The following is a 108,894-nucleotide window of genomic DNA, read 5'->3' as shown; positions in this document are numbered from 1 at the left end:
TCTCGACGGCGAGACAGTGAATTACGACGGCGACATCTTCCAGTTGTCCGGGTTTCGCCTGCGCTGTGACCCGCCGGACCCCGTCCCCCCAGTCGACGCCGGCGGCCTCGGCCCGAAGTCCGTCGAACTCGCCGGCCGGTTCGCCGACGGGTGGCACGCCCTCCTGATGACCAGAGCGGGGTTGAGAGACCGACTGGAGGACTTCGAGGGCGGGACGGCCCTCGGAGACAGAAACCGCGAGGACCAGCGTGTGACGCTCTCACTGCCCTGCTGTGCGCTCGACGACCGGGAGCGGGCCCGGGACTTGACCCGTCAACACGTCGCGTTCTACATCGGCGGCATGGGAACCTACTACCGGGACGCGCTGGCGAGACAGGGGTACGAGGACACGGCGTACGAGGTGGCCGAGAAGTGGGCCTCCGGCGAACAGGCGGCCGCCACCGACGCCATCGGCGACGACCTGCTGGACGCGATCGCCGTCGCCGGGACCCCCGAGGAGTGTCGGGAGCAGATCGGACGGTTCGAGTCGCTGTCCGGCGTCGACGCACTCAACGTCTCGTTCCCGCGAGCGGCCGAGCGAGACGACATCGAGGCCACTATCGACGTGCTAGCGCCCTGAGTCTGCCGTCACCGCGGACTGACGACCGGTGTAATCGAGTCTCGGCGGCCGTCGAGGACGCCGAACCGTTCGCCACGTCGGAGTTCGAGCCAGTGGAGGAGGCGTTCCGCCCACTGGAGTTTCCGTCGTTTCTCCGGGTTCACGTCCGGGTCGTCGAAGTCCCACCCGACGAACCGGAGCGAGTCGGCACCGAAGTGGTCGGCGAAGAAGGCCGCCCGGTCCCCGTCGGTGAATCCACCGAAGTTGTGGACGGTGTCGGTGGGTGCAGCCTGTGTCGTCGGGACGACGAAGGCAGGGTCGTACGTCGGGACGTGGTCCTCGACCGCAGGGACGTTGTCGCCGTGTGCGTGGACGAGGACGGGGGTCTCAGATTCCGTGAACTCGCGTGCGGTCTCGGGGTTCTTATCGAGGTCAGTCACCATGCAGTCGACGGCGACACCCACCGCTCGTAGTCGGTCGGCGGCCGTCGAGGCGGCAAGCACCACGTCGGCGTCGGCGGCCCGGTCGGCCCCGCGCTCCAGCGACGGGCCGGCCCCGGCGATAGCTACCGCCTTCGACCCGAGGGCGAGATTCGCCGGTCGGTAGGTCTCGCTGTCGGAGAGCAACGCGCCGAGTCTGTCGCGGGCCCGTTCGTCGCCGGCACGACCGTAGCCAAAGTCCGTGAGGATGGCGGTGTAGACGGGTTCCCAGGTGTCGAAATCCATAGCTGTCGCTATCAGTTCGGTGCCAGATAAACCGGATTGAGCCGAAATGGCACGTCCGTGTACCCCTACCCGGGTGCCCTTTCGGCTTTCACTCGGGTCTTCTGACGCCTCCGGTATAAGCTTTCTCTTACTCCCACCTGTCACACACGAGCGTCCCGGGTTATTACCAGTCCGCGACAGTCTAAAGGCGGAGACCCGTCTACCAAAGCGGAAGATGGATGAGTCGAGTGCCGATACGCTCCCGGACTCGCTGGTAGTCGTCTCGAACCGTCAGCCCTACAGCCACGAGTGGGTGGCTGGCCCCGTCGACGGCCCCGTCGAGGACGACGACGTGACCGTCACGGAAGCGACCGGCGGCGTCACGAGCGCACTCGATCCGCTGATGCGGGCCCGCGGCGGGACGTGGGTGGCCTGGGCCAGCGGCGAGGCGGACATGGCCGTCGCGGATGACGGTATCGTTCCCGTGCCACCCGGCGAGGAGTCGTACCGCCTGAAACGCGTCCCGCTGTCGGAGGAGGCCATCGACGGATACTACCACGGCTACTCGAATCAGGTCCTCTGGCCGCTCTGTCACGAGGACACCGGCCGGATGTGGGGCGATCCCGCCTTCTGGGAGCAGTACTGCGCGGTCAACGACCGCTTTGCCGACGCCGTCAGGACCGTGACAGACGCCGACGAACTCGTCTGGTTTCAGGACTACCACCTCGCTCTCGCCCCCCGAACGGTACGCGAGGCGCGACCAGACGCGACGCTCCATCACTTCTGGCACATCCCGTGGCCGGCGCCGTCGGTGTTCGAACACTGCCCGCACGCCGACCGACTCCTCGATGGGTTGCTGGCGTGTGACGTCGTCGGCTTCCACACGGCGGTGTTCGCCTCGCGCTTCCGCCGTTGTGTGGAGGCGACGCTGCCAGAGGCGACAGTCGACGAGGATTCGGGCGTGGTCCACTACGACGGCGCGTCCACCCACGTCGTCGCGAATCCGCTCGGTATCGACGTCGACGGCGTCAGGAAGCGGGCCAAAGCAGCGGACACCGCGGCGGTCAGGCGGCGCGTCCTCGGTGAGACGGTCCCGGACCCGTCGATTCCGGTCGTACTGGGAGTCGAACGCCTCGACTACTCGAAGGGGATTCCGGAGCGCATCGCCGCACTCGACCACCTCTGGGAACGGCGCCCGGACCTCAGGGGGACGTTCACCTACGTCCAGAAGGCCAGTCGGACCCGGGAGGGTATCGCCACGTACCGACGGTACCGACAGGACGTCGTGTCGGAGATACAGCGTGTCAACGACGTCTACGCCACCGACGACTGGCAACCGATAGCGTACACGGAGCGGAAACTCAGCACGGAGACGCTCGACGGCCTCTACCGGGTGGCCGACGTGGCGCTCGTGACGCCACACCGAGACGGTATGAACCTCGTCGCACACGAGTACCCCACCGCCTGCGTCGACGGCGACGGCGCACTCGTCCTGAGCGAACTCGCCGGGGCGGCGACCCAACTCGACGGCGCGCTCACGGTCAACCCCCACGACATCGCCGGCATCGCCGACGCGCTCGAACGAGCGCTCGAACTCGACGACGACGAGCGCCGGGACCGACTCGAACGGTTACAGGAGAGCGTCGCGGCCCTCGACAGCCGGCACTGGGTCGAGCGACAGTTCGCCGCCGGTCCAGACTGATCCCCTGCGAGACAACGGTGTGGTTCGACGTGTTCGGTCGGTAGAGGTACTATGTACCGGAGAATTCGTATTTTCGATTCCCATTCTTCGGGAATTCACCCATAGATATATCCTATATTAAAGTATACTATTAGACATGAGTACGAGACAGACACTGCAATCGGAGATACTCGGCCGGGACGTCACCTTCGACTACTCGGAGACGTGGGTCGGCTACTCGCTGTTCCTCCTCCGCATCGTGATGGGCTGGACGCTGTTTCAGGGTGGGGTGACGAAACTCGTCACCTACCTCGACGGCAACCCGGAGAACAACTGGACCGCGGCGGGCTTCCTCGCCAACGCCATCCCCGAGGGGAACCCCTTCACCGGGATGTTCGTTGCGATGGCCGGGAACCCCGCCATCGACTGGTTGAACATGCTGGGCCTGACGCTGGCCGGGTTAGCGTTGCTCCTCGGGGCGTTCGTCCGGTTCGCCGCGTTCTGGGGCGCCGTGATGATGCTGTTCTACTGGCTCGCGTCGCTACAGGGTGGCCTGCTTGCGGGCCTGCCGGTAGCCCACGGCTGGGTCGTCGACGACCACATCGTCTACGCCGTCCTGCTGTTCGGCCTCGGCGCGTTCGGTGCCGGCCGCATCCTCGGGTTGGACAGCTACCTCGAAGACATGTCGCTCATCGACAACAACCAGTGGCTCCGTTACGTCCTCGGATAAGAGTCACACCGCGCTCTTTTAGTCTCGCTGCCGACTACGGCGGCGTATGGCCAAGGTCAACATCGGACTCCGCGGGTGGCGGTTCGACGAGGACGTACTGAACGACGAGGGCAAAGTGCGACCGCTGAAGACGCTAGAACCCGAGGTGCGCCAGCGCATCCTCGTGCTGGCCGACCGGGTCGTCGACCCGTGTGACGCCTGCTGGCTCGTCCACGGCGAGGAGAACGTCGAGGCGTGCAACGTCGCCGAAGTCATCTACGGCGAACCCCGCGGGTCGGTCGTCCTCTGTTCGGTCCACGAACCCGACTTCCTCTACTGGTTCCGGGAGGCCGGCGGCGACGCCTACGCCGGCGAACTCGAACTCCGCGACGCGTTCTACGAGTGGTTCGACGACGGGAACCGGGCCCCCGACGACTACGAGGGCCTCGACCACGTCGAGGAGGACCCCACCGCCCTCCCCGAGGCCCCGGACGCGTCGGAGGCCGTCCCGGGACTGCAGGAAGAAATCGACGAACTCGACGACGAGGACCTCGAAGCGATCGAGACGGACCTCAGCGACCTCGACGTATGATCGCCGTCGCCGTCGTCGACGCCGAGACGCCGGGCAACGTCGGCACCATCGCTCGCTCGATGAAGAACTTCGGCCTCTCGGAGTTACTGCTCGTGGACCCGCCGGAACTGGACCCGGACGGCGAAGCGTACGGCTTTGCCGGACAGGCCCGGAAAGACATCCTCCCGGAGGCTCGCGAGGTCACGTTCGACTACCTCGTGGAGAACTACCACACCGTGGCCTGCACCGCGACGACGAACGAGGACGCCTCCAACCACGTCCGCTACCCCGCGAAGACGCCGTCGGAACTCGCCGACTCGCTCGCCGGCGTCGACAGCGACACCTGCCTCGTCTTCGGCCGCGAGCGGGTGGGCCTGACGAACGACGAACTCGCTCGGCTGGACGAACTCTGTTCGATTCCGGCCGCTGCCGACTACCCCGTGTTGAACCTCGGACAGGCCGCCACTATCGTGCTGTACGAACTCCGGTCGGTGACGGTCGAACGCGACCAGCACCCCGAGGAGCTACACGCTCGGGCCGACGAGCGGGCCGTCGAGGGCCTCCACGGCGAGTTCGAGACGTTCCTCGACGCCATCGGTCACCCGGCCGAGAAGCAGGCGAAGACCCAGCGGATGTTCCGCCGCTTACTGGGGCGGGCCCATCCGACGGGACGGGAGACGCGGACACTCCGAGGTCTGTTCCGCCGGGCCAGACAGCGTATCGACCGGGCCGCCGCCGAGTCCGACCCCGAAGACGAGACGTGAGTCAGTCGATCGCCGGTTGGCGCTCCCGTCCCGCCGAGGAGTCGCCGTACGTCTCCGTGAGGTAGGCGTCGGTACGCCGGACGAAGTCACTGTCGTACGTCCAGACTCCCTCGTATTGCCCGCCGCCGTCTCGCTCGACGGCGAGCAGCGCGGCCCGTTGGCTCGGGTCGCCGTCGCCGTCGAAGACGACGAACCACGACTCCGATAGTTCGCTCGCCTCGCCACTGTGGACGGTCACGCCGGGGAGCGACGCGTCAGTGTCGTCCACGCCGTAGACGTGGACGTCGAGTCCGCTGTCGGCCAGACGCTCGTAGATGCGGGCGCTCTCTGGGTCACCGGTCAGCCGGGAGAGGTACTGGAATCCGGCGTGGAGACGGCCGCGGCCGACTCTGTTTGCCAGCAGTTCGATGGTGTGACTCACGTCGACGAGGAGGTTCTTGTCCGCCGCGGCGGCGCCGAACACCGATCGGTCGAGGTTGCGCAACAGCTCACTCGTCCGCCGGTCCGAGAACGCGTCGTCCCCGTCGGTCTGGATGTCGATGGCCGCGGCCAACGCCGTCACGGACTCGCTGCCCAGTACGTCGTCGCCGTGGTGCAGGAGCGCCACGGAGCGGGGCTGGGCCACGTCGAGGGACGCTTCCCGGACGGTGATGCCGTGCCTGTCGAAGTACCGCTCGACGGCTTCGAGGGCGTCCGGCGGCCCCTCGTAGTTACAGACCGTCAGCGTCGGCGAGTCCGCCCGGACCGAGTCCAGCACCGACCGGAGCGAATCGGGGAGCGGTCGGTCGGTGGAGTCGACCCGTTGCGAGCGGTCGGACGGGTCGGGCGATCCGTCCGTTCGGTCGAACGGCGTCCACGGCGTGGGTTGCGACTCGACACCGAGCACCCGGAGTTCGGTCCCGCCGTCGGCCTCCCTGACCTCGACGACGCCGTCGACGAACGAGCGGAGCCGCTGGAGGTGTTCGGGGCCCATCGTGTCCGAGTGGGCGACGACGAACCCGACGCCGTCGGCCTCGCTGATGCGGTTCGTGACGACGTGGAGGAACCGGACGACCTGCTCGGGCGATGCGTAGAGCGACATCGTCGTCAGCGAGAAGAGTCCGAACCGGATGCGGGTCGAGTACTCCGTGTACAGGGCCTCCAGCACCTGCGTCAGTTCCATGCCGATGCCGGTCAGGTCGGCGGGCGACCCGACGCGGCCGTCGAGCGACGCGAGCCCGCTCGCGCCGTGCGAGTCGCTCACGCAGTCGACGACGCCGACGGGGAGCGTATTGGCCGGTCGACCGGCGGCGTCTGAGAGCGACGCCCGGACGTCCGCGGCGCTGGTGTCCGTAGAGAGGACGGCGACCGCCTCACCGTGGTCGAATCCGTCGGCGAGGAGTCGGATTACGAGGGAGCGCTTGCCCGTCATCGGCGGCCCCACGACGAGCAGGGTCGACCCGGGTTCGAGACCCTCGACGGGGAGGTCGTCCCCGAGAGCGTACATACGGCCCGTACGACCGGGAGGAATAGAAGTGTACCGGCCCAGATATCAACGGGGAAGCACGTCAGGCGCGTTTCTGTATCTCCTCGCGCAACACGTCACTGACCGTGTCGCCGTCGGCCTTCCCGCGGAGCGCGCCCATGCACTCGCCCATGAGCGCCGAGAACGCACCCATCCCTTCCTCGGCGACCTGTTCCTCGTGGCGTTCGACGACCTCTGCGACGGCCGAACGGACCTCGTCCTCGTCGACGCCGCCGAGGTCTTCCTGTTCGATGGCTTCCTCGGCGGTGAGCGACGGGTCCGCTGCGAGCGCCGTCAACAGGTCCTCGATACCCTCGCGAGGCACCTCGCCGCTGTCGACCAGAACGAGCGTCGCACGAAGGTGGTCGTCTGTGAGGTTCTCGACCGGCACGTCGTCACGGCGCAGTTCGGTCAGCGTGGATTCGAGGGTCCCCGCGGCGAGCGTCGAGTCGACCCCGTCGGCGACGACAGCCTCGAACAGCGGCCAGCGCTGGCCGTAGGCGACTTGCTCGGCCAGTCCCGAGTCCAGTCCGAACTCGCTCTCGTAGCGAGCGACCTTCTCCGTGAGCAGTTCCGGCGTCTCGATTTCGGTCACGTCTGGCTCGACCGGCGGCACGTCCGTCTCGGGGTACATCCGCGCCGCACCGGGGAGCGGACGGAGGTAGCGGGAGGTGCCGTCTTCGAGCGCGTCGCGCGTCTCCTCGGGGACGCCCTCTAGTGCCGTCTCCGCTCGCTCGACGACGGCGTCGATGGCGAGTTCGGCCGTCTCGGGGTCGTCGGCCACGAGCGCCACGGCGTCCTCCGGACCGGCACCGACCGCCTCGCGGAGCGCTTCGACCTCCGCTTCGGTGACGCCGTAGGCGGGCAGTTCGTCCGTGTGGAAGATGCCGCCCGCGCCGTGTCGCTTGGCGTGGTCGGAGAACTCCGTCCCCAGCCGTCGGTCGGGCTGAATCTCACGGCCGACGAGGCCGTCGAACCCTTCCAGGAGGACCGCCTGCACGCGCCCCCCGCTGTCGAGTGCGCCAGCGATGACGCCGGAGTCGGTGTCCTCGAACGTCTCTGTCACGTCCGTCGGGTCGCCGACGGCCGCGTCTCGCTCGGTGAGTTCCTCGGCGATGTCGACGAGTTCGACCTGTCGCCGGACCTCGTTTCGGACGAGGTCGTCGATGTCGTCGAGGCTCTGGACGCCCTTGAGTTCGATGCGGGCCCCCTCGGCGATGGAGACGTTGACGTCCTGCCGGATGGTGCCGAGACCGCGTTTTACCTTCCCCGTCGAGCGAAGCAACATCCCGATTCGCTCCGCGGCCTCGCGGGCCTGTTCAGGGGAACTGATGTCCGGCTTGGTGCCGATTTCGACGAGCGGGATTCCGAGACGGTCGAGCGAGAAGCGGACGCCCTCCTCGGTCTCCTCGACGCGCTGGCAGGACTCCTCTTCCAGCAGCATATCCTCGATGCCGACCGGGCCGTCGCTCGTCTCGATTTCGCCGTCGTTGGCGACCAGCATCGAGCGCTGGAACCCGGTGGTGTTCGACCCGTCGACGACGATCTTCCGCATCACGTTGACCTGGTCGACGACGTGCATGTCCATGAGCTGGCCGATCTCCATGGCCGTCTCCATGGCCTCGCGGTCGACCCGGTGGGGCGGTTCGTCGTCCTCCTCTACGAGACAGGTCGTGTCGTACGCGAGGTACTCGAACTCTCGGTCGACCATGCTCTCTTCGAGGGCGGCGTCGTCTATCTCGCCGAGTTCGCTCTTCGTCGGGTGGAGATAGCGAGTGAACGACCGCTCGGACGCCTCCGGTTCGCGCAGTTCCGTCGGGCAGTCACAGAACAGTTTCGTGGCCGTGTCCAGTTGCTGGTGAATCTCCAGCCCGGCCACGAGGCCAAGGTCCTCGTAGTCGAAGTCGGCAGCAGTCATAGACGAGTGTCCGGAACCGGGGGGCAAAAAACGCACCCTTCCGGCCCTCGTGCTTTTGTCCGACGCAGCCTTGCACCACGTGTGCGTCGGCATCCGCTACTACTCGCCGGTCTGCTCGTCCTGAGTGCGGGATGTAGCGGTATCGGCAGTCTCGGTGGGAACCCGTCGGAGAGCGTCACGCCGGCGCCGGTGCCCGAGTCAGCGACGGACAGGCAGGCGCGTTCCGACCCGCCGCCGGGTATCGGCGAGGCCGGTATCGAACGCGTCCAGACGCTCGCTGCCGGCCACCGGATGGCCCTCTGGAACAGGTCGTACACGTTCTACGAACGGTACGAAGAGACGACCGAGACGTCGAACGGCACGGTCACGCTCCTCCGGAACGAGGCGACGCGAGTCGCCGGCCCTCGGCGATATCTCCACCGACTGCACCGACAGCGGTACCGGGCCAACGAGACCCTCGGGCAGTACGAGCAGACCGAGTTCGCCGACGGCGAGCGCTGGTACGAACGCCGGGACGACGGGACCGTCACCGAGACGTCGGGCACGCTTCAGTTCACACAGGACCAGTTCGCCGCCGAAGCCGCGTTCTACATCGAGCGGTACGTCACCGTCAGCGAGAGCCAAACGCGACGTGTTCGCTGGAACGGGGCGGAGTATTTCCGCGTGACCGGGTCGAACGGCACATCTCCCGCTGGACGGGACGTCCAGTCGTACACCGTCTCTCTCGTCGTCGACAGCGAGGGACTGGTCCACCGGCTCGACGTTCGCTACCGCACGGAGACAGCGACGATCAGCTACAGTTTCTGGTACCGGCGCGTCGACCAGACCGGCGTCCAGTCGCCGTCGTGGGTCGGGGATAGACACGGCTGAGACAGGTCGGTCACAGTCTCACGCGGGACGGCGGGCCCATCACTCAGCGTCTAGTCGCACGAAGGAGTGCCCGTCGTGACTGTCGTCGCTGACGTGAGCGTACAGCGCCCCGTTGGCGAACGAGAGTGGCCCGACGTCACCGCCAAGGTCGGCAGTGAACCGCGCCGCTTCGACGCGGAAACGTCCGACGCCGATACCGCCACCCGCTTCGAGCGCTCGTAGACGGTCACCGCCGACGTACACCGTGTCCCCGACGATGACCGGCGGATGGTCTCCGATGGTTCCGACACCGACTCGCCACTGTTTCTCGCCGCTGTCGGCCGCGACGGCGTGGAGTTCGCGCCCGCCGTCGGCGTAGACGGTACCATTAGCGACGCCGATGCCGCCCTTCGCGAACCCGCCGATCGCGGTCGACCACCGTCGCTGCCCGCGCTGTCCGAGCGCGTACACCTTGCCGTCGAAACAACCGACGTAGATAGTCCTCCCGACCATCGTCGGCGTGCAGTCGACGCTGTCGGGTAACGCGGTTCGCCAGTACCCATCTCCCTCGCTCGTCCCGAGGGCGTAGACGTCACCGCCCTCCGTCGCGGCGATGACGAACGGTGGGTTCACCGCGACCGGTTGACGGACCTGCCCGAACACGCGGCGCTGCCACTCGGTCTCGCCCGTCTCGCGGTCCAGTCGGGCGATGAGCTCCCCAGCAGCGACGAACAAGCCGCTCCCCTCGTACCCGACGGTCGGAGCGGCAGTCAGATGGTCGTACTCCCGGGACCACTGTACCTCGCCCGACGCGACGTCGACCGCTCGAACGAGATCGTCACCGGCGATGTAGGCAGTGCCGTCGTACACTGCCGGTGCGGCCCAGTACGTCGCCCCCCGATTGCCCGGGTCGAGCGACCAGCGCTCTTGGCCACTCTCGACATCGAATGCGCGAACGTCGCTACCGACCGTTGCGAAGACGGTGTCACCGCTGACGACCGGTTCTGCAGAGACCATGCCCGCGTCCACGCGCCAGCGCTCGGTGACGCCCGTCCGGGGCCCGGACCCCGCTGGAACGTATCTCGTGTGTTGTCTGTCGTGTCCGGCGGTCGGCCAGTCCGTCTCGTCGCCCGCGGCGTTCGCCGCGTCGCCGTCCCCGGAATCGAACGAACATCCCGAAAACCCGGCCGCGGCGGCGGTGCCTATCGACGCGATGAACTGTCGTCTGGAGGGCATCGTGTCGGCTTCCGGCCGGCACGGGTACTATCTTTCCGGTACCGACAGAGACGCCGGAGAGACACACGTCCCGGTACTGCTCACGGGACGCCGGTCATCGTTCCGCGTCGAAACCGGTTCGAAGAGCACTTCGTTCGAGACGTCGCTACTCGTCGCCCAGAATCCCTCGCTCGGTCATCTTCGCCGGGTCAAGCACCTCGTCTACCTCGTCTTCGTCGAGGTAGCCCTCTTCGAGGACGACTTCGCGGATAGTCTTGCCCTCGGCGAGGGCCGTCTTCGCCACCTTGCTGGCCTTGTCGTAACCGATGGCGGGGTTGAGCGCCGTCGCGAGCGCCATGCTCTGCTCGACGCGCTCTGCGCAGTGGTCCTCGTCGGCTTCGAGTTTGGCGACGAACTTCTCGGCGAACACCTCGCTGCCGTTGGCGATGAGGCGGGCCGACTGGAGGAAGTTCGAGGCCAGCACTGGCTTGTAGAGGTTGAGGTCTATCTGGCCCTCGGCGGCGCCGGCAGAGACGGCGGCGTCGTTGCCGACGACCTGCTTGTGGACCTGGTTGACGGCTTCGGCGACGACCGGGTTGATCTTCCCGGGCATGATAGAGGAGCCGGGCTGGTTCTCCGGTTGGTCGATTTCGCCGAGTCCGTTTCGCGGCCCCGACGCGAGTAGTCGGAGGTCGTTCGCGATCTTGTTCAGCGATCCGGCGACGGTGCGAAGCGCGCCGTGAGCCTCGGACATCGCGTCGTGGGCGGCCTGTGCCTCGAAGTGATTGTCGGCCTCGCGGAAATCGACGCCGGACTCCTCGCTGATGTACTCGGCTGCTTTCGCGGGGAACTCGGGATGGGTGTTGAGACCGGTGCCGACGGCCGTCCCACCGAGAGCGAGTTCCGAGAGTCGCCCCTGAACGTCCTGTACGCGCGAGATTCCCTTCTCGACTTGCGTGCGGTAGCCCGAGAACTCCTGTCCGAGCATGATAGGCGTTGCGTCCTGCAGGTGTGTGCGGCCCGTCTTGACGACGTTCTCGAACTCGTCTTCCTTCGCTGCGAGGGCGTCACGGAGCGTCTTCAGCGCGGGCACGACGTCCTTTTCGACGGCCTCCAGCGAGGCGACGTGCATCGCCGTCGGGATGACGTCGTTCGACGACTGCCCGAAGTTGACGTGGTCGTTCGGGTGAATCTCGCGGGTGCCGATTTCGCCGCCGTAGAGTTCCGTGGCGCGGTTCGAGATGACCTCGTTGGCGTTCATGTTCGAGGAGGTTCCCGACCCCGTCTGGAACACGTCGACCGGGAACTGGGCGTCGTGGTCGCCAGCGATGACCTCGTCTGCGGCCTCGATGATGCACTCGGCCTTGTCTTCGGGAACCGTCCCGAGGTCGCGGTTCGCCTGTGCGGCGGCCTTCTTGACGATACCGAGCGCGCGGATGAAGCGGCGCCCGAAGGTGACGTCGCTGATTGGGAAGTTCTGTATCGCACGTTGGGTCTGTGCGCCCCAGTACGCGTCGGCCGGAACCTCCATCTCACCGAGACTGTCCCGTTCGGTCCTGAACTCGTCGCTCATACGTACGGTGGGTCGAACGCCCTCTCGTAAAACCCACCGGTACGCACTGGCACGGTCCACCGATTCACGTCGCGCCCGTGAAAATTTTGAGGTATTAGTTCAACACGCGTTGGCCGTTTTCCAGTCGAAATAGGGGTGATCGAACGCCCGCAGATGAACGGGGACCGATCGAGAGTTATACTCGGTATCGAGTAAATAATACCCAAGTAGGTATTTCCTGAAAACCGGCTCTTTCGGCCCCATAATTCCGATATATCACACCATGCTACAACGGGCCATGCGGCGTGAAGATACATTCACCATTTTTCACAATAATTCCCTGAAACTGCTGAATTCGGGCGTTTGAAGGGGCGGAGATCATGCATGAATATTCGGAAGCATTAAGTGTTGCGTGTATCCACTTAGGATGAGTTCGACTCCACGGTGACACCCATGATTGACGACCCCGTCACACACCTGTCACGTTCTCGTCCAGTCGGTTCGAGAGCGTCGTCCGGTGCGTGTCCCGTCGTCGGTCGTGACGGCCGCGTGGCCGGCGACCGATACGGCGGAACGACGACGGGCGACAGTGGTACACCAGCGGTTTCGACGGCGGGCAGACGCGTTCACTGGTGGGTGAACGACACGACAGCAGGCAGCGGCGGACCCGTGACAGTGGCGTCCCGCTCGAAGTGTACGCAGGGCGCCCGCACCGCCGAAGTGGTGTACGACGAACTCACGTCCGCGTACGACTGACACAACTATGCGCGAGATACTCAATAGACTCAGAACTGCCGGAGATTCACTCCGGTCGGTGGTATCGAGAGACGAATCGGACGGGCAAACACTTGCGACTGATGGTGGGACCCAAGCGGCGGTGGGCGAACGGCGGCGTGACACCCTCCGGGACTCCCTGCCAGTGCAGTGGGAACTCATCGAATCCGCGCCGTTCTGGCTTCCCCCTGTGCTGCTGGCGGTGTTCTTCGTCTACGGCGCTATCGCCTGGAACGCCGTCCTCTCGCTAACGGACTTCCAGGGGCTCGGAGAGCCGAGTTACAGCCAACTGGACTTCAGCATGTACGCCCGGATGGCGAGCGATGGCGCGTTTTGGCAGGCGACACAGAACACCCTCGTGTTGCTGGTGGTGTTCACCATCCTCTGTCTGGCACTCGGGCTGCTCGTCGCCATCCTCATCGACCAAGGCATCCGGTTCGAGAACACCTTCCGGACCATCTACCTGCTCCCGATGAGCCTCTCGTTCGTCGTGACGGCGACGATGTGGTCGTGGGTGTACAACGCGAAAAGCGGCGTGTTCAACCAGTTGCTCCGCCTCTTCAATCTGGAAGGTCTCGTCATCACGCTGTTGAAGCCGGCGGTGGTGAACGCCGACGTCATCCAGTGGCTGTCGTGGCACACGACGGCGCTGGCGGCGATCATCTTCGCGCTCATCTGGCAGTTCAGCGGCTATGCGATGGTCGTGTTCCTCGCCGGACTGCGCGCGATTCCCGACGAACACTACGAGGCCGCCCGCGTCGACGGCGCGTCGACGGTGCGAATGTACATGCGCGTCATCATCCCACAACTGCGAGCCTCCGCCGTCTCGGCGTCTGTGGTGCTGATGGTGTTCGCGCTGAAAGCGTTCGACTTCATCTACTCGCTCCGCGGCTCGCAGCCGGGTGCGAACATGGACATCCTGGCGACGATGATGTACCGCGTGGCGTTCGACAGCCTCCGGTGGGCGTACGGGTCGGCCATCGCCATCGTGCTGTTCCTGCTCGCGCTACTCGTCATCGGGCCGTATCTCTACAGCGAATACAAGCGAGGTGAACTATGAGTACGTCTACACGCAACCCCATCGAGTCCCTGCGGGACATGGAGAACAGCCGTATCGGGCTGTACGTCGTCTTACTGTTCGGCATCGTCTTCTATCTCTTCCCGATGGAGACGGCCGTCATGACGATGTTCAAGACGCAAACCGAGTTCGTCGAGACGGTGCCGTTCGCACCGCCAAGCCCCGACGGCTTCACGCTCGGTGCCCTGATGACCGCGTGGAACACGCTCCGGCCGGGGCTCGTCAACTCGATGCTGATGGCCATCCCGGCGACCATCTTCTCGGCGATGGCCGGGAGTCTGGCAGCCTACGGGCTGACGACTATCAGTTGGCGGGGACAGGTCGCTGTGTTCAGCATCGTGCTCGCGGGTATCTTCATCCCGTATCAGGCCGTGCTGGTCCCGCTCGCGCAGTTCTGGTACCAGATTCTGCCCGACCTGATGAACGGCTTCGTCAACACCGCGTTTGGCTTTATCACCGGCGGTAACTGGACGTACCCGACCCGAAGCGGTCACGTACAACTGCTGCAGCTATCTATCACCCACGCGGCCTACGGGACGCCGATGTGTACGCTGCTGTTTCGCTCGTACTACAAGGGCATCTCCGACGAGATGATAGAGGCCGCACGCCTCGACGGCGCCACGGCGTTTAGCATCTACAAGAACATCATCCTCCCGCTGTCGCTCCCGATGTTCGCCGTGACGCTCATCTACCAGTTCACGCAGGTGTACAACGACCTGCTGTTCGCACTGGTGCTCGTCAACGAGCCAGCGTCACAGGTGGCGACCCAGCGACTGGCCGCCCTGACTGGCGGTGTCGTTCAGTCGTTCAACACGACGATGGCCGGTGCCATCGTGGCCGCGCTACCGACGTTGCTCGTGTACATCTTCTTCGGAGAACAGTTCGCGAAAGGTGTCGCCGAATAGACGACGGAGGACTACACAATGGCACAACTCACACTCGACGACGTAACGAAAATCTTCCACGACGACGACGAGGGCGAAATCGTCGCCGTCGACGAGGTCTCGGTCGACATCGAGGACGGCGAGTTCCTCTGTGTCGTCGGCCCCTCGGGCTGTGGTAAGTCCACGACGCTCCGGATGATCGCCGGACTCGAAGACATCAGTTCCGGCGAGATTCGACTCGGCGGCGAGGTCATCAACGACCAACCGCCCGCACAGCGTGACGTGGCGATGGTGTTCCAGTCATACGCCCTCTATCCGCACATGACCGTGCGGGAGAACATGGCGTTCGGACTGGAGCAATCGACCGACATGTCCGAAGAAGCGATAGACCAGCAGGTCACCGAAGCGACCGACCTGCTCGGTATCGACGACCTCATCGACCGGAAGCCCGGTGAACTCTCGGGCGGCCAGCAACAGCGCGTCGCGCTGGGCCGGGCTATCGTGCGGGACCCGGAAGTGTTCCTGATGGACGAACCGCTGGCAAATCTGGACGCCAAACTGCGTGCGGAGATGCGGACCGAACTCCAGCACCTGCAGGAGCGACTGGGCGTAACCACGGTCTACGTCACGCACGACCAGACCGAGGCGATGACCATGTCCGACCGCATCGCGATCCTCAACGACGGCATCCTCCAGCAGGCCGCGACGCCGCTGGAGTGCTATCACGAACCGAACAACATGTTCGTCGCCGGGTTCATCGGCGAACCGTCGATGAACTTCTTCGACGTCGAGCGGCAGGGTTCGACGCTCGTCGCCGACGACTTCGAGTACGACCTCTCCGAGGAGACGGCGCGTGAACTGGGCGACAAGACTGACCTGACGCTGGGTATCCGCCCGGAAGACATCGAGGTCATCGACAGTCAGTCCGGGCGCCACGACTACGAGGGCGTCGTCGACGTCGTCGAACCACGCGGGAGCGAGAACACGGTCCACATGATGTTCGATACGAGCGACAGCGCGACCTTCATCGCCACCGTCGACGGGATGCGAGACATCGACTGGGGCCAGCACGTCACCGTCCGGTTCCCGGAAGAAGCGATCCACGTCTTCGATACGAAGACCGGCGAGGCGGTTCGGAACCGCAAACTCGATTCCGTCGAGAAAGTCGAACCAGTCGTCTGAACACGCCGGGTTTTTCGCTGTTCGGCCTCAGGTCCAGCGGTCCAATCCCGTCTGGACGACCGATTCCTCGATGCGCTCGAACCCGCGAGCGACTTCGTCGGCGTCGACTTCCCACTCCTCGGTGACGAACCGCCGTGCGGCGTCGAGGTCGGGGTCGACGTCGGTCGGAATCTCGTACTCGTCGGTGACGGCGGGGTCGAGGAACAGGGACCGAATTCTGTCGGCGTGGTCGATGTGGTCTCCACGAGCCTCTAGCACGCCGTAGAGGTCGCCGTGTTCGTGAATCTCCGTGACCGCCGTCTTGGGGCCGATACCCGAGATGCCCTCGTTGAAGTCGGTCCCCATGAGGATGGCGGCGTCGACGAGTTGTTCCCACGTGAGGTCGTGTTTCGCCAGCGTCGCCTCGAAGTCCATCAGTTCCGGGTCGCCGCTGGAGGTGAGTTGGCGCAGGGTGTACGGCGCCCCGAAGAGCAGCGCGTCGTAGTCCTCGGTTCCCACGTAGTCGACGCCGCCCTGCCGGGCCATGTAGGCCGCTTGCCCCTCGCCCTCGGCCGGGGCGTCGACGACGGGCACGTCGAGCAGACCGAGCAGTTCCCGCGTCGTCTCGACGATGGTGTCGGTGAGCCGCTGGGTTCGAGACTCCAGTTTCGCGACGCGGGTCGCGTCGCCGGCCTCGCGGGCATCTTCGAGTTGGTCCTCGTAGCGCTCACGCTGTTCGCGACGCTTCGCTACCTCGTCGTCCTTGAGGTCGGTGACGGCCCCGTCGAAGACGAACACGGGCGTCAGGTCGTGTTCGAAGAACTTCGGCAACCCCTGGACGACGCCGATGAGGTTCGCCACCTCCGTGCCGTCGGCCGTCGTGTACTTCGCGTCGCTCGTGAACTTGACCGTCGTCGTCAGATAGCGATAGAGCCAGTTGTGGGCGTCGACGGCGACGATGCCCCCGTCTAAGTCCTCGAACGACACGTCTTCGATGACCGCCAGCGAGCGAAGGTCTGCGTTTCCCATTGCCGGGCGTTGGTCGGACAGCGATTTGAATCTCCCGGGACGAGCAAGATACAAACGGGTGGCTGTCACATCCAACAGATATGACAGTCGTCGACACGCTCCGTCGACCGGAGTACACCGGTGCGAACCGCTGTCTCCCGTGTACGGTCGTCAACAGCCTCGTCGCCGCGGTCCTCTCGATACTGGCGGCCGGTGTCGCCGTCGAGGTCGGGGCGACGGCACTCGCCGTCCCGGTCGCACTGGCCGTCGCGCTGCCGGCGGCGGCGGCCATCTATCTGCGCGGCTATCTCGTCCCCGGCACGCCGACGCTCACGAAGCGATATCTCCCGACGCGAGTCCTGCGACTGTTCGGGAAGCACCCGACGGAGCAGGCACACAGTCCCGGCCCAGTCTCGGAGATCGACGTCGAGAGTGTGCTACTGGAGGTAGGCGCCGTCGAACCCTGCGGTGACGACCTGTGTCTCACCGAGTGGTACAGCGAGGCGTGGCAGGACGCGGTCGACAACCTCGACCCGGACCGCGCGACGTTGCTCGAACGACTGGGCGTCAAAGCGTCGTCGGTCGAGTTCGAGGAGTACGGCGACGCGTTCCGCGCGTACGTCGACGAGCGCCACGTCGGGACGTGGGAGTCACGCCCGGCGTTCGAAGCCGACGTCGCCGCAGCGGCGGTACTACAGGAGCGGGCCGACGACTGGGACACCCTCTCGGTCGCGCAGCGCGGACAGGTGCTAAACGGTCTTCGACTGTTCGTCGATACCTGTCCGCGCTGTGGCGGCACGCCGACGTTCGGCACCGAGACGGTACAGTCGTGCTGTAGCGAACACGAGGTGGCAGCGGTCTCCTGTGGGGACTGTGAGGCGCGCCTGTTCGAGTCCAACCCGGTCTAAGCGGGCGCGGGAACCACGGCGGGCGGGTCGGCGTCGCGCTTCTCGGCGAGGAACGACATTTCCGCCTCGGAGAGGTCACGGTCGCGAAACAGGTCGAGTCCGGCCCGATACTGGACAGGGTCACGGTCACCGGGCCATTCGAGTGCCAGTTCCCCGAGACCGCGTTCTTCGCCGCTGAAGCAAAACCCCGCACGGTACGCCGCCTGATACGAGAACGGGTTGTTGACGCCGATAGTCACCCGGTCGTACCCTCGCTGTACCGCCCGGCCGCGGACGAATCGGAGGAGTTCGGCGCCGAACCGCTCGCCCTGTCGGTCCTGTCGCACGGTGATATAGCGGACACACAGGGTGTCGGCGTCGGTGTGGTCCGCGTCGAACGCCGCCGCCGCCACGACGCCGTCGTCGCCGACGACGGCCTTCCCCGTGGAAGTCATCACGAACTTCCCGGCGTAGGCGAACCGTTCGTAGTCGAGGCGGAGTCGATGGCTGTCATCGGGCCATCCGAGCAGGGCGAACTCCATACGACTACTGGCGTCGTCCAGCGAGTTGTACCCTGCGGACGCCAGAGCTACTTTGTGGTCGCTCGGAGAAAGCGAACGTATGCACGGTGACGTCGGGGCGTTCGACCGGTTCGCGCCGGTGTACGACCTCGTGATGCCGCCGGCGCGGGCGAGCAAGCTACGACGCGGTCTCGCGATGGCGACCCGAGAGGTCGACCGAGTCGTCGACGTGGGTGGCGGCCCCGGGCGGGCCATCAGACGACTCGACCTGCCGGAGCGAATCGTCGTCGACGCCGCCCCCGGGATGCTCCGGCGAGCACGCAGTCACGGCCTCGCCGCCATCGCGGGTGACGCCGGCCGTCTCCCGCTCGCGGCCGAGAGCGTCGATGCGGTGCTGATAGTCGACGCGCTCCATCACATGGCGCAGGTCGACGCCGTCATTTCGGAGGCCGCGCGGGTCCTCCGTCCCGGCGGCGTCCTCGTCGTTCGGGAGTTCAATCCCGCGACGCTCCGCGGCCGGGGACTCGTCGCGGCAGAGCATCTCGTCGGGTTCGGTTCGGTCTTTTTCACGCCGGACGAACTGACGCGGCGGGTGGCGACGGCAGGACTGCATCCGACAGTCGTAGAGCGCGGCTTCGGCTACACCGTCGCCGGCGTCAGGGAAAACGAGAGAGAAAAGTGATTCCGGGCCGAATCGGTGCTATGAGCGTCTCGACGGTCGGTCGGAGTCGCATCGAACTGTCGGCCACGTCGGCGGCACTCGCAGTCGGCGACGTCGCCGCGATACTCCTGTTCGTCGCCGTCGGCGAGTACACCCACGGGTACAACCCGTTCGTCGCCGTCGGCCGCGTTGCCGGGACGCTGGCACCGTTTCTCATCGGGTGGGTCCTCGTGGCCGGGGTCGCGGGGATGTACGCCAGTGACGCCACGGGAGACCTCAAGCGGTCGCTGAGCGTCACCATCGTGAGCTGGGTCCTCGCCGTCGTCGTCGCACAAGCCTTGCGCGCGACGGCGTACTTCCACGGTGACGCCGCACTCACGTTCGCTGTCGTCTCCGTCGGTATCGGCGGGGCGCTCCTGTGTCTCTGGCGAGCGAGTGCGACGGTCCTCCTCTCGTCGTGAAAATACGGTATTAAATCAAGCGTGTCGGTGCTGGTGTCCCCTCGTCAGTGGGCCACCGGCCAGCGGCCGAGCGTGGCGCCACGATTATCTAAGCTGGCCTACGTCGAGTGACAGCGTGGACTGAATCCACGCCTGATGGTTCTCTCGGTCGTAGATGACGAACTCCTCGTCACCGATGTTCAGCTCGGCGTATCGCCGTGCCGATTCGTCCGTCCCGGCATCACTCGTGTTGTCCGTGGCGTTCGTGCTCATTGTCCTGATGGCAGTCGGCGCCGCCCGCCTCACTGCCGTGATAATGCGGTATTTCACCGTTGTTAATAAGCACTATCCCCCAGTTATCACTCCGAAAAACCAGCCGCTCGGCCATTAATCACTACCAAACGGCGTTCTCAAAGACTGAAAACCGCAAGTAGAGTTGCATATACTCCGTTAATCCGACGAGGCGTTCGAACGCCTCGGATTCGTCCGGTGACCGAAGCGAAGCCCGTCCTACTGACACACCTCTCGTCCCGTCGACCCTCCGACAGTCCAGTCCCATCAGCCGTCGGACAGCTATCGTGTGGCTTTCCCTCAGTACTGCTCGCATGAACAGAAACCAACGGTACACATCTTCTAACCGGATATTCCGGCCACCTATATCGCCATAAGTTATAGGGATGCTTCAGAAACGCTCTGTACAAAGTACCAGATGCCTACATAGAATACTATGCAAGGATTACGGGAAACACTTATGTGCCCATAGCACGAAGTATAATTCACACTTATGACGGGTTACTACGACGTTGTTCTCGGACTCATCCCGCTCGCAATGGCTGGAATCACCGGTGTCCTCTCGGTCGCTGGCTTCGCCCTGACGACGGCGATTCCGATGGCATCAGTCGTGGCTGTGGGCCTCATCGGCCACGCGATGTTCGTCCGCGCTCCCGTCGATCCGGTTCCGGTCGACTCTCGGGCACAGTCAGACGCCGTCCAGACGGCGGACTGAGAGTACGCACCCGTCACAGAGTTCTACTGCTGTCTCCGCGTGTCGCCACCGAGGTTAAGGACCGGTCGGCCGAAGACGGACGTATGTCGACCGACGCGACAGCGCTGTTCCTCACGAGCGACGAGATAGCTGACCTCGCCGATCCGGACGAGTACGTCGACCCCGTCCGGGCGGGCTACAGAGAACGGGGCCACGGCGCCCCAGCGAAACCCCGGACGACGCTTTTCAACGACGCCCCCGCCGGGATGCTCACGGGCTATCTGGCAATCCTTCCCGAGACGGGAGCGATGGGAGGCTACACTTACGCCGCCGGATTCGAGGGTCGTGACGCCCACTTCGCACTCCCCATCTTCGATGCCGACTCGGGCGAGCCGCTGGCACTGCTCGACGGCGCGAGCATGAACCCCCTGAAGACCGGGGCGGCGGGCGCCGTCGGTCTCGACGCTCTCGCACGAGCCGACGCTACCGACCTCGCGGTCATCGGGAGCGGTACACAGGCACGAGGGCAGGTCCGAGCGGCCGCGAGCGTTCGGGACCTAGAGCGCGTCGAAGTGTTCTCGCCGACACAGGAACACCGAGAGGCGTTCGCCGCCGAGATGAACGAGGCCCTCGATGCGACGGTGGCGGCCGTCGCCTCCTCTGCCGCCGCTGTCGAGGGCGCCGACGTCGTCGTGACGGCGACGAACGCCAGCGACCCGGTCTTCGACGGCGACGTCCTCGAACCGGGGACACACGTCACGGCGATGGGACAGTACCACCCCGCAAAGCACGAACTCGACACGACGACCATCGAGCGTGCGACTTACGTGCCCGACCTTCGGGCCCGCGTGACCCAAGACGCCGGGTCGTTCATCCACGCGATGGAGGCGGGAGCGGTCGACGAGGACGACGTCCACGCCGAGCTAGGCGAGGTACTCGTCGGCGACGCGCCGGGCAGAGCGTCCCCGGAAGACATCACCGTCTTCGACTCGGGCGGGACGGCCATCGAGACGGTGGCCGCCGGCAAGATGCTGTACGACCGCGCCCGCGAGGCCGGTGTCGGTGAGGAGATCCCCTTCGCGCCCGCGAGTAGCGCGATGGACTAAGCGAGGTACGGTGCGATGCCCAGTGCCTCGACGAGCGTGATACCTGCGGCGAGCGACCCGAGGATGTAGCCGGCGATAGTACCGCCGTTGAGCAGCGGTAGACCGGCGTGCGCTCGGCCTTTCAGGACCATCCAGAGGAGGATCACGAGGCCGACGAAGGTGCCGACCATTGCGGTCACGGCCGGGAGTGGGATGCCGAGTACCATATCGACCGTCGCCGGTGCGAAGAAGGCGGCACTCGCTACGAGTACCGTCGGGATGACGGCGTCGCCGAGGCCGATGAACAGCGCGTCACGGTCGAGCGGCCCGGCGTCCCCGTCGGCCGCGCCGTCTTCGTCGTCGCCTGCGTCGCCGCCGGTGGCCGCATCGTCATCGTCGCCCGTCGGGTCCGGCGTCGTCGCATCGAGGAACGAGTACGACAGCGAGAGCGGGATGACGAGGACGACGGGCACCTTGAGGTCCATCACTCCGGACGCCAGCGTCAACATATGTTCGGTGCCGTAGACGCTGATGGCGTCGTAGACGGCAAGTACGGAGAGCAAGACGAGCGCCGGGAGGACTCCGAAACTGATGCCGAACAACCCGGCGCCCGCCGCGCCCATCACCGCGCCCGCGGCGTCGATGACGTACCATTCCGGGTGGACGAGCAAGCCGAGCCCCAGCAGGGCCGCAAGTCCGACCGCGAGGACGTTGACGCCCTCGACGACGAGGACTGGCGGAACCAACACGCGAAAGACGTACAGCGAGAGCCAAGCCCCCGAAAAGACGATCAGCGCGCGGATCAACTGGTCGGCCTCGTAGCGAAACGCCAGCAGCATCACGGCGGTCGCCACGAGAATGGCACCGATGTAGAGGACGCTGTTCGTCGGGTCTGAGGGGTCCTCGACGGCCTGATAGCCGGCGGATTTGAACGGCTCGACCAGTGCCAGCGCCCCCAACTGAACGAACAGGAAGATGAGTCCGATGAGTCCACATCCAGCGACGACACGCCAGCGCCTATCCATGCGACACTCTCCGACAGGACCGGGTTTGAGCGTTACGGAGACGCTTGCCCCCGCAGACGGTCACCGCGCGTACAGCGCCGCGCCGACGAGGGTGGGAAGGTGAACGCCGTCGTCGGGCGAGACGGCCATGTACGGTCGGTCGACGGGGCCGAACACGTCGACTACGTCACCGACCGTCTGGAGTTCCTCGTCTACGAGTGCCGTCCCGAGCGAGGGGTGGCTGTCGTCGGGTGAGCGGACGATAGCCAACCCCTGTGCAGTCCTGACGACGGACCCGACGCGTTTCATTCGCGAAGGGCCTGCATGTACGCGGCCACTGCCCCGAGGAGGTCCGTCTTGGTCGCGTCGTCGGCGTCTTTCACGATCACGCGGCCACGCGCCTCGTACTCGCGTGGATAGGCTTTGTCACGCTCTATGACCGCGTCGTAGCCGACCTGCTGGACGGCCTTTGCTATCTCGTCGACTGTCGGCTCCGTGATGGCGAGGTCACGGGGGACTCGGCGCCCTTCGCTGCGTGAGCGGTCCGCGTCGAACGCTGCGGGCCAGATGACGTTCTCGACCATACCGGGAGTGGCCCCCGCGGGCTTATGTGCCTTTCCGACGGAGGGTCCGAGGACGCAGTAGGGGGAAACTTACATTACCAACTGGGATATGAGTGGGAACCATGGTTAATAAATCGGTGTTGGGGGTTTCGATCGTGGTGCTCGTCGCTGCACTCAGCGTCGGCATCGTGGTCGGGATGCAACTCGGCGGGTCGGCCGCCGCCCCGCAGGACGAAGGCGGAGCACAAACTGAGACAGCCGCCGACGGCGCGGCCGACGACGGCGACGGTAGTGCCAGTACTTCGACGCCGACCACTGAGACGCCGACGACCGAGACCGCGACGGCGACGGCGACACCAGTGGAGACGTCGACGCCACAGCCGACCGAGCGCGAAGCGTACGTGCCGGCGCGATACTACAACGAGACCAAAATCGAGGAGTTGGTGGTCAAGTTCGTCAACGAAGAGCGACAGGAGCGACGGCTCGACCCGATGTCTGCAGAGGGGCGAACCGCACGCCAAATCGCGTCGATGGCCCGAGGCCACAGTGTGGCGATGGCCGGCGAGGGAGCGACCGTCCACGAGATAGACGGCGTCGATAGCGCCGACCGATACCGGAAAAACGACCTCTATACCACCTGTACGTTCCAGGCGGCCGGGAAGCAGTTCACCCGCCGGCCAGACGGCAACGACTTCGAAGCGATCGGAAAGACCGTCGCCGGTCGAACCTACACCGAAGACAACCGAGAGCAGTTCAACGCCGGCAACCGCGAAGTCGCGAAAGCCATCGTCGAGAACTGGTTCGAGACCCGACCGTACCGCGAACGGCTGAGCTACGAGAACGCCGAACGGATGGGCGTCGGCATCAACGTCACCGAGCAGGGTGACGTCTACGCGACTGCAAACATCTGCGGGTAGGGCGTCGGCGCTCGGACTCGGCGACACGTTTAAGTTCTGGGCACCAAACTGTCGTGTTAGACGTTACCATGCAACAACCAACTGGAGACTCTTCGGCCCCGGTCGACCGGGCACTCCTGTGGGCACTCGCCGAGGTCGGGCCGAACTCCCCGACCGTCGCCGCTGCCCGCTGTCCGCTCTCGGTCGAAGCGCCGCGACCTCGGTTCGTAGCACTCGCAGAGCGAGACCTCGTAGAGCGCGTTTCACACGAACCGGTCTACCGGATTACCGACGATGGCCAGCAACTACTGGCCGCTGGGAGCGGAACGCCGCAGTCGGTCACGGGTGACTAGCGACGGCGCCAGAGAACCTGTCCGATCATCGAGAGAACCGTCTGGTCGGCCTGCGTGGTCGTGGTCACCTCGATGGCGACGCGCCCCCGGTCCTCGTCCCACACGTCCCTTTCGGCGACTTCGGTCCTGACCGAGAGCGTATCGCCCGGGTAGACCGGCGTCGGCCACCGGAGCGAGTCGACGCCGAGCGCCCCCATCGCGCCCGACCCCGATAGCTGATGCTCGACGAGCAGTCGCATCGTCATCGCCGCGGTGTGCCACCCGCTGGCAACGAGACCGCCGAACATGGACTCCTCTGCGGCGTCTTCGTCCGTGTGAAACGGCTGTGGGTCGTACCGGCCGGCGAAGGAGGTTATCTCCTCGCGCGTGACCTCGTAGGCGCCAAACTCCCGTGTGTCACCGACCGTGAGGTCCTCGAAGTACTCCATGGCAGACACAGTCCGTGCTGCCGCCTAACAGTTGCGGCGAACGGATACGAACCGCGAGAATCAGTTACTGGTCTGGTTCTGCTGGCTGCCGTTACCGCTCGACTGCTGGTCGGCGATCCACTGGTCGTACTCGTCCTGTGGCATCACCTGCACGGTACCCAGCATCTTCGAGTGGCCGGAGCCACAGTACTCCGCACAGTAGAGCTGATAGGTTCCGGGCTCGTCCGGCACCGTCCGCAGGCGGTTGTACTGGCCGGGGAACGCGTCGGCTTTCAGGCCGAGGCTCGGGACGTGGAAGGCGTGGAGCCAGTCGCGTGACGTCACCCGCAACACGACTTCCCGATCCGCCGGCAATCGGAGCGTCCCGGTCGACGTCGCTTCGGCGGTGTTACTGAAGCTCGAACCGTTGTAGTAGAACGACCATCCGTAGCGGTACGCCTGCACTTCGATGCGTTCGGGGTTCTCCTGCTGGAGGGCCGCCTGATCACCCGCTTCGGCGGTGACGTAGGGGCTCGCCATCACCTGATACGAGGCGACGCCCACGAACAGGAGGATGATTGCCGTCGCGATGGTCCACGTGATTTCGAGGCGGCGGTTCTCCATCGTCGGGAGCGGTTCGTCCTGATTGCGGAACCGCCAGACGGTGTAGATGAGAATCCCCTCGACCAGTACGGTAATCGGGATAGCGACGTAGAGCAGGCTCAGGTTCAGATCCCAAATCTGTCGTACCGTCGTCGAGGCGGACGGCTGTGCTGCGACCGGTTCGGCGGCGAGCGCGAGTAACGCAGCGCCGAACAGAGCGACCAGACCGGCGCGTCTCCGGGTCATGTGCGCGGCTTAGGATTTCGGGGATAAATAACTGCTGTCTTGCCCTCACCCGGTCTCTGTCGGTGACTCTCTGTGCAGTCGTCTCCCCCTCGGAAACGGACCGCTACACCGCCAAATAAAGGGTGTGCGTCTGCGGAGGCGGCTGGAAAAGCGAGGAGTCTAAGTGTCCGCCGCCGAAGGCTACACCAATGGCAGAGCGCAGGGCGTTCTCGGGACTGCTGGCCGCCACGGCCGTCGGCGTCTATCTGCTGGTCATCGCCGGTGCGACGGCCGCGATCACCGACGCAGTGACAGCATGCACGACGTGGCCGCTGTGTCAGGGCCCAGTCACGCTCGAAAACCCCGACCTGCTGATAGCTCGCGGACACCGACTGACCGCCGCCGCAGTCGGCGTCCTCACGCTCGTGACCGTCGGCGTCGGCCTCCGGACGGCGACCCGACGCCGCGTCAAGGCGGCGCTCGTGACCGGCCTCGCACTGTATCCGGTGCAAGTCGCCCTCGGTGCCTTCGTCGCGACGACCGGCGCTGCGGGACAACTCCCCAGTGCCCACCTCGCGACGGGGATGGCCATCTTCACGTCGTTCGTCCTCGCGCTCGCGTGGCATCTGGAAGCGGAGACGGGCAGCGACGACGACGAACGTGTCGCGAACCCCGAACCCGACCCGATGCCCGGCGACGGGGGCGAACCCACACCGACCCCGACACTGTCGGGGCGCGACCGAGTCGTCGCCACCGTCGGCGCTTACTTCCGGTTGATGAAACCACGCCTGATGTGGCTCCTGTGTCTCGTCGCCGGAGCGGGGATGGCACTTGCGGCGGACCCGGCACTGACGTCCGGTTCGGGACTCACCGTTCGTACCGTCGTCTTGACCCTCGGCGGCGGCGTCCTCGCAATCGGTGCCTCGGGAACGTTCAACCACGTCCTCGAACGGGACATCGACAAGCGGATGGACCGCACCTCGGACCGCCCCATCGCGACCCACCAGATTCCGGTTCGGAACGCGCTCACCTTCGGCGTTGGATTGGCGCTCGCGGCGCTGGCCCTATTCTGGCAGGTCAACGTCCTCGCCGCCGCCCTCGGCCTGTCGGCGATTCTGTTCTACAGCGTCGTCTACACGCTCGTGTTGAAGCCCAACACCGTCCAGAACACGGTCCTCGGCGGGGCCGCGGGGGCGCTCCCCGCGCTCATCGGCTGGGCCGCCGTCGACGGGACCATCGGCCTCCCGGGACTGGCGCTGGCCGGCGTCATCTTCCTGTGGACGCCGGCGCACTTCTACAACCTCGCGCTCGCGTACAAGGACGACTACGAGGCCGGCGGGTTCCCGATGATGCCCGTCGTCCGCGGGGAGACGGAGACGCGCAAACACATCGTCTACTACCTCGGGGCGACGCTCGTCGCCTCCGGCGTGCTGGCGTCGCTGACGTCGCTCGGATGGCTGTACGCGCTTACCTCGGCGGCACTGGGCGCCGTCTTCCTCTGGGCCGTGGTGGAACTTCACCGCAAACAGACCGAGGCCGCCGCGTTCCGCGCGTTCCACGCCTCGAACGCCTACCTCGGGATGTTACTGCTCGCCATCGTCGTCGACGCCCTCGTCCTATGAGCACGACCACCGCGACCCTCGCCGACGGTTTGCCCGATCAGGAGACGCTCGTCCGGTGGGGTGCCGTTCTCAACACCGAGGTCTTGCTGGTGCTTGCCTACGTGAGCCTCGCTGACGCACCGACCACGGACCCGGTCACGCTGGCGTTCCCGTTCGTCTGGTTGAACGCGGCCGCGCTCGTGTTCGCGACGGTTCGCCCGCCGACGGCGTCGGCGCGGCGCAAGGGGGCGGCTTTCGCCGTCGCGGTCGGCTACTGGCTCGTACTGGCGTACGTGGGCGGCGTGTTCGGGACCGGGGGGCAAGGGACCGGCCTCAGGTGGATTCTCGCGGCCCCGCCCGGGTTCTCGCCGGGTCTGGTGTACAGCGGCACGACGCTCGCGGCGGTGGTCCTGCCCTGGAAAGTCGCGGGCTACCTCTCGCTGGCGTACCTACTGTACGTAACCGTGCTGGACGCGAGCGGGGGTCTGGCCGGCGGCATCCTCGGTCTGTTCTCCTGTGTGAGCTGTGTTCTCCCGATCGTGGCTTCGGTCGTCGGCGGTGCCCTCGGCGTCGGGGGTGCGCTGTATCAGGCGGCGATGGCCCAGTCCTACGGCACGTCCACGCTGGTCTACCTCGTGTCGGTGGGGCTGCTGTACGCCGCCCACCGGTTCGACGTGACGCTGGTCGGCCGCCTCCGGAACTGAAGCCGTTTTGTGCCCGGCCCTCGAAGCCCGGGTATGAGCGAAGTCAGCATCGAATACTGCGTCCCGTGTGGGTTCCGCGAGCGTGCGTTAGACGTAGAGCGAGCCATCTTGAACGGCGTCGAGGGTGAACTGGACCGGATGAGTCTCGTGATGGGCGACCACGGCGTGTTCCGCGTCGACGTCGAGGGCGAGACAGTGTACGACAAGGACGAGCACGACTACGACGTCGACGACATCGTCCGTCGCGTGCGGGACCGACTGTAACCGCAGACAGAGCGGAACGGCTTTCGGCGGCGGTACCCGACGGTGGGGTATGGACGAGGTACTGGTCGCCGAGGACGTCCGCCGGGCGTACGGCGACACCGTCGCGCTCGACGGCGTGTCGCTCTCCGCGACGGCGGGAGAAGTGCTGGCGCTCGTCGGGCCGAACGGGGCCGGAAAGACGACACTCGTTCGGGCCCTGACAGGGACGACCGACGCCGAGGGCCGCGTCGAGTTGTTCGGGACGCCGCCGACCGCCGTCGAGCGGGACCGTATCGGCCTGCTGCCACAGTCGTTTTCACCGCACGAGCGTCTCACTGCTCGCGAACTCGTCGCCTACTACGCGGGGCTGTACGACGAGACCCGGGACGTAGACGCCGTGCTCGCGGACGTTGGACTCGCCGACACCGCAGACACCACCTACGAGAACCTCTCTGGTGGGCAACAGCGCCGGACCTGCGTGGCGACGGCGCTCATCAACGACCCGGACCTGCTGTTTCTGGACGAACCGACGACTGGCATCGACCCCGCCGGTCGGCAGTCACTCTGGGACCTGCTGGAGGGGTTGGCCGACCGCGGCGTCACGATCGTCGTGACGACACACTACATGGAGGAGGCGCGGCGACTCGCGGACCGGGTCGGCCTGCTCTCGGAGGGGCGACTCGTCGCGCTCGACGACCCGGAGACGCTGATAGCCGACCACGGCGGTGACAGCCAGCTGCTCGTCGACGGCACCTTCGACGAAGGGGTGCCGGACGCCATCGACTACCCCGCTCGGACCGCGCTCCGAAACGGAACGCTCGTCGTCTACGGCGTACGCCCCGAGTCCATCGGGAGCGTCGTCGACGAACTCGACGCGGCGGGCGTCGGCTACGACAGTCTGACGTGGACAGAGCCGGACCTCGAAGCCGTCTACCTCGAACTGACCGGCACGGGCGTCGGCCGTGGCGGCGAACCGCGCGGTGACGAGGCGACGGCGGGGGGTGCCCGATGAGCAGACTGGGACGACTTCGCGCGGAGTCTCGCGCGGCGGCGCTGGCGTTCCTGCGTCGGCGGACCGCCGTCTTCTTCACGTTTTTCTTCCCGCTCATCATCGTCGTCATCTTCGGCGTCCTCGTCCAGACTCGACCCGGCGGTGGCGGTCTGTTCACCGAACCGCCGGCCTACTACGCGCCGGGCTACCTCGCCGTCGTCGTCCTGTTCACGCCGCTCTCCCGGGTCGGAAGCGAAGTCGCACGACACCGCGACGGGAACCGCTTCGAGAAACTGGCGACGACGCCGTTGACCCGGCCCGAGTGGCTCCTCGCCCAGACGCTCGTCAACGTCGTCATCATCGGCCTCGCTGGCATCGTCCTGTTGGGCCTGATGGTCGTCCTCACCGGGGCGGAGATAGCGTTCTCGCCGCTGTTGGTCCCGTTCGTCGTCCTCGGCGTGGCGCTGTTCTGTGGCGTGGGCGCGATGCTCGGGAGTCTGGCCGACTCACAGGACGGCGTCATCTCTGCGAGCAACGGCATCGCGCTCCCCCTACTCTTCCTCTCGGAGACGTTCGTGCCGCCGTCGCTCCTGCCAGCGTGGCTTCCGACGTGGCTCTCGCCGCTGACGTACTTCTCGCGCGGCGTACGGGCGGTGACGACCGGGGTCGGCGACTCGCTGGTCCCGCTCGCCGTCCTGACGGCGTGTGCCGTCGTCGGGTTCCTCGTCGGTGCGCGACTCCTCCCGCGGACCGACTGAACACCACCCCGGTGTGTGATACCGCGCGGAGCAACTCGCGACGTACCCGACCGACCTCGGCGGCCGCCAGAGGCTGATCGGCATTGCGGTACTCACCCCCGTCGGAGTCGCCCGCGTCCCGACTGCCTTCTGACACCCTCTCTTGTGCTATCGCTCGCACGTGATTGAGTCGAAGTAGGGCGGCAGACGCGTCTCCGCCGACGTTGCTACGACTCAATTGCGAAAGCGACCGCTCACCTCCGACGGTTTCGGATTTTTGTCATCGATATTTTATTTCTGTGCCGGTCCTAGACTGTCATAATCGAACATAACCGTTGGATTTATGTTGCACAACTCGTCTTACTGAGGTGGAAATGGTTAGTAGACAATCTCAACAAACACTAAACGCTCTCGGTCGTCGAGAGTTCCTCGGCGGCGTGGCGTCGCTTCTGGCAGCAGCGGCGTACACGCAAGACGTGCCCGAGGACGTAGCCGCACAGGTCACTGGTGGGGACGACAGTGACACACAATCGGTTTCGTCACCTGATGGCAGCATCGGGGTGACTGTCGACGTGTCGGGGGGGACGCCGACGTACAGCGTCGCGTTCAACGGTGCGACGTACGTCGACTCGTCGACCCTCGGCTTCGACTTCCAGAATCAGCCGACGTTCGGCGCCGGTTCAGACGGCAGCACTGGTACGACCATCACCGTCACGGGGAGCGAGAGCGGCACCGAGACGGAGAGCTGGACACCGGAGTGGGACCAGTACGCTTCCGTCTCGCAGGACTACAACTACCTCCGTCTCGGACTGGAAGAGACGAACAGTCCGGGGCGGTCGGGGAACCTCGAGTTTCGGGTCTTCGACGACGGCATCGGGTTCCGGTTCGTCTTCGACGACGACTTCGCGGCTAACAGCGGCGCCCTCGTCGTCAGTTCGGAGAACACGCAGTTCAACTTCGCGGGGGACTACACGGCGTGGTGGATCAAAAACGAGTTCGTCAATCCGCGCTTCGAGCAGGAGTACACGGAATCGAAACTCAGCGAAATCGACGCCGGGACGCGGACCATCCGGCCCAACGACAACGAGATTCGAACCGGCGCACACACCCCGCTGACCATCAAGGCGGGCGAGAACGCGTACATGAGCGTCCACGAGGCCAACTTAGACGACTACTCGACGGCCTCTATCGTCGCACAGTCCGACAGCGGTGGGACGGACTTCACGACGCAACTCGCGCCGCTTCCGGACAACACGAAGGCGTCCCTGCAGGCACCGAACACGACGCCGTGGCGGACCATCCAGTTCGCCACGAGTCCCGGAGACCTCGTGGAATCCTCGCTCATCCCGCTGTTGAACGAGGACCGCGACGACTCCGCGTTGCCGAGCGACGGCAACGGCGGCGTCGACACGAGTTGGCTGACCCCGAAGAAGTACATCGGCATCTGGTGGACGATGATCGCCGGCAACGCCAAGTGGGAGTACAAGACCGACAGCGAGATATCGAACAACGGCAACGACCCGGCCGCGTACATCCACGGGGCGCGCACCGAGCGGATGAAACGATACATGCGCTTTGCCAGCCAGAACAGCATCGACAGCGTGCTGGCCGAAGGCTGGAACAAGGGGTGGGACTCCTACGGGTCCGACGCCAGCGACACCGGCGCGTCACTGGAGATGGGCGTGGCCGATTCGTACCCTGATTTCGACGTGTCGACGGTGACCAACTACGGGTCGTCCCTCTCGAACCCCGTGGAGTTCACCATCCACAACGAGACGTCGGGGAACATCCCGAACTACGAGACGGAGATACTGAGCGACGGCATCTTCTCGCAGTACGACGACGCCGGCATCCACTCTATCAAGAACGGCTACGTCTCGGACCCCGGCCTGTTCGGGGACAACCAGTCGACGCCGAGCCACAACCAGCACTGTCAACTGGCGGTCAACCACCATCGGACCGTCATCGAGGAGGCTGCCGGCGAACGCCAGATGCTGGAGATTCACGAGGGCATCAAGCCCACGGGTGAACGACGCACGTATCCGAACGTCGCCGCCCGCGAAGTCGTCGAAGCACAGGAGTACGACGGCTTCGGTGCGCTCGGCTCGAACGTCGGCCGGGAACACCACGTCACGCTCCCGTTCACCCGGATGCTTGCCGGCCCGACGAGTTACCAGCCCGGCATCTTCGACATCACGTTCAACGACTCGACCGGTGATCAGGTGCAGACGACCCGCGCGAAGCAACTCGCGATGTACCCCACGTACAACGCGGGCATCCAGATGGCCGCAGACCGGGTCGAGGCGTACATCAGCGACGAGTTCGAGGTCGGCGAGTACGTCCAGGCTCCGTCGGGCACGCTCGATGGAATGATCACCGCGGACGACTGGCGCAACGCCTTCGGGACCCATTACGTCCCGGTCGACCCCAACCGCGAGGCGTCGGGGTCGAAGGTGTCGTTCACGGTGAAGAACGTCCCGAGCGCGGGCACCTATACGCTCCACCTGCGCTATGCCAGCGACGACACGGAGAACGCCCAGCGAGTCATCGACAACGGCAACCCGCAATTCACGCTCGACGTCAACGGCTCGACACAGACCGTCTCGCCGTCGTTCACCGACTACTGGGACGACTGGCAGATTCACTCGGTCGACGTCGAACTCGCTCAGGGCGACAACACCGTCGCTATCGTCGTCGACTACGACGACTCCGGCGACACGTTCACGGGCGACGTCGGCGGCATCAACGTGAACACGGTCGGCATCACAGCGAAGGGCGCCAGCGCGCCGTTCCCGGCGACCTACACCGACCTGACCGACAGTCAGGTCGCAAACGAGAACGTCGAGTCCGAACCGGACTTCGAGTACATCGAGGACGTGCCCGCCGGTGGCTGGGACGAGACCGTCGTCGTCGACTCGTCCATCGGCGACTACATCGTCACTGCCCGCCGCAAGGGCGAGGAATGGTACGTCGGCGCGATGACCGACGGTAGCGGGCGCGCGGTGGAGGCGCCGCTTGACTTCCTCGCGTCGAAGACGAACGGGTGGAAGATGGAGATGTACACCGACGCAGCCGGGACGGACGTCGATACGAACCCGACAGCGATTCGCCACACCGAGTCCATCGTCACCACCGGCGACACGGTACTGGCGACGATGGGGCGCAGTGGTGGGGTCGCACTCCGCTTGACACCGGCGACGTCGAACGAGGCGTCGACCCTCTCGGCGTACGCCCAACCGACACAGACGATAGACAGCGTCAACTTCACTACGACCCAGCCGGGACTGGGCAAGTCGTTCATCGAAGTCACGGCGTCACACGACGGGAACAACGACTTCGTGGGAGGGACGCCGATCGACGTCCAGCTCGGTGGCGAGACGGACGCAATCGAGAACATCCGGCTCGCACCCTCGGCGACGACCGGGGAGACGTTCACCCTTGGCTACAACATCACGCAGGCGGGCTCCTACACGGTCACGCTGGTCGACCGATTGACGGGCACCCAACTAGCCCAACAGAGTATCACCGTCCAGCCGGGCGACCTCGTCGCCGAGTACACAGACCCCGGCGACGACGGACTCGGTGCCGGCTACGGGTTCCCCGAGAGCCAGAAAGGGTCGACGTTCCGTGACGGCGCGTTCGACCTCGAGAAGTTCACCATCTACGAGGACGAGTCGAAGTACTACTTCCAGTACGACGTCGCGAACCTCTACGACGTGTTCGGCGGCGATTTCTCGCCGCACTACTTCGTGCTGTGGGTCCGGGACTCGACCCGGTCTGACGGAAGCCTGACCGAGAACGGGGACATCGGCCTGCAGGCGAACTTCGCGTCGGCGTGGCACTACCGCGTCGCAGTGAGCGGGTTCGCTTCGAGCGCCATCGACAGTGATGGGAACGACCTGACCACCGGCAGTGGAACGGTCAGCATCGATCCGTTCGTCAACCGCGACAGCAACACGGTCATCCTGCCCGTAGAGAAGGCGGCGTTCGACGACATCAACGTCGCGGACATGGAGGTCCTTCCGGTCGTCGGGTCCGAGCGGTTCGGCGGCTTCCGTCCCGTCGTAAACAGCGTCGACGACGTCGGGATCAGTGACCCCATCGTCGGCGCGAAAGCCGGTGCCGCCGACAACGCGCCACGCGTCATGGACGTACTCGTCCCGCCGCGGTCCGACGAGACGCAGGACGAACTGCTCTACTACGACGACGACACGCGCGCGACCCTGCCGTTCACACAGGTGTACCGAGCGGAACTCGGAACGGACACCGAACGTATCGCCACGCTGGCCGACGACACCGGCGACCCGTACGGGCCGGCCACGTCCGCCGACGGGGCGAACGCGTTCAGCTACCCCTCGACGGACGACATAACCCCCGAAGACTACGATATGGAACGGGTGGTCGTCTACGACGACGGGTCGAACTACCGGTTCCACGTCCATCTCCCGAAGCTTCGGGACCCGTTCGGTGGTGACTACGGCTACGGGCTCCAGCACATCCAGATATACGTCCGCGATACGGGTGCAGCCAACTCGAACACCTACAGTCGAGAGGGCGTCCACGCCGGTGGCAGTGCCGAGAACGTCTTCGAGGAGGCCTACCACCGTCGTATCGTCGCACACGGGTTCGCTTCGAGTACCGACGTCCCGAACAGCACCGCGAAGATTCCGGTCGTCGAGGACGGGAGTTGGAACGTCGTCGCCGACGCGGACAGCGGGGTGAGTACGAGAGCGGTCGACCTGTTCTCCGCAATCGAGATTACGGTTCCGAAGTCGACTATCCCGTCCGGCATCCGCGGGGCAGATATCGTCCCGATGATGTTCAGTTACAACGGCTTCGGAACGGCCGGTATCCGTCAGGTGCAGGCGAGTAGTGGCAGCTACGCGTTCGGTGGTGGCTCCAACGGGAACCACAACAACGTCATCGACGTCATCCTGCCCGACGGCGCCTCGCAGGCCGACGTCCTCGACCCGACGGCAAGCGACATCACCGGCGACGACGACTTCGACGGCTACGACATCCCGTTCGTCGACGGGGACGCTGTCGCGAACAGCATCCGAGAAGCGGTCGCCGGGGCCGACGATGCCCCAGTCTCCAGCACCCACTTCGAGACGGTGCGTGACGCCTACGAGTCGAACAGCGCGGTGCCGGGCACGGGAGGACTGGTACCCGACTACAGCGACCTCCGCGATATCGCCTCGGAGGTGGCGGACCAATGAGCGACGCGCCCGAGCGCAAGCTCCTCGCGCTCTCGGTCGCAGTGCTCGCGGTGTTTGCGATTCCCGCGGGCGTGCTCGCGCCAGTCGGGTCGGCGAGCGCGGTCGGCAACGCGGCCGGCAACTGGCAGACCTTCCAGTTCGACCAGCAAAACACCGGGAACGCCTCCGACGCGCCCGACTACGCCAGCGTCACGAGCGGGTGGCGTGCAGGCAATCAGGGAACCGACGTCGCTTCCGGACCGACCGTCAGCGGCGATACGGTCTACGTCGGTGACGGCTCGGCCGTGAAGGCCTACGCCGAGGGCGACGGCTCGCTGTCGTGGGAGACCAGCGTCGACGGGCCGGTGTTCGGCTCGCCCGCCTACGACGGCGGCAGCGTCTACGTCGCGACGGACGGCGGCAGCGTCTATGCACTGGACGCGGCCACCGGTGCCATCACGTGGCAACGTAGTACCGACAGCAACGGCGCCGACTTCGGCTCGTTTGCCGGTTCCGTCACTGTCGGGGACGGCGGGAGCCTCTACGTCGCGAGCGAGGACGGTCACGTCTACAAGCTATCGAACGACGGCACGCAGGTCAGTGCCGCCTACGACATGGGCAGTCCCGCCGGCGCGATGACGCCGGCGGTGTACGGCGACCGCGTCTACGTCGGTGACCGCAGCGGCACCCTGCACATGCTCTCTGCGGGCGACCTGAGCGCCCAGAGTACGAACGACGTCGCGAGCGGGGCGCTGAACTCGCCGGCCGTCACCGAGGACGGCCAGCGAATCGTCGTCACCGCGAGTGACGGGACGGTCGCGGCCTACGACACGGACGGCAACCAGCAGTGGGCCGACACCAGTTCGTACGGCAGCAGCTTCGCCAGCCCCGCCATCCACAAAGGGATGGCCGTCGTGGGGACGACCGACGGCACCGTCGCCGCACACGATATCGATAGCTCCGGGAGTCAGCAGTGGACCGCGACTGTCGATACCAAAAACACCTTCGGCGCGTCGGTGACGACTGCCAACGGGACCGTCTTCGTGGGTACCGACACCGGTGACGTGTCCCTGCTCGACGCCAGTGACGGCAGTACGAAGGCGCGTGCGACGGCGGCCTCGTCGGCGATGGCGACCGCACCGACCGTGGCCGACGACGCGCTGTACGTCGGTACCGACGACGGCGCAGTCGTGCAGTTCCTCGACGCCAACGCGGCCTTCTCGGTCACGGGCATCAGCGCTCCCGGTGGCGTCACCGAGGGTGATATCGGAACCGTCGAAGCGGACGTCTCGAACGCCGGGACGGCAGACGGGACCTACACCGCACGACTGACCGTCGACGGACAGGTCGTCGACACCGAGCGCGTCAGTATCGCGAAAGGGTCGAGCAAGACGGTGACCTTCGACCACAAATTCGTCACCGTCGGGTATCCGACGGTGTCGGTCGGGTCCCAGTCCACGACGATCACTGTCGCTTCTGGATCGAGCAGTGGCGGTGGTGGCGGTGGCAGTGACTCCGGCGACGACCCGACGACCACCGAAACGCCGACGCCCGAGGGGACGGATGCGACCGCCACGCCGGCCGAACCCGACGACGGCGACGGTTCGGAGACGACGGAGACCGCGACCACCGAGGGTTCGACGGCCACCGAGGCGGTCACGGACACGCCGGAATCGACCGGCACAGCGTCGACTGACACGCCTGATTCTACAGACCAGAGCGAGGAATCGGACGACGGCGGTGACGAAGAAGCCACGTCCGGAAGTGGACCCGGCTTCACGGCGGCTATCGCACTGCTGGCCGTAGTGGCAGCGGCACTCCTCGCCGCCCGCCGCGAGAACTAATCGGTCAGGCCGTCACCGACGGTCTGCTTTCGACGCTGGGTTCGGAAGTGGCGACACGGCTGTCGGCGGCGACGGAGCGCGGAAAGAACAGAGGTACCGCGGCTCAGCGAGGCACCCAGCCGTAGACGTGGTTCAACATCACGTACGTGACCAGTCCGAGGAAGAGGCTCAGACCCCACGCGGCGACGGCGATGCGACCGACGCGTGCGTGGGCCGTCTCGCGGAGTTCCGCGACGGAGTGAGAGAGCCCCAACACGACGGCGTGGACGACGACGGGAACCGACACCGCCGACAGCAGGATGTGGACGGCCAGCATCACGATGTAGGCCCCCCAGACGAGGCCCTCGGCCTGTATCTCCTTCTCGAAGCCGCCACCGACCTTGAGCAGATACAGCGTGAGGAAGGCGAGGATGAGTGCGAACGCCGTCAGCATCGCCCCACGGTGCTTACGGATCTGGTCGGTCTTGATGAAGTAGACGCCGGCGACGATAGCACTCAGTGCGGCCGCGTTGATGACGGCGATAGCGTCGGAGAGGAGGATGACGGTCTGGTTGCTGATCGACGGGAACGGGAGGAATCCGCCGAACGTCCCCAACACGAGGGCGTAGCCGACGACGGAGACGGTGGCGGTGACGCGTCTCGGAGATGCACGGGCACGCGACTGGAGTCTATCTGCGACGGCCATACTACCACGTGAGAAAGCGAGCGGTTTCTGTGTTCTGGAACCCGACGCGGACCGCGTCTACCGGGCCGCCACAGTCAGGCGAAGGTCCGGGAGACGTCTTCGTCTTCGGTCTCTTCTTGCTGGATCTTCTCCCAGGCGTCGAGGAAGTCGTCCATCGTGACCTCGGTGCGGTCGTCGCGGATGGCGAACATCCCGGCCTCGGTACAGATGGCCTTCACGTCGGCCCCGGAAGCCTCCTCGACGTCTTCGGCGAGACCCTCGAAGTCGACGTCGTCGGCGACGTTCATGCCGCGCGTGTGAATCTTGAATATCTGCTTGCGGCCCTCGAAGTCGGGCTTTGGCACCTCGATGAGGCGGTCGAACCGGCCGGGCCGGAGGATGGCGCGGTCGAGCATGTCGAAGCGGTTGGTGGCGGCGATGATGCGGATTTCACCCCGGTCGTCGAAGCCGTCCATCTCCGAGAGCAGTTGCATCATCGTCCGCTGGACCTCGGCGTCGCCGCTCGTCTTCGATTCGGTCCGCTTGGCGGCGATGGCGTCTATCTCGTCGATGAAGACGACCGCCGGTTCCTCCTGCCGGGCGAGTTCGAAGAGGTCGCGGACGAGTTTCGCGCCCTCGCCGATGAACTTGTGGACGAGTTCGGACCCGGCCATCTTGATGAAGGTGGCGTCGGTCTCGTTGGCGACGGCCTTCGCGAGCATCGTCTTGCCCGTCCCGGGCGGACCGTGGAGCAGGACGCCGCTCGGCGGGTCGATGCCGACGTCCTCGAACATCTCGGGACTGATGAGCGGCATCTCGACCGTCTCGCGGACCTCTTCCATCTGTTCTTCGATGCCACCGATGTCGGCGAACGTGACGTCCGGCGACTGGTCGACCTGCATCACGCGGGCACGCACGTCCGTCTCGTTGTCGAGTTGCTTGACGATAGAAAGAGAGTTGTTGACGGCGACGCGGTCGTCGGGTTCGAGGCCCTCGCGCATCTCGTCGGTGACCTCGGTGAGCGCCTCCTGATTGTTGCCGTGCTGTTTGATGATGACGCCGTCGTCGCTGAGTTCCTGCACGGTGGCGACAAACAGTGGCGACTGCTTGAGTTTCTTGTTCTCGTGGGTCAGCCGTTCGAGCTTCTGCTGGTACTTGTTGTTCTCGGCGTTGGCGTCCAGCAGTTTGTCGCGCATCTCCTCGTTCTGTGCTTCGAGCACCTCGAGTCGCTCCTGCAGCGCCTCGATCTTCTTCTGCTGTGAGGCGTCCTCGTCGTAGGGCAGGTCGACCTCGTCGACGGTGTCGGTCATTACGCCACCTCTAGTGGGTGAATCATTATGAGGCTTCGGGTAGTGCCAGCATTCGATACGGCCATTAGAGGGCTCTAGAACACCGTTCCCGACATTCGAGCGGATTCACACCGAACCGGTAGGTTTCTGTCGGGGGGCAAGCAACCGCCGCGTATGTCCGACGAACCAGAATCGGTCGTCGTGGTCGGTGGCGGCGTCGCCGGCCTCTCGGCGGCGATATACACCGCACGCGCTGGTCTCTCGACCCGAATCGTCTCGACCGGAGAATCCATCCTGAACCGCAACGCCCATCTGGAGAACTACCCCGGTTTCCCGGCCGGTGTCAACCCGCGTCTCCTGCTCGAACTCATCCGCGCACAGACCCGCCGAGCGGGGGCGTGGTTCGTGGACGGACGCGTCCAGCGAGTCACGGCGACCGACGACGGGTTCGAGACGACCGTCGAGAACGGCGAGGCGTTCGAATCCGACTACGTCGTCGCGGCCTCGTGGGCCGACGCGACGTATCTGGACGGCCTCGACGTCGACCTCGTCGACCGCGGGACCAAGGAGTTCGTCGGCGTCGACGACTGCGGGCGAACCGCCGTCGACGGTCTCTACGCGGCGGGCCGACTGGCCGAACAGCACCACCAGACCATCGTCGCCGCGGGCCACGGTGCGCAGGTCGGCCTGACGCTCATCGAGGACAGCGACGTCGACTTCTATCACGACTGGACGGCGCCGGAAGGGTACTTCACCGGACGGGACCGCGAGGTGCCACCGGGCTGTGAAGAGATCGACGAGGAAGAGCGCAAGCGCCGCGAGCAGGAGTCACTGGAGATGATGCAGCGGTACTTCGAGGAACCGATGCCGGGCGAACCGACGATGCACCCCAGCGTCGCCGACGAGGAGTAACTCAGAGGTCCCCGGCTACCTCGCCGAGGCGCTCGATGCGGTCGGCGGTCGGCGGGTGCGAACGTGTCTCGACGTGGAACTCGTCCTCGCCCGAGTCCTCGAACCCGTACGGGAGGAAACAGAGCCCTCGGACGCCGTCGTAGGCCCGTCGCTTGTCGGTCTCCGGGGTCGGCGTCGCGTCGGCGTCGAGCGTCTGGAGGGCGCCGACGAGTGCCGAGGGGTTCCCGGTGAGTTTCGCGGCGCTCCGGTCGGCGGCGAACTCTCGCGCACGCGAGAGCGACCGCGCCAGCACGACCACGGGCGCGGTGAACACGCCCAGCAAGACCCCTCCGAGGACGACTGTCAGGCCGAACACCACGAGGAAGCCGACGGTAAAGGAGACCGACCCGAAGGGGGCGTCGAGGAAGCGGGCGCTGAGGACGTAGGCGACGGCGAGTCCGACCGCCGCGACGAGAAGCCGACTCCCGCGAGTACCCGGGAGCAGGTCGTCGAGCGGGCCGTACTCGCCGTTGGTGAGCGCCGGCAGGAAGTTCGCCAGCGTCATCACCGTCGCGTCGCGGTTCGAGACGTGCATCAACTCGTGGGCGAGAACGGCGTCGAGTTCGTCGCCGTCGAGGGTCGCGAGCAACCCCGCGCTGACGACGACGGTCGCACTGCCCAGCGTCCCGACGGCGAAACTGTTCGGCACGTCGCGCTCTGCCACGGCGAGCGTCGGCATCGTCATATCTGCCTGCTGACAGAGTCGCTGGACCCGGTCGTGGAGGTCGGGGTACTCCTCGCGTGAAACCTCGCGTGCGTCCGCCTCGGCGAGCGTCTGCGCGCGCGTGTACCGTAACTGCGCCCAGACGAACGCGACGAGGGCGGGCGAGACGACCGCGACCCACCACGCGACGCCGGAACCGACCGGGAGTGCCGCCGCGACGGCGTCACGGACCGGCGAGAGCCACGGCGTCAGGAGGTACGCGACTGTCGCGACGACGGCGACGTCGACGGCGAGCAACAGCGAGAGGGTCAGGAGGATACGGCGGGTGAGTCTCCGCATGGGGCGTACTGATACCTTACTGTCAACACGTCAAAATCCTTCTGGTGGGTCAAGACGTAGCCTGAACAAGGACAATACTTTAGACTGGTTGGCAAGAAATCAAGGGTAGTGCCTTCCAGCCTCATCCGCGCCGCTCTGGCCCTCCTCTGTGCCGGTGCCGTCATCTACGCGACGGCGCTGTTCCCCGCCGCGCTGGACGTGGAACTTCAGCAACAGGCCCCCGTCGACGGGACAGAACCGGCACCGACCCCGGCGCCCGACACGCCGACGGCAACGCCGACGCCAACACCGACGGCAACGCAGACGCCAACGCCGACGCCCGCACCACCTGACCGAGGCGGTGGCTCCGGCGGCCTGCCGGACCTATCGTTCCTCCCGACGTTGGTCGCCTTGCTCGGTCTCACTGCCGTCGGCTACGTCGGCGTGGTACTCGTCCGGGCCAGCGACGGCTACGGCGGCGTCGACATCACGCTCCCGTGGATCGGCCGCGTCTCGCTGCCCTTTGCGGGCGTCATCCAGCGGATTCCGCAGGTCACGACAGCCGTCCTGCTCACAGGCGGGGCTGGCCTCGCTCGAGTCACAGCGGGCGTCGGAACGGTCGTCAGCGGCGTCGGGAGCGGCCTCGCGGCCGGTCTCGTCCCATTCGCCCGGATGGCCGGACGGTCGCTCACCGCTCTCCCGACCGCGCTCGTCGCTATCGCCGGTGTGCCGATGCGGTCGCTCGCTGGTCTGACCGGCGGTGGCCTGTTCGCGTCGCTCCGGGGTGGGATCGAACGACCCGAGTTCATGGAACCGGACGACCCGACGACGGAGGACGCCCGGACCGCCTCGTCGGTCCCAGCGGGCACCGACGCGGACGACGACCCCGGTCCGCCCTCGATACGCGAGGCCTGGGAGCGGTTGACCGACGCCGTCCCCGTCGACAACCCGACTGCGACGACTCCCGGCGAGTACGCACGCAGGGCGACCGACGTCGGCCTGCCGGAAGGGCCGGTCTGGCGACTGACCGAGTTGTTCCGGGCCATCACGTACGGCGGCGAGTCGCCGTCGGCCGGACGAACCGAAGCCGCTCGCGACGCCCTCGAAGACATCTTCGGCGGAGGTGACGACTCGTGAGCGAAACCGTGACCACCGACACACCGACGGAACAGACCACCGACGACGCGCCGGCCTCGGTCAGGGCCACCACAGCGGACCCGGACGAGGCCATCACGGCGACGCGGTCGGCACACGCGAGAGTCGACGGCACGGTCGAGCGCGACGACCCGGGTCGCTGGTGGCGCGTGTTCACCGCCGTCGGGCTCGTATCGCTAGTCGCCGCCGTCGCCGTCGCGACGATGCCAGGTCTGGCCGAATCGCTGGTCAGCGTTGGGACGACTGCGACGCTCCGTGCCGCTATCCCAGCGGCCGCCATCGTCGTCGCGCTGGTTGGCCTCTCCGGCGTCGTCAGCCGTGACCACGCCGAGGAGCGCGACCGGGGAGACCCGGTCGAACTCCCGACGGCCGACCCCGAGTCCATGCAGGGACCCACACAGCCCGTCGTCGGCACCGACATCGACGAGGCGCTGGACCGGATCGACGGCCGTGTCGACCCCTACAACGGCCTCGAAGCGAGTTACGCCGCCGACGTGCGACGACAACTCCGCGAGACGGTCGAGCGAACGTTGGTCCGTCGAACCGACGCGAACCCGATCGACGCACGGGCCGCCACCGAGCAGGGGACGTGGACCGAGGACCCCCGCGCCGCGTCGTTCGTCGGCGGCGACGAGGTTCCCGACCCGCCGCTCGGCCTGCAGTTGCGCGACTGGGCCAGCGGGGAGGGGTTCGACCGCAAGGTCGAGGCGACGCTGAACGAGATCCGGCGCCTGCGGGGAGGTGAGCCCGCGTGACCGAGCGACGGCGCGCGCGCCGAGCGGTCGGCCTCTCGGTGGCGCTGGTGACCGGCGCCGTCGGACTCGTCACGGGGAACGCGGCCATCTTCGTCGCGTCGACGGTAGGGCTGGTGTACGCCGCCTACGAGAGCGCGACCCGGCGGCCGGAACCCGAACTGACGGTCGAGCGGACGCTCGAACCGGCCACGCCGCTCCCGGGCGACGAGGTGACGGTGACCGTGACGGTCCACAACCACGGCCGGTCGTACCTCCCCGACGTGCGTATCGTCGACGGCGTTCCCGAACGCCTCCGGGTCGTCGAGGGGGCGCCCCGGTTCGGGACGACGCTCGACGCCGACGACAGCGACTCCTTTAGCTACACCGTCAGGGCGCGACGCGGCGAGCACCCCTTCGGCGAGACGACCGTCGTCTGCCACGACCTCGCAGGGACCGAGGAGTGCCGCGAGTCCGTGACCGTCGAGACGACCATCGACTGCAGCGCCGACGTGGAGTCGATCCCGCTCTCGGCACAGATGCTCCAGCGGACGGGACGAACCCGGACACAAGCGGGCGGCGACGGCGTCTCGTTCTACGGCATCCGAGAGTACCAGTCGGCGGACCCGATGCGACGCATCGACTGGAACCGCTTTGCCCGGACGAGCGAACTGGCCACGGTCGAGTATCAGGAGACTGCGGCGGCGACCGTCGTCCTGCTACTCGACACGCGACACCCGGTCGCGCCGCGGCCACGGGACCCCAACGCGGTCCAGTTCTGTACGTACGCCGCCGAGCAACTGGCGCGGACGCTGCTGGCCGAGAACGACCGCGTCGGCGCCGCCACCTTCGACGACTGCGCGTATCTCCGCCCGTCCGGTGACAGGAGCCAGTACCGGCGCCTGTGTGAGTTCCTCGCGGCAGAGAGCGGTGACGATGCGGTAGCGTCCGAGTTCCTCGAGGAGGCGAGCGGGCGCCACCGCTTCCAGTCGTTCGCCGACGTGGCGAGCGCCGACCCGGTCGCGGACGGTGGCGACCCCGTGGGGATGCTCGACCGTCGCTTCCCCGACGAGGCACAGGTCGTCTTCTGTAGCCCGTTGCTTGACGACCGAGCGGCCGGCGCGGCCAAGCGCCTCGCGGCGTACGGCCACGACGTGACCGTCGTCAGTCCCGACGTGACGGCGTCGGAGACGCCCGGTGGCGCCCTCGCCGGGTTCGACCGGAGCGAGCGCATCGACGACCTCCGCGGGACGGTCCGCGTGGCCGACTGGACGCTGACCGATCCGCTCGCGAAGACGCTCGTGCGGGCCACGGAGCGGTGGTCGGCATGAACGGTCTCGACACTCGCCCGGTCGAATCCACGGCGGCGCTGACGGGGACGCTCGCGGTGGTCGTCGCACTCGCTATCGGCCTCGGCATCGGTACCCCGGTGCCGGTCGCGACGAGCGTCCTCGGGGGGCTGGCACTCGCCGGCGGCGCATGGGCGCTGGACCAAGAGACGAACGCGCGAATCGCGGCCGGGAGCGTCGCGCTCCTCGCGGGGTCGCTCTGTCTCGGTGCAACGCTGTTCCTCGGCCGCGGGAGTTACGCGCTACCCGTGTACGTCGGTCTGGCCGTCGCCGTCGCCGTCGTCGCTATCGACGCCACGACCGGACTGGTCGAAAACGAGCCGCTCGGGACGGCATTGCGCGAGAGCGGGAACGCGCTCCTGATCGGTATCGTCCTCGCCGTCCTGTTGAACCTGAACGCCGAGTTCGGAGTCCTGGTAGCGTTCTTCGGGACACTGCTCGCGGTCTCGGTCGCCACCCCGCTGGGCGCGTTCGTCACGCTCCAGCTAGCGGTCCTCGGCGTCCTCGGCCTGCTGACACGCGTCGTCCCGGTGCTCTCCGGGTGGCTGCCCGACACGGGCACCGACGGACCGCTCGATACGCTAGACGACGTGGCCGTCTCGCCCAGACGACTCCCGAGAGCGGTCGTAGCCGTCCTCGCTCTCGAAGTCCTCGTCGCGTTGAGTCCCGTGGGCCGGTCGCTGTTTGCCCTGTTCCTCGACAGCGTCCCCGTCGTGGGGCCGCTGCTGGAACTGGCGCTCAGTTGGCCGCTGCACGTCCTCGTGGGACTGGTCGGCGTGGCGCTGTGCTGTGTCCTCCTCGCCGACGCCCTACAGGTATGGGTGGTCGACTGGCTCGGCGACGACCCCGCTCGGACGCTAGCGTTGCAGGCCGGCGGCTTGCTGACCGTCGCCGTGGCGCTTGTCGGTACCACCGTCGCGTCGGTGTTCGGTGTCACGTTCCTGTCGGCGGACACCACGGGTGTGGCGTCACTGGTCGGCCCGGCGGGCATCGTCCTCGGCGGGACCGTCTCACTGCTGTTGCTCGTCGGCATCGTCCTCCAGACGCCGTCGTTGCTGTCGGCCTACGGACTGGTGCCGGCGTCGACGGCCGGATTCGCGACTGGCAGCGCGCTCCTGTTCGTGACGACGCTCGCCGCCGCCGAACTGGGGCTTGCCACGCCGCTGGTCGTCCTCGGTGTCGCCGGGGCGATACTCGTCTGGGACGTCGGCGCACACGCGAAAAGCATCGGTGGCCACCTCGGGCGGGCCGCCGACTCGACGGACAGCCAGTTCGTCCACGTCACCGGAAGCGCACTCGTACTGACCGGTGGGGTCGCCGTGGCGCTCGCCGCACGCTACCTGCTCGTGCCGATGCTCGCGCCCGCCGCCGACCCGACCGCTGCACTCAGGTCGGCCGTCGCGCTCGGACTGGTCGTCGTCGCGGTCCTCGCGTTCGCCGCCGCCAGCATGGCCCGTGAGGGTCGCCCGACGGCGGAGTGAGGACCGTACCTTTTAGGCCGTGACGGCGAAGGGTGAGTCATGTTGCAGGGAGTCAACGTCGTACTCGGGGTTTCGGGCTCCATCGCCGCGGTCAAGACGGTGGAACTGGCCCACGAGTTGCGCCGACAGGGGGCGTCGGTTCGGGCGGTGATGACCGGCGCCGCGACGGGCATCGTCCACCCGTGGGCCGTCGAGTTCGCCACCGAGAACGACGTGGTGACGGAACTGACCGGCCGGGTCGAACACGTCGACCTGTGTGGCGTCGACGGGTGGGGAGACGTGCTCCTCCTCGCGCCCGCGACGGCTAACACCGTCGGGAAAGTCGCGGCGGCAATCGACGACACGCCGGTGACGACGTGTGCGACGACGGCGCTGGGAGCGGGCCTCCCGGTGGTCGTCGCACCGGCGATGCACGAACCGATGTACGACCACCCTGGTGTCTTAGACGCCATCGAGCGCGTCGAATCGTGGGGCGTGGAGTTCGTCGACCCGCGCATCGAGGAGGGCAAAGCGAAGATAGCGACGGAGGAGGCTATCGTCACCGGCGTTGCCCGTGCCACCGGGGACCGGCCGCTCGACGGCCGGCACGTCGTCGTCACCGCCGGGGCGACCACCGAGTCGGTCGATCCGGTGCGGACGCTGTCGAACCGCGCGTCGGGGCGCACCGGACGGGCGGTCGCGCGGGCCTGTTACGTCTACGGCGCGGACGTGACGCTCGTACAGGACGGGCCGGACGTGCCCTACGCCACCGTCGAGCGAGTGGAGTCGGCCACAGAGATGACGGCCGCCGTCTCGAACGTGGCTCCGACGGCCGACGCACTCGTCTCCGCCGCGGCCATCTCCGATTACACGGTCGAGGCCGCAGACGAGAAGATACAGAGCGGACAGGACGACCTGACGCTGACGCTCGAACGGACGCCGAAACTCATCGACACCGTCCGCGAGGACAACCCCGACCTCCCTATCGTCGGCTTCAAGGTGGAGTCGGCCGGTGACGACGAGACGCTGGTCGGCCGGGCCCGCGAACTGCTCGATAGGGTCGGCCTCGCTTTCGTCGTCGCCAACGACGCGAGCGTGATGGGCGAGACGGACACCCGCACACTCCTCGTCCGGGCCGACGAGACGAGCGAGTACGTCGGCGACAAGCAGGGCCTCGGCGTGCGGGTGGCTCGAGAACTCGCCGACGAACTGGGTGAACGCCCATCGACAACCGAATGATTGCGAAATAGTTTTGCGTATCCCGTTGCTCGCTTTCGGTAACGACTGTAGCGCGCGTCAATCACCAAGAGGTAGGATTCTCACAAATTACCGTGACTGCATCTGACGCCCACCGTCTACTGGTGCCGGTCGACGACTCCGTGACGCTTCGTAATACCGTCGCCTACGTCGTCGACGAAGCCAAGACGGCGGTCACCGACGGCCCGGTCGAACTCCACTTCGTCGATATCGCCAGCACCCGATCGGTCGACCCGGACGCCCCCGAAGAACTCGCCGAAGCCTCCGAACTGCTCGAGCGAGTCGAGCTGTGGGTCGAAGAGGACCTCGGCGAGGACCCGCCGGCGGGTATCAGCGTCGAGACGGCGGTGCTGGGTGCCGACCGCTATCTCTTCAGTCCCGGCGACTACGCGGACGCGATCCTCGAATACGCCGCCGACGTTGGAGTCGACCGGATCGTCCTCGACCCGGAGTACAGCCCCGGTGGCGCGACGCCGATGTTGCGACCGCTGCAACTCGAACTGACACGTGGCGACGTCGACGTAGCGGAGGCACCCGTCGAGCGACGGACCGAGACGACGGTCCTCACGCGGGCCGCCTCGCTCCCGAAGTACGTCACCGTCTTCGGCGCGTCGTACCTGTTCTATATGTTGCTGAGCGCGTGGAAGCCGCTCGATTTCCTCACCGGCTTCCTCACCGCGACGCTCGCGGCGGTGCTGTTGGCACCCGTCGCCTTTAGCCAACAGCCGTCCGTCGTCCGCGTCGGGAAGCAACTCGCTCGGATGCTGCTGTTCGTCCCGTACCTGCTCAAGGAGATCGCCGTCGCGAACCTCCAGATCGCCTACGTCGTGCTCCACCCGAGCCTGCCCATCGACCCGGAGATCGTCGAACTGCGGGCGGCGGTATGGGGTGACGCCCCGGTGACGACGCTGGCAAACAGCATCACGCTCACGCCGGGGACACTGACGGTGAGCGTCTCCGACCGCGCGTTCGACATCCACTCGCTGACCGCCGGGTCCCGCGAGGACCTGTTCGGAGGCAGCTTAGAGCGGGCGGTCAGGTTCGTCTTCTACGGCCGCGAAGCCGCCGCCATCGCGTCGCCCCGCGAACGCGGGGACGGCGGGGAGGGACAGGATGGTTGAGCTTTCGACGGCCCTGCTGGCCATCGCGGCCGCGTTCGTCGTCTTCGCCCTCGTGGCGCTGTACCGCGTCTTCGTCGGCCCGACCATCCACGACCGAGTCATCGCGGTCAACGTCATGGGGACCAACACCGTCATCGCCATCGCACTGGTCGCGGCGGCGTTCGACCAGTCGGTGTTCTTAGACGTGGCCCTGGTGTACGCCCTGCTGAACTTCCTGCTCTCGATAGCGTTCTCGAAGTTCAACGTCGAGCACGGGGGTGTGCTATGACGCCGGTCGAGTGGGGCATCGTCGCCCTCGCGCTCCTCGGCGCGTTCTTCGGCGGGGTCGCAGCGATGGGCATCTTCCGGTTGCCGGACGTCTACACTCGCGCACACGCGGCGTCGAAAAGCGACACGCTGGGTGCCGTCCTCACCGTCGGCGCCGCCGCGCTGGCCCTCCAGTCGGGCATCTCGACGGCGAAGGCCGTCTTCCTCCTCGTATTCATGTTCCTCACGAACCCGACGGCCGCCCACGCGATCGCCCGGGCGGCCCAGGACCAGGGTATCGAACCGTGGACGCTCGACGACGAGGAGGGAGAGACATGACCCTGACCCTCCTCGAAGGCGCACTGCTCCTGTTCGTCCTGGGGTGTGCGCTCGGGGCTGCCCTGCTCCGTGATACGCTGGCGTCGGTGATGTCCTTTGCCGCCTACAGCCTCGGGGTCTCCATCCTCTGGCTCATCCTACAGGCGCCCGACGTGGGCCTGACCGAGGCCGCAGTCGGGGCCGGCATCATGACCATCCTGTTGCTCGTGGCACTTGCAAACACCGTCACGCCGAACGCAGACCGTCTGCTCGAATCCATAAACCCCCGGACGCTGGTACTCGTCGGTGGGTTCGTCCTCGTGATGGGGGCAACAGTGCCCGCGCTGCCGGCCATCGGCGACCCGACGGCGCCCGTCGTCGGCGGCGAGGTCACCCAGTACTATCTCGACAACGCCTACAAACAGACCGACGTGAAAAACGCCGTCACCGCCGTGCTGGCGGCCTACCGCGGGTTCGACACGCTCGGCGAGGCCGTCGTCGTGTTCGCGGCCGGCGTCGCCGCGCTGTCGGTGCTGCGCCGGGAGGTGTTCGCATGAGCGTCGACGACCAACCCGGCCTCTACGTCGAGAGCACCATCATCATGACGACGGTACGCGTCGTCGCGCCGTTCGTCCTCACGTTCGCGCTGTTCATCATGTTCCACGGCGCGGACTCCCCGGGCGGCGGGTTTCAGGGCGGCGTCATCGCCGGGTCCGTCGTGATGATGCTCGCGTTCGCCTACGGTATCGAATCCACGCGACAGTGGCTGGACGTGCGCGTCGTCGTCGCACTCGCGGCCGGGGGCGTCCTCACCTTCGCCAGTATCGGCCTCGGCACCATCGTACTGGGCGGGCAGTTCCTCCAGTACACCGAGTACGAGGTGTTCCTCTCGCACGCGAGCAAGTACGGTATCGAACTGGTCGAACTGGGCATCGGCGGCATCGTCGCCAGCGTCGCCATCGGCCTGTTCTTCCTGCTCGCGGCCGGGTTCGGACACGTCGTCGACGAGGAGGGTGAAGCATGACGCCGTTACAACTGGACCTGCTGACGACGCACTACAACTACTACGCCGTCGTCCTGCTGTTAGGCATCGGTCTGTACATGCTGGTGGAGTCGGCGAACCTCGTGAAGAAGGTCATCGGGATGAACGTCTTCCAGACGGGCATCTTCCTGTTCTTCATCACGCTGGCCTACCGCACCGGCGGGAACCCGCCGGTCATCACCGACGGCGGCGGCCCCTACGTCAGTCCGCTGCCGCACGTCCTCATCCTGACGGCCATCGTCGTCGGCGTGAGTCTGACGGCGGTAGCGCTCGCGCTCATCGTTCGCATCTACTCGGAGTACGGGACGCTGGACGAAGAGACACTGGAGCAACTCTACTATGATTGAGCATCTCCCCGTCCTACTGGTCGTGTTGCCCATCGTCGGCGGGACCGTCCCGCTGGTAGCTAGCCTGTTTACCGACCGCGCCGGATGGCTCGTCGCGACGGTGACGGTCCTCGTCCACGCGGCGCTGGCCGGACTGCTCGGCTGGACCGTCTGGACCGAGGGGAGCGTCTCCTACGCCGTCGGCGGGTTCGCCGCACCGTACGGCATCGAGTTGGTCGTCGACGGCCTCTCTGCGTCAGTCGTCGTCCTGATAAGTGCCGTCGCGCTGGGCGTCCTCGCCTACGCACGCCACGCCGGCCCGCACTCGAACGCCTTCTACAGCCAGTTCCTCCTGTTGGTCACTGGCCTCACGGGGATGACCGTCACCGGCGACGTGTTCAACCTCTACGTCTTCCTCGAAATCACCGGGCTGGCGGCCTATGGCCTCGTCGCCAGCGGCCGCGAGGCGAGTTCGGCCGTCGCCGCGCTGAAGTATCTCATCATCGGAACGGTGGGCGCGTCGCTGTACCTGCTGGGCGTCGGCTACGCGCTGGCGGCCACCGGGACGCTGAACATGGCCGACCTCGCGGACAAACTGGCGACGGCGACCGGCGGCTACGACTCGACGCTCGTCCTGACGGCGTTCGGCCTGATGGTCGGCGGCCTCACGGTGAAGGTGGCGCTGTTTCCCCTACACACGTGGCAACCGGACGCCTACGCGAACGCGCCCGACAGCGTCAGCGCGTTCATCTCCGCGCTCGTCTCGACGGTGTCGGCGTACGCGCTCGCTCGCCTGCTGTTCTCGGTGTTCACCGTCGACTTCCTCGAAGCGGTGCCCGGTGCCCGCTGGGCACTGCTGGCGCTTGCCTCGGTGAGTATCGTCGCCGGAAGCGCGCTCGCCGTCTCACAGACCAACGTCCAGCGGATGCTCGCGTACTCCTCTGTCTCGCAGTTCGGCCTCGTAATCGCCGGGTTCACCATCGCGACGCCCATCGCCGTCGTCGGCGCGACGGTCCACCTGCTGGGCCACGCCGTCATGAAGGGTGGCCTGTTCGCCGCCAGCGGTATTATAGAGCGTGAAACGGGTGCGACCACGATCGGCGGGTACGCCGGCATGGCCGCACGGACGCCCGTCGCCGCCGGTGCCTTCGCCGTCCTCGCACTGGCGATGGTCGGCGTCCCGCCGGCCGTCGGGTTCCTCGGGAAGTGGTACATCGTCGTCGGTGCCGTGGAAGCCGGCCTCTGGCCCGTCGTCGCCGTCCTGCTTGCGAGTACGCTGCTGACGCTGGCGTACTTCGCCCGACTGGTCGAACGGCTCTACTTCGCCGAACCGACCATCCGCGAGGACGCCGCCGTCGCCGACGGCGGTGAGGGGACCGACGGTTCCCGATCCTCGTCTGGCTATCGGCCAGACGGCGGCGCGAGCGTCTCGACGGGGATGATCGCCGTCGTCGTCCTCGCGGCCGTCCTCGCGGTGGCGCTCACCGCCGCCGTCCCCGCGCTCGAACAGTTGCTCGAACAGACGCTCCCCCCACTTCTGAACCAATGACAGACGTCGCATCCATCCGACCGCTGCTCGCAGTACTCGTGTCGGCCGTTGCCATCCCGATCATCCTCTCGCTGAAGGGGCGACCGAACGTCCGCGAAGGCGTCACGCTCACCGTCGCCGCGGCGAAGTTCGCCATCGTTGCGAGCATGGTTCCGGGCGTGCTCTCGGGGACGGTGTACGTCTTCTCCTTCGGTCAGTTCGCCACCGGCATCCAACTGGCCCTGCGCGCGGACCCGCTGGGCATCCTCTTTGCCGCGCTGGCGAGTCTGCTGTGGATCGTCACCAGTTTCTACTCCATCGGCTACATGCGCGGGCTCGACGAACACGCCCAGACCCGGTACTTCGCCTCGTTCGCCGCGAGTCTGGCGTCCGCGGTGGGCGTCGCCTTCTCGGCGAACCTCCTGACGCTGTTCGTCTTCTACGAACTGCTGACGGTGTCGACGTACCCGCTGGTCACCCACGACGAGACCGACGAGGCCCGCGCGGCCGGCCGGAAGTACCTCGCGTACACCTTCGGCGGCGGCGTCGCCGTCCTCGGTGGCACGGTGCTCGTGTTCTTCCTGACGGGGACGACGGCGTTCACGCCCGGCGGCATCGAGGCGCTTGCGACGGCCGACCCGACGCTGGCCCGTGCGGCGTTCGCGCTGCTGGCCGCCGGGTTCGGCGTGAAGGCGGCGCTGATGCCCGTCCACTCGTGGCTCCCGGACGCGATGGTCGCGCCGACGCCCGTCTCGGGCCTGCTCCACGCCGTCGCCGTCGTCAAGAGCGGCGTGTTCGGCATCGCTCGCGTGGTCCTCGACGTGTACGGAACGGGGACGATGGAGCAACTCGGCGTCGGCCTGCCGCTCGCCGCACTCGCGGCGTTCACGCTCCTGACCGCGAGCGTCATCGCGCTCCGACAGGACAACCTCAAGCGGCGGCTGGCGTACTCGACGATTAGCCAGCTCTCGTACATCGTGCTGGGACTCGCTCTGCTCGAAGGGCAAGCGCTCGTCGGCGGGTTGCTCCACATCCCCGCCCACGCGTTCATGAAGCTCACGCTGTTCTTCTGTGCGGGCGCGATCCACGTCGAGACCCACACCGACGACATCAGTGACATGGCCGGCATCGGCAGACGGATGCCGCTGACGATGGCCGCCTTCGGCGTCGCGGCCGCCGGCATGGCCGGCATTCCACTGGTCGCCGGGTTCGTCAGCAAGTGGTACCTCGTCATCGGCGCACTGGAGGGCGGGGACCTCGTCTTCGCCGCCGCGCTGCTCGTCTCGGGCGTGCTCAACATCGCGTACTTCTGGCCTATCGTCTATCAGGCCTACTTCGAGTCGCCCGAGAGCCACGACGAGAAACCGCTCGTCGAAGCCGTCCTCGGCGGTCGCTCGGTTCGAGCGGACGGCGGTGACGCCGAGACCGTCGACCCGGCGACCGAGGAAGCGGCGGCCGGAGACGACGAGGTCCCAGAACCCCAACACGTCGACCACCTCGGGAAACACCGTGAGAACGTCGAACACCACGGCGGGCCGCCGGCCAGTGGCTGGGACCAACGCAACTGGCGCGGCGCCGAGAGCACGTGGTTCATGCTCGGCCCCATTCTGACGGCGGCGACGCTCTCGCTGTTGCTCGGGGTCGTCCCACGGGGCGTCGTGTTCCTGCGAATCGTCGAGACTGTCGTCGGGAATCTGCCGGGGGTGGTGCTCTGATGGCCGAGTTCCTGACGCTCGTCCCGCCGGTCGCCGTCCTGCTCCCCGTGGCGATACTCGTCGCGCTGTTGCCGCGCCGGAGCGGGCACGCCCTCGGAGCGCTCGTGCCCACGCTCGCGGTGGGCTGGGTCTGGTTCGTGCCGACCGGCGCGCACTTCCAGACGACGTTCCTCGGGTTCGAAGCAGTCCTGTTCAACGTTGACGACTTCTCGCGGCTGATGGGGCTCATCTTCGGCCTCATCGCCGCCGTCGCGGTGCTGTACTCCTACGCCAGCGACGCCGACACCACGCAGACCGGCTTCGCCCTCTCGTACGTCGCGACCAGCTTCGGGGCCGTCTTCGCCGGTGACTGGCTCTCGATGCTGTTCTTCTGGGAACTGATGGCCGTCACCAGCACGCTGCTGGTGTGGCACTACGGCGGGAAGGCCGTCAGAGCGGGCTTTCGCTACGCGCTGCTCCACGGCATCGGCGGGACGCTCCTGATGGCCGCGATTCTCCAGACGTACGTGGCGAAGGGGACGTTCCTGTTCGCGTCGGTCCCGAACGGCCCCGAGACGGCCGGCATCACGGCGGGCCTTCCCGCGGCGCTCGCGGCAATCGGCATCGGCGTCAACGTCGGCTTCATCGGCCTGCACGCGTGGCTCCCCGACACCTACCCGCGGCCCCACGTCGCCGCGAGCGTCTTCCTCTGCGTGTTCACGACCAAGACCGGCGTCTACGGGATGTATCGTGCCTTCCCAGAGGGGAACGTCGCCATCGCGTACATGGGCGGCGGCATGGCCGTCTTCGGCGCGATGTTCGCGCTGTTCCAGAACGACATGCGCCGCCTGCTGTCCTATCACATCCAGTCACAGGTCGGGTACATGATCGCCGGCGTCGGCATCGGCGGTGCGCTCGGACAGGCGGGCGCGTTCGCCCACGTGTTCAACCACATCCTCTATAAGGGCCTGCTGTTCATGACCGCCGGCGTCGTCATCTACCGCACCGGCGAGCAGAGCCTGAAGAAACTCGGCGGCCTCTGGCGGGAGATGCCGATCACCGCGGGAGCCTTCTCCGTCGCAGCGCTCTCTATCGCCGGGTTCCCGTACTTCAACGGCTTCGTCAGCAAGGGCATCGTCATCTCGGCGAGCCACTACCACTTCTCGAAGGGGCCGCTGCCCATCGGCGAGTTCTACACGCTCGAGTGGCTGCTCCTGCTCGGCGGCGTCGGCACGTTCATGTCGTTCATCAAGTTCGGCTACTACGCCTTCTTCCACGGCGAGTACGAGGGCAGCGTCCCCGACGCCAACCGCCTGCAGAGCGTCGCCATGCTGACCGTCGCGGCGCTGTGTGTCTTCTACGGCGTCTTCGACCACGCGCTGTTCAGCCTCCTGCCCTTCGACGTGACCGACGGCGACGTGGTCTCGCACGTCTACGAGACCTACACTATCCCCCACGTCGTCGAAGGGGTTGCCCTCGCCGTCCTCGGACTGCTCGGCTTCGCGGTGACGAAGAAACCCCTCTCGAAACTCGGCCGTGTACCCGACGTCGACTCGCTGTACAATCCCGCGGTGTTCTACGGCACGCGTGCGTTGGTCGTCGGCGTCACGGAACTGTACGCCGCGGTCGACCGGGCCGTCGTCGGCGCGACTCGCGTACTCACCGCCGCAGTCACCGACCCGAACGCGCTCTACGGCCGGGTCGTCGGTGTCGACGAGGACGACCCAGCCTACCCGCTTCGGGCCGGTATCGGATTCAGTATCCTCGTACTTGCGGTCTTCGTCACAGTTGCGTTGCTGCTGTTGCCCTGATAGCTACGGGTATTTTCACAGTGGATAATTGGTGCCGTCCATTTATATGCATACGCGCTGTTTACCGGCTAAGGACACTTCGGGACGAGCAGCGCCTCGTCGTTCCCTGTTCGTCTCGAACGTGTCGGACACAAGATTAACCATGGACATCAAACGATTCTTCGACGACGACGGCGCCGTCTCGCCGGTCATCGGCGTCATCCTGATGGTCGCCATCACAGTCATCCTCGCAGCGGTCATTGCAACGTTCGTGCTCGGTCTGGGTGACCAGGTCAGCAACACCGCGCCGCAGGCGAGTTTCAGCTTCGACTACACAGCAGATGATGGGACGAATACTGGCGAATTGACGATCACGCACGATGGTGGAGATACAATTACGGCAGGCAATCTCAAAGTTTCGACAGCCGGTACGAGTTTCACTCCAGACGGGTCGAGCACTGGAACTAGCGCTACGTGGGATCAATTCACTAACGGCGGCAATACTAACTCCGACGTGACTGCTGGGTCAACGGTTACCGCTGCAGAAGAGACAGGTAGTGGTGACGGCTCCGAAGAATTCGCTGGCGCGAAATTCCGAGTCGTATTCACCAGCGCCGAGGGCAGCAACTCCGCGACGCTCGCTAAATGGAGCGGTCCGGACGCTTAAACACGTAGCCGTCTTTCTTTCGGGACGGAGCGCGCACGGCTAGCGGACCGCACCGATTATTACTATCGACTCGCATCACTACGACACATGATTCAGGCCGGGCGGAGGGGCGTGACCCGTTCATGAGCCAGCAGGCACAGGCCCGCCCGGCCGACGACTCGACGGACGCGCTCTCGAAGGGCGAGATTTTCGACGTGCTCCAGAACGAGCGCCGACGGTACGTCCTGCAGTACCTCCGGGAGAACGGCGGGCCCGTAACGCTGGGCGACCTCGCCTCGCACGTCGCATCGCGGGAGTACGAGTGCGAGTCGGTCGACGTCTCCAGCGCACAGCGCAAGCGCGTCTACACGACGCTCCAGCAGACCCATCTGCCGCGCATGGACGAGACGGGCATCGTCGAGTACGACGCGGACAGCGGCATCATCGCGACGACGCCACAGACGAACGAACTGACGGTGTATCTCGAAATCGTCCCCGGCAGCGAGTTCCCGTGGCGAGAGTACTACCTCTCGTTCGGTGCGATCAGTCTCGCCGTCGTCGTGATCCTGTGGGTCGGCGTCTACCCCTTCACGCTGTTGCCGCCGCTCGTGTGGGCGACGGTGATGGCCGTCGTCCTGACTGGCTCCGCGCTGTATCACACCGTGCTGGGTCGCGAGATGACGCTGACCGAGTTCGTCGACGACGAGGACATGTGACGACGGCCAGTATTCACGAGCAATAATCGGCGGTCGCTCGGACGGTTTTATCTACGCCGCTGTCGAGCCCGGTTTTGTGGTTTACAGGTGGGTCTTGAGGGGTTTCAGGCCGTCCTTGAAGGTCTAAAACGTGGTGTGGGTATAAGTACACCCACCCCATGGGGATGAGACAGCACACCTTCACGAGCGATACTCCCTCACGTGGTGGGGTTAAGAACGGATTATCGCTCGGGAAACGACACACTGCGGTGTGCGCGGATACATACACATGGATCTGAAACAACTGATCAACGACGACGACGCTGTCTCGCCCGTCATCGGGGTCATCCTGATGGTGGCTATCACGGTCATCCTCGCGGCGGTCATCGCGTCGTTCGTCCTCGGACTCGGCGACCAGGCACAGCAGACGACACCACAGGCGAGTTTCGCCTTCGACTACGACGGTGATGCAAACACCTACAGTGGTACTGGCGGTGTCCTAACCGTCACACATGACGGTGGAGATACCATCCAAGGCAACAGTCTATACCTCAGAGGAAGCGGATGGATAAGCGCCAATACTGGGGGCCCCAGAGTCTATTTACAAGATGGTAACGAAACGCAAAATTGGAATGATGCAGAAGGGACGACCGAAGTCTCGGCAGGTAGCAGTATCACGTCGGCCCTGAACAACGATTACGAGGTTCGTGTGGTCTATGAACCACCAGAAGGAGACCAGTCCGCAACGCTCGCGGAAGACAGCGGCCCGCAGGCGTAACTAACTCGCTTCCCTTTCTCGTATTTTTTCAGCCCGGTAGCGACGGCCACGCCGCGATGCTTTTATCTACACTTCTTCAGAGCTACGTAACGATGGATTACGCGCGCGCCGTCGTGTTGGGGGTGGCGAGCGTCGTCGTCGTTACTGCGCTCGTCTCGGGACCGCTGGTCCCCGGCGTCTCGCTGACACAGGAACGAGACGTCGCGTACGGAACGGGGAACGTGACAGTCGCGGAGGTGCAGTTTCCCGACCGGGTGACCATAGAGCGCGCCTCGTTCGGACAGGACGGGTACTATCTCACCGTCCCGCCAGCGACGGTTCGCTTCTCGACGCTTTCGGGGTCACCGACGATGGTGTACCGGTTGGCCATCGACGAACTCGGCTACACCCGGTCGACCGTCCACTTCCTCAGCGAGTCGGTCGGGGAGCGCTACGAGGCGACGATACAGTCCGACAGTTTCGACGAGAACGAACTCACGAACGAGACGTACCACGGTACGGTCGGCGTCGTCGTCGAGGACTCCCGTAGCCGTCGGGTCGTAGCCGAACGGGCCGTCACCGTCGAGGTGGTCGGATGAGCGCAGACACGGTACAGAACCGGCGCTTCCACGCCGACGTGCGGTCGTCGGCGTGGGTGACGCTCCGGTCGGTCCTGTTCGGGGACCGAATCGGCCTGTGTCTCTTCCTCGCGAGCCTCTGTCTGTTCGCCCTGTTCTGGCGGACCACCGTCTTCATCACCGACACCTACACGCTCGCGAACGGGCTGTACAGTCTCTCGAACGGGAACGTCTTCCTGACCGAGGCTGTGTACGGACCGGGGCTGAACACGCCGGGGGCCGAGGAGTACGGCGGGTCCGTGATCGCACGCAACTACGGGGTACTCGTGCTCTCGCTGCCGTTCCTCTGGGGTCTCGAAGCACTCGACGCCGTCGCCGACCTCCGCATCGCGCTCGTGGCGCTCTGGTCGCTGGTGCTGTTGGCACTCATCGTGCAGGTGGGCCGTCTCACAGAGCGCCGCGAGGTCACGGCTGGCGGCGCCGTGGCGGTCCTCTGTCTGTTCGTGTCGAACGTCGCCATCGCCCGGCCGATGGACCCCGCTCCCCACCTCCACGCCCTCCAGTTGTTCCACATGGCCGTCGCTGCGTTCGCACCCGTGCTGCTGTATCGACTGGTCGCGCGGCTACACACCGTTCGAACTGGCTCACTGGCGGCGGTCCTGTTCGTGTTCGGGACCCCGCTCGCGTTCTGGGCGGCGATCCCGAAGCGCCACGTCGTCACCGCGACTGTCGTCCTCGGTGTCGCGTACGCACTCTATCGGAGTCGAACAGCCGCCGACGGCGTGCTTGTGTCCCGCCCACTGGCGTTTCGATCACTCTCGTACGCTCTCGTGGGCCTCTACGCGTGGGTTCACGCGCCGGAAGCCCTCCTCTTTGGCGTCGTCCTCGCGGTCATCGACGTACCGACTGCGGCGGACAATCGCCCGCGGACGCTGGTGGTGCTCGCAACGGCGTTCGCGCTGTCGCTCGTCCCGCTTATCGTGACGAACACACTCGTCACCGGGTCGCCACTTCGCCCGCCGCGACTGATTGCGGCGGCAGGCGAAAGCGGAGCGAGAACCGTAGGGAGTATCGCCACCAGTGGCGGGTCCGGACGCGGCGGTGCAGTACTCTCTCCGCCCGTCGTCGGGCTACTGGAGGCAGGTGCCACTCCCCTCGTCGTCCTGTTCCGAGAGTTGTTGGTCGGGGCCAGAGCGCTCGTCACCGACCCCATAGACGTATCGCGGACGTTCGTTCGCTCCGGGACGTTCACGACGAGTCTCAATCAGTCCGACGGCGAAGCAGTCAACCTCTCGTTGCTGGAGTCCGCGCCGCTGTTGGCGGGCGTAGCCGCCGTCGTCCCCGTGCTTCAGACGTGGTCCCGACCCAAGTCGCTGACCGGGCGAACGCTGTCGGCGGCTCGCGTGACCGACGTCTACGTTACGCTCACCGCCGTTTGCGTCGCGCTCTTGTACACGAGTCGACTCCCGATTCACGCACAGGTGACCGTCAGGTACCTGTTCCCCCTGTTCCCGCTGGGCGTCTATCTCCTCGTCCGGTTGCCGACGGTCCGGCGTGTACTGGACGCCCACTGGCGGGCGTTCTGCTGGACGCTGGCAGCCGGGATACTGCTCGGCGGGCAGTTGGTCGTCGTCGCCGTCGCCGTCGGCGTGAACGGTATCGGAGCGGCGTTCCAGTTGCACGCCCTCCTCTCGCTGTCGACGGCACTCGCACTCTCGGCGTGGGCACTCACGGGTCGCACCGAGCGATGGAGTGGGCGTATCGGAGCCGTGCTGCTCGGACTCGCCACGAGTTCGGCAGCGCTGTTCAGCATCCTGGCCGCGGTGGAGTACTACGCGCTCGGCGATACACACGCGCTCCCGATGGTTCGTGCCCTCGGTGAACTGCTTCGACTCGTCTAAGTCGTTGACGACGAATTTTTGTACGGCCTCGCAGTACCGCCAGCATGGACCTGCTAAAGAAGTCGCTCCTCGACGCGCCGATCATCGAAAAGGACGGCTATCACTACTTCGTCCACCCCATCAGTGACGGCGTCCCGATGCTGCGCCCGGAACTCCTCCGCGAAATCGTCATCAAGATCATCCGGAAAGCGGAACTGGAGAACGTCGACAAGATCGTCACGCCCGCGGCGATGGGAATCCACCTCTCGACGGCCGTCTCCCTGATGACCGACATCCCCCTCGTCGTCGTCCGCAAGCGCCAGTACGGGCTCGACGGCGAAGTCGCGCTCTCTCAGGTTACGGGCTACTCCGAGAACGAGATGTACGTCAACGACGTCTACGAGGGCGACCGCGTGCTGGTGCTCGACGACGTCCTCTCGACGGGCGGTACGCTCGCGGCCCTGACCGGTGCGCTCGAAGACATCGGCGCCGACATCCGCGACATCGTCTGTGTCATCAAGAAAGCCGACGGCGAGAACCGACTCGACGAGGCCGGCTACAGCGCGAAGACGCTCATCAACGTCCGCGTGGAGGACGGCGAAGTCGTCATCGTCGACGAGTACGGCGACGGGTAGTCCCGCGGTTTTGCAGTCCGTCACGCGGGTACCGGTTCGGTTGCCCGTGGCATAGTTCGAATCTACGCGAACGGTTCGTGGCTCACGGACTTGTGTGCGATAGAATATAGCAGAGAGAGTTCGAACTGCGAGAACACCCTCGCCATCGCTCGTCTCGTTCGAACTCTATGTGCCGTACACACGCACTAACGTCTCGTCACGTGGACGACGCTTCGGGGCGTAGTTCGCTGAGAAGTAGCGGGAGGTAGATTTGAACTACCGATCTGCGGGTTATGAGCCCGCCGGAATCTCCTGGCTATCCCATCCCGCTACCTGTTCATACCCGAGCCCCCTCATTAAGGGTTGTGATTCGAGTGCCGTCCGTGAATTAGTGACGCGCTACGTGGCCCCGTCGCGGTGGACCTGCCACGTGAACAGACTCTCGAAGACGTAGTTGACGACCATCGCGATGGCGATGGCGATTGGACTCGCAGCGATGAACCAGAGGTCCGTTTCGAAGACGACGAGTTCGATGGCGAGGTACTGTGTCAGGACCCAGTAGACGAGTAGCTGGATCGTAACCCCACCTGACCGGACGATGTGGGACTTCACCAGTCGCTTCAGGAACGGGCCACGGCCGGTGGCACCCATCGTCGAGAACGTCCAGTGTTCGTTGACGAGAAACATCACCAGAATCGCCGTCTCGATACCGGCCGCCTTCGCCCAGAGGTCGGGCACGTCGAAGACGAGGCCGAGGATGGCCAGTACGGTGTTGTCGCTGATCGCACCGACGACGCCGACGGAGAGGAACTGTCCGAAGCGGACGCCGGAGACGAGCGACTCGAAGCGGTCGGGCAGGAAGTGCCGGAGACGGTCACTCGGTCCGCTCATCGGTCACGTTCGACGAGCGCCGTCGGGTCCTCCCGACGTGCGGCGATAGCGGTGTGAAAGCGGTCGTCGCTGAGCTGTTTCGCCCGGTGACGAGCGGCCAGCAGCGCCCGGAAGAGGGCAACAGAGTCCCTGACCGGCGAGACGGTCGACCCCGGTCTGTCCTCCCACGCTATCGGCACCTCGACGACGCGGAGGTCGAGCGCCCCCGCCATGGCCACCAGTTCGACGTCCCACGCGAACCCGGGTTCGTAGATGTGACTCCGGACCTGCCCCCAAGCGTCGGCGTCGATGGCCTTCGCGCCGCATTGATAATCGTACAGCGAGACGTCGAGCAGTCGGCCGGCCAGCCACGCGAACGCGTCGCCGAGGAACCGCCGGGCGAACGTCTGGTGGCTGGCGACCGCGGCGTCGGGGTGCCGGCGGGACCCGACCGCGAGGTCGGCGCCTCCGTCGACGACCGGCGACACCACTTCGGCGAGCGAGTCGACGGGCGTGGACCCGTCCGCGTCGGCGAACACGAGCACGTCCGTCGAGAGCGTCTCGAACCCGGCGGTGATAGCGGCGCCCTTCCCCCGGCGGTACGGCACCGTCTCGATGCGCGCCGGCAGGTCGGCCAGTCGCTCGGGCACGTCACGCTTCGGGGCGTCGAGTTCGACCACGATGGTCTCCGGGTCGAGATACTCGTCGATAGCGGTGACGTACGTCCGCAACTGGGCGACGTCTGGGCGGTACGCCGGGACGACGATACCGACGGAACGCGACATCGTGCTAGCTTCCTCCGTGGGTGAGTAAAAACAGTTCGAAGACGCACGACACGGTACAAAACAGGGGCGGGCGGTGCAAAAGACGTATAGGCCCGCGTCGCACTCTCTCGGGTGATGGAGTACGGCCTCGTCGTCCTCTGGCTTGCGCTCTACCTGTTGCTCTGTTACGTCGGCGCGACGGTCGCCGCCGCCCTGTTCCCGCGATTCGCGAATCGCGGCGTCGCCTTCGGTATCCCGGTGGCGCTTTCGACACTGTGGCTCGTCACCTACTTCGTCGGCCGCCTCTCGCTGACCGCCGGCATCTACCTCGGCCTTCTCGTCCTCGTCGCCGCCGCGGTGGTCGCCGCCGTCCGGGGCGTCACCGTCGACGGGCGCGCGTACGCGGAGGTGGCCGGCGTGTTCACCCTCGCGTTTTGCGTTTTGATCGCCGTCAGAGCCCTCGACCCGGCCATCGTCCCCATCGGCGGCGAGAAGTTCCTCGACTACGGCCTGCTGAAATCGCTGCTGCGGGCCGACACGCTCCCGCCCGAAGACATGTGGTTCGCCGGCGAACCGGTCGCGTACTACTACGGCGGCCACCTGCTTGCGGCCATCCTCACGCGTCTCACCGGGACGGCCGGCCAGTACGCCTACAACCTCGCGCTCGCGGGGTTCTACGCGACGCTGGTGACAGCCACCTACGGGCTTGCGGGCGCCATCGCCGCCGACAGAGGCGTCCCGAGACGGGTGGCCGCGGGACTCGCCGCCTTTTTCGTTGGTATCGCCAGCAACCTCTCGACGCCGATGCGCCTCCTCATCTGGCTTCTGCCGGACGGCGCCGGGCAGTGGGTGGCCGGTGCCGCCGGATACGAAGTGGAGGGACTGGCGACGAGCCCCGACCGTTTCAGTTACTGGGACGCCAGCCGCGTCATCACCGACGACGCCGGTGACTTCGTGACCTACGAGCCCAGCGCGGCCTTCGTCATCGACGAGTTCCCACTGTTCGCGTGGCTCAACGGCGACATGCACGCCCACATGATGAGCACGGGCTTCCTGCTGTTGGCGGCCGCGCTGTGTTTCAGCTACTACCAGACGCCGGCCGTCGAGTGGCGCCGCCGACTGGCACTCCTGTTCGGCGCGCTCCCGGCCCTCGCTGGCCTGATGGCCGTGACGAACACGTGGTCGTTCCCCTCGGTCGCCGGCCTCGCGATGCTGACCGTCGTCCTCGCCCCGTCGGACCCGACGACGCTGTTGCCAAACGGCGTCAGCCAGCGACTCCGGACGACCGGCCTGACACACGAGGCGGTGCGCGTCGGCGTCGCACTTGCCGTCGCCGTCGCCATCGTCCTCGTCGGCTTGCTGTGGTCGCTCCCGTTCTGGCTGGGCGCGGCGAGCGGCCGCGAGGTAGCCGTCCTCCCGGACCGCTCGTCGCTCTTGGAACTGCTCTCGGTCCACGGCATCTTCCTCCTCCCGTTCGGACTCTACCTCTACGCGCAGGCCGGGCGGGCGCTCGGCACGGACCGGGCGCGGGCAGTCGGCGCGGCGACGGTGGGCGTCGTCTTCCTCGGCGCGACGGTCGACCTCGCCGCGGTCGGGCTACTCGTCCCGCTCGTCGCCGGCGCGTGGCTATTCGCCCGGTCGCCGTCGCTGAGTCGGTCGCTGGAGTCGGTGCCCGCGCTCACCGACGGCGGCGACCGCACCGTCGACTTCGAAGTCGTCCTGATTCTGGCCGGTGCCGGCCTCGTCTTGCTCGTGGAGTTCGTCTTCGTGAAGGAGAACATCGGCCGGATGAACACCGTGTTCAAGACGTACATGCAGGTGTGGGTGCTCTGGGCGGCCGCCGTCGGCCCCGTATTGGCGTGGCTCCTCACCCGCTGGCGGCCCGACGGGGAGACGCGCCGAGCGGCGACGACGACCGGCGTTCGCGCGTTCGTCGCCCTGCTCGTCCTCTCGACGTCGGTGTACGGCGCGTTCGCGCTCTCGAACCACGTCGACGCGGCCGGTGAGCCGACGCTGAACGGAACCGCCTACCTCGACCGCGAGCATCCGCGAGAGGCCGAGGCCATCCGGTGGCTGGACCGGACCGTCGAGGGGCGACCGACCATCGTCACCGCCGCGCCCGCCGGCTACCGGTGGAACCCCGACGAGGGGAAAGGCTCCAGCGCCCCGGCGAGTCTGACCGGCCTGCCGACGGTCGCTGGCTGGTACCACGAGGCCCAGTACCGCAACGACACGGTGTATCAGACGCGCGTCGAGGACGTCCGGACGATATACACCGGGAGCGCCAGCGACCAGATAGCGCTCCTCCGGCAGTACGACGTTCGGTACGTCTACGTCGGGCCGGCAGAGCGCGCCCGCTACGGCGAGATAACGGTCGACCACGTCTCGGGCGTGACGGCGGTAAAACGGACCGACGGCGTGGTGGTCTACCGCGTCCACCAGAAACAGCTCTGAGAATCGGCCGTCCGAGTCTAGGCTTCGGCGTTCGATGCCCCGCGTTCGCGGAGGACGGTCACGGCTTCGGCCTCGACGTCGTCGGTGTCGAGGTGGTTCGGGATGTAGTCCTGTCGTTTGAACGTCTCTTCTTCGTCTTCCTGCCCGATAGTACACCAGAGCTGCGGCCGGTCCGGCCCGTGCCAGTCACCCTGTCGAGCGACGGCGAACACCTCGTACTCGTCGCCGTCGTACTCGATGCGGCCGCCCTTCCGGAGGCCGGGATCCCCGTGGATGATGAGCTTCTTCATACCAGTGGCTTCGAAAACGGCGTACTTAGTGACTTCGAAGGCGAGCGAGAGAACGGTCACCACACGATGCGGGGACGGCGACGCGACTCCGAACCAAACGGGTTTTAAGCGGCCACACCAAATCGCTCCGTAAGGTCGATATCTATGGAGATGCCGCGACGCTTCAATACGTACTGTCCGCACTGTAACGAGCACAACGAACACGAGGTCGAGAAGGTCCGTTCCGGCCGCGAGACCGGAATGAAGTGGATCGACCGCCAGCGCAAGCGCAACTCCGGTATCGGGAACGACGGGAAGTTCTCGAAGGTCCCGGGTGGGGACAAGCCCACCAAGAAGACGGACCTCAAGTACCGCTGTGGCGAGTGTGGCAAGGCCCACCTCCGCGAGGGATGGCGCGCCGGCCGACTGGAGTTCCAGGAGTAATCATGGCTGGAAGCTTCGTCACCGTCGCCTGTCCGGACTGCGAGAACGAACAGACCCTCTTCGAGAAGGCGTCGAGCGAGGTCTCGTGTGCCGTCTGTGGCCACACCCTCGCCCGTCCCACCGGTGGGAAAGCCGCCATCGAAGGCGAAGTGACCGACGTCGTCGAGGCCCGATAGGATGAAATACAGCGGCTGGCCCGAACCGAGCGAACTCGTCGTCGGCAAGGTCGACGAGATCGAGGACTTCGGCGTGTTCGTCGACCTCGAAGAGTACGAGGGCAAGCGTGGCCTCTGTCACATCTCCGAGGTCGCCAGCGGATGGATCAAGAACGTCCGCGACCACGTCAACGAGGGTCAGACGGTCGTCGCCAAGGTGTTAGACGTCGACGAGGAGTCCCAGCAGATAGACCTCTCGATCAAGGACGTCAACGACCACCAGCGCAAAGAGAAGATTCAGGAGTGGAAAAACGAGCAGAAGGCCGACAACTGGATGGAACTGGCCTTCGGCGAGGACCTGGACGACGAGACCTACGGCGCTATCGCGAACGCGCTGTTGGCCGAATTCGGCTCGCTGTACGACGGGTTCGAGGCCGCCGCCATCCACGGCGCCGACGCCCTCGACGAGACCGACCTCGACGAGGACGAAGTCGAAGCCATCGTCCAGACGGCCCGGAACAACGTCTCGGTGCCCTACGTCAACGTCACGGGCTACGTCGACCTCGAGTGCCCGACCCACGACGGCGTCGACGTCATCAAGGAGGCGCTGAAAGCGGCCGAAGGGAACGGCGAGGTACCCGAAGAGATTCAACTCGAAGTCACCTACGTCGGGTCGCCCGAGTACCGCATTCAGGTGCAGGCGCCCGACTACAAGACGGCCGAGGGCGAACTCGAAGAGAGCGCCGCCCGCGCGAAGGCCGTCGTCGAAGAGCACGGTGGGACCGGCGAGTACCACCGCGAGCGGACCGAAGACGACGAGTAGCGATGAAGTCTGACATCCGGGTATGTTCGGCGTGGGACGCCGAACACGACGGCCCGGTGTACACCCTCTCCGATTCCTGTCCCGAGTGTGGTGCCGACGCCGTCAACAGCGCTCCGGCGCCGTTCGACCCGACGGACCCCCACGGCGAGTATCGACGTTCACTTAAGCGCCGCAACCGCACGTAGGCGGTATGGACGAATTCGACATCGAAGTACTCGCCGACCCGGACCTGGAGGACCCCGTCCTCGTCGAGGGACTCCCCGGTGTCGGGCACGTCGGAAAACTCGCCGCCGAGCACCTGCTGGAGGAACTGGAGAGCGAACTCGTCCGGCGCGTCTACTCGACGCACTTCCCGCCGCAGGTCAGCATCGACGACCGGACGGCTCAGTTGGCGTGTGCCGAGTTCCACGCCGTCACGCCCGAGGAGGGACGGGACATGCTCGTCCTCTCGGGCGACCATCAGGCACAGGACAGCGAGGGTCACTACGGCCTGACCGACGCGTTCCTCGACGTCGGCGAGGACTTCGGCGTCGGTGAAGTGTTCGCGCTGGGCGGCGTCCCCACCGGCGAACTCATCGAGGAGTACGACGTGCTGGGTGCGACGACCACCGACGAGTTCGCCGACACGCTCGAAGACTCGGGCGTCGTCTTCCGCGAGGACGAACCCGCCGGCGGCATCGTCGGCGTCTCCGGTCTGTTGCTGGGCCTCGGTGGCCGACGTGACATCACGGCGGCCTGTCTCATGGGCGAGACGTCCGGCTATCTGGTCGACCCCAAGAGCGCACAGGCCGTCCTCGAAATCTTACAGGACGTCGTCGGCTTCGACGTGGACTACGAGTCCCTAGAGGAGCGTGCCGACGAGATGGAAGAAGTCGTCCGGAAGATTCAGGAGATGGAACAACAGAACGCGCCGTCGCCGGCCGACGAGGATCTGCGGTACATCGGGTAACAGCGAGAATTTCTTATTTCGGCGGCGCCAACGGAGTCGCGTGCAGGCAGATCCGAGTACGGTACCGGAGTGGTTGGTCCTCGGCGTACTACTCGGTGCCGGCGGGAGCGTACTGGTCGCCGGGTTGTTCGTCGTCGCAGACAGACTCTTCCCCGCCGACCAGCAGGCACGGCAGGTCCGCGACGGCGGCGAGGAGCGCCGGCGCGCGGAGTTACGGGAGTACCTGCAGGCCATCGACGAGCAGTTCGCCGAGAACCACTTCGTCGAGGGCCAGCACGTCGCCTTCTACCTCCCGAAGCGAGACGTGGCCATCACGTTCGACGCCCGGGCGTACTACCGCATCGATCGGTCGCCGACGCGGCCGGTCCTCGTCGAACACGAGATGCCGGGCGTCCATCTGGGGGCGCGCCTCCCCTTCGAGACGCCGGAGGTGTCGCTCGGTCCGGACCCCGAGCAGTCGGCCGACCCCACGCTGCAGGCGTTCGCCGAACTCGGACTCCGGCAGACGGCGACGCTCTCGGAGGTGAAGTCGGCCTACCGCGACCGCGTGAAGGAGGTCCACCCGGACCACGGCGGCGACGAGGAGGAGTTCAAGCGAGTCCGCGAGGCCTACACGATGGCGAAACAGCACGCCTCGTAGTCAGCGCTCCGGGGACGGGTAGTTCCCCCGACCCGTCTCGGTGTGGCCCGACGCGGAGACCCACCTGTCCTGTGGCCCGGTGGCGTTTGCGTGGACGCGGTCGGCGTAGCTGTTGCCCGTCCAGCCACCGGAGAACCACTCGTTGGAGCCCACGACCATGACGCTCGCGTCGACGCGAGCGGTCGCTGGCGCGTCGTAGGAGAGAAACACCGGCGCGTCGTAGGTGAAACAGGCCGTCTCGTCGCGGTAAGGGAGCGAACAGTCGGTGAGCGACCGGGTGACCCCGTCGCCGTAGAACGTCGGTGAAGTGCCGACGGGCGTTCGCGTCTCGATGGGGTAGGTGGCGTCCCGAAGCGCCGACGTCGAGGCGGTGCGGCGCGTCCGCTTCGCGTGGTTCGGGTTCTCCGGGTCGTACTCGGCCTCGGATATCTCCTCTTGCCGGCCGACGCCGTCCGCTTCGACGTAGCGGTAGTACCGCGTCTCGACGGTGAACTCGTCGGTGGTGAGTTCCAGCATGGGACCGTACTCGGTTTCGACGACGCGCGCATCGAACGTCCCGTTCGGTGCGACATCGGTCGCCTCGAACGTGGCGTTGCCGTCGACCTGTGGCAACGGCACGCGGATGGTGACGTTCCGGAGCGTCTCGTCGGCATCGACGCCGACGCTGAGGTCGTAGCTGCTCGAATAGCTGTCCGGGTTCGGGCCGAAGAACGAACAGCCAGCGGTGAGTACGAGGCAGACAATCAGCAACGGCAGGAGGGTGCGACGGGACATGTTTATTCAATTCAGTGTCACGTCAGTTCCCCCGCGGTTCACAAAACCGTTCGGGCGCTCCGGGGCAGTCACCCACCGGCGCTGGCGTCTCGTTCGGCCTCGTACAGGTGGACCATCTCGGCGACGAACCAGAGTTTGAGCGCCATCGACAGCGCCGTCGCGAGCGCCGTCTCCGCGGGGCGACGACGGACGGCCGCGTAGAGCGCGTACAGCGCCGCCACGCCGGTGAGATAGTTCAGGACGGTCGGGTAGCTAGTCGCGTCGTGGTCCCCCTTCGTCCAGAGTCGCTCCCCGTACACCCCCTTCGTCATCCACGCGCTGTCGTCCTCGGGCGGCGCGAACAGGAAGGGGTTGACGGCGACGAACGCGAGCGTCAGCGCGAGGCCGCGCCAGTCCCGCCGGTAGAGACAGGCAATCAAGAGCGGTAGCGTCGGGACGCGGGACCACCCGCTCTTGGGGTTGGCGTGGCGCGCCCAGAAGTAGCGGTCGAGAGCGGAGTCGTCGGTAGGGAGCGAGGACGGGGCCATACCGAACGGTCGGCTGGCCCCACCAAATCCCTACCGACGGTTCAGAGACCCTGACTCATCAGGTGTGAGCGCAAGAGGTCGGCCTCCTTGCTCCCGGCGACCGGGTTGACGAGGACCACGTCCTCGTCCGGCGCGAAGGCGTCGCGGTCGGCGAGCACTCGGACGCCGGCGACGGCCGTCCCGCCGGTCGCCCCCACCTCGGGGCCCATCTCGCACCCGTCGACGGCACCCTGCAACACGTCCTCGTCGGGTACTGCGACCGCCCCGCCGTCGGTCGCCTGCAGGGCCTCGACGGCGGCGGCCCCGGCGGCCGGGTCGGGGATCTCCAGTGGTCCGACGATGGTGTCCGGATGGTCGACCGGCGTCGGGTCGGCGACACCGTCGCGCACCGCGTCGGCGATGGGCGCCGACGACTCCGGCTGGGCCGCGTAGAGTCGGGGGACCGCGTCGACGAGACCGGCCGCCGCGGCGAGCGCGAAACCGCGTTCGAGGCCGACGACCGTCTCGCCGTGGCCGGTCGGATGGACGACGGCGTCGGGCGCGGTCCACGCGCGGTCCGCGAGGAGTTCCAGCGCCAGTGCCATCCCGCCGGCGACGCGGAAGGGGTGGCCGGGCGCGACGGACGTGAACGTCTCGTCGCTGTCCTCGAATGCTGCGACTGCGTCGGGGTACCGGCCCTCGACGACGTACATGTCGCCGCCGTGGACGTTCACCATCGCCTTGTTGAGGAACGGACAGCGCGACGGGACGAACCCCTTCGAGTCGACGGCGGCGCGGGCGGCGTACGCCGCGGCGGCCTGTGCGCCGTTCCCCGGCGAAGGGGTGGCGACTCGCTCGGCCCCCTGCTGGACGGCCGCGGAGACGGCCAGCGCGAGTTTCCGGTCGGCGAGCGACCCGGTCGGGTTGCGACCCTCGTCCTTGACCGCGGCGCTGGCGACGCCGAGTTCGGCGGCCAGCGTCGGCACCGCGACGAGCGGCGTCGCCCCCTCGTCGATGCTGACGGCCGCGTCCGTCGGGAACGGTCGGGCGTCGTCGGCACTCGCCACCTCGTCGGCGTCGTACTCCGGGGCGAGGACGCCGCCGCAGTCGGGACAGCGCGCTTCGTCGGGGTCGGCCGACTCGTCACACGCGGTACAGGAGAGGCCACGGAACGCCGCTGTCGTCTGCATACCCGGCCGTGCGGACGGCATCTACAAGTGTCGTCCGGTCCACTCCAGCATCCTCATGAGCCACGAGTCCGAACGACGGCCCATGACAGACGTGGTCGTCGTCGGCGGGGGCCTCGCGGGACTGGTCGCGGCCCGTCACCTCGCCGAGTCGGGACTGGACGTGACGGTGTTCGAAGCGAGCGACGGCGTGGGTGGGCGGGTCCGGACCGCCCGCGAGGACGGCTACACGTTCGACCGGGGGTTCCAGGTGCTGTTCTCCGCCTATCCCGCGGTCCGGCGCGAACTCGACGTCGAAGCACTCTCGCCGCGACCCTTCACCCCGGGCGCGACCATCGCCCGGCCGAACCACCGGTCGGTGCTGTCGGACCCGCTTCGGAACCCGACGGCCGCGCCGCAGACGCTGTTCAACACGGACGTCCGGACGGCCGACAAACTCCGACTCTTTAGGCTCCAGCGGGAACTGGCGGAGCGGGACCCCGAGACCATCCTCGACGGCCCCGGTGGCGGGCAGACCATCGCCGAGTACCTCGCCGAGAAGGGGTTCTCGAAGCGCTTCGTCGAGCGATTCGCGGCGCCGTTCTACGGCGGCATCACGCTCGACCGCTCGCTGGGCACCGACAGCGCCGTCTTCGAGTACACCTACAAGATGCTCAGCGAGGGCGAGATAGTCGTCCCCGCGGCGGGGATGCAGGCCATGCCCGAGCAGCTGGCCGACCGCGCCGTCTCGGCGGGGGCGACCATCGAGACGAGCCGCGAGGTGCAAGCCGTCGAGGGCACCGACGACGAAGTGGCCGTCGAGGTGGGCGGCGAGACGGTGACGGCGGACGGGGCCGTCGTCGCGACGGACCCGGCGACGGCCACGGAGTTGACCCGGGTCGACGCCATCCCGACGGACACGCTCGGCTGTGTCACCCAGTACTTCTCGCTCCCGACGAGTAAGGCCCCCGACATGGGCAAGCGCATCGTCCTCAACGCGGCCGACGACCGCCCGAATACTGTCGCGCCGATGTCGGCCGTCGCCCCCGAGTACGCCCCCGAGGGGATGGAACTATACAGCGCGACGTTCCTCGGCGTCCCGGACGGCGACGACGCGGCGCTGGCGGCGGACGTTCGAGAAACGCTGGCGTCGTGGTACCCCGCGGCTGGATTCGACGCGCTCGAACACCGCCGGACCGACCACGTCCCCCTCGCGCAGTTCGCCCAGCCACCGGGGTTTCGGGCGGACCTGCCCGCCCCGGACGCCCCCGACGGGGACGTCGTGCTGGCCGGCGACTACACCCGCTGGTCCTCGATACAGGGCGCGTTGGAGAGCGGGAAAATCGCGGCGGAGCTACTGTTCTAACGCGGTCTGTCAGAACCGTCGCGGCGGGCCTACGCTGCGGGTCCGCCGCTACTCGTGTTTCCCTCGTGACCCCCCTCGTCTTCGAGGAGGACCGCCGAGACGTACTTTATCGTCGCGAAGTACAGCAACAGCAAGCAGAGCAGCGTTATCGCGATAAGCGCGAGCGCGGCACCAGTCTGAACCATATCCGTGCGTCCACCGCGGTAGCCCAAATACCTACCGTTATACGCTCCGATTCCGCGCGTCACCGCGCCGTTCGAGGGCGTCTCCCGCCGGCCGACGCCTCGTCACAGCATCCGTCGGAACTCCCCCAGCGGCGGGAACGACCGGGTCTGGCGGGCGCTCTCGTCCCAGACGATCGGTTCCAGTCGGTCGACGTCGGTGAGAAGCGGCGACTGGAAATCGGCGGCCGACAGCTCGTTGACGACGACGCCAGCGTTGAGGCGGTTGAACGAGGGGAGCATCACCACGTCGCTGCCCTCGTACTGCCCCGTCCCGACCAGATAGCACGGGCGGCGCTGACCCTCGATGACGATGGTCGGGTGGTCGTGGCCGACGACGTAGCGGTCGGCGTCGCTCTCGGGGGCCTCGTGGCCGTGCAGGACGACGGTGTCGCCGATTCGGTACTCTCGCTCAACCGGCCCGTCCCACACCGAGTCCAACATCGTGTCGTGGTTCCCCGGCGTGACGACGAGGCGAGCACCACCGTCGCGGCACGCGGCCTTCAGGCCCGCCACGGTGTCCTCGACGGTTCGTGGGACCGTCCGGAAGGAGTGGAGCAAGTCCCCGGCGACGACGGCCGTCTCGGGGTCGTGTCGCTCGACCAGCGAGCGGAATCGCTCGACGACGTCGGTTCCAGACCCGACCGGAAACTCCAGATTCCCCCCGGTGCCTCGGCCCACGTGGAGGTCGGCGACGACGAGTGTGTCGTCGACGACCAGCGCTCGGTCGTCGTATCGTCCGTCCATTGGGTCGGCATCGGGGCTACGCGCACATATCGCTGGCGTCCGCAGGACAGAGGTATTTTTAGCCGTGCCATCTACGGACCACTATGGTCGACGTCCTCGAGAACAAACGGGCCGCGACGCGCTTTCGCATCCTCGTGGAGATAGCGGAGCGCCAACCCGCGGTCAGTCAAGGCGAGATAGCTGAGGCCGTCGGAGTGACGAGTCAGGCGGTCAGCGAGTACATCCGCGACCTCGTCGACGAGGGCCTCGTCGAGAAGGAGGGGCGCTCGCGCTATCGGGTCACGAAGGAGGGCGTCGACTGGGTGTTCCAGTCGGCCACCGACATGCGGCGGTTCGTCGACCACGTCACCGACGACGTCCTCGGGAGCGTTCAGGAGGACGCCGCGATAGCCGAGGCCGACTTGGCGGAAGGCCAGACCGTCTCGCTATCGCTCTCAGAAGGCCTGCTCCACGCCGCGCCCGGTGACGACGGCGGGGCGACGGGCGTGACGACGACGAGCGCCGAGGCCGGGTCGGTCGTCGGCGTCACCGGATTCGAGGGCGTCATCGACCTCGAACCCGGCCACGTCAGCGTGTTGCAGGTCCCGCCGGTCCGGTCGGGTGCCGCCACGGACACGGCCGACATCGCCTCGGCCTGCGAGAACGTGTCTATCGTCACGGCGGCGGGCGTCGAGGCCGTCGCCGCCCTCCGCGAGGCCGGCGTCGAACCGACGACGTACTTCGCGGCGGGCGAGGTGGCCGCCGACGCCGCCTCTCGCGGGATGGACGCCGTCGTCGTCGCGACACAGGACACGGTCGGGCGTGTCACCGACGCCCTGCGGGACGCGAGCGTCGGCTACGACGTCACACAGTGAACCCTTTTCCCGCCGAGAGTCGTCTGGTCCGGTATGAGCAACGACGACGACAGTTCCGACGACGTGACGGACGCGGTCCAGACGTTCCTCGGCGAGGCCGACGCGGCCTACGAGGAGTACGACAAGGGGTACACCGACGCCGACGCCATCCTCCGCCGTCTGGAGACGGCGATAGAGTCGCTACGCGACGCGACCAGTGACGACGGCGAGTGACCGGCCGGTGGGTTCGCCACCGGGGCCAACAGTATTGTAGTCTCGGCATCATGTCGGAGTATGACCGACGTGGTCGTGGTCGACGGCGCGCGCACAGCACACGGCAGTCTCCTCGGCGCCCTCTCCGAGAAGTCGGCGACGGACCTCGGACGAGCGGCCGTCGAGGGCGTCCTTGACCGTACCGGCGTCGACGACGGCCTCGTCGACTGGGTGTGTCTGGGCAACGCCGTACAGGCCGGCGTCGGGCAGGTGCCGGCCAGACAGGTCGTCGTCGACTCGCCGCTACCCGATCGGTGCCCGGCGACGACGACAAACGAGGCCTCCGGGTCCGGACTCCGAGCCATCGCGAACGCCGTCGACCGCATCGACGCCGGCCGGGCGTCGGCCTGTCTCGCCGGCGGGATGGAGTCGATGTCGAACGCGCCCTATCTCGTCCGCGAGATGCGCGGCGGCCGCCGATACGGCGACACCACGCTGGTCGACGCGATGATTCACGACGCCCTGTGGGACGCGAACTACGACGCGCACATGGGGACGCTCACCGACCGCATCGCCGAGCGCTTCGACGTCACCCGCGAGCGACAGGACGAGTACGCCCGGCGGAGCAACCACCGCGCCGGCGAGGCTATCGCCGAGGGCCACTTCGAGAAGGAGATGGTCCCGGTCGAAGTCGGGGACCACCTCGTCACTGAGGACGAGGGGCCGCGGCCAGAGACGACGATGGACGACCTCGACAGACTGCCCCCAGCGTTCGGCGAGGATGGGACCATCACTGCGGGCAACGCCTCGAAACTCTCGGACGGCGCGGGAGCGGTCCTCTTGGCCGACGCCGAGACGGTCGACGACGCCGGCCTCGGCCCGATGGCCCACGTCGAGGACTACGCCGTCGCCTACCGCGACCCCGGGGAGTTCTCGCTGGCGGTCTGTGACGCCGTCTCGAAGCTGCTCGACCGGAACGACCTCTCGGTCGACGACGTGGACCACTTCGAACTCAACGAGGCGTTCGCCGCCCAGATGGTGTACGTCGCCGACGAACTCGGGATACCCCCGGAGACGCACAATCCGCTGGGCGGCGCGGTGGCGCTGGGCCACCCCATCGGCGCCAGCGGCGGCATCCTCACGACGACGCTCGCCTACGCGATGGAACGGGAGGACCACGACAGAGGCGTGGTTGGGATGAGCGTCGGCGGCGGGGGCGCTATCGCGATGTCGTTGGTTCGGTAGGACCGCCCGGCGGCGACGCGAGGAAGTCGGCGGCGGGGGCGCTATCGCGATGTCGTTGGTTCGGTAGCATCGCCCGGCGGCGACGCGAGGAAGTCGGCGGCGGGGGCGCTATCGCGATGTCGTTGGTTCGGTAGGACCGCCCGGCGACCGGCGAATCGCTCAAACCGCCGTCGAAGCCTCCCCAAAGACTTCACCCCGACCAGACTATCGCTCGGACACGGATGCCATCGACCCGACGGACGCTCCTCTACGGACTCGCGCTGGTGGGACTCGTCCTCGCCGCAGGCGTCGTCTCGGCGACGGTAGCCGAGCGACGTGCGCTGGCGGCCGAGACGGCGTACGTCGAGGGACACCTCGAATCCGCCGACTGCCTCTCCGACTGGGGGACCAACGAGGGGGCGGGACCGTCACGGGACGCCCGCATCACGCGAGTCAGTTCCGACGGCGTCTACGTCCGCGTGACGCTCCCGTACGCCTACACCGTCGGTACCGGCGACGACCGAGTGTTCGCCGACACGGCGTCGGAGGCCGTCTATCGGGTCACGCCCACGGATGCGCACCGCGTAAGCGGCGACGACGTGACGGTCTGCTGATGATCGGGACAGCGGCTCGGCGAATCGGGAAGAATTATCGGCCACCGGCCGAAGGGAACGAACATGACCGAATTCTCCAGCCGCGTCGAACAGGTATCCATCTCCGGAATCCGCGAGGTGTTCGAGGCCGCCGGCGAGGACGCCATCAACCTCGGCCTCGGGCAACCGGACTTCCCGACGCCGGACCACGCTCGCGAGGCCGCCGTCGACGCCATCCGCTCGGGCAAGGTCGACGCCTACACGTCGAACAAGGGGACACTCGAACTCCGCGAGGCCATCGCCGAGAAACACGACCGGGACAACGACTTAGCCGTCGACCCGGAGGACGTCATCGCCACTTCCGGCGGGAGCGAGGCCCTGCACATCGCCTTGGAGGCCCACGTCGACGCGGGCGACGAAGTCGTCTTCCCCGACCCCGGGTTCGTCTCCTACGACGCGCTGACCCACCTCGCGGGTGGGACGCCCAAACCGGTGGGTCTGCGCGAGGACCTGACGATGGACCCCGCGACGGTCGAGGACGCCATCACCGAGGACACCGCGGCGTTCGTCGTCAACTCGCCGGCCAACCCGACCGGCGCCGTCCAGTCGCCCGAGGACATGCGCGAGTTCGCCCGCATCGCGAGCGAGCACGACGTGCTCTGCATCTCCGACGAGGTGTACGAACACCAGGTGTTCGAGGGTGAACACCGCTCCCCGGCGGAGTTCGACGAGACGGGCAACGTCGTCGTCGTCAACGCCTGCTCGAAGGCCTACTCGATGACCGGGTGGCGCCTCGGCTGGGTCACCGGGTCGAACGAGCGCATCGAGCGGATGCTCCGGGTCCACCAGTACGCACAGGCCTGTGCCTCCGCGCCGGCCCAGTACGCCGCCGAAGCGGCACTCACCGGCCCACAGGACCCCGTGGTCGAGATGCGCGAGGCTTTCGAGGCCCGCCGCGACGTCCTGCTAGAGGGGTTCGAAGAGATGGGGCTGGAGTGTCCCACGCCGAAGGGCGCGTTCTACGCGATGCCGAAGGTACCCGAGGGCTGGGTCGAGGAAGTCATCGACCGCGGCGTCGTCGTCGTTCCGGGCGACGCTTTCGGCGAGAACGGTGACGGCTACGCCCGCATCTCCTATGCGACGGACATGGAGACGCTGAAAGAGGCCATCGACATCATGGCGGAGGCGACGGCCGCGATTCGCGAGTAGTCCGAATTTGGGACAGTCTCGGAAGAGAGTTGTAAGAACGGTTTTGGCCGTGGCTAGCGTCCCTCCGCCCGAACTTGCCGTGGTCCACGCACACGACAGCGACCGGCGGGGCGTCGACGGGCGGGCCGCCGAGAGACAGACCTTTGAGACAGGCACGAACAGTCAGGACACGAGAGGGATGGAGAAAGCGCTCTGGTACCTGCTGACGGCGACGCGCGGCGGTGCCAACAGGGCGCGCATCATCGACGCCCTCACGGAGCGACCGATGAACGCCAACGAACTCGCCGACGAACTCGACGTGGGCTATAAGACGATACGCCACCACATGGAGCAACTCGAAGAGCACGACGTCGTCGAGTCCGGCGACGAGGACTACGCCAAACTGTACTTCCTCACGGACCGGTTCGACCAGTACCGGGACACCTTCGAGGACATCGTGGAGCAGATGGACAGATGAGCGACAGCACAGACGGACGGCACCCGGGGGCGAGAGACTGATGGCGATGGGGACGCTCATCACCGCCGCGGCGGTGCTCGCGGGTATCAACGTCCTCCTGCTGATACCCCTGCTCGGCGTCTGGGTGCGCAACTACGCTACCTTCCGGACCGGACTGGTCGCGGGGCTGGTGGCCTTTGCCCTCGCGATGCTCGTCGAGAACGCCGTCGCCCTGTACTTTTTCTTCTCGATGCAGAGCTTCTACGCCGGCGACCCCCACGTCCAGCAGGCCGTCCTCGTGTTGCGAGCGCTCCAGTTCGTCGCCATCGCCGGCCTGAGTTACACGACGTTACGGTAGCCGTCGTCTATCGCAGTAGCCGAAGGGTCGATACGGGTCGGACACGTACAGTTTTCCGATGGACCACCTCGCACCGTCGAACGTCCCCGTCTACGCGACGCGCGACGAGCAACAGGCACTCTGGGAACGCTGTGCGAACCGCGGGCACCCCGTCGTCGCCGTCCGAGAGGCGACGCGTGGCTACATCGTCCGCTACGACCTCCAGCACCTCGACCAGCAACTATCGCCGGCCACGCTCCAGCGGTTGCGCGACCGGGTTCGCTCCCGTCGTCCGTATCCCACGGGTACCGACCCCATCTCCGAGGCGGAGGGCGTCGGCGGCGAGGCCGGGCCGGTCTCCGGTGAACTCCACACCGCAAGCGAAGACGCGGGTCGAGAACTCGCCTCCCACATCGCCTCGTTCGTGCTGGACCGCGACAACTGGCAGTAACGCACCTCGCGACGGGAGCGCACGAGACTTTTTGACACGCCGGTCCCTGTATCGCGGTATGGCAGTCGCCCGACACGAGTCCGGACCCGTCGCGGCGGGCAGAGCCCTCGCCTCGCAGATTCACCCGGTGTTCATGCTCCCGCCGCTGGCGACGTCGCTGTTCGGCGCGTTACTCGCGGGCGAAGTCACCATCGCCGTCGCCGCGCTCCACGCCGCGGCGATGTTCTTCGCCGTCTACACCGCTCACGTCAAGGACGGCTACGTCGACTTCCACGTCCGCGGCGAGGACGACGACCACCCGCTTACGGTCGGCGGGTGTCGCGGCGCACTCGTCGCTGCCGGACTCGGCTTTCTGACCTGCACGGTCGGCCTGTGGCTGGTCGTCGGTCCGGGCACGGCCCTCCTGACGCTCCCGACGTGGGTCATCGGCTACACGCACGCACCGCAACTGGACCTCAACCCCGTGGGGGCGACGATGGGGTATCCGACCGGTATCGCGCTGGCGCTGCTCGGGGGCTACTACGCGCAGGCCTCGGCGCTCAGTCCGCGGGTGCTGGGGCTCGCAGCTGTCTTTCTCGTGTTGCTCACCGGCATCAAGATAATCGACGACGAGCAGGACTACGACTACGACCGCTCCATCGAGAAGCGGACCGTCGCCGTGGTGGTAGGACCGCAGCGAGCGCGGCAACTGGCCCGCACCCTGCTCGTGGCGGCGATGCTCGGCGTCGTCGCCCTCGCGTTCACGCTGCCCGGGGTCCCACCGAGTGCGGCCGGTGCGGCCGCCGCGTTCGGGGTGGTCGCCGCCGTCGCCCACCGCGCGGAGTCGGAACTGGCGACGAAACTGCTGATTCGGGGGTCGTACCTCTTTCTGGCAGTGCTCGTGGCCGCGGTGTGGTTCCGGCCGCTCGCTTAGTTCTCGCTGATTATCTTGACGACCGCCCCTTCTTCGAGTTCCGTCTCGTCGCTGATGCGGCGGTTCTCCCTGGCGTCGACGGCGTGGGTGTAGCCGTCGCCGATGTCCGAGTGGACGGCGTAAGCGAGGTCCTTCGGCGTCGACCCGCGGGGGAGCAGGTGTGCGTCGGGGAGGACGTTCCCCTGTCCGTCGGTCCACTTCGTGTCGTTCTGGACCGGGTAGGCCGTGATGTGATCGAGCAGGTCGTAGACGGCGGCGTCCATCGCCTGCTGGACGCCGGTGCCGCCGTACTCGGCCATGACCTCGCGGATACGGTTTAACCCCTGTCGCTGCTGGTCGCTCACGTCGCCCAGAATCTCGAAGTCCGAATCCCCGGGGTCGTAGTCGACGACGCCCGCCTCCGCGGCCTTCCTGAGTGCGAGTTCGCCGTCGGCCGTCGCCGGAACGACTAGCTCTGCGGCCTTCCGCAGGCGTTCGACGTTGTCCTCGGGCGCGACGTCGGCCTTGTTGGCGACGACCACGATGGGTTTCGTCCGCTGGCGTATCTCTCTGGCCAGCGCCTCCCGGTGGTCGTCGGTCCACGCGATGGGGTCCTCGGGATAGTCGAGTTCACGCAGCGTGCGGGCCACGTCGAGTTCGCTCGCGCCGACGCCGGCGAGCAAGTCCAGGAGGGCCTCGTCGAGGTCGAAGTCGGGCGAGCGCGACTGGCGCTCGACGGACTCCCAGTTGCGGTCGACGATGCTGGCCAGCCAGAGGTCCATCTCCGTCTCGACGAAGTCGACGTCCTCGACCGGGTCGTGTTCGCCCACTTCGACGGGTTCGCCCTCCTCGTTCGTGCCGCCGGAGGCGTCGACGACGTTCAGAATGACGTCGGCGTTCGTGAGTTCGTCGAGGAACTGGTTGCCGAGGCCCCGGCCCTCGTGGGCGCCGGGGACGAGGCCGGCGACGTCGATGAGTTCGACCGGGACGTAGCGTTTGCCGTCCCGGCAGTCGTCGTCGCCACAGCGCTCCTCGCGGTCGAGACAGGGACACTCGGTCCGGACGTGGCTCACGCCGCGGTTGGCGTCGATGGTCGTGAACGGGTAGTTCCCGACGTCCACGTCGGCCATCGTCGCCGCTTTGTAGAAGGTAGACTTCCCGGCGTTGGGTTTGCCAGCGAGTGCGATAGAGAGCATGCTACCCCCTACCAGAGAAGGCGGAAAGGGGGTTTCGGTTCCGTCGGTCAAAGGTGAGTCGTACCCTCCCCGACCGTTATGCCCCCGGCGAGAGCACGGTAAGTATGCGCACGGACGTCCACCGCTCCGGGCCGCGCCGCCCGCTACGCGGACTGGTTCCCGCCCTCGCGGTCGTCACCGCCCTCGTCTACGTCGCCGAGTTCGTCATTCCGGTCGCCGCGTATCCCACGTGGCTCTACGTCGGTCCGTTGACGCTCCCGACGGTCGCACTGTCACCGACCGCGCTTGCGGTCGCGGTGCTCGTGAACCGTGGCCGGCGCTTCCGGGCCGGTCCCTTCGGCGTCGGCGACGCCGCTATCGTCGTTCTCGCCGCACTGACCCTCCTCGCCGGCGTCTACGCCGTCGCGGACCTGAACCTCTCCTCCGGCGGGGTCTTCTTCTCGGGCGTCTGGGTCGTCGTGGTCGGCGCGGTGCTGACGGCCGCCGTCCTCGTCGGGGCCGGGCGCTCGCTTCTCCGCGGCGGCGCCACTCCGGAGTGAGTCGGTCGACCGTCCAAAAGGCGTCTCCGTTCAGTCGGTGGCCTCGGCCGCGTCCTCGTGGTCGTCGGCGTCCGCTCCGTCGACCGCCTTCTCGTCGTCATCGTCTGTCTCCATCTGCTCCGAGGGCGCTGACTCGTCTCCGTCGGCCGCGTCCACCGCGTCCGCCGCGTCCGCCGTCTCGCCGTCCTCGTCCGCGCCGTCACGTTCGAGTTCCTCGGCCATCTCGGCCATCGCGGCGGCGGACTCGTCGGGCCGGTCGAGCACTTCGTCGGTGTGCATCCGCGTCCCGTCGCGGGCGCGAATCTTCCCGTCGACGGTGGCGTTCTCGTGGAGTTCGACGGTCTTCGCGGAGATGTCGCCCCAGACCTTCGTGCCGGGACCGACCCGGACGTCGCCGTTGCGGGTCGTCACGTCGCCTTTGATTTCGGTTCCCTTCCCGACCACCACGTCCTCCCGGGCGCGGAGACTGCCGAAGACGACGTTGTCGCGGCCCACTTCCATGGATTCGGCGCGGATGTTGCCGTGGAGGCGGCAGTCGTCGCCGATGGTCGCCGGTGTGGAGACGCGCCACGCGTCGTCGGAGACGCTCGCGCCACGCGGGACGAGTATCGGGTCGTGGTCGTCCGCGTCGTCGCCGAGCATCTCGTCGACGAGGCTCTGTGCGGCCTCGTCCTCGCCGATGCGCAGGAGTTGCGAGAGGTAGACGAACAGGAAGACGATGGTCGGCATCGGGTTGCGGATGACTATCCAGCCGTTGGCCTCGAACCCGTTCTCGATGTCGACGTCGTCGCCGATGTCTAAGTCGCCGGCGACGCGCAACTCGCCGCCGATGTGGACGCGTTCGCCGATGTAGGCGTCCTCGCCGACGAGGACGTTGTCCTCGACGTCACACCACATGTCGAGGCGGCAGTCGCCCTCGGCCTCGATGTGGCCGCCGAAACGGACTCGCTCGTCGGCGATGACCGACCGGCCGCGGACGCCGAACTCGACCGTACTCTGCCCACCGATGATGACGTCGCCGTCGGTGACGAGGTCGTGTTCCTCGACGGTGGTCCCGTCGGGAATCGCGAGTTCGGAGAGCGGGTCAGAGCCGATTGGCACACCACCTAACGCGTTTTCGACGGTCTTAAAGCCTGAGGGCGCGCACGACGCGCGTCTGACTGTCGTCTGACGGTCGTGTGTGATTGATTGGCGAGCACCCCGCGAGAGACTACACTTTTATTCTGAACGGCCGTATCTACCGTCATGACTGTTCTCTCGTTCGACGAGCAAGGCGTCGACGTCGTCTACGACGGCACCGAGTTCCGGTTGGAGAAAGAACTCATCGAGGACGCCATCGATAAGTCCTACCCCGACGTCACCGACCACGAAGTGCTCCAGATCGTCGAACCCGACCCGTCGCTCTCCGGAGAGCCACAGCGAATCGCCGAGATCGTCGACTGACCCGCACGCCATAGTGCGATACCCACGAAGGTCATATATCTCTCGTGGGAACCAAACTGAAATCTGACATAAGTGTCGCAGTCTTGCGTTCTCGGGCGGGCGAAATCGTGGCAAAACCCCACACAGTCGGCAGGCATTTAAGAATGCGGGGCCCACTGTGTGGTAATGTCAGACCCACGAGTCGCAGGGGCCGGTGTCACGAAATTCGGGAAACACCCCGAACGCACGGGTCGCGACCTGTTCGCCGAGGCGGGCCTGGAAGCGCTCGACGCCGCCGGCGTCGCCCCGGACGACGTCGATGCGCTCTACTACGGCAACTTCATGGGCGAACTCGCCGAGCATCAGGGCCATCAGGGGCCGCTGATGGCCGAGGCTATCGGCGTCGACGCGCCGGCGACCCGGTTCGAGGCCGCCTGTGCGTCCGCCGGTGCCGCGGTCCGGTCCGCCGTCAGGGACCTCCGCAACGGCGAGGCCGAGGTGGTCGTCGTCGGCGGCGCCGAGCGGATGACCAACATCGGCACCGCCGCGGCGACCGACGCCCTCGCCATCGCCGCCGACGACCTCTACGAGGTCCGCGCGGGGATGACCTTCCCCGGGGCGTACGCGCTGATGGCGCGGTCGTACTTCGACCAGTACGGCGGCTCTCGGGAAGATTTGGCCCACATCGCCGTGAAGAACCACGAGCACGCGCTGGTCAACGAGCACGCCCAGATACAGAAGGAGATCACCGTCGAGGACGCCATCGAGGCACCGACCATCGCCAGTCCGCTCGGTCTGTACGACTCCTGCCCCATCACGGACGGGGCCGCAGCGGCCGTGTTGACCACGGCCGAGTACGCCGCCGACCACGACATCGATGCCCCCGTCGCCATCACCGGCACCGGACAGGGCGGCGACAACCTCGCGTTACAGGACCGGCCACACCTCGCACAGACGCCCGCCGCTGACAAGGCCGCCGAGGAGGCGTACGGGGACGCTGGCATCGGCCCAGAGGACGTCGACGTCGCCGAGGTCCACGACTGCTTCACCATCGCCGAGGTGCTGGCCATCGAGTCGCTGGGCCTCTACGAACGCGGCGAGGGTATCCACGCGGCGACGAACGGCGAGACGGACCGCCACGGCGAGATGCCGGTGAACCTCTCGGGCGGTTTGAAGGCGAAGGGCCACCCGGTCGGTGCGACCGGCGTCGCCCAGTTGGCGACCGTCGCGTGGGTCTTAGACGGGACGCACCCGCGGGCGGACGCCGTCCCCGACGGCACCGTCGGCGTCGCACACAACGCCGGCGGCACCGTCGCGTCTACCACGGTCCACGTACTGGAGGTGAAAGCGTGACCGAACCCGCCCCCGACGGCCAGTACGACGAGTGGCTAGACGCCATCGAAGCGGACGGCGGGTACTACGTCGAGTGTGCGAACGGCCACGGCTGGCTGCCACCCCGTCGCGTCTGTCCCGAGTGTGGGTCCAGAGAACTGCGCGACGAACCGCTGCCCGACAGCGGCGACATCGTGACCCACACGACCATCACCGTCGCCACGCCGCAGTTCGAGGACGACGCCCCCTACGTCACCGCTATCGCCGACTTCGGTCCGGTGTCGGTGACGGGACTGGTCCGCGGGGTCGACCCCGAAGACGTCGAGATGGGAGCGGTCGTCGGCATCGAAGTCGGCGAACGGGAGACGACCGGCGACCGGGCCGTCGTCTTCCGGCCGCGTTAACCCTCGTTCTCGATGCGAATCTCCGCCGTCCGACCCCGGACCACGTCGACGAACTCGGCGGGGTGTTCGACGTGCGGGAGCAACAGCGAGTCGCCGAAGACGACCAGCGTCGCGTCGGCCCGTTCGGCCAGATCGCGCCCGTCGTCGAGCGGTGAAATGTCGGCGTCCTCGCCCCAGACCAGCGTTATCGGGACGTCGAGGTCCGCCAGCACGTCGCCGAGGTCCTCCTCCGGGTCCAAAAAGCCGGAGAGGAACGACGCCGGGGCGAACCGCGCGCCCTGCTGGTGGCCGCTCTGCCACTCGTAGTCGACGACTTCGTCGGTGAGGTTGGCCATGTCGTAGTAGCCGTGGTCGTCGTGGAAGTGGCGGATGGAGGCCTTCGAGACGACGAGGTTGAACAGCGCCTGTCCGATGACCGGCGACCGGAGCAGCGACCGGACCCAGACGTTCCGGTTGCCCATCGAGGAGTCCGTCGGGCAGACGAGGACGAGTTCGGCCACGTCGACGTCGCGGGCGGCGATAGCGGCATACGAGCCCGAAAGCGAGGAGGCGACGACGGTGGCGTCGTCGGTCTCGGCTTCGAGGAAGTCACGGACGAACGTGGTCAGGAGCGACGCCGAGTACAGCAGCGGCGGCCGATCCGAGTGGCCGTACCCCGGCAGGTCCGGCGCGAGGACGTGGTACTCCTCGGACAACCGCTCGAAGATAGCGTGGAACTCGTGGCTGGAAGCCGCCGCGTTGATGCCGTGCAGGAGGACCAGATCGGGGTCGTCCGGATCCCCGGCCTCCGTGTAGGCGACGTCGAAGCCACGCCAGCGGTAGGTCCGCTGGTCGCCCGGCAACAGCGGTTCGAACTCGTCGGCACGCGACTGGAGGACGCGATTGAGGAGTGCCGTCGTCCCGACCGCACCGACGGCGACACCCAGTGCCTTTCGGAGCTTCATACCCCGGTATACGGGCCGGACCCTGTTTATACGTGGTGGGGAGGGGTCGAAACGGCCCGGACGGTGGATGGGATGTTATAAGGGAACCCCGGAACAATCCCCGTCTGCCGCGCGCTGACGGGGCGTCGTCATCCGCGTGGTTTCCCTTCGCCCCTCACGGGGCGTTCTCGGCGTCGAGACACTCACGGAGCGGCGCGAGAACCTCGTCGACGACGGTGTAGGGGTCCGTCTCGCGAGCCATGACGGCGTCGACGGCCGACTCGATGCCGCCGTGGCGGTCGAGTTCGCCGGACACCAGTTCGTTTGCGTCCTCGCGCAACAGCGTCCGTATCTCCGCGGCGAACCGGTCACGGGCCTGTTGCTCTCGCTTGCCGGTCCGGTCGAGGTAGTCCGCGTGGTCCTCCAGCACCGAGATGAACGCCTCGACGCCCTCGCTCCGGTTCGCCACCGTCTCGACGATGGGCGGGTCCCACCGCTCGTCGGCCGCGTCGCCCTCGGTGTCAGGCCCTATCGCGCTCTCGTCCGTGGCCGCCATCGCACCGTGGTGGCCCGCCCCACCGCCCCGGCCCTGTAACATCTCTCGTAACTGCTGGACCGTGCGGTCGGCGCCGTCTAAGTCGGCCTTGTTGACGACGAACACGTCGCCGATTTCGAGGATGCCTGCCTTCAGCATCTGGACGTCGTCGCCGCTCCCCGGCGGGACGAGGACGGCCACCGTGTCGGCGGTCCGGACGATGTCGACCTCGTTCTGGCCGGCGCCGACCGTCTCGACGATTATCACGTCCTTCCCGAAGGCGTCTAGCGCGGTGACGGCGTCCGTCGTCGCCGTCGATAGCCCGCCGAGCGACCCGCGGGCCGACATCGACCGGAAGAACACGTCCATGTCACCGGCGTTCGAGGCCATGCGGATGCGGTCGCCCAGCACTGCCCCGCCGGAGTACGGCGAGGACGGGTCGATGGCGATGACGCCGACCGTGAGGCCGCGGTCGCGGTACTCGGCGGCCACCTTGTCGACCAGCGTGGACTTGCCGGCGCCGGGACTGCCCGTGACGCCGACGACGTCGGCGTGGCCGGTGTGCTGGTGTAACTCCGAGACGGTTTCCCGGTAGCCCGGCGAGCGGTTCTCTATCTTCGTGATGACTCGCGCCAGTGCGCTGTGTTTGCCCGCTAGCAGGTCCGCGACGAGGTCGCTCATCGATCGGGTGCGTGTTCGCGGATGTACGAGATCATCTCCTCCATCGACGCGCCGGGTCCGAATATCTCGTCGACGCCCAGCCCGCGGAGGTCGGCCTTGTCGTCGTCGGGGACGATGCCGCCGACGAGGACGAGACGGTCGTCGAAGGCGTCGTACTCTTTGAGGCCGTCGAGAATCTTCGGGACCAGCGTCTTGTGTGCCCCCGAGAGGATGGAGATGCCGACGACGTCTACGTCCTCCTGGACCGCGGCCTGCACGACTTCGTCGGGGGACCGGTGCAGACCGGAGTAGATGACTTCGAACCCGGCGTCGCGGAGTGCTCGTGCGATGACGTGGGCCCCTCGGTCGTGGCCGTCGAGGCCGACTTTCGCGACCAGACACCGGATGGTACGCTCGCCCTGCTCCTGCTCGACACTCATGCCACCTGCTACCACGGCGTGCGGTTTGACTCTTGCCCCCGCCCCACGGGGAAAACGAAGACTGGGGTACCCAGCGGACTACGCGGGGAAGACCAGATACGGCGCGACAAACAGCAGGAGAAACAGGAACAGCAAGACGAGGCCGTAGCCCGCGAGCGTTCCGGCGGCGGTCAGCCACGCGGGGTGGTCGAAGTGGTCGAGTGTCGTCGACATACCGACGTCGTCGGCCTCGCGTGCTATAGTGGTTCGGGCGAAACGCGGTGGACCGCGGTCAGTCCAGCCCGCGCTCTCGGATGCCGCTCCGAATCGTCTCGGCCCGCTTCCTGACGCGGTTGGCGTAGCGCTGGACCTTCTCCGGTTTCTCACCGTAGAAGGACGCCACCCAGTGGACGTCGACGTCGGATTGGGTGAGGAAGTACGCGACCAGCGTGTCGCGACCGGCCTGAATGATCGCCGGCGGGACGCCGCGCTCGCCGGTTCCGGCCTCCTCGAAGCCGTTGACGTCGAAGTAGACGTCGGCGTACAGCGCCGCCGTCTCCTCGTCTTCGAACTCGATACCGCAGTGCTCTGGCGCGTCGAACCGATACCGAGTCTCGCCGGCCGCGGTCTCGTACTCGACGATTCGCACGTCGAGGACGTACTCGCGGTAGAGAGACGCCGTGTCGGTCGTCGCCGGATCGTGAGTCTGGGACATTGAGTGGAGAGGGTGGGCTAATCGAGCCCGAGAGGTCGCGTGTTAGTTCTGCTCCGGCCGACAGACGCCGGGGCCCTTCCCGGGCTTGTCGTCGGACTCTCCCGGCGGTATCGAGGTGACCTGCCCGGTTCGCCCTTCGACGTCGAGCGCGTTACCGCCCTCGTCCGCGAGGGAATCGACGGTGACCGACAGTTCCGTCTGTCCCTTGCTCTGGCCGGTGAGTTCGAGCGTCGCCAGCGTGACGTCCATCGCACCGGCCTGTACGGTACCGACCGGGTCGCGTACGCTGATGGTCGCCGTGGTACCGTCGCCGCTGACGGTCGCCTCGGCGGCGTCGAGGCCCTCTGGCACCGAGACGCCGGTGATGTCGGCCACCCGAGCGTCCTCGACGGAGACGGTCATCTCGGCGGCGGTGAAACCGTCGGGGAGCGAGGACGCCGTCACGGCCGCCTCGGCCGTCGACTTGATGGCCGTCTCGACGGACGCCACGTCCACGACGAGGTTCGGTTCGTAGACGTACAGGCAGTCGTTGGGGTACGAGCGCGCCGGGCCGCCGAACCCGTCCTCACAGCACAGCACTCGGCCGTCGTCCATCACGTAGAGGTTGTCGATGTTGCGGAGGGCGCCGTCGGCGTCCGCGGGCGCGTCGGTGAAGTCCGGACCGACGATGACCGGTTCGAGCGTCGAGACGTTGTAGTCCGGTTCGAGTTCGGCGCGGTAGACGACACCGCCGTCGACGCGGTCGAGCTGGATGTCGCCCTGCTCGTTCGCGAGGTCGTCGTTGAACGACGAGATGCCGAAGTAGACGAAGTCGCCGGGACCGGCGCCGTCGATGCTGTCGACGCCCTCGGCCTTGTTGAACTCGATGGAAGCCCCGATTTCCTTCGCGGCGGCACGGGTTTCGAGGAACGGAATCTTCCGGAGGTCCTCGTCCACCTTGTCGGGTCCTTTCGACTCGTACTGCTCGGCCCACTCGACGATCTCCTCGTTGGTGACGTAGTTCTGGTTGCCGTTCTCGACGACCGCACGGTCGGCCTCTTCGATGGCTGCGTCGAGGTCAGACTCCCAGTCGGTCTCTGCGTGCGTTTCGAGGTAGTCGACCTGCGTGATGTCGTCGTACTCGGCGATCCACGACTCGATCTCGCGATTGCTCGCGTGACCGAGTTCCAGCCACTCGATTTCGAGCGGCGTGTCGGCCGGCGAGTTGCGGGTGCCCGCCTCGGCGGCGTTGGCAGCGTCGTTCGTAATCTTCGGGGCATAGAGCGTCCCCTCGACGTCCATCGGGTCGTCGTAGCTCGGAATCGGCTCGTCGGCGACGAACTTGTAGATGCCCTTGCTGTCGCCGTCGGAACAGCCGTAGACGGTCTGCTCGTCGGCCTGAATGTTCGGCGACTCCCACGCGGCCCGCCCCATCACGTAGTACTTGATCGGCTGTGGGGTCTCGGCCGTCGGCTCTCGAATGTCGACGTGGTACCCGTAGCGGTACGGGTTCGGGTAGGTGTCACCGATGGGGTCCATCGTGCTGCCGTACACGCCCTGATCCACCTGCTCGGCGCCCAGATAGTACGCGAGGAACTCGACGCCTTTCATCGCCCAGGAGCCCTGTACGTACCACGACTCGTCGCCGTAGTACTCGTCGACGGCGCTCTGGATGCCGGCCGGGTTCGGGCGGTTCCAGAACTGACACGCGCCGAGCAGGCCCTTGCCGGTGCCGGCCTCGACGACGTCGCCGACCGTCGTGGTCAGGGAGACGCGTACGTGAGCGTAGTTCTCCTCGGAGGAGATCATCGTGTTCCACGGGCTCCGGTCGCCGTAGCAGTTGATTCGGGTCCCGCCGAGTTCCCGGAACGGGTCGGTGTTTGCGAGGTTGATGGCGTTCTCCAGATCGGCCTCCCACTCGCCGTCCTCGGTCTTGCTGAGCGGAATCCGCGAGACGTTGCCGGGACTGTTCTCCCAGTTGGTGAACAGGTACCCCTCGGTCCCGTCGTCGTTCGACGGGACGAACTGGTTGCAGTCGGGGTTCGTGCCGGCCGCCCCGTACTGACTGCCGTCGAAGTTGTCCCACGAGATGTCGGTGCCGTCGGGCGTCTGTGTGACCCCGAGACGCTCTGTGCCGCCGTTTATCTCGTCGCGGCCCTGACCGAACAGCGTGTACTCGCCGTCGGCGGCGCGAATCTGCCGCTGTTCCGTATCGGACTGTGGCGTCGACAGTTCGTCGAAGTCGTCGTTGTCCCCGTCGAGTTCGAACTGGAACCCGCTGAAGTATCCGACTCCGGCCGTGTCGAACGGCGGTTGGTTGTCCTCCGATGGGTGCTGGAGGCTGTACAGCAGCGACCCGTCCTCGAAGACGAACGGGCCGGTGACCTCGGCACCGAACGCCGTCGAGGAGAACCGCTTCAGTGACCCCTTCACGCTGGGTGCGCCGGGAGTGTTCGTCTCGGCGACTTCTTCACCACTCGCGACCCCGGCGACACTTGCCCCCAGTGCCGCAGCGACCGTACTAGAAATCAGTGTCCGTCGAGTTAGATCGACCATGCACGTGTCCGCTGGCCATCGGAGGTAAGAATCGTTTATATGACTGCAGTATATGGCTATGGCCGACACGTAGACGAACGTACCTGAATAGTCAGTGCTACCGAGCGAAAACCGCCAGCCTACGACGGAGTCGGGAGGTACACGGCCCTGATGCGACCGGGTACTGGCGGGACACTCACAGGGCACATCTCGCAGAAGGGCACCTCGTATCGGTCGACTACATCCCCATGTCGGCGGCCGCCTCGGGGACCGGCAGCGCGTTCGGCGAGGTCCCGAGCAACTCGGCGGCGTGGTCCAAGGCCATATCGAACCCGTAGTAGCGTTCGAGTTCGTCGCCGTCGGCGCTGGGCCTGACCTTCAGCATCGCGTACCCCTCGACGTTCTGGGCGATGGCGGCCGTGCGGCCGTCCGCCTCGAACGTGAGCAGTCGCTCCGTCTCGGTCTCTCGATAGCGGGCGGTGATATCGTCGGCCGTCGCTTCCGTCGGGTCCTCGGTGTCTGCCATCGGTTCGACGTTCGGACCACACCCAATGAAATCTGTCGGTGTACGGCAGGTGGAAGACTTATGTCCGCGACTGCGCTGATTCCGGACATCGTGACGCCGACAGTCCGCGAGGCGCTCGCTCGTCGGTTTGCCATCGACCGCCGGGCTCTCGCCGCGTTTCGTATCTCGCTTGCGTTCGTGGTCCTCGTCGACCTCACACGCCGCTTGCCGGACCTCGTCGCCTTCTACACCGACGCCGGCGTCCTCCCTCGGTCGGTGTTGGGCACGCTCTACCCCGGGTGGGACGTCATCTCGTTACACGCGCTCTCGGGGGCCGCGTGGGTACAGGGACTCCTGTGTCTCGCCGCCGCCGTCGCTGCGCTATCGCTGCTCGTCGGCTATCGGACCCGACTCGCGACGTTCGTCTCGCTCGTCCTCCTCGTCTCGATACAGGTCCGGAACCCGTTCGTGCTCAACAGCGGGGACGTACTCTTGCGCCGACTGCTGTTCTGGGGCCTGTTCCTTCCTCTCGGAAGCCGCTGGGCCGCCGACGCCACCGAGGGGGCGGCCGACGACCACAGCGTCGTCGGTCCCGCCACGGTCGGGTTGCTGGCACAGATTGTCGTCGTCTACGCCACAAACGCCGTCGTCAAACTCAGAGCCGACGTGTGGCTTCGGGGCGACGCGGTCCGCTACGTCTTCCAACTGGACCACTTCACCGTCCTGCTCGGTGACGTCGTCGCCGGGTGGGCACCGCTCCTGACGCTCGTCGACTGGCTCTGGGTCGGGATGTTGCTGACCTCGCCCTTGCTCGTCGTCCTGACCGGGTGGCGTCGGGCGGCGCTGGTCGGCGCGTTCGTCGGCGCCCACCTCGGGATGGTGCTGACGCTCTCTATCGGCGTGTTCCCGCTGGTCTCGGCGACGGGGTTGCTCGCGCTGTTCCCGAGCGTCGTCTGGGACCGCGCCGCGGACCGCCTCCGGCCGCTGGCGTCGCTCTCGGCAGTCGGTTCGGGACGGACGCCGCTGGCCGACCGCGTTCCAGCGCTCTCTCGCATCGCCCGCGCGCTCGCGGCCTGCTGTCTGGCCGTGATTCTGGTGACGAACGCCGTCGGACTCGGCGTCGTCGCCGCGCCGGCGGGCACGCCGGACCGACTGACGGACCGCTCGTGGGACATGTTCGCGCCGTCGCCGCCGCTGGCGACGTGGTGGTACGAAGCCCCCGCGAACCTGACCAGCGGCGAGCGCGTCGACGCACTCACCGGGGAGCCCTACGACCGCTCGCGCCCGACCGAGGCCGCGTCGCGGTACCCGAACGAGCGCTGGCGGAAGTTCCTCGACGACGCCCGTACCGAACCCAGACTCCGCCGCTCGCTGGCGACGTTCCTCTGTGAGCGGTGGAACCGGACCCACGACGACGGGATGACGGCGGTGAGCCTGTGGGTGGCGACGGAGCGGACGGACCTCGACGGTCCAGAGACGGTCGAGCGTGAGCGGTTGGGGCGGTATCGCTGTGGCGCCGTCCGGACCGGTCGGTGACCGCCGTGACCGGCGCGAAGTCGAAACACCCGAAGGGGTGCCCGACGTGCGTCCGGCCATGGCGAAGTGGTTCCAGAGCGGGCGGCGGCGGGACATGTGCGTCATCCTCGCCGGGGCCGAGGACGGCGAACTGACGGGCCAACGGCTCAAGACGCGCCTCGAACGGCGGTACGACGCGCGCATCGAACCGAAGAGCTTCTACGGGGCGCTGGAGGCGATGGCGGACGCCGGGTTCGTCCAACACCGCACCGACGGCATCGCCGACAAGTACTCGCTCACCGAGGGCGGCGAGCGTCGCCTGCGCGAGCACTACGCGTGGATGGGCGAGAATCTCGGAGACGCGGACGGCGAACAGTAACTCATACTGGTGGCTGTAACAAACTGAAGTGATTCGCCACCCCGGGGTGGCGAATATCGTTACGAACTTACAGCCACCAGTATCAGTCCAGCAACTCGTCGGCGATGGTGTTGCGGAGGACTTCGCTGGTCCCCTCGTATATCTCGTTGAGTTTGGCGTCGCGGTAGAACCGCTCGACGGGGAAGTCCTTCGTGTAGCCGTAGCCGCCGTGGATCTGGATGCCCTCGTTGGCCACCTCGCGGGAGACTTCGGAGGCGTACAGTTTGGCCTGTGCGGCCTCCTTGACGTAGTTCTCGCCGCGCATCTTCAGGTCGGCGGCCTGATGCATCAGCAGTCGGGCGGCCGACGTCTTCGTGTCCATGTCCGCGAGTTTGTGCTGGATGGCCTGAAAATCGGAGATGGGGCGGTCGAACTGCTCGCGGTCCTGTGCGTACTGCAGGGCTTCGTCCAGCGCGGCCTGTGCGATGCCGACGCCCCGGGCGGCGATGGTGATGCGCCCGCCGTTGAGCGTCTTCAGCGCGTGGACGAACCCGCGGCCCTCGTCGCCGAGGCGGCGTTCCTCGGGGAGGTACATGTCGTCGAACCGCAGTTCCGCCGTCGGACAGCCCTTGTCACCGAGTTTGTGCTCCGTGCCCTCCACGACGAACCCGTCGTCCTCCTCGGGGCGGACGACGAACGAGGAGATGCCCTTGTTGCCCGCCTCTGGGTCGGTCTTCGCGAACAGGACGACCGTATCTGCGACGGAGCCGTTCGATATCCACAGTTTCCCGCCGTCGACGACGTAGCCGTCGCCGTCGGGTTCGGCCGTGGTCGTCATCGCGGGCACGTCGCTCCCGGCGCCGGGTTCCGAGAGCGCGAACGCGCCGACCTCCTCGCCCTCGGCCATCGGGGTGAGGTACGTCTCCTTCTGGGCCTCGTCGCCGAACTCGTAGACCATGTTGCAGGCCAGCGAGATGTGGGCGGCGACGATGGTGCCGAGGCCCCCGCTCCCGCGGGAGATCTCCTCCAGTGCCATCGCATAACTGTGGTAGTCGAGGCCGGCGCCGCCGTACGCCTCGGGGATGGGCATCCCCATCAGCCCCAACTCGGCCATCTGGTCGACGAGGTCCCACGGGAACTCGTCCGTCTCGTCTATCTCGGCCGCGCGCGGAACCACCTCCTCGTCGACGAACTCCGCGACCATCTCCTGTATCTGGCGCTGCTCCGCTGTGGGACTGAACTCCATGTGTCAAGGTATCGAGGGCCGTGACTTTACTGTTCGGCAACGCCCAGTCGGTTGTCCGCTATCGTATTCCGGCCGCCACGGCGGGTCAGTCGTACTCGTAGAACCCCGCGCCGGTCTTCTTCCCGAGGTCACCGGCGGCGACCTTCCGCTTGAGGAGGTACGCCGGTTTGTACCGGTCCCCGAGTTCCTCGTGGAGCGTTTCGCTCGCGTCGAGGACGACGTCGAGGCCGATGTGGTCGGCCAGTTCCAGCGGCCCCATCGGGACGTTCGTCCCGAGGGTCAGTCCGCGGTCGATGTCGGCCATCCCGGCGACGCCCTCGTCGTAGGCGCGGATACCCTCGTTTATCCACGGCATGAGGACGCGGTTGACGACGAAGCCGGGTTTGTCGTCGGCCTCCCACGTCTCCTTACCGAGGTCCTTCGCGAACGCGTGTCCCAGTGTGAGCGTGTCCGCGCCCGTCTTCTCGCCGACGACGACTTCGACGCCTTTCATCACCGGGACGGGGTTCATGAAGTGGAGGCCAAGCACTCGCTCGGCCCGGTCGACGACGCTGGCGATGGTGGTTATAGAGAGCGTACTGGTGTTCGTCGCGAGTACCGTCTCGGTCCGACAGGTGTCCGCAAGGTCCTCGAAGACGGACTGCTTGACGTCCATATCCTCCGTGACCGCTTCGACCACGAGGTCACAGTCGGACAGGTCGGCGAGGTCCGTCGTCCCTTCGATGCGGTCCCGGGCGCGGTCGGCTTCCGACCGGGTCAGTTCGTCCCGGGCGACGAGACGACCGAGGCTCTCGTCGATGTCGTCGAACCCCGCGGAGACGAACTGCTGTTCGACGTCGCGCATCACGACGTCGTAGCCCGAAGCGGCGGCGACCTGCGCGATGCCGTTGCCCATCGTGCCGGCACCCACGACGCCGACGCGGTCGATGTCGTCGAGTTGCATACCCGTCGGTTCGACCCGTGTTCGTGTAAGTCTGCCGACCTTAGACGAATAGTAACTACCCTTACCATTCAATAAATGTGTGACTAACCACCATGCTCAAACCCAACGAGGGCGGCGCTACCGAATAATTGACTCGCTCCGTAGTAAATGTCAGCAACAAGATACTTATGGTGTGGGGAAGAAGCAGGGAGTGACGACACACTGGGAATCACTCGCCGGACGGCCCCACTCCCGAACTGACCGGCGCGCCACCCAGCCCCACCATAGATGAGCAAATCACTCGACGCCCCGGCCACCCAGGCCGATCGGACGGTCGCACAGGTCATCGACACAATCGCGGACGCGGCGAGCGACGTTCGAACAGCCATCGCGACGGAACGCGAACACAGCGGCACGGTCAACCCCAGCGGCGACGAGCAACTGGCGGCCGACCTCCGGGCGGACGAACTGTTCGAGGAGCGCATCCTCGGCATCGACGGCGTGGCCACCTACGCCAGCGAGGAACGCGAGGAAGTCGCGACCAGCGACGGACGCCTGCACGTCGCGATGGACCCCCTCGACGGGTCCTCGAATCTGGAACCCAACAGCGGCATGGGTACCATCTTCGGCGTGTACAGCGAGCGCCCGCCCACGACGGGCCGGAATCTGCTGGCCGCCGGGTTCGTCATCTACGGGCCCGTCACGTCGATGGTCGTCGCCCGCGACGGCCGCGTGAAAGAGTACGTCCTCGGCGACGACCGACGCGTGGTCGACGACGACGTGACCGTCCCCGAGGACCCGACCGTGTTCGGGTTCGGCGGCGGCGTCGACTCGTGGACGGACGACTTCCGGACGTTCGCCGAGGAGATTCGCCGCGAACTCAAACTCCGCTACGGCGGCGCGATGATAGCCGACATCAATCAGGTGCTCACGTACGGCGGCATCTTCGCGTATCCCGCCCTGCAGTCCCGACCCGAAGGGAAACTACGTCTCCAGTTCGAGGGCCAACCGATGGCCTACATCGTCGAGGCCGCCGGTGGCAGGTCCTCGAACGGCGAACAGTCGCTCCTCGACCTGAACCCCGACGAACTCCACGAGCGCACGCCGCTTCACCTCGGTAACGCGTCGCTCATCGACCGCCTCGAATCCGAGACCGGTCAGTAACCGAGGTATATCGCCAGCGCTTTTAGAATACCGTAGACCACGACGACCAGTCCCACGAGGGCGCTCAGTATCGTCCCGACGATACCGCTGGGCCACAGCGCCAGCGGGTTCGGCACGGACGGGAGCGTCGGGACGCCCGGCAGTGCGATCCCGCCACCACCGCTACTGACGGTGGCGACTCGCCGGCTTCCGACTTCGAGTGGACCGCCCTCGGGCAGTTCTCTGGCGAACTCCGTCGTGCGCACCTCGCCCGCCGGCACCGTCACTTCGCGGGTGGCGAGCGTCGAATCGTTCAGAAAGAGGGTGACGAGGTAATCGCCTGTCGCGGTCCCGCGATTCGTGAGATTCACCGTGACGACGACCCGGTCACCGACCGAGAGGTCGGCGGCGTCGGCGGTGGCGTTCGTGACCCGGATGTTCGGTGTCCCCGCTCGGTCCGTCCGCTCGGTCGGCGTCGTGGTGACCTGTTCGGTCGGCGTCGCGGTTTCCCGCTCGGTCGGCGTCTCGGCCGTCACGGCGGCGGTCCGTGATCTGTCGAGACCCACAGCGAACCGCGAGAGCCCCGGTGCCGTCGCCCGGTAGACGACGCGCGACTCGCCGCGCTCGACGACGGTCGTTTCCAGCGCCGCCCAGCCACCGTCGTCACGGTACAGCGTGACCGCCTCGGGGGCGACGCCGGAACGATCCAGCGCCGCCCGGTCGACGGCGAACCGGAGCGTCACGCCCTCGGCCGGCACGCCGCCGTGGTCTATCTCGAACACCGCGAGTCCAGCGTCGCCCGTCGCCGTCGCGAGCGAGGGCGGCGTCCGATTTCGCGCCGCGAGTGCGACCGGAACGGTCCCGTTGTCGGGCAACGAGGCCGTCACTCGCAGCAACGAGGCGTTGGCGCCGGACACGAGCGGTCTGTCGTCGGACGGCCCGAGCGTCTGTGCGAACCCCGTCCCGTCGACCGTCGCCGTCGCGTGGGTCGCGTTGATCCGTGTGAGATTGACAGTGCCGGAACTGCCGTTGGCCGTGGCGACGGTCACTGTCTTCGTGGCGACGGCAGTGTTGCCGAACGGGTCCGTCACTTCGACGGCTATCTCGTGGGTGCCCGGCGTCGCGAACGCGACGCGAATCGACTCGCCCGGGATGATGGTGCCGCCGTCGACGCGCCAGCGGTAGCGCTCGATTCGCTGGTCGTCCGTGGCGTTGGCCGCAGAGAAGTTCACCGGGTCGCCGACGGTGGCGTTCTCGGGGCCTTCGAGCGTGACGTTCGGTGCGGACCCGTCGTAGCGGAACTTCTTCAACCGGCTGAACCTGACGCTGTTGTTGTAGCGGTCGGTGGCCGACATCCAGAGGACCGCGTACTGCCCCTCCTCCGGGAACGTATAGCGAGCCGTGTACACCGCCGTGTCGCCGACGGATTCGGTGAAGTTCGAACGGTTCAGTTCGTCCGTCGTCGGTCCGCCGATGCTGACGCGGAGGGCGGAGAGTCGTTCGTTCGTCTCCGCCCGGATCTCGACGGTCGATTCGTTCACGCGCTGCAACTCGAACGAACGATACCGCGGCGTCGTGGAGTCCATCCCCGAGACGGTGACAGTCCCTTCGTCGAGTTCGTTACGCGCACTGTCCTTGATAGCGGCGCCGCTCCGGATGCCGATAGAGACGTTGTTGGTGTCGACTCGGTCGTCGAGAAACAGGGACACGCGGGCTCCGGTGCGGTTCTTCCCGTCGACGTCGAGTGACGTGACGGAGACGTTCGCGACGGACCCGGCAGTCAGGGCGAAGTCTTCGGCCTGAATGCTCTCGGGGTCCAGCGTGCCGTTGTCGTAGACGGTCACGTGGATCGTCGTCGCGTTCCCCTTCGTCGCGTTCCCCCACTCCGGCGGCGTGGTGTCGGCGGCCGCGACGGCCCCACTTGCGACGACGGTGAGGGCGCCGAGGAGTATCGCCGCGAGGAGACCGCGACGAATCCACCCGGCAGCACGACGGCCTCGCTTCACCCCGACGCTGGCGACGCTCATTGCCAGCCAGTTGCCTACGACCGGTTATCAATCGACCGGCGACATTACGAGCGATGATAATCGAGCCGCGAGCGGGGCAAGGACTGTGACCCCTGGGGCCGTGGGACACGGTATGAAGGTTCGTATCGCCGCAGACGCGAGCCGCGACGAGGCGTCGGCCATCGCCGCCGCCGTCGCCGAACACGTCGGGGAGCGAGTCGAAGTGTACGTCGGCGACAGCGACGACCCCACGTTCGTCGAATCGGTCGCCGAAGCCGACACGGACGACGCGGGGACCGACGACAGCGGCGACGCCGACGAGGCCAGCCCCACCGAGCGCGAGGAGCGACTCCGCGAGGAGATAGCGGATATCGAGCGCGGCGGCCCGGAGAAGTACCGCGAGCGCCTCGCCGAACAGGGCAAACTGTTCGTCCGCGACCGACTCGAACTCTGGTTCGGCGAGGACGGACTGGACTTCGAAGACGGCCGGTTCGCCAACTTCGACGCGTGGCACGCCGACAGCCCAGAAGTCGAGGAGTACGACGACGGTACTCGCCTCCCCGCCGACGGGATGCTCACCGGCGCGGCGACGCTGGACGGCCGCAGGGTCCACGTCGCCGCCAACGACTTCACTGTCAAAGCGGGCTCGGTGGCCGAGCGCGGCGTCGAGAAGTTCCTCCGCCTCCAGCAACGCGCCCTCAAGACCGGGCGGCCCGCGCTCTACCTCGTCGACTCCTCGGGCGGTCGCATCGACCAGCAACGGGGCTTTTTCGCCAACCGCGAGGGCATCGGGAAGTTCTACTACAACCACTCCATCCTCTCCGGCGCCGTCCCGCAGATATGCGTGCTGTACGGCCCCTGTATCGCCGGTGCGGCCTACACCCCGGTGTTCTCGGATTTCACCGTGATGGTCCGCGGGATGAGCGCACTGGCTATCGCTTCCCCGCGGATGGTCGAGATGGTCACCGGCGAGGACATCGACCTCGAAACGCTGGGGGGCCCCGACGTCCACGCCCGACACTCTGGCAGCGCCGACCTCGTGGCCGACGACGAGGAACACGCCCGCGAACTGGTCGCGGACCTCGTCACCTATCTGCCGGACAACGCCGAGCAGAAACCGCCGAGTGCGGAGACCGTCGCGCCGGCGAAGTCCCCCGGGGGACTGGACGGCGTCGTCCCGACGGAGCCAAACAAGGGGTACGACATGCATCGGGTCATCGAGCGAGTGGTCGACGGGGACTCCTTCTTCGAACTCCAGCCCGAGTACGGCAGGGAGGTTCTGACCGGGTTCGCCCGCATCGACGGCCGCTCGGTCGGTATCGTCGCCAACCAACCGGCCCAGCGTGCGGGCGCTATCTTCCCGGACTCGGCCCGCAAAGCCGCCGAGTTCGTCTGGAAGTGTGACGCCTACAACGTCCCGCTCCTCTATCTCTGCGATACGCCGGGGTTCATGGCCGGGTCGGGCGTCGAGAAAGAGGGGATTCTGGAGGCCGGCAAGAAGATGATCTACGCAACGTCTTCGGCCACCGTCCCGAAGCAGTGTGTCGTCGTCCGAAAGGCCTACGGCGCGGGCATCTACGCCATGTCCGGGCCGGCCTACGACCCGGAGGCGACGCTCGCGCTCCCGAGCGGTGAAATCGCGATTATGGGTCCCGAAGCGGCTATCAACGCCGTCTACGCGAACAAACTCGACGCCATCGACGACCCGGAGAAACGAGCCGAACGCGAACGGGAACTCCGCGAAGAGTACCGCGAGGACATCGACGCCCACCGGATGGCGAGCGAAGTCGTCATCGACGAAATCGTTCCGCCAAGCGACCTACGGGCGGAGCTGGCCGCTCGTTTCGAGATGTACGAAACCGTCGAAAAAGACCGCCCCGAGAAGAAACACGGAACCGTCCTCTGATGCCTCACTCGGCGTCGATCATCACGTCACTGGCCTTCACGACGGCGCTGATCTCGTCGCCCGGAACGAGATTGAGTCGCTCCGCGGAGTCGCGAGTGATCGTCGACGTCACCGTCTGGCCGTCGTCGAGTTCGACCACGACTTCGGCCATCACGCCGTCCATCTCGACGGCCGTCACGGTTCCTCGGAGGGAGTTTCTGGCACTGAGTGTCATGTGTCTTGTTGGCTGTTCTACCATATATACCTCCCGTCGGCACTCGTATCGCCGCCTCACGAAGACGGTGCCAGTGACCGCACCAGCACCGCCGACGCGAGCGCCGTCAGGCCCACGTCGCGTATCATCACGTCGACGAACAGGCCGCCCTCCGTGACGCCGACGACGGCGAGGTACGCGGCCGTCGCGGCCAGCGAGACGGCCGCCACCGCCGCCGCGGCCGACGTGTAGCGGTCGGCGACCAACACCGCGCCGAACCCGATTTCGAGGACGCCGTTGAGCAGCATGAACTGAACCGGAGTGACGAGGAGCAACGGAGCCAGCCAGTCCACCACGTACGCCGCCCATACGTCCGGCGCGAGGAGTTTGTGGACGCCAGCGAGTACCAACATCGCGCCGAGACCGACGCGGGCGACGGCGTCCGGATCCAGCCTCTCTACGAGTGCGGAAGCGCGTGCGGCGGCCATACTCGATTCGAGGAGCGCCGGAGAGAAAACCGCTCGGACCGACTCACTCGCTCCCGAGAGCTCCCCGAGTCAAGTCGGGCGTCCCGCGGACCCCGACCACCGCCGTCGCCAACCCGAACGCCAGCGCACCCGCGAGGCCGACCGGACTGGCGACGAGTTCGTTCAACACGGGTCGTTCTGTGACGGCGTAGACGACCACGAGTCCGGCGGAGCCGTTGAACACGCCGTGGAACAGCGCCGCGGCCAGCACGGATTCGGCACGGAGAACGACGTAGGTGTACAGCGGCGAGAACGCCACGCAGGCCACGACCATCATGCCGACGCCGAGGACCGGAAACGAGGGGAAGTTGTACCCGTCGAGGATGATAGGGGCGTGCCAGAGCCCCCAGAGCGCGCCGATGACGCCCGACGCCTTCCAGAACCCCAGCGGCGCGAGTTCCCACAGGAGATAGCCCCGCCAGCCGAACTCCTCGCCGAAGGCGAACACGGCGTTGACGGTGGTGCCCAGCGCGAGGACGAGACCGAAGGTAACGAGGACGCCCGCGACGCCGCCCGGGAGTGCGATACCGGGAAGCGCGTCGGCGCTCGGATCGAAGGCGATGCCCGGGACGGCTACCGAGAGCGCCAGCGTCAGTCCGACGAGGGGCAGCGCCAGCAGCGCCGCGACGGCTAGCCACCGGCGGCGACCGACGCGCAGTCCGACGGCCCCCGGCGCGAGGCCCGACGTGAGCGTGGCGACGAGGCCGGCGACCATCGGCGTGAACATGTACGCCGGTGCCAACGCGACCATCCGGACGCCGGTGCTCAGCGAGACGGCGACGAGGGCCGCCGCCAGACCTGCGAGCGTGAGGCCGAACGTGGCGAGTCGCCGGCGGTCGGGCACGGTCATCGTCAGTCCTCGGCGCGCTGGACGAGGGCCGTTCGCTCGAAGGAACACACCAGCGTGTCGTCCTGCTTGTACACGTCGACCCGCATGGTGACGACGCCACGTTCCTCGTCGCTGGTCAGTCGCTTCTCGGTCACCGTCGTCTCGGCGCGGAGCGTGTCGCCGTGGAACACCGGCGAGGGATGCTCCACGTCGTCGTACGAGAGGTTCGCGACGATGGTGCCGTCCGTCGTGTCGGGAATCGTCAGGCCCACGGCCAGCGACATCGTGTAGAGGCCGTTGACGAGGCGCTCGCCGAACTGCGTCTCGGCGGCGAACTCGGCGTCTAAGTGGAGCGGTTGCTGGTTCATCGTCAGGTCACAGAAGCGCTGGTTGTCGCTCTCGCTTATCGTCCGTCGCTTCGCGTGGTCGATGGTCTCGCCTTCGGTGAACTCCTCGTAGTACAGGCCGCCCATGTGGTGGCCGACGCCCGCCGGTCCCTTAGGCTGTGGGGCGGTGAACGATGGCCTACTTTCTTAGTCACTGGACCGGAATTTTCGAAGGTGTCCCTCCGCTCGATTGTCGCTGGATGGCTCCCCGAGGCTCCGCCGACGTGGGACCAAGTCATCGTGACCGCCCTCGCGTCCGTGTCGACGGCCCTCACTATCTACGAGAGCGATGCTGTCTCGTGGGTGGCCCTCGGGGGAGCCTTCGCCGTGACCGTCGCCGTCGCCGGGCCGGTGGCGCAGTCGTCGGTCGGACGGCGACTTCGCCAGCGAGCGCCCAGACTCGGGCGCCGCGCCGTGGCCGCCGGTATCGCCCTCTTCGCCGTCGGCGTCTGGGTGACTGTACGGACCATCACCGTCCCGGCGTCGGTCCTCACGGCGCTTGGAACCGGAATCGTGTTCGGGGTCGCGGTACTGGTGGTGTTTCAGGCCGCCTACACCGGGACGATCTCCGGGTGGTCGGAGCGGCGACCGAAGTGAGAGTGTCGCGCCGGGCACCACCAGCGCCGACACTTACGGACCGGGGCGCCAAACGAGAGCGTATGCCCCGCAGAAGCGTCCTGTTCTCCCCCGGCGACGAGCCAGAGAAGCTACGGAAGGCACCGCGTAGCGACGCCGACGTGGTCGTCTTCGACCTCGAAGACGCCGTCGTCCCCGACGCCAAACCCGCCGCCCGCGAGACCGTCCGCGACGCACTCGCCGAGGTACTGCCGGCCGACTGTGAGGTCTGTGTCCGGGTCAACCCCGTCGGCTCGGGGGCGGCCGACGACCTCGCCGTCGTCCTCGCCGGGCCAGCACCGGACAGCGTGATGCTCCCGAAGACTCGGAACGCCGAGGACGTCGAGTTGCTGGCCGACCTCCTCGAGGAGGCCGACGTCGACTGCCCGATACTCGCCCTCGTCGAATCCGCGGCGGGGATCCTCCACGCCGAGGCTATCGCGGCCGTCGAGGCGACGGACGCGCTGGTGTTCGGGGCCGAGGACCTCGCCGGGGACATCGGTGCGACGGGGAGCGAGGACCGTAGCGAAGTCTCCCACGCCCGTCAACACGTCGTCCTCGCGGCACGGGCGGCCGACGTGACGCCCATCGACACGCACTTTCCCAACTTCACCGACGACGCGGGCCTCCGTCGGGACGCCCGCCGGGCGCTCCAGTTGGGGTACGACGGCAAACTCGCCATCCATCCCGCGCAGGCGACGGTCGTCAACGACGTGTTCACGCCCGACGACGACAGGGTCGCGTGGGCCGAGCGGATTCTACGCGCCCGCGACGAAGCCGACGGGGGCGTCTTCGTCGTCGACGGCGAGATGATAGACGCCCCGCAGATTCGACAGGCCGAGCGCGTCCTCGAACGAGCGGGCGTCGACCGGTCACAGTAGTCTGGTTCCCACGAAGGCGGGCGCCGACCATGGCCGGCGGCACCCTTTTGTCGCCACTCTTCGACGGAGTACGTATGTCTGACGAGGTGAACCCGTTCGAGAGCTTACAAGAGCAGATCGACGACGCCGCCGCCTACCTCGAGTACTCCACGGACGTTCTCGAACGCCTGAAACACCCCGAACGCGTCCTCGAAACGAGCCTCTCCGTCGAGATGGACGACGGTTCGGTCGAGGTGTTCAGGGCCTTCCGCTCGCAGTTCAACGGCGACCGCGGCCCGTACAAAGGCGGGATTCGGTATCACCCGCAGGTGTCCCGCGACGAAGTGAAAGCCCTCTCCGGGTGGATGGTGTACAAGTGCGCCGCCGTCAACATCCCCTACGGCGGCGGGAAAGGCGGCATCAAGTTCGATCCGCGCGAGTACTCCGACAGCGAAGTCGAACGCATCACGCGGTCGTTCGCGAAGGAACTCCGGCCCATCATCGGCGAGAACAAGGACATCCCCGCGCCCGACGTCAACACCGGCCAGCGGGAGATGAACTGGATAAAGGACACCTACGAGACGTTAGAGAACACGACCGAACCCGGCGTCATCACCGGGAAGGCGCCCGAGTCCGGCGGGAGCGCTGGCCGGGTCGAGGCCACGGGTCGCTCGGTGATGCTGACGACCCGCGAGGCGTTCGAGTACCTCGGCAAGGACGTCGAAAACGCCACCGTCGCCGTGCAAGGGTACGGCAACGCCGGGTCCGTCGCCGCGAAACTCATCGACGATCTGGGTGCGAACGTCGTCGCCGTCTCTGACTCCTCTGGGGCCGTCTACAATCCCGACGGGTTCGACGCCCGCGCAGCGAAAGCCCACAAGACCGAAACCGGGTCCCTCGCCGGGTTCGAGGGGGCGACCGAGGAACTGAGCAACGAAGCCCTCCTGACGATGGACGTCGACCTGCTGATTCCGGCGGCACTGGAGAACGCAATCGACGAGACGGTCGCCACCGACGTACAGGCCGACATAATCGTCGAAGCAGCCAACGGCCCGCTGACGCCCCGGGCCGACGACGTCCTCTCGGAGCGTGACGTGGTCGTCTTCCCCGACATCCTCGCCAACGCTGGCGGCGTGACGGTGTCGTACTTCGAGTGGGTCCAGAACCGCCAGCGGTTCTACTGGGACGAGAGTCGCGTCAACGACGAACTGGAGCGGATCATCACGACGGCGTTTCGCGACCTCGTCGATACCTACGAGCGCACCGACGCGCCGAACTTCCGAACGGCGATGTACGTCGTCGCCATCGAGCGGGTCGTCGACGCGGCCGAGGAAGGCGGCATCTGGCCCTGATCGGCCGCCTCTCGACGCAGTGTCTGGCACCGCCGCAGTTTTCCCCGTGTCGCCCCAAGCCCCGGTATGCCCGTCTTCGAGCGAGAGGTCCGCGTGTCGGCGCCGCTGTCGGAAGTCTGGGAGTTTCACTCGACGGCCGACGGCCTCGTGGCCCTCACTCCGGACTGGATGCACCTCAGGGTCGAGGAGACGCGCGGGCCGGACGGGGAACCAGACCCCGAGGTACTGGAACCGGGGTCGGTCGTCGTCTCCTCGGTCAAGCCGTTCGGCGTCGCGCCGCGCCAGCGCTGGGTCTCCGAAATCGTCGCCCGCGACGAGGGCGAGGACGAAGCGATGTTCCGCGACGTGATGACCGAGGGACCGTTCCCCGAGTGGGAGCACACCCACCGGTTCCGGGCCGACGGCGACGACGCGACCATCGTCCACGACCGGGTGGAGTACGAACTCCCCGGCGGACCGCTCGGACGCGTCGCGGGGCCGCTGGGCTTTCTCGGGATGGAACCGATGTTCCGGTACCGACACCGGGAGACTCGGGCGTTGCTCGAAGCCTAACCGTCCAGATACTGCGTCGCCGTCTCCTCGACGGCGACCGGGACCCCACGAACCGCCGACCGGCCGTCGAGTTCGACGGTCACGGTCACCGTTCGGGGGGCGACCGACAGCACCCGGTCGAGTGGAACGGTCGGTTCGCTCACGACCTCACCGTCACGATTCCGCGTGGTACCGTAGTCGACGGTGACGACGAGTCCGAACACGAGGCTGCGTATCCCCCGACCGAGACCGGCGTCAGGTTCGTCGAGTCGGTCCTCGACGGTCGGAACGACTCTCTCGGCGGCGTGTTCGAACGCCGTCCAGCGGACCCATTCACCGAAGGGTTCGGTCCCGCCGTCCTCGCGAACGGCGTCACGGTCGGGGAGGTACGTGACTGCGTCGGCGTCGACAGTCTTCGTCGTCTCGACCGGGGCGCCGCTAGGCCGGTGGAGGGCCCCGTCCGCGGCGATGTCCGCTCTGGTCGCGTCCGCGACTGCCGTGGCACCGACCAGCGCCGCGAGCCCGCCGCCGATGCCGGCGAGGTATCGTCGTCGGTTCATGTCTGTATGCTGGACGAATCGGGGAATAAGCCTTCAGATGGGTCAAGCGGCGTTTGTAGCGTCGCTCCGGCACGGTCGCGTACCGACCACCGGCGGGCGTACATTTATCCACCGCTGTGACTCACTGACACACATGACGGACGTACTGGTCGTCGGCGGCGGCCCCGCCGGCCTGAGCGCCGCACTGTTCACTGCCAAGAACGGTCTCGACACGGTGGTCTACGACACCGACGAGACGTGGCTTCACAGTGCGCACCTGTTCAACTACCTCGGTATCGAGTCGAAGGACGGCGAGGCGTTCCTCGAAGACGCCCGCGAACAGGTCGAAGGGTTCGGCGTCGACCGACGCGACGGCGAGGTGACGGGCGTCGAGCAGTCCGACGGCGGATTCGTCGCCACCACCGAGGACGGCGAGACAGAGGCGGCGTATCTCGTCCTCGCGACGGGCACCGACCGGTCGCTGGCGGAAGAACTGGGCTGTACGTTCGACGGCGACGTGGTAGACGTGACCGTCTCGATGGAGACGAGCGTCGACGGCGCCTACGCCACTGGCGCGATGGTCCGCGACCAGGAGTGGCAGGCCATCATCTCGGCGGGAGACGGCGGCGCCGCCGCACTGGACATCCTCTCGAAGGAGGAGGGCGAGCACTTCCACGACTTCGACACCCCGGACGACGCCGAGTGAGCGACCCGGAGATAGACCCCCGAATCGCCCTCGTCGTCGCCGTCCTCGCGGTCAGTACCAGCGCGATTCTGGTCCGAGCGAGCGACGCCCCCGCCAGCGTCGCGGCGCTCCACCGGGTCGTCATCACGACGCTCATAGTCGCGCCGCTGGCGGTGGTACACGACCCCGGCGCGTTCGGACGGCTTGCGCCGCGTGACGTGGTCGCCGCCGCGGCGACTGGCGTGGCGCTCGCGGTCCACTTCGCGACGTGGTTCGAGAGCCTCGCGTGGACGAGCGTGGCCGCCTCCGTGACGCTCGTCCAGTCACAACCGCTGTTCGTGGCACTCGGGGCGTGGGCGCTGCTCGACGAACGCGTCACGCGGGGGACGACGGCCGGTATCCTGCTGGCCGTCGCCGGCATCGTCGTGATGTCGCTCGGCGAACTGCTCGGCGGCGGTGGCGTCGGCGCGAACCCGCTGTACGGGAACGCGCTGGCACTCGTCGGCGGGGTGATGGCCGCCGCCTACGTGCTCGCAGGGCGGTCGCTCCGCCAGCGGTTCCCCTTGCTCCCGTACGTCACTGTCGTCTACGCCGTCGCCGCCGTCTGCTTGCTCGTCTTCGTCGTCGGCAGCGGCCACCCGGTCTTTGCGTACCCGCCCCGTGAGTGGCTCCTGTTCTTCCTGATGGCCGTCGGGCCGGGTCTGTTCGGTCACACCGTGTTGAACTGGGCGCTAGGTCACGTCGAGTCGAGTCTCGTGAGCGTCTCGCTGCTGGGCGAACCCGTCGGAAGCGCGCTGCTGGCGCTGTTAGTGCTCGCCGAGATACCCGGTCCGTGGACGCTCGTCGGCGGTGTCGTCATACTCGCGGGCATCGGCGTCACGGCCCGGTCCCAAAAGCAGGTCAGTTAGCCCGCTGTTCGACGGCGCCGCGGATGGCGGCCGCGTCGAAGTCGTGGTCCGGGCGGAGGTTCACGAAGTCGAGGAACTCCTCGGCGCCGAGCAGTTCGTCGGCCGAGTAGTATTGTGCCGCCGCGTGGACGACCCGGCGAGCGCCGATCAGCGGTTCCAGCGCACCCAGCGCGCAGGCGAGGTCGTACGCTCTCGCGTCGTCGATAGCGTCCTCGCGGACGCTGGTCGCGTCGATGAAGTACACCGCGCCGTCGGCGACGAGGACGTTCTCACACCGGAAGTCGCCGTGAGCGAGGCCGGCCTCGTGCATCCGGTGGAGGTAGTCGAACACCGTCTCCGCGTGGCGGTCGATAGTCTCGGTCGACGACTCGTCGAGCGTCTGGAAGTCCCGCAGGTACTCGAAGACGAGGACGCCCATCCCCTCGTACTCGAAGGCTTCGATGGGTTCGGGGGCGTTCACACCCAGTTCGCGCATCCGCTCGGTCGCGTCGAGTTCGTGGTCGGCCATCTGGGCCGGCGTCCCGAAGTGCTCGAAGAAGCCCTCGGTGCCAGAGGAGAACGCACCGAGGTTCCGGCCGGTCGTCAGGAGCGCGTGGACCAGCGAGTTCTGCTCGGTGATGACCTTCACGAACCAGCGGTCGGAGACGACGAAGGGCGTCGAGAGCCAGTTGTCGGCGTCCAGAAACACCACGCGACCCGACGGTTCGTCGTACCGCTCCAGCACCGCACGGGCGACGCCCTCCAGTTGGTCCCACGGGACCGTACCCCGGAGGAGTCGTCGAAACGCCATCGTCAGGACGGAAGCGGGGCGGGCAGATAGGGTTTGTGCCCCCCATGGTATTTGATGGCAGGATACGTACCCGGTGGCATGGACTTCACCCTCCCAGCGGAACATCGGATGATTCGAGACTCGGTCCGGGAGTTCTGTGACGAGGAGATAGCGCCCATCGCACAGGACATCGAGGACGAACACCGATTCCCCGCCGAGGTGTTCGACGAACTCGCCCAGTTAGACGTGATGGGCGTCCCCATCTCCGAGGAGTGGGGCGGACTCGGCGGCGATCAGTTGATGTACGCGCTGGTCTGTGAGGAACTGGGCCGAGTCTCCGGCTCTATCGGCCTCTCCTACGCCGCCCACGTCTCGCTGGGGTCGAAGCCCATCGAACTGTTCGGCACCGACGCCCAGAAGGAGCGCTGGCTCGAACCGCTGGCGACCGGCGACCACCTCGGTTCGTGGGCGCTGACCGAACCCGGGAGCGGCAGCGACGCCAGCGACATGGACACGACGGCCGAGAGAGACGGCGACGAGTGGGTGCTAAACGGGACCAAACAGTTCATCACCAACGCCTCTGTCGCCGGGTCCGTCCTCGTGAAGGCCGTCACGGACCCCGGCGCCGGCTACGACGGCATCTCGACGTTCGTCGTCGGCCCCGAGGACGACGGCTGGGAGGTCACGACGGAGTGGGAGAAGATGGGGCTGAACGCCTCGCCCACCTGCGAACTGCTGTTCGACGACTGCCGGCTTCCCGCGGACCGTCTGCTCGGCGAGGCAGGCGACGGCTGGGACCAGACGCTCGAGACGCTCAACGGGGGCCGCATCTCCATCGCCGCGCTCTCGGTGGGGCTGGCACAGGGCGCGTTCGAGGCCGCGAAGTCCTACGCCACCGAACGCGAGCAGTTCGGCCAGCCCATCTCGAAGTTCGACGCCGTGCGGGACAAGATAGTCGAGATGGACCGCAAGATAGAGCGCGCGCGACTGCTGACCCAGAAGGCCGCGACGATGTACGACGAGGGCGAGGACACGACGCGCATCTCGTCGGTCGCGAAACTCGACGCGAGCGAAATCTGTCGGGAAGTCGCCGAGGACGCCGTGCAAGTGCTGGGCGGGTACGGCTACACCACCGACTTCGCACCACAGCGGTTCTACCGCGACGCCAAACTGATGGAGATCGGCGAAGGGACCAGCGAGATTCAGCGACTGGTCCTCGGTCGCGAGTTGGGCCTCTAGTGGGCCCCAGTTGCGGTCGGATACTATCGGCTTGCCTGCTGCCGGTTTCCGGTAAGTTCCCACAAGAGGAACGCCTATGACGGAAGGCGTAACCTACCACAGCATGGACCTGCCGAACCTGCCACTGCCGAACGCGGACACCCTCGACCAACTCGCGGGGGTCACCGGACTCGGCTGGACGACGTCGCTACTGGGCTTTCTCACGACACTCATCGGGTACGGGAACAGCCTCCTCAGTCGGTTCGCCGCAGAACCGCAGACGCTCCTGTATCTCGGCGTCGCGTTCTTTCTGGCGACACTCGGTCTCGATAAACTCTCAGAGTCGATGCGAGAGCGACGAGCGACGTCAGAGTAGGTCCCGTATCTCGTCGGCGGGTGCGTGAGTCACGCGCCCGTATTCGGGACGATAGTGACCGGCACCGACGCCGCGTCGACGACCGAGAAGGCGGCGTCGCCGGACGCGAGTCGCCCCCTGAGCCCCTTCGGTTCGTGGCCCATGACGATGTGGGTGATGTCGACGTCTGCCGCGACTTCCAGCAGTTCCTGTCCGATACGGGTCCCCTCACGAGCGTTCGACCGGCCGACGTGTTCCAGCGCCACCGTCGCGACCACTGTCTCGTCTGCGAGACGGTCTCTGAGCATATCGCGGACTCGTTTGGCCTCCGCGTCGGCGAGGTGGTCGTCCAGCAGGTGGACGACGTACAGTTCCGCATCGAACGCCTCACCGAGTTTGACGGCGGTGTCGAGGACCTCCTCGGACACCGCGTCGTTGGCGACGGCCACGAGGATGGTCATATACGAGTGCACGAGTCGAGACAGCATAGTAGTTTTCGGCTGGCTAACAGGACTGTCAGGACGTTGCTTTCAGATTGTG

121 protein-coding genes and 1 tRNA gene (2 of these 122 cut by a window edge) are annotated in these 108,894 nt (G+C 66.7%); 77 read left to right on the top strand and 45 right to left on the bottom strand.

The features are described 5' to 3' along the window. Positions 1 to 619: the 3' portion of a TIGR04024 family LLM class F420-dependent oxidoreductase gene (locus IEY28_RS02660; protein ID WP_188994301.1), read on the top strand. The gene continues 380 nt to the left of window position 1, outside the view; 619 of the gene's 999 nt are visible here — the last part of the coding sequence; its start codon lies off the left edge, out of view; the stop codon is at positions 617 to 619. 8 nt (positions 620 to 627) lie between these two features. On the opposite strand, the gene IEY28_RS02655 is transcribed toward IEY28_RS02660, so the two are convergent. After that, complete coding sequence (locus tag IEY28_RS02655) at positions 628 to 1,323, bottom strand: 6-hydroxymethylpterin diphosphokinase MptE-like protein (protein WP_188994299.1); 696 nt, start codon at positions 1,321 to 1,323, stop codon at positions 628 to 630. A 214-nt stretch (positions 1,324 to 1,537) separates the two neighbouring features. On the opposite strand from IEY28_RS02655, the gene IEY28_RS02650 reads away from it, so the two are divergent. The 4 genes from IEY28_RS02650 to IEY28_RS02635 all read left to right on the top strand — a co-directional run bounded on the left by IEY28_RS02650 (position 1,538) and on the right by IEY28_RS02635 (position 5,027). Beyond that, entirely contained in the window at positions 1,538 to 3,004 is a 1,467-nt protein-coding gene (locus tag IEY28_RS02650) for an alpha,alpha-trehalose-phosphate synthase (UDP-forming) (RefSeq protein WP_188994297.1), read from the top strand. A gap of 136 nt (positions 3,005 to 3,140) precedes the next feature. Then, on the top strand, positions 3,141 to 3,713 hold the full coding sequence (locus IEY28_RS02645) for a DoxX family membrane protein (protein ID WP_188994295.1): 573 nt from the start codon (positions 3,141 to 3,143) through the stop codon (positions 3,711 to 3,713). Between the two features lie 46 nt (positions 3,714 to 3,759). Further along, positions 3,760 to 4,284 carry a DUF8114 family protein gene (locus IEY28_RS02640; RefSeq protein ID WP_188994292.1) on the top strand — a complete coding sequence of 175 codons (525 nt, stop codon included), beginning with the start codon at positions 3,760 to 3,762 and terminating at the stop codon, positions 4,282 to 4,284. Beyond that, on the top strand, positions 4,281 to 5,027 hold the full coding sequence (locus tag IEY28_RS02635) for an RNA methyltransferase (protein ID WP_188994290.1): 747 nt from the start codon (positions 4,281 to 4,283) through the stop codon (positions 5,025 to 5,027). Before IEY28_RS02640 ends, IEY28_RS02635 begins: the two co-directional genes overlap by 4 nt. A gap of 1 nt (position 5,028) precedes the next feature. On the opposite strand, the gene IEY28_RS02630 is transcribed toward IEY28_RS02635, so the two are convergent. Together IEY28_RS02630 and gatE are read right to left on the bottom strand one after the other, a co-directional pair. Further along, complete coding sequence (locus IEY28_RS02630) at positions 5,029 to 6,513, bottom strand: DUF7504 family protein (protein ID WP_188994288.1); 1,485 nt, start codon at positions 6,511 to 6,513, stop codon at positions 5,029 to 5,031. A 61-nt stretch (positions 6,514 to 6,574) separates the two neighbouring features. Then, on the bottom strand, positions 6,575 to 8,449 hold the full coding sequence (gene gatE / locus IEY28_RS02625) for a Glu-tRNA(Gln) amidotransferase subunit GatE (protein WP_188994286.1): 1,875 nt from the start codon (positions 8,447 to 8,449) through the stop codon (positions 6,575 to 6,577). An 81-nt stretch (positions 8,450 to 8,530) separates the two neighbouring features. Between gatE and IEY28_RS02620 the strand changes: the two genes are divergently transcribed. Then, the gene (locus tag IEY28_RS02620; RefSeq protein ID WP_188994284.1) at positions 8,531 to 9,319 is read left to right on the top strand and encodes a hypothetical protein; all 789 of its coding nucleotides are present in this window, start codon (positions 8,531 to 8,533) and stop codon (positions 9,317 to 9,319) included. A 39-nt stretch (positions 9,320 to 9,358) separates the two neighbouring features. Here the strand turns inward: IEY28_RS02620 and IEY28_RS02615 are convergent, their stop codons facing one another. Beyond that, on the bottom strand, positions 9,359 to 10,534 hold the full coding sequence (locus tag IEY28_RS02615; RefSeq protein WP_188994282.1) for an outer membrane protein assembly factor BamB family protein: 1,176 nt from the start codon (positions 10,532 to 10,534) through the stop codon (positions 9,359 to 9,361). A 145-nt stretch (positions 10,535 to 10,679) separates the two neighbouring features. Beyond that, positions 10,680 to 12,086 carry a class II fumarate hydratase gene (locus tag IEY28_RS02610; protein ID WP_188994280.1) on the bottom strand — a complete coding sequence of 469 codons (1,407 nt, stop codon included), beginning with the start codon at positions 12,084 to 12,086 and terminating at the stop codon, positions 10,680 to 10,682. A gap of 742 nt (positions 12,087 to 12,828) precedes the next feature. Between IEY28_RS02610 and IEY28_RS02605 the strand changes: the two genes are divergently transcribed. Genes IEY28_RS02605 through IEY28_RS02595 form a run of 3 tightly spaced genes read left to right on the top strand, consistent with a single transcriptional unit; the run spans position 12,829 to position 15,983 of the window. Further along, on the top strand, positions 12,829 to 13,899 hold the full coding sequence (locus tag IEY28_RS02605) for a carbohydrate ABC transporter permease (RefSeq protein ID WP_188994278.1): 1,071 nt from the start codon (positions 12,829 to 12,831) through the stop codon (positions 13,897 to 13,899). Beyond that, positions 13,896 to 14,822 carry a carbohydrate ABC transporter permease gene (locus IEY28_RS02600; protein ID WP_188994276.1) on the top strand — a complete coding sequence of 309 codons (927 nt, stop codon included), beginning with the start codon at positions 13,896 to 13,898 and terminating at the stop codon, positions 14,820 to 14,822. The genes IEY28_RS02605 and IEY28_RS02600 overlap by 4 nt, the downstream gene beginning before the upstream one ends. A gap of 18 nt (positions 14,823 to 14,840) precedes the next feature. Further along, complete coding sequence (locus tag IEY28_RS02595; protein WP_188994273.1) at positions 14,841 to 15,983, top strand: ABC transporter ATP-binding protein; 1,143 nt, start codon at positions 14,841 to 14,843, stop codon at positions 15,981 to 15,983. Positions 15,984 to 16,010: 27 nt separating this feature from the next. Here IEY28_RS02595 and fen read toward each other — a convergent pair whose 3' ends face one another. Continuing rightward, positions 16,011 to 16,991, bottom strand: a complete 981-nt coding sequence (gene fen, locus IEY28_RS02590; protein WP_188994271.1) for a flap endonuclease-1 — start codon at positions 16,989 to 16,991, stop codon at positions 16,011 to 16,013. 80 nt (positions 16,992 to 17,071) lie between these two features. Here fen and IEY28_RS02585 point away from each other — a divergent pair, with 80 nt between their 5' ends. Beyond that, a complete protein-coding gene (locus tag IEY28_RS02585) occupies positions 17,072 to 17,878 on the top strand; it encodes a DUF8054 domain-containing protein (RefSeq protein WP_188994269.1) in 807 nt (268 codons plus the stop codon). Here IEY28_RS02585 and IEY28_RS02580 read toward each other — a convergent pair. Then, complete coding sequence (locus IEY28_RS02580; protein ID WP_188994267.1) at positions 17,875 to 18,399, bottom strand: GNAT family N-acetyltransferase; 525 nt, start codon at positions 18,397 to 18,399, stop codon at positions 17,875 to 17,877. The genes IEY28_RS02585 and IEY28_RS02580 overlap by 4 nt on opposite strands. Positions 18,400 to 18,478: 79 nt before the next feature. On the opposite strand from IEY28_RS02580, the gene IEY28_RS02575 reads away from it, so the two are divergent. Beyond that, the gene (locus tag IEY28_RS02575) at positions 18,479 to 19,060 is read left to right on the top strand and encodes a class I SAM-dependent methyltransferase (RefSeq protein WP_188994265.1); all 582 of its coding nucleotides are present in this window, start codon (positions 18,479 to 18,481) and stop codon (positions 19,058 to 19,060) included. Positions 19,061 to 19,080: 20 nt separating this feature from the next. Beyond that, entirely contained in the window at positions 19,081 to 19,500 is a 420-nt protein-coding gene (locus IEY28_RS02570; protein WP_188994263.1) for a DUF3054 domain-containing protein, read from the top strand. 84 nt (positions 19,501 to 19,584) lie between these two features. Here IEY28_RS02570 and IEY28_RS02565 read toward each other — a convergent pair whose 3' ends face one another. Beyond that, the gene (locus tag IEY28_RS02565) at positions 19,585 to 19,752 is read right to left on the bottom strand and encodes a DUF7331 family protein (RefSeq protein ID WP_188994261.1); all 168 of its coding nucleotides are present in this window, start codon (positions 19,750 to 19,752) and stop codon (positions 19,585 to 19,587) included. Positions 19,753 to 20,263: 511 nt separating this feature from the next. On the opposite strand from IEY28_RS02565, the gene IEY28_RS02560 reads away from it, so the two are divergent. Together IEY28_RS02560 and IEY28_RS02555 are read left to right on the top strand one after the other, a co-directional pair. Further along, the gene (locus tag IEY28_RS02560) at positions 20,264 to 20,485 is read left to right on the top strand and encodes a DUF8015 family protein (RefSeq protein ID WP_166969285.1); all 222 of its coding nucleotides are present in this window, start codon (positions 20,264 to 20,266) and stop codon (positions 20,483 to 20,485) included. An 83-nt stretch (positions 20,486 to 20,568) separates the two neighbouring features. Then, on the top strand, positions 20,569 to 21,570 hold the full coding sequence (locus IEY28_RS02555) for an ornithine cyclodeaminase family protein (RefSeq protein ID WP_188994258.1): 1,002 nt from the start codon (positions 20,569 to 20,571) through the stop codon (positions 21,568 to 21,570). Here the strand turns inward: IEY28_RS02555 and IEY28_RS02550 are convergent. From IEY28_RS02550 to srp19, 3 genes are read right to left on the bottom strand one after another with little or no spacing between them, the layout of a single operon-like run. Beyond that, positions 21,567 to 22,574 carry a presenilin family intramembrane aspartyl protease PSH gene (locus IEY28_RS02550; RefSeq protein WP_188994256.1) on the bottom strand — a complete coding sequence of 336 codons (1,008 nt, stop codon included), beginning with the start codon at positions 22,572 to 22,574 and terminating at the stop codon, positions 21,567 to 21,569. The two genes, IEY28_RS02555 and IEY28_RS02550, sit on opposite strands and share 4 nt — an antisense overlap. Positions 22,575 to 22,634: 60 nt before the next feature. Next, positions 22,635 to 22,862 carry an H/ACA ribonucleoprotein complex subunit GAR1 gene (locus tag IEY28_RS02545; protein ID WP_188994254.1) on the bottom strand — a complete coding sequence of 76 codons (228 nt, stop codon included), beginning with the start codon at positions 22,860 to 22,862 and terminating at the stop codon, positions 22,635 to 22,637. Next, positions 22,859 to 23,137, bottom strand: a complete 279-nt coding sequence (gene srp19, locus IEY28_RS02540; protein WP_166969280.1) for a signal recognition particle subunit SRP19 — start codon at positions 23,135 to 23,137, stop codon at positions 22,859 to 22,861. Before srp19 ends, IEY28_RS02545 begins: the two co-directional genes overlap by 4 nt. 134 nt (positions 23,138 to 23,271) lie before the next feature. Here srp19 and IEY28_RS02535 point away from each other — a divergent pair, with 134 nt between their 5' ends. Next, the gene (locus IEY28_RS02535) at positions 23,272 to 24,033 is read left to right on the top strand and encodes a CAP domain-containing protein (RefSeq protein WP_188994252.1); all 762 of its coding nucleotides are present in this window, start codon (positions 23,272 to 23,274) and stop codon (positions 24,031 to 24,033) included. A gap of 68 nt (positions 24,034 to 24,101) precedes the next feature. Continuing rightward, positions 24,102 to 24,365: a hypothetical protein gene (locus IEY28_RS02530; protein WP_188994249.1), complete on the top strand. Its 264-nt coding sequence runs from the start codon at positions 24,102 to 24,104 to the stop codon at positions 24,363 to 24,365. Here IEY28_RS02530 and IEY28_RS02525 read toward each other — a convergent pair. Beyond that, positions 24,362 to 24,793: a MaoC family dehydratase gene (locus IEY28_RS02525; protein ID WP_188994247.1), complete on the bottom strand. Its 432-nt coding sequence runs from the start codon at positions 24,791 to 24,793 to the stop codon at positions 24,362 to 24,364. The two genes, IEY28_RS02530 and IEY28_RS02525, sit on opposite strands and share 4 nt — an antisense overlap. Positions 24,794 to 24,853: 60 nt before the next feature. Then, entirely contained in the window at positions 24,854 to 25,621 is a 768-nt protein-coding gene (gene coxB / locus IEY28_RS02520) for a cytochrome c oxidase subunit II (protein WP_188994245.1), read from the bottom strand. A gap of 188 nt (positions 25,622 to 25,809) precedes the next feature. Between coxB and IEY28_RS02515 the strand changes: the two genes are divergently transcribed. The 7 genes from IEY28_RS02515 to IEY28_RS02485 all read left to right on the top strand — a co-directional run bounded on the left by IEY28_RS02515 (position 25,810) and on the right by IEY28_RS02485 (position 36,918). After that, entirely contained in the window at positions 25,810 to 27,222 is a 1,413-nt protein-coding gene (locus IEY28_RS02515) for a heme o synthase (protein WP_188994243.1), read from the top strand. Then, the gene (locus IEY28_RS02510) at positions 27,219 to 27,905 is read left to right on the top strand and encodes a DUF7546 family protein (protein WP_188994241.1); all 687 of its coding nucleotides are present in this window, start codon (positions 27,219 to 27,221) and stop codon (positions 27,903 to 27,905) included. Before IEY28_RS02515 ends, IEY28_RS02510 begins: the two co-directional genes overlap by 4 nt. A gap of 33 nt (positions 27,906 to 27,938) precedes the next feature. Beyond that, complete coding sequence (locus IEY28_RS02505; RefSeq protein ID WP_166969266.1) at positions 27,939 to 28,169, top strand: Rdx family protein; 231 nt, start codon at positions 27,939 to 27,941, stop codon at positions 28,167 to 28,169. A 49-nt stretch (positions 28,170 to 28,218) separates the two neighbouring features. After that, entirely contained in the window at positions 28,219 to 29,160 is a 942-nt protein-coding gene (locus IEY28_RS02500; RefSeq protein ID WP_188994239.1) for an ABC transporter ATP-binding protein, read from the top strand. After that, on the top strand, positions 29,157 to 29,897 hold the full coding sequence (locus IEY28_RS02495) for an ABC transporter permease (RefSeq protein WP_188994237.1): 741 nt from the start codon (positions 29,157 to 29,159) through the stop codon (positions 29,895 to 29,897). Before IEY28_RS02500 ends, IEY28_RS02495 begins: the two co-directional genes overlap by 4 nt. A 353-nt stretch (positions 29,898 to 30,250) precedes the next feature. Further along, a complete protein-coding gene (locus IEY28_RS02490) occupies positions 30,251 to 35,095 on the top strand; it encodes a glucodextranase DOMON-like domain-containing protein (RefSeq protein ID WP_188994235.1) in 4,845 nt (1,614 codons plus the stop codon). Further along, positions 35,092 to 36,918, top strand: coding sequence for an outer membrane protein assembly factor BamB family protein (locus IEY28_RS02485; RefSeq protein ID WP_188994233.1), 1,827 nt, complete (start codon positions 35,092 to 35,094; stop codon positions 36,916 to 36,918). The genes IEY28_RS02490 and IEY28_RS02485 overlap by 4 nt, the downstream gene beginning before the upstream one ends. Before the next feature lie 103 nt (positions 36,919 to 37,021). On the opposite strand, the gene IEY28_RS02480 is transcribed toward IEY28_RS02485, so the two are convergent. Both IEY28_RS02480 and pan1 read right to left on the bottom strand, forming a co-directional pair. Further along, complete coding sequence (locus IEY28_RS02480) at positions 37,022 to 37,603, bottom strand: DUF420 domain-containing protein (RefSeq protein WP_188994231.1); 582 nt, start codon at positions 37,601 to 37,603, stop codon at positions 37,022 to 37,024. A 74-nt stretch (positions 37,604 to 37,677) separates the two neighbouring features. Beyond that, on the bottom strand, positions 37,678 to 38,892 hold the full coding sequence (pan1, locus tag IEY28_RS02475) for a proteasome-activating nucleotidase Pan1 (protein ID WP_188994229.1): 1,215 nt from the start codon (positions 38,890 to 38,892) through the stop codon (positions 37,678 to 37,680). A gap of 153 nt (positions 38,893 to 39,045) precedes the next feature. Between pan1 and IEY28_RS02470 the strand changes: the two genes are divergently transcribed. Further along, entirely contained in the window at positions 39,046 to 39,783 is a 738-nt protein-coding gene (locus IEY28_RS02470; protein WP_188994227.1) for an NAD(P)/FAD-dependent oxidoreductase, read from the top strand. Between the two features lies 1 nt (position 39,784). Here IEY28_RS02470 and IEY28_RS02465 read toward each other — a convergent pair whose 3' ends face one another. Beyond that, a complete protein-coding gene (locus IEY28_RS02465; RefSeq protein WP_188994225.1) occupies positions 39,785 to 40,825 on the bottom strand; it encodes a M48 family metalloprotease in 1,041 nt (346 codons plus the stop codon). A gap of 108 nt (positions 40,826 to 40,933) precedes the next feature. Between IEY28_RS02465 and IEY28_RS02460 the strand changes: the two genes are divergently transcribed. The 20 genes from IEY28_RS02460 to hpt all read left to right on the top strand — a co-directional run bounded on the left by IEY28_RS02460 (position 40,934) and on the right by hpt (position 60,012). Further along, complete coding sequence (locus IEY28_RS02460) at positions 40,934 to 41,941, top strand: DUF4129 domain-containing protein (protein ID WP_188994223.1); 1,008 nt, start codon at positions 40,934 to 40,936, stop codon at positions 41,939 to 41,941. After that, the gene (locus tag IEY28_RS02455) at positions 41,938 to 42,714 is read left to right on the top strand and encodes a DUF7269 family protein (RefSeq protein WP_229783066.1); all 777 of its coding nucleotides are present in this window, start codon (positions 41,938 to 41,940) and stop codon (positions 42,712 to 42,714) included. The genes IEY28_RS02460 and IEY28_RS02455 overlap by 4 nt, the downstream gene beginning before the upstream one ends. Further along, complete coding sequence (locus IEY28_RS02450) at positions 42,711 to 44,021, top strand: DUF58 domain-containing protein (protein ID WP_188994221.1); 1,311 nt, start codon at positions 42,711 to 42,713, stop codon at positions 44,019 to 44,021. Before IEY28_RS02455 ends, IEY28_RS02450 begins: the two co-directional genes overlap by 4 nt. Beyond that, positions 44,018 to 45,520, top strand: coding sequence for a DUF7519 family protein (locus IEY28_RS02445; protein WP_188994219.1), 1,503 nt, complete (start codon positions 44,018 to 44,020; stop codon positions 45,518 to 45,520). Before IEY28_RS02450 ends, IEY28_RS02445 begins: the two co-directional genes overlap by 4 nt. 39 nt (positions 45,521 to 45,559) lie before the next feature. Then, entirely contained in the window at positions 45,560 to 46,738 is a 1,179-nt protein-coding gene (gene coaBC / locus IEY28_RS02440; protein WP_188994217.1) for a bifunctional phosphopantothenoylcysteine decarboxylase/phosphopantothenate--cysteine ligase CoaBC, read from the top strand. Between the two features lie 140 nt (positions 46,739 to 46,878). Continuing rightward, positions 46,879 to 47,877 (top strand): monovalent cation/H+ antiporter subunit E, encoded by a 999-nt coding sequence (locus IEY28_RS02435; protein WP_229783082.1) that lies wholly within the window; start codon positions 46,879 to 46,881, stop codon positions 47,875 to 47,877. After that, entirely contained in the window at positions 47,870 to 48,145 is a 276-nt protein-coding gene (locus IEY28_RS02430; RefSeq protein ID WP_166969240.1) for a cation:proton antiporter, read from the top strand. Before IEY28_RS02435 ends, IEY28_RS02430 begins: the two co-directional genes overlap by 8 nt. Beyond that, on the top strand, positions 48,142 to 48,462 hold the full coding sequence (gene mnhG / locus IEY28_RS02425) for a monovalent cation/H(+) antiporter subunit G (protein ID WP_188994213.1): 321 nt from the start codon (positions 48,142 to 48,144) through the stop codon (positions 48,460 to 48,462). Before IEY28_RS02430 ends, mnhG begins: the two co-directional genes overlap by 4 nt. Continuing rightward, the gene (locus IEY28_RS02420; protein ID WP_188994211.1) at positions 48,459 to 48,998 is read left to right on the top strand and encodes a DUF4040 domain-containing protein; all 540 of its coding nucleotides are present in this window, start codon (positions 48,459 to 48,461) and stop codon (positions 48,996 to 48,998) included. Before mnhG ends, IEY28_RS02420 begins: the two co-directional genes overlap by 4 nt. Next, a complete protein-coding gene (locus tag IEY28_RS02415; protein WP_188994209.1) occupies positions 48,995 to 49,465 on the top strand; it encodes a Na(+)/H(+) antiporter subunit B in 471 nt (156 codons plus the stop codon). Before IEY28_RS02420 ends, IEY28_RS02415 begins: the two co-directional genes overlap by 4 nt. Continuing rightward, complete coding sequence (locus tag IEY28_RS02410) at positions 49,462 to 49,830, top strand: cation:proton antiporter subunit C (protein WP_188994207.1); 369 nt, start codon at positions 49,462 to 49,464, stop codon at positions 49,828 to 49,830. The genes IEY28_RS02415 and IEY28_RS02410 overlap by 4 nt, the downstream gene beginning before the upstream one ends. After that, complete coding sequence (locus IEY28_RS02405) at positions 49,823 to 51,358, top strand: monovalent cation/H+ antiporter subunit D family protein (RefSeq protein WP_188994205.1); 1,536 nt, start codon at positions 49,823 to 49,825, stop codon at positions 51,356 to 51,358. The genes IEY28_RS02410 and IEY28_RS02405 overlap by 8 nt, the downstream gene beginning before the upstream one ends. Next, positions 51,355 to 53,052 (top strand): cation:proton antiporter, encoded by a 1,698-nt coding sequence (locus IEY28_RS02400; RefSeq protein WP_188994203.1) that lies wholly within the window; start codon positions 51,355 to 51,357, stop codon positions 53,050 to 53,052. Before IEY28_RS02405 ends, IEY28_RS02400 begins: the two co-directional genes overlap by 4 nt. Further along, positions 53,052 to 54,842 (top strand): Na(+)/H(+) antiporter subunit D, encoded by a 1,791-nt coding sequence (locus tag IEY28_RS02395; RefSeq protein ID WP_188994201.1) that lies wholly within the window; start codon positions 53,052 to 53,054, stop codon positions 54,840 to 54,842. The genes IEY28_RS02400 and IEY28_RS02395 overlap by 1 nt, the downstream gene beginning before the upstream one ends. 142 nt (positions 54,843 to 54,984) lie before the next feature. Continuing rightward, positions 54,985 to 55,488, top strand: coding sequence for a type IV pilin domain-containing protein (locus IEY28_RS02390; protein ID WP_188994198.1), 504 nt, complete (start codon positions 54,985 to 54,987; stop codon positions 55,486 to 55,488). Between the two features lie 122 nt (positions 55,489 to 55,610). Continuing rightward, positions 55,611 to 56,183 (top strand): DUF7344 domain-containing protein, encoded by a 573-nt coding sequence (locus IEY28_RS02385; protein ID WP_188994196.1) that lies wholly within the window; start codon positions 55,611 to 55,613, stop codon positions 56,181 to 56,183. Positions 56,184 to 56,451: 268 nt separating this feature from the next. Beyond that, positions 56,452 to 56,940 carry a type IV pilin domain-containing protein gene (locus IEY28_RS02380; RefSeq protein ID WP_188995672.1) on the top strand — a complete coding sequence of 163 codons (489 nt, stop codon included), beginning with the start codon at positions 56,452 to 56,454 and terminating at the stop codon, positions 56,938 to 56,940. Between the two features lie 92 nt (positions 56,941 to 57,032). Beyond that, complete coding sequence (locus tag IEY28_RS02375) at positions 57,033 to 57,518, top strand: hypothetical protein (protein WP_188994193.1); 486 nt, start codon at positions 57,033 to 57,035, stop codon at positions 57,516 to 57,518. Next, positions 57,515 to 59,398 (top strand): hypothetical protein, encoded by a 1,884-nt coding sequence (locus tag IEY28_RS02370; protein WP_188994191.1) that lies wholly within the window; start codon positions 57,515 to 57,517, stop codon positions 59,396 to 59,398. The genes IEY28_RS02375 and IEY28_RS02370 overlap by 4 nt, the downstream gene beginning before the upstream one ends. A 44-nt stretch (positions 59,399 to 59,442) precedes the next feature. Further along, positions 59,443 to 60,012 (top strand): hypoxanthine/guanine phosphoribosyltransferase, encoded by a 570-nt coding sequence (gene hpt, locus IEY28_RS02365; protein WP_188994189.1) that lies wholly within the window; start codon positions 59,443 to 59,445, stop codon positions 60,010 to 60,012. A gap of 235 nt (positions 60,013 to 60,247) precedes the next feature. Here the strand turns inward: hpt and IEY28_RS02360 are convergent. From IEY28_RS02360 to IEY28_RS02350, 3 genes are all read right to left on the bottom strand, one after another. After that, positions 60,248 to 60,322, bottom strand: a tRNA-Met gene (locus tag IEY28_RS02360). 68 nt (positions 60,323 to 60,390) lie between these two features. Continuing rightward, the gene (locus IEY28_RS02355; protein WP_188994186.1) at positions 60,391 to 60,882 is read right to left on the bottom strand and encodes a GtrA family protein; all 492 of its coding nucleotides are present in this window, start codon (positions 60,880 to 60,882) and stop codon (positions 60,391 to 60,393) included. Continuing rightward, positions 60,879 to 61,646, bottom strand: a complete 768-nt coding sequence (locus IEY28_RS02350; protein ID WP_188994184.1) for a glycosyltransferase — start codon at positions 61,644 to 61,646, stop codon at positions 60,879 to 60,881. Before IEY28_RS02350 ends, IEY28_RS02355 begins: the two co-directional genes overlap by 4 nt. 114 nt (positions 61,647 to 61,760) lie before the next feature. Here IEY28_RS02350 and IEY28_RS02345 point away from each other — a divergent pair, with 114 nt between their 5' ends. Then, the gene (locus tag IEY28_RS02345; RefSeq protein ID WP_188994181.1) at positions 61,761 to 64,079 is read left to right on the top strand and encodes a DUF2298 domain-containing protein; all 2,319 of its coding nucleotides are present in this window, start codon (positions 61,761 to 61,763) and stop codon (positions 64,077 to 64,079) included. Between the two features lie 17 nt (positions 64,080 to 64,096). Here IEY28_RS02345 and IEY28_RS02340 read toward each other — a convergent pair whose 3' ends face one another. Beyond that, on the bottom strand, positions 64,097 to 64,369 hold the full coding sequence (locus tag IEY28_RS02340) for an HAH_0734 family protein (RefSeq protein ID WP_188994179.1): 273 nt from the start codon (positions 64,367 to 64,369) through the stop codon (positions 64,097 to 64,099). Between the two features lie 144 nt (positions 64,370 to 64,513). Here IEY28_RS02340 and IEY28_RS02335 point away from each other — a divergent pair, with 144 nt between their 5' ends. From IEY28_RS02335 to IEY28_RS02310, 6 genes are read left to right on the top strand one after another with little or no spacing between them, the layout of a single operon-like run. Next, positions 64,514 to 64,792: a 50S ribosomal protein L44e gene (locus tag IEY28_RS02335; protein ID WP_166969205.1), complete on the top strand. Its 279-nt coding sequence runs from the start codon at positions 64,514 to 64,516 to the stop codon at positions 64,790 to 64,792. A 2-nt stretch (positions 64,793 to 64,794) separates the two neighbouring features. Then, complete coding sequence (locus IEY28_RS02330; RefSeq protein WP_166969203.1) at positions 64,795 to 64,968, top strand: 30S ribosomal protein S27e; 174 nt, start codon at positions 64,795 to 64,797, stop codon at positions 64,966 to 64,968. 1 nt (position 64,969) lies between these two features. Further along, positions 64,970 to 65,770: a translation initiation factor IF-2 subunit alpha gene (locus IEY28_RS02325; protein WP_166969201.1), complete on the top strand. Its 801-nt coding sequence runs from the start codon at positions 64,970 to 64,972 to the stop codon at positions 65,768 to 65,770. A 2-nt stretch (positions 65,771 to 65,772) separates the two neighbouring features. Next, the gene (locus IEY28_RS02320) at positions 65,773 to 65,955 is read left to right on the top strand and encodes an RNA-protein complex protein Nop10 (RefSeq protein ID WP_166969199.1); all 183 of its coding nucleotides are present in this window, start codon (positions 65,773 to 65,775) and stop codon (positions 65,953 to 65,955) included. A gap of 5 nt (positions 65,956 to 65,960) precedes the next feature. Continuing rightward, complete coding sequence (locus tag IEY28_RS02315; RefSeq protein WP_188994177.1) at positions 65,961 to 66,719, top strand: proteasome assembly chaperone family protein; 759 nt, start codon at positions 65,961 to 65,963, stop codon at positions 66,717 to 66,719. A gap of 40 nt (positions 66,720 to 66,759) precedes the next feature. Beyond that, complete coding sequence (locus tag IEY28_RS02310; RefSeq protein WP_188994175.1) at positions 66,760 to 67,359, top strand: J domain-containing protein; 600 nt, start codon at positions 66,760 to 66,762, stop codon at positions 67,357 to 67,359. Here IEY28_RS02310 and IEY28_RS02305 read toward each other — a convergent pair whose 3' ends face one another. From IEY28_RS02305 to IEY28_RS02295, 3 genes are all read right to left on the bottom strand, one after another. Beyond that, a complete protein-coding gene (locus IEY28_RS02305) occupies positions 67,360 to 68,133 on the bottom strand; it encodes a hypothetical protein (RefSeq protein ID WP_188994173.1) in 774 nt (257 codons plus the stop codon). Positions 68,134 to 68,201: 68 nt separating this feature from the next. Continuing rightward, positions 68,202 to 68,660 carry a DUF6653 family protein gene (locus IEY28_RS02300; protein ID WP_188994171.1) on the bottom strand — a complete coding sequence of 153 codons (459 nt, stop codon included), beginning with the start codon at positions 68,658 to 68,660 and terminating at the stop codon, positions 68,202 to 68,204. A 41-nt stretch (positions 68,661 to 68,701) separates the two neighbouring features. Then, positions 68,702 to 69,829, bottom strand: a complete 1,128-nt coding sequence (locus tag IEY28_RS02295; protein ID WP_188994169.1) for a threonine synthase — start codon at positions 69,827 to 69,829, stop codon at positions 68,702 to 68,704. Between the two features lie 82 nt (positions 69,830 to 69,911). Between IEY28_RS02295 and IEY28_RS02290 the strand changes: the two genes are divergently transcribed. Next, the gene (locus IEY28_RS02290) at positions 69,912 to 71,171 is read left to right on the top strand and encodes an NAD(P)/FAD-dependent oxidoreductase (protein WP_188994167.1); all 1,260 of its coding nucleotides are present in this window, start codon (positions 69,912 to 69,914) and stop codon (positions 71,169 to 71,171) included. 29 nt (positions 71,172 to 71,200) lie between these two features. On the opposite strand, the gene IEY28_RS02285 is transcribed toward IEY28_RS02290, so the two are convergent. Together IEY28_RS02285 and IEY28_RS02280 are read right to left on the bottom strand one after the other, a co-directional pair. After that, positions 71,201 to 71,356: a hypothetical protein gene (locus IEY28_RS02285; RefSeq protein ID WP_188994164.1), complete on the bottom strand. Its 156-nt coding sequence runs from the start codon at positions 71,354 to 71,356 to the stop codon at positions 71,201 to 71,203. A 102-nt stretch (positions 71,357 to 71,458) separates the two neighbouring features. Next, the gene (locus tag IEY28_RS02280) at positions 71,459 to 72,139 is read right to left on the bottom strand and encodes a metallophosphoesterase (RefSeq protein ID WP_188994162.1); all 681 of its coding nucleotides are present in this window, start codon (positions 72,137 to 72,139) and stop codon (positions 71,459 to 71,461) included. Between the two features lie 83 nt (positions 72,140 to 72,222). On the opposite strand from IEY28_RS02280, the gene IEY28_RS02275 reads away from it, so the two are divergent. The 9 genes from IEY28_RS02275 to IEY28_RS02235 all read left to right on the top strand — a co-directional run bounded on the left by IEY28_RS02275 (position 72,223) and on the right by IEY28_RS02235 (position 78,348). After that, positions 72,223 to 72,993: a DUF7839 domain-containing protein gene (locus IEY28_RS02275; protein ID WP_166969181.1), complete on the top strand. Its 771-nt coding sequence runs from the start codon at positions 72,223 to 72,225 to the stop codon at positions 72,991 to 72,993. Between the two features lie 33 nt (positions 72,994 to 73,026). Further along, complete coding sequence (locus IEY28_RS02270) at positions 73,027 to 73,206, top strand: hypothetical protein (protein WP_188994160.1); 180 nt, start codon at positions 73,027 to 73,029, stop codon at positions 73,204 to 73,206. Positions 73,207 to 73,266: 60 nt separating this feature from the next. Beyond that, positions 73,267 to 74,430 carry a thiolase family protein gene (locus IEY28_RS02265; RefSeq protein ID WP_188994158.1) on the top strand — a complete coding sequence of 388 codons (1,164 nt, stop codon included), beginning with the start codon at positions 73,267 to 73,269 and terminating at the stop codon, positions 74,428 to 74,430. Between the two features lie 221 nt (positions 74,431 to 74,651). Next, complete coding sequence (locus IEY28_RS02260) at positions 74,652 to 75,023, top strand: hypothetical protein (RefSeq protein ID WP_188994156.1); 372 nt, start codon at positions 74,652 to 74,654, stop codon at positions 75,021 to 75,023. Between the two features lie 63 nt (positions 75,024 to 75,086). After that, on the top strand, positions 75,087 to 76,211 hold the full coding sequence (locus tag IEY28_RS02255) for a pyridoxal phosphate-dependent aminotransferase (protein ID WP_188994154.1): 1,125 nt from the start codon (positions 75,087 to 75,089) through the stop codon (positions 76,209 to 76,211). Positions 76,212 to 76,389: 178 nt separating this feature from the next. Then, positions 76,390 to 76,668, top strand: a complete 279-nt coding sequence (locus tag IEY28_RS02250) for an ArsR/SmtB family transcription factor (RefSeq protein ID WP_166972989.1) — start codon at positions 76,390 to 76,392, stop codon at positions 76,666 to 76,668. Between the two features lie 40 nt (positions 76,669 to 76,708). Then, positions 76,709 to 77,005, top strand: coding sequence for a DUF8036 family membrane protein (locus IEY28_RS02245; protein ID WP_166969173.1), 297 nt, complete (start codon positions 76,709 to 76,711; stop codon positions 77,003 to 77,005). Positions 77,006 to 77,063: 58 nt separating this feature from the next. Then, positions 77,064 to 77,435: a hypothetical protein gene (locus IEY28_RS02240; RefSeq protein WP_188994152.1), complete on the top strand. Its 372-nt coding sequence runs from the start codon at positions 77,064 to 77,066 to the stop codon at positions 77,433 to 77,435. Between the two features lie 58 nt (positions 77,436 to 77,493). Beyond that, complete coding sequence (locus IEY28_RS02235; RefSeq protein WP_188994150.1) at positions 77,494 to 78,348, top strand: UbiA family prenyltransferase; 855 nt, start codon at positions 77,494 to 77,496, stop codon at positions 78,346 to 78,348. Here IEY28_RS02235 and IEY28_RS02230 read toward each other — a convergent pair. After that, positions 78,345 to 79,523 (bottom strand): redox-regulated ATPase YchF, encoded by a 1,179-nt coding sequence (locus IEY28_RS02230; protein WP_188994147.1) that lies wholly within the window; start codon positions 79,521 to 79,523, stop codon positions 78,345 to 78,347. The two genes, IEY28_RS02235 and IEY28_RS02230, sit on opposite strands and share 4 nt — an antisense overlap. Positions 79,524 to 79,627: 104 nt before the next feature. Here IEY28_RS02230 and IEY28_RS02225 point away from each other — a divergent pair, with 104 nt between their 5' ends. Continuing rightward, entirely contained in the window at positions 79,628 to 80,062 is a 435-nt protein-coding gene (locus IEY28_RS02225) for a hypothetical protein (RefSeq protein ID WP_188994145.1), read from the top strand. Positions 80,063 to 80,092: 30 nt separating this feature from the next. Here the strand turns inward: IEY28_RS02225 and IEY28_RS02220 are convergent, their stop codons facing one another. Further along, complete coding sequence (locus IEY28_RS02220) at positions 80,093 to 81,163, bottom strand: polymer-forming cytoskeletal protein (protein ID WP_188994143.1); 1,071 nt, start codon at positions 81,161 to 81,163, stop codon at positions 80,093 to 80,095. Positions 81,164 to 81,307: 144 nt separating this feature from the next. Here IEY28_RS02220 and IEY28_RS02215 point away from each other — a divergent pair, with 144 nt between their 5' ends. The 3 genes from IEY28_RS02215 to IEY28_RS02205 all read left to right on the top strand — a co-directional run bounded on the left by IEY28_RS02215 (position 81,308) and on the right by IEY28_RS02205 (position 83,220). Further along, a complete protein-coding gene (locus tag IEY28_RS02215; RefSeq protein WP_166969163.1) occupies positions 81,308 to 81,505 on the top strand; it encodes a DUF5800 family protein in 198 nt (65 codons plus the stop codon). Positions 81,506 to 81,670: 165 nt separating this feature from the next. Then, the gene (locus tag IEY28_RS02210; protein ID WP_188994141.1) at positions 81,671 to 82,837 is read left to right on the top strand and encodes a thiolase C-terminal domain-containing protein; all 1,167 of its coding nucleotides are present in this window, start codon (positions 81,671 to 81,673) and stop codon (positions 82,835 to 82,837) included. Further along, positions 82,834 to 83,220: a Zn-ribbon domain-containing OB-fold protein gene (locus IEY28_RS02205; RefSeq protein ID WP_188994139.1), complete on the top strand. Its 387-nt coding sequence runs from the start codon at positions 82,834 to 82,836 to the stop codon at positions 83,218 to 83,220. The genes IEY28_RS02210 and IEY28_RS02205 overlap by 4 nt, the downstream gene beginning before the upstream one ends. On the opposite strand, the gene IEY28_RS02200 is transcribed toward IEY28_RS02205, so the two are convergent. The 7 genes from IEY28_RS02200 to IEY28_RS02175 all read right to left on the bottom strand — a co-directional run bounded on the left by IEY28_RS02200 (position 83,217) and on the right by IEY28_RS02175 (position 89,512). Beyond that, positions 83,217 to 84,164, bottom strand: coding sequence for an alpha/beta fold hydrolase (locus tag IEY28_RS02200; protein ID WP_188994136.1), 948 nt, complete (start codon positions 84,162 to 84,164; stop codon positions 83,217 to 83,219). The genes IEY28_RS02205 and IEY28_RS02200 overlap by 4 nt on opposite strands. A gap of 154 nt (positions 84,165 to 84,318) precedes the next feature. Then, positions 84,319 to 85,359 carry a methylmalonyl Co-A mutase-associated GTPase MeaB gene (gene meaB, locus IEY28_RS02195; RefSeq protein WP_188994134.1) on the bottom strand — a complete coding sequence of 347 codons (1,041 nt, stop codon included), beginning with the start codon at positions 85,357 to 85,359 and terminating at the stop codon, positions 84,319 to 84,321. Then, the gene (locus IEY28_RS02190; protein WP_188994132.1) at positions 85,356 to 85,778 is read right to left on the bottom strand and encodes a cobalamin B12-binding domain-containing protein; all 423 of its coding nucleotides are present in this window, start codon (positions 85,776 to 85,778) and stop codon (positions 85,356 to 85,358) included. The genes meaB and IEY28_RS02190 overlap by 4 nt, the downstream gene beginning before the upstream one ends. Before the next feature lie 78 nt (positions 85,779 to 85,856). Next, positions 85,857 to 85,991, bottom strand: coding sequence for a hypothetical protein (locus IEY28_RS20735; RefSeq protein WP_268239415.1), 135 nt, complete (start codon positions 85,989 to 85,991; stop codon positions 85,857 to 85,859). Between the two features lie 58 nt (positions 85,992 to 86,049). Beyond that, the gene (locus IEY28_RS02185; RefSeq protein ID WP_188994130.1) at positions 86,050 to 86,472 is read right to left on the bottom strand and encodes a hypothetical protein; all 423 of its coding nucleotides are present in this window, start codon (positions 86,470 to 86,472) and stop codon (positions 86,050 to 86,052) included. 42 nt (positions 86,473 to 86,514) lie between these two features. Continuing rightward, entirely contained in the window at positions 86,515 to 89,007 is a 2,493-nt protein-coding gene (locus IEY28_RS02180; protein ID WP_188994128.1) for an alkaline phosphatase PhoX, read from the bottom strand. Positions 89,008 to 89,224: 217 nt separating this feature from the next. Then, positions 89,225 to 89,512 (bottom strand): DUF7111 family protein, encoded by a 288-nt coding sequence (locus IEY28_RS02175; RefSeq protein WP_166969146.1) that lies wholly within the window; start codon positions 89,510 to 89,512, stop codon positions 89,225 to 89,227. Between the two features lie 60 nt (positions 89,513 to 89,572). Between IEY28_RS02175 and IEY28_RS02170 the strand changes: the two genes are divergently transcribed. Both IEY28_RS02170 and IEY28_RS02165 read left to right on the top strand, forming a co-directional pair. Beyond that, the gene (locus tag IEY28_RS02170; protein WP_188994126.1) at positions 89,573 to 91,027 is read left to right on the top strand and encodes an HTTM domain-containing protein; all 1,455 of its coding nucleotides are present in this window, start codon (positions 89,573 to 89,575) and stop codon (positions 91,025 to 91,027) included. A 58-nt stretch (positions 91,028 to 91,085) separates the two neighbouring features. After that, complete coding sequence (locus IEY28_RS02165; RefSeq protein WP_188994124.1) at positions 91,086 to 91,385, top strand: helix-turn-helix transcriptional regulator; 300 nt, start codon at positions 91,086 to 91,088, stop codon at positions 91,383 to 91,385. An 82-nt stretch (positions 91,386 to 91,467) separates the two neighbouring features. Here IEY28_RS02165 and IEY28_RS02160 read toward each other — a convergent pair whose 3' ends face one another. Both IEY28_RS02160 and IEY28_RS02155 read right to left on the bottom strand, forming a co-directional pair. Then, positions 91,468 to 92,610, bottom strand: a complete 1,143-nt coding sequence (locus tag IEY28_RS02160) for an acyl-CoA dehydrogenase (RefSeq protein ID WP_188994122.1) — start codon at positions 92,608 to 92,610, stop codon at positions 91,468 to 91,470. An 85-nt stretch (positions 92,611 to 92,695) separates the two neighbouring features. Next, entirely contained in the window at positions 92,696 to 93,553 is an 858-nt protein-coding gene (locus tag IEY28_RS02155; protein ID WP_188994120.1) for a 3-hydroxyacyl-CoA dehydrogenase family protein, read from the bottom strand. A gap of 267 nt (positions 93,554 to 93,820) precedes the next feature. Here IEY28_RS02155 and IEY28_RS02150 point away from each other — a divergent pair, with 267 nt between their 5' ends. Beyond that, complete coding sequence (locus tag IEY28_RS02150; protein ID WP_188994118.1) at positions 93,821 to 94,696, top strand: class 1 fructose-bisphosphatase; 876 nt, start codon at positions 93,821 to 93,823, stop codon at positions 94,694 to 94,696. Here IEY28_RS02150 and IEY28_RS02145 read toward each other — a convergent pair. Continuing rightward, positions 94,690 to 96,702 (bottom strand): PKD domain-containing protein, encoded by a 2,013-nt coding sequence (locus IEY28_RS02145; RefSeq protein WP_188994116.1) that lies wholly within the window; start codon positions 96,700 to 96,702, stop codon positions 94,690 to 94,692. The two genes, IEY28_RS02150 and IEY28_RS02145, sit on opposite strands and share 7 nt — an antisense overlap. A gap of 112 nt (positions 96,703 to 96,814) precedes the next feature. Between IEY28_RS02145 and IEY28_RS02140 the strand changes: the two genes are divergently transcribed. Further along, positions 96,815 to 98,587, top strand: coding sequence for an acyl-CoA carboxylase subunit beta (locus IEY28_RS02140; RefSeq protein ID WP_188994114.1), 1,773 nt, complete (start codon positions 96,815 to 96,817; stop codon positions 98,585 to 98,587). Positions 98,588 to 98,591: 4 nt separating this feature from the next. On the opposite strand, the gene IEY28_RS02135 is transcribed toward IEY28_RS02140, so the two are convergent. From IEY28_RS02135 to IEY28_RS02120, 4 genes are read right to left on the bottom strand one after another with little or no spacing between them, the layout of a single operon-like run. After that, complete coding sequence (locus tag IEY28_RS02135) at positions 98,592 to 98,801, bottom strand: TOBE domain-containing protein (protein WP_188994112.1); 210 nt, start codon at positions 98,799 to 98,801, stop codon at positions 98,592 to 98,594. Between the two features lie 56 nt (positions 98,802 to 98,857). Beyond that, complete coding sequence (locus IEY28_RS02130; protein WP_188994110.1) at positions 98,858 to 99,268, bottom strand: DoxX family membrane protein; 411 nt, start codon at positions 99,266 to 99,268, stop codon at positions 98,858 to 98,860. Between the two features lie 43 nt (positions 99,269 to 99,311). Then, the gene (locus tag IEY28_RS02125; protein ID WP_188994108.1) at positions 99,312 to 100,157 is read right to left on the bottom strand and encodes a CPBP family intramembrane glutamic endopeptidase; all 846 of its coding nucleotides are present in this window, start codon (positions 100,155 to 100,157) and stop codon (positions 99,312 to 99,314) included. Positions 100,158 to 100,159: 2 nt separating this feature from the next. Further along, positions 100,160 to 100,609 carry a MaoC family dehydratase gene (locus IEY28_RS02120; protein WP_188994106.1) on the bottom strand — a complete coding sequence of 150 codons (450 nt, stop codon included), beginning with the start codon at positions 100,607 to 100,609 and terminating at the stop codon, positions 100,160 to 100,162. Between the two features lie 87 nt (positions 100,610 to 100,696). Between IEY28_RS02120 and IEY28_RS02115 the strand changes: the two genes are divergently transcribed. From IEY28_RS02115 to IEY28_RS02100, 4 genes are all read left to right on the top strand, one after another. Beyond that, complete coding sequence (locus IEY28_RS02115) at positions 100,697 to 101,119, top strand: hypothetical protein (RefSeq protein ID WP_188994104.1); 423 nt, start codon at positions 100,697 to 100,699, stop codon at positions 101,117 to 101,119. A gap of 62 nt (positions 101,120 to 101,181) precedes the next feature. Then, the gene (locus IEY28_RS02110) at positions 101,182 to 102,018 is read left to right on the top strand and encodes an HpcH/HpaI aldolase/citrate lyase family protein (RefSeq protein ID WP_188994102.1); all 837 of its coding nucleotides are present in this window, start codon (positions 101,182 to 101,184) and stop codon (positions 102,016 to 102,018) included. 74 nt (positions 102,019 to 102,092) lie between these two features. Next, a complete protein-coding gene (locus IEY28_RS02105) occupies positions 102,093 to 103,349 on the top strand; it encodes a Glu/Leu/Phe/Val family dehydrogenase (RefSeq protein WP_188994100.1) in 1,257 nt (418 codons plus the stop codon). A gap of 66 nt (positions 103,350 to 103,415) precedes the next feature. Then, positions 103,416 to 103,901, top strand: coding sequence for an SRPBCC family protein (locus IEY28_RS02100; protein ID WP_188994098.1), 486 nt, complete (start codon positions 103,416 to 103,418; stop codon positions 103,899 to 103,901). Here the strand turns inward: IEY28_RS02100 and IEY28_RS02095 are convergent. Next, entirely contained in the window at positions 103,898 to 104,440 is a 543-nt protein-coding gene (locus IEY28_RS02095) for a hypothetical protein (RefSeq protein WP_188994096.1), read from the bottom strand. The two genes, IEY28_RS02100 and IEY28_RS02095, sit on opposite strands and share 4 nt — an antisense overlap. Before the next feature lie 133 nt (positions 104,441 to 104,573). Here IEY28_RS02095 and IEY28_RS02090 point away from each other — a divergent pair, with 133 nt between their 5' ends. Both IEY28_RS02090 and IEY28_RS02085 read left to right on the top strand, forming a co-directional pair. Next, a complete protein-coding gene (locus IEY28_RS02090) occupies positions 104,574 to 105,125 on the top strand; it encodes an NAD(P)/FAD-dependent oxidoreductase (RefSeq protein ID WP_188994094.1) in 552 nt (183 codons plus the stop codon). After that, a complete protein-coding gene (locus tag IEY28_RS02085) occupies positions 105,122 to 106,012 on the top strand; it encodes a DMT family transporter (protein ID WP_188994092.1) in 891 nt (296 codons plus the stop codon). The genes IEY28_RS02090 and IEY28_RS02085 overlap by 4 nt, the downstream gene beginning before the upstream one ends. Here the strand turns inward: IEY28_RS02085 and IEY28_RS02080 are convergent. After that, the gene (locus tag IEY28_RS02080) at positions 106,005 to 106,802 is read right to left on the bottom strand and encodes an RIO1 family regulatory kinase/ATPase domain-containing protein (RefSeq protein WP_188994090.1); all 798 of its coding nucleotides are present in this window, start codon (positions 106,800 to 106,802) and stop codon (positions 106,005 to 106,007) included. The genes IEY28_RS02085 and IEY28_RS02080 overlap by 8 nt on opposite strands. 78 nt (positions 106,803 to 106,880) lie before the next feature. Between IEY28_RS02080 and IEY28_RS02075 the strand changes: the two genes are divergently transcribed. Further along, the gene (locus IEY28_RS02075) at positions 106,881 to 108,020 is read left to right on the top strand and encodes an acyl-CoA dehydrogenase family protein (protein WP_188994087.1); all 1,140 of its coding nucleotides are present in this window, start codon (positions 106,881 to 106,883) and stop codon (positions 108,018 to 108,020) included. 76 nt (positions 108,021 to 108,096) lie between these two features. Beyond that, complete coding sequence (locus IEY28_RS02070) at positions 108,097 to 108,375, top strand: hypothetical protein (RefSeq protein ID WP_220639368.1); 279 nt, start codon at positions 108,097 to 108,099, stop codon at positions 108,373 to 108,375. A 29-nt stretch (positions 108,376 to 108,404) separates the two neighbouring features. Here the strand turns inward: IEY28_RS02070 and IEY28_RS02065 are convergent, their stop codons facing one another. Continuing rightward, on the bottom strand, positions 108,405 to 108,815 hold the full coding sequence (locus IEY28_RS02065; RefSeq protein WP_188994085.1) for a universal stress protein: 411 nt from the start codon (positions 108,813 to 108,815) through the stop codon (positions 108,405 to 108,407). A 55-nt stretch (positions 108,816 to 108,870) separates the two neighbouring features. Beyond that, positions 108,871 to 108,894 carry the 3' end of an RtcB family protein gene (locus IEY28_RS02060; RefSeq protein WP_188994083.1) on the bottom strand. 1,437 nt of this gene lie beyond the right edge of the window, so the window shows 24 of its 1,461 coding nt (coding positions 1,438-1,461); its start codon lies off the right edge, out of view; it ends in the stop codon at positions 108,871 to 108,873.

This window comes from Haloarcula pellucida (assembly GCF_014647235.1).
In the GTDB taxonomy this organism is placed as follows: domain Archaea; phylum Halobacteriota; class Halobacteria; order Halobacteriales; family Haloarculaceae; genus Haloarcula; species Haloarcula pellucida.
The sequence above is the reverse complement of the archived record's forward strand: the minus strand, read 5'-3'. Positions and strand labels throughout refer to the sequence as shown.

Coding starts and splice junctions, on each gene's coding strand:
- IEY28_RS02605 (WP_188994278.1), top strand. CDS start 12,829: ATGCGCGAGATACTCAATAGACTCAGAACTGCCGGAGATTCACTCCGG.
- IEY28_RS02190 (WP_188994132.1), bottom strand. CDS start 85,778: ATGAGTGTCGAGCAGGAGCAGGGCGAGCGTACCATCCGGTGTCTGGTC.
- IEY28_RS02385 (WP_188994196.1), top strand. CDS start 55,611: ATGAGCCAGCAGGCACAGGCCCGCCCGGCCGACGACTCGACGGACGCG.
- IEY28_RS02275 (WP_166969181.1), top strand. CDS start 72,223: ATGGTCGACGTCCTCGAGAACAAACGGGCCGCGACGCGCTTTCGCATC.
- IEY28_RS02575 (WP_188994265.1), top strand. CDS start 18,479: ATGCACGGTGACGTCGGGGCGTTCGACCGGTTCGCGCCGGTGTACGAC.
- meaB (WP_188994134.1), bottom strand. CDS start 85,359: ATGAGCGACCTCGTCGCGGACCTGCTAGCGGGCAAACACAGCGCACTG.
- IEY28_RS02630 (WP_188994288.1), bottom strand. CDS start 6,513: ATGTACGCTCTCGGGGACGACCTCCCCGTCGAGGGTCTCGAACCCGGG.
- gatE (WP_188994286.1), bottom strand. CDS start 8,449: ATGACTGCTGCCGACTTCGACTACGAGGACCTTGGCCTCGTGGCCGGG.
- IEY28_RS02295 (WP_188994169.1), bottom strand. CDS start 69,829: ATGCAGACGACAGCGGCGTTCCGTGGCCTCTCCTGTACCGCGTGTGAC.
- IEY28_RS02480 (WP_188994231.1), bottom strand. CDS start 37,603: ATGGCCGTCGCAGATAGACTCCAGTCGCGTGCCCGTGCATCTCCGAGA.
- IEY28_RS02185 (WP_188994130.1), bottom strand. CDS start 86,472: ATGTCCCAGACTCACGATCCGGCGACGACCGACACGGCGTCTCTCTAC.
- IEY28_RS02555 (WP_188994258.1), top strand. CDS start 20,569: ATGTCGACCGACGCGACAGCGCTGTTCCTCACGAGCGACGAGATAGCT.
- IEY28_RS02095 (WP_188994096.1), bottom strand. CDS start 104,440: ATGAACCGACGACGATACCTCGCCGGCATCGGCGGCGGGCTCGCGGCG.
- mnhG (WP_188994213.1), top strand. CDS start 48,142: ATGACGCCGGTCGAGTGGGGCATCGTCGCCCTCGCGCTCCTCGGCGCG.
- IEY28_RS02255 (WP_188994154.1), top strand. CDS start 75,087: ATGACCGAATTCTCCAGCCGCGTCGAACAGGTATCCATCTCCGGAATC.
- IEY28_RS02230 (WP_188994147.1), bottom strand. CDS start 79,523: ATGCTCTCTATCGCACTCGCTGGCAAACCCAACGCCGGGAAGTCTACC.
- IEY28_RS02415 (WP_188994209.1), top strand. CDS start 48,995: ATGAGCGTCGACGACCAACCCGGCCTCTACGTCGAGAGCACCATCATC.
- IEY28_RS02330 (WP_166969203.1), top strand. CDS start 64,795: ATGGCTGGAAGCTTCGTCACCGTCGCCTGTCCGGACTGCGAGAACGAA.
- IEY28_RS02570 (WP_188994263.1), top strand. CDS start 19,081: ATGAGCGTCTCGACGGTCGGTCGGAGTCGCATCGAACTGTCGGCCACG.
- IEY28_RS02380 (WP_188995672.1), top strand. CDS start 56,452: ATGGATCTGAAACAACTGATCAACGACGACGACGCTGTCTCGCCCGTC.
- IEY28_RS02595 (WP_188994273.1), top strand. CDS start 14,841: ATGGCACAACTCACACTCGACGACGTAACGAAAATCTTCCACGACGAC.
- IEY28_RS02290 (WP_188994167.1), top strand. CDS start 69,912: ATGACAGACGTGGTCGTCGTCGGCGGGGGCCTCGCGGGACTGGTCGCG.
- IEY28_RS02420 (WP_188994211.1), top strand. CDS start 48,459: ATGACCCTGACCCTCCTCGAAGGCGCACTGCTCCTGTTCGTCCTGGGG.
- IEY28_RS02300 (WP_188994171.1), bottom strand. CDS start 68,660: ATGGCCCCGTCCTCGCTCCCTACCGACGACTCCGCTCTCGACCGCTAC.
- IEY28_RS02525 (WP_188994247.1), bottom strand. CDS start 24,793: ATGGAGTACTTCGAGGACCTCACGGTCGGTGACACACGGGAGTTTGGC.
- IEY28_RS02505 (WP_166969266.1), top strand. CDS start 27,939: ATGAGCGAAGTCAGCATCGAATACTGCGTCCCGTGTGGGTTCCGCGAG.
- IEY28_RS02395 (WP_188994201.1), top strand. CDS start 53,052: ATGGCCGAGTTCCTGACGCTCGTCCCGCCGGTCGCCGTCCTGCTCCCC.
- IEY28_RS02170 (WP_188994126.1), top strand. CDS start 89,573: ATGTCCGCGACTGCGCTGATTCCGGACATCGTGACGCCGACAGTCCGC.
- IEY28_RS02210 (WP_188994141.1), top strand. CDS start 81,671: ATGTCAGACCCACGAGTCGCAGGGGCCGGTGTCACGAAATTCGGGAAA.
- IEY28_RS02615 (WP_188994282.1), bottom strand. CDS start 10,534: ATGCCCTCCAGACGACAGTTCATCGCGTCGATAGGCACCGCCGCCGCG.
- IEY28_RS02250 (WP_166972989.1), top strand. CDS start 76,390: ATGGAGAAAGCGCTCTGGTACCTGCTGACGGCGACGCGCGGCGGTGCC.
- IEY28_RS02335 (WP_166969205.1), top strand. CDS start 64,514: ATGGAGATGCCGCGACGCTTCAATACGTACTGTCCGCACTGTAACGAG.
- IEY28_RS02465 (WP_188994225.1), bottom strand. CDS start 40,825: ATGCGGAGACTCACCCGCCGTATCCTCCTGACCCTCTCGCTGTTGCTC.
- IEY28_RS02650 (WP_188994297.1), top strand. CDS start 1,538: ATGGATGAGTCGAGTGCCGATACGCTCCCGGACTCGCTGGTAGTCGTC.
- IEY28_RS02165 (WP_188994124.1), top strand. CDS start 91,086: ATGGCGAAGTGGTTCCAGAGCGGGCGGCGGCGGGACATGTGCGTCATC.
- IEY28_RS20735 (WP_268239415.1), bottom strand. CDS start 85,991: ATGTCGACGACACTCGACCACTTCGACCACCCCGCGTGGCTGACCGCC.
- IEY28_RS02285 (WP_188994164.1), bottom strand. CDS start 71,356: ATGGTTCAGACTGGTGCCGCGCTCGCGCTTATCGCGATAACGCTGCTC.
- IEY28_RS02510 (WP_188994241.1), top strand. CDS start 27,219: ATGAGCACGACCACCGCGACCCTCGCCGACGGTTTGCCCGATCAGGAG.
- IEY28_RS02445 (WP_188994219.1), top strand. CDS start 44,018: ATGAACGGTCTCGACACTCGCCCGGTCGAATCCACGGCGGCGCTGACG.
- IEY28_RS02640 (WP_188994292.1), top strand. CDS start 3,760: ATGGCCAAGGTCAACATCGGACTCCGCGGGTGGCGGTTCGACGAGGAC.
- IEY28_RS02225 (WP_188994145.1), top strand. CDS start 79,628: ATGCGCACGGACGTCCACCGCTCCGGGCCGCGCCGCCCGCTACGCGGA.
- IEY28_RS02270 (WP_188994160.1), top strand. CDS start 73,027: ATGAGCAACGACGACGACAGTTCCGACGACGTGACGGACGCGGTCCAG.
- IEY28_RS02090 (WP_188994094.1), top strand. CDS start 104,574: ATGACGGACGTACTGGTCGTCGGCGGCGGCCCCGCCGGCCTGAGCGCC.
- IEY28_RS02645 (WP_188994295.1), top strand. CDS start 3,141: ATGAGTACGAGACAGACACTGCAATCGGAGATACTCGGCCGGGACGTC.
- IEY28_RS02120 (WP_188994106.1), bottom strand. CDS start 100,609: ATGGGCGGCCTGTACTACGAGGAGTTCACCGAAGGCGAGACCATCGAC.
- coaBC (WP_188994217.1), top strand. CDS start 45,560: ATGTTGCAGGGAGTCAACGTCGTACTCGGGGTTTCGGGCTCCATCGCC.
- IEY28_RS02180 (WP_188994128.1), bottom strand. CDS start 89,007: ATGGTCGATCTAACTCGACGGACACTGATTTCTAGTACGGTCGCTGCG.
- IEY28_RS02110 (WP_188994102.1), top strand. CDS start 101,182: ATGCCCCGCAGAAGCGTCCTGTTCTCCCCCGGCGACGAGCCAGAGAAG.
- IEY28_RS02265 (WP_188994158.1), top strand. CDS start 73,267: ATGACCGACGTGGTCGTGGTCGACGGCGCGCGCACAGCACACGGCAGT.
- srp19 (WP_166969280.1), bottom strand. CDS start 23,137: ATGGTCGAGAACGTCATCTGGCCCGCAGCGTTCGACGCGGACCGCTCA.
- IEY28_RS02155 (WP_188994120.1), bottom strand. CDS start 93,553: ATGCAACTCGACGACATCGACCGCGTCGGCGTCGTGGGTGCCGGCACG.
- IEY28_RS02355 (WP_188994186.1), bottom strand. CDS start 60,882: ATGAGCGGACCGAGTGACCGTCTCCGGCACTTCCTGCCCGACCGCTTC.
- IEY28_RS02345 (WP_188994181.1), top strand. CDS start 61,761: ATGGAGTACGGCCTCGTCGTCCTCTGGCTTGCGCTCTACCTGTTGCTC.
- IEY28_RS02410 (WP_188994207.1), top strand. CDS start 49,462: ATGACGCCGTTACAACTGGACCTGCTGACGACGCACTACAACTACTAC.
- IEY28_RS02135 (WP_188994112.1), bottom strand. CDS start 98,801: ATGACACTCAGTGCCAGAAACTCCCTCCGAGGAACCGTGACGGCCGTC.
- coxB (WP_188994245.1), bottom strand. CDS start 25,621: ATGACCCGGAGACGCGCCGGTCTGGTCGCTCTGTTCGGCGCTGCGTTA.
- IEY28_RS02070 (WP_220639368.1), top strand. CDS start 108,097: ATGACGGAAGGCGTAACCTACCACAGCATGGACCTGCCGAACCTGCCA.
- IEY28_RS02200 (WP_188994136.1), bottom strand. CDS start 84,164: ATGAAGCTCCGAAAGGCACTGGGTGTCGCCGTCGGTGCGGTCGGGACG.
- IEY28_RS02500 (WP_188994239.1), top strand. CDS start 28,219: ATGGACGAGGTACTGGTCGCCGAGGACGTCCGCCGGGCGTACGGCGAC.
- IEY28_RS02235 (WP_188994150.1), top strand. CDS start 77,494: ATGGCAGTCGCCCGACACGAGTCCGGACCCGTCGCGGCGGGCAGAGCC.
- IEY28_RS02105 (WP_188994100.1), top strand. CDS start 102,093: ATGTCTGACGAGGTGAACCCGTTCGAGAGCTTACAAGAGCAGATCGAC.
- IEY28_RS02340 (WP_188994179.1), bottom strand. CDS start 64,369: ATGAAGAAGCTCATCATCCACGGGGATCCCGGCCTCCGGAAGGGCGGC.
- IEY28_RS02515 (WP_188994243.1), top strand. CDS start 25,810: ATGGCAGAGCGCAGGGCGTTCTCGGGACTGCTGGCCGCCACGGCCGTC.
- IEY28_RS02160 (WP_188994122.1), bottom strand. CDS start 92,610: ATGGAGTTCAGTCCCACAGCGGAGCAGCGCCAGATACAGGAGATGGTC.
- IEY28_RS02485 (WP_188994233.1), top strand. CDS start 35,092: ATGAGCGACGCGCCCGAGCGCAAGCTCCTCGCGCTCTCGGTCGCAGTG.
- hpt (WP_188994189.1), top strand. CDS start 59,443: ATGGACCTGCTAAAGAAGTCGCTCCTCGACGCGCCGATCATCGAAAAG.
- IEY28_RS02125 (WP_188994108.1), bottom strand. CDS start 100,157: ATGACCGTGCCCGACCGCCGGCGACTCGCCACGTTCGGCCTCACGCTC.
- IEY28_RS02635 (WP_188994290.1), top strand. CDS start 4,281: ATGATCGCCGTCGCCGTCGTCGACGCCGAGACGCCGGGCAACGTCGGC.
- IEY28_RS02350 (WP_188994184.1), bottom strand. CDS start 61,646: ATGTCGCGTTCCGTCGGTATCGTCGTCCCGGCGTACCGCCCAGACGTC.
- IEY28_RS02400 (WP_188994203.1), top strand. CDS start 51,355: ATGACAGACGTCGCATCCATCCGACCGCTGCTCGCAGTACTCGTGTCG.
- IEY28_RS02075 (WP_188994087.1), top strand. CDS start 106,881: ATGGACTTCACCCTCCCAGCGGAACATCGGATGATTCGAGACTCGGTC.
- IEY28_RS02585 (WP_188994269.1), top strand. CDS start 17,072: ATGACAGTCGTCGACACGCTCCGTCGACCGGAGTACACCGGTGCGAAC.
- IEY28_RS02320 (WP_166969199.1), top strand. CDS start 65,773: ATGAAGTCTGACATCCGGGTATGTTCGGCGTGGGACGCCGAACACGAC.
- pan1 (WP_188994229.1), bottom strand. CDS start 38,892: ATGACCGACACCGTCGACGAGGTCGACCTGCCCTACGACGAGGACGCC.
- IEY28_RS02405 (WP_188994205.1), top strand. CDS start 49,823: ATGATTGAGCATCTCCCCGTCCTACTGGTCGTGTTGCCCATCGTCGGC.
- IEY28_RS02610 (WP_188994280.1), bottom strand. CDS start 12,086: ATGAGCGACGAGTTCAGGACCGAACGGGACAGTCTCGGTGAGATGGAG.
- IEY28_RS02655 (WP_188994299.1), bottom strand. CDS start 1,323: ATGGATTTCGACACCTGGGAACCCGTCTACACCGCCATCCTCACGGAC.
- IEY28_RS02565 (WP_188994261.1), bottom strand. CDS start 19,752: ATGAGCACGAACGCCACGGACAACACGAGTGATGCCGGGACGGACGAA.
- IEY28_RS02470 (WP_188994227.1), top strand. CDS start 39,046: ATGTCCGACGAACCAGAATCGGTCGTCGTGGTCGGTGGCGGCGTCGCC.
- fen (WP_188994271.1), bottom strand. CDS start 16,991: ATGGGAAACGCAGACCTTCGCTCGCTGGCGGTCATCGAAGACGTGTCG.
- IEY28_RS02580 (WP_188994267.1), bottom strand. CDS start 18,399: ATGGAGTTCGCCCTGCTCGGATGGCCCGATGACAGCCATCGACTCCGC.
- IEY28_RS02145 (WP_188994116.1), bottom strand. CDS start 96,702: ATGAGCGTCGCCAGCGTCGGGGTGAAGCGAGGCCGTCGTGCTGCCGGG.
- IEY28_RS02150 (WP_188994118.1), top strand. CDS start 93,821: ATGAGCAAATCACTCGACGCCCCGGCCACCCAGGCCGATCGGACGGTC.
- IEY28_RS02215 (WP_166969163.1), top strand. CDS start 81,308: ATGACTGTTCTCTCGTTCGACGAGCAAGGCGTCGACGTCGTCTACGAC.
- IEY28_RS02305 (WP_188994173.1), bottom strand. CDS start 68,133: ATGTCCCGTCGCACCCTCCTGCCGTTGCTGATTGTCTGCCTCGTACTC.
- IEY28_RS02245 (WP_166969173.1), top strand. CDS start 76,709: ATGGCGATGGGGACGCTCATCACCGCCGCGGCGGTGCTCGCGGGTATC.
- IEY28_RS02325 (WP_166969201.1), top strand. CDS start 64,970: ATGAAATACAGCGGCTGGCCCGAACCGAGCGAACTCGTCGTCGGCAAG.
- IEY28_RS02370 (WP_188994191.1), top strand. CDS start 57,515: ATGAGCGCAGACACGGTACAGAACCGGCGCTTCCACGCCGACGTGCGG.
- IEY28_RS02495 (WP_188994237.1), top strand. CDS start 29,157: ATGAGCAGACTGGGACGACTTCGCGCGGAGTCTCGCGCGGCGGCGCTG.
- IEY28_RS02390 (WP_188994198.1), top strand. CDS start 54,985: ATGGACATCAAACGATTCTTCGACGACGACGGCGCCGTCTCGCCGGTC.
- IEY28_RS02430 (WP_166969240.1), top strand. CDS start 47,870: ATGGTTGAGCTTTCGACGGCCCTGCTGGCCATCGCGGCCGCGTTCGTC.
- IEY28_RS02550 (WP_188994256.1), bottom strand. CDS start 22,574: ATGGATAGGCGCTGGCGTGTCGTCGCTGGATGTGGACTCATCGGACTC.
- IEY28_RS02560 (WP_166969285.1), top strand. CDS start 20,264: ATGACGGGTTACTACGACGTTGTTCTCGGACTCATCCCGCTCGCAATG.
- IEY28_RS02490 (WP_188994235.1), top strand. CDS start 30,251: ATGGTTAGTAGACAATCTCAACAAACACTAAACGCTCTCGGTCGTCGA.
- IEY28_RS02375 (WP_188994193.1), top strand. CDS start 57,033: ATGGATTACGCGCGCGCCGTCGTGTTGGGGGTGGCGAGCGTCGTCGTC.
- IEY28_RS02080 (WP_188994090.1), bottom strand. CDS start 106,802: ATGGCGTTTCGACGACTCCTCCGGGGTACGGTCCCGTGGGACCAACTG.
- IEY28_RS02100 (WP_188994098.1), top strand. CDS start 103,416: ATGCCCGTCTTCGAGCGAGAGGTCCGCGTGTCGGCGCCGCTGTCGGAA.
- IEY28_RS02315 (WP_188994177.1), top strand. CDS start 65,961: ATGGACGAATTCGACATCGAAGTACTCGCCGACCCGGACCTGGAGGAC.
- IEY28_RS02545 (WP_188994254.1), bottom strand. CDS start 22,862: ATGAAACGCGTCGGGTCCGTCGTCAGGACTGCACAGGGGTTGGCTATC.
- IEY28_RS02240 (WP_188994152.1), top strand. CDS start 77,064: ATGGACCACCTCGCACCGTCGAACGTCCCCGTCTACGCGACGCGCGAC.
- IEY28_RS02260 (WP_188994156.1), top strand. CDS start 74,652: ATGCCATCGACCCGACGGACGCTCCTCTACGGACTCGCGCTGGTGGGA.
- IEY28_RS02600 (WP_188994276.1), top strand. CDS start 13,896: ATGAGTACGTCTACACGCAACCCCATCGAGTCCCTGCGGGACATGGAG.
- IEY28_RS02530 (WP_188994249.1), top strand. CDS start 24,102: ATGCAACAACCAACTGGAGACTCTTCGGCCCCGGTCGACCGGGCACTC.
- IEY28_RS02140 (WP_188994114.1), top strand. CDS start 96,815: ATGAAGGTTCGTATCGCCGCAGACGCGAGCCGCGACGAGGCGTCGGCC.
- IEY28_RS02065 (WP_188994085.1), bottom strand. CDS start 108,815: ATGACCATCCTCGTGGCCGTCGCCAACGACGCGGTGTCCGAGGAGGTC.
- IEY28_RS02130 (WP_188994110.1), bottom strand. CDS start 99,268: ATGGCCGCCGCACGCGCTTCCGCACTCGTAGAGAGGCTGGATCCGGAC.
- IEY28_RS02280 (WP_188994162.1), bottom strand. CDS start 72,139: ATGGACGGACGATACGACGACCGAGCGCTGGTCGTCGACGACACACTC.
- IEY28_RS02175 (WP_166969146.1), bottom strand. CDS start 89,512: ATGGCAGACACCGAGGACCCGACGGAAGCGACGGCCGACGATATCACC.